General features: G+C 61.8%; 86 protein-coding genes. 48 read left to right on the top strand and 38 right to left on the bottom strand.

Annotation, left to right across the window (positions count from 1 at the left end; genetic code table 11):
• Positions 1-43: 43 nt before the first annotated feature.
• Positions 44-934 (bottom strand): LysR family transcriptional regulator, encoded by an 891-nt coding sequence (locus HX815_RS26650; protein WP_003215222.1) that lies wholly within the window; start codon positions 932-934, stop codon positions 44-46.
• 111 nt (positions 935-1,045) lie between these two features.
• Between HX815_RS26650 and HX815_RS26645 the strand changes: the two genes are divergently transcribed.
• From HX815_RS26645 to HX815_RS26615, 7 genes are all read left to right on the top strand, one after another.
• Complete coding sequence (locus tag HX815_RS26645; protein WP_177029157.1) at positions 1,046-2,272, top strand: MFS transporter; 1,227 nt, start codon at positions 1,046-1,048, stop codon at positions 2,270-2,272.
• Between the two features lie 46 nt (positions 2,273-2,318).
• Entirely contained in the window at positions 2,319-3,029 is a 711-nt protein-coding gene (locus HX815_RS26640) for a FadR/GntR family transcriptional regulator (RefSeq protein WP_008436372.1), read from the top strand.
• Between the two features lie 106 nt (positions 3,030-3,135).
• The gene (lhgO, locus tag HX815_RS26635; RefSeq protein WP_177029156.1) at positions 3,136-4,329 is read left to right on the top strand and encodes an L-2-hydroxyglutarate oxidase; all 1,194 of its coding nucleotides are present in this window, start codon (positions 3,136-3,138) and stop codon (positions 4,327-4,329) included.
• Between the two features lie 58 nt (positions 4,330-4,387).
• Positions 4,388-5,713, top strand: coding sequence for an MFS transporter (locus HX815_RS26630; protein WP_008436370.1), 1,326 nt, complete (start codon positions 4,388-4,390; stop codon positions 5,711-5,713).
• An 81-nt stretch (positions 5,714-5,794) separates the two neighbouring features.
• Positions 5,795-6,652 carry a CAP domain-containing protein gene (locus tag HX815_RS26625; protein WP_003215212.1) on the top strand — a complete coding sequence of 286 codons (858 nt, stop codon included), beginning with the start codon at positions 5,795-5,797 and terminating at the stop codon, positions 6,650-6,652.
• 139 nt (positions 6,653-6,791) lie between these two features.
• Positions 6,792-7,211: an organic hydroperoxide resistance protein gene (locus HX815_RS26620; RefSeq protein ID WP_177029155.1), complete on the top strand. Its 420-nt coding sequence runs from the start codon at positions 6,792-6,794 to the stop codon at positions 7,209-7,211.
• Between the two features lie 140 nt (positions 7,212-7,351).
• A complete protein-coding gene (locus tag HX815_RS26615; protein ID WP_177029154.1) occupies positions 7,352-9,028 on the top strand; it encodes an ATP-binding protein in 1,677 nt (558 codons plus the stop codon).
• Positions 9,029-9,031: 3 nt separating this feature from the next.
• Here HX815_RS26615 and HX815_RS26610 read toward each other — a convergent pair whose 3' ends face one another.
• Complete coding sequence (locus HX815_RS26610; protein WP_177029153.1) at positions 9,032-10,159, bottom strand: diguanylate cyclase; 1,128 nt, start codon at positions 10,157-10,159, stop codon at positions 9,032-9,034.
• Between the two features lie 150 nt (positions 10,160-10,309).
• Here HX815_RS26610 and HX815_RS26605 point away from each other — a divergent pair, with 150 nt between their 5' ends.
• The 3 genes from HX815_RS26605 to HX815_RS26595 all read left to right on the top strand — a co-directional run bounded on the left by HX815_RS26605 (position 10,310) and on the right by HX815_RS26595 (position 12,520).
• Positions 10,310-10,837 (top strand): GNAT family N-acetyltransferase, encoded by a 528-nt coding sequence (locus HX815_RS26605; RefSeq protein ID WP_177029152.1) that lies wholly within the window; start codon positions 10,310-10,312, stop codon positions 10,835-10,837.
• Positions 10,838-10,970: 133 nt separating this feature from the next.
• Positions 10,971-12,011, top strand: coding sequence for an alpha/beta fold hydrolase (locus tag HX815_RS26600; protein ID WP_003215199.1), 1,041 nt, complete (start codon positions 10,971-10,973; stop codon positions 12,009-12,011).
• Positions 12,011-12,520 carry a cytochrome P460 family protein gene (locus tag HX815_RS26595; RefSeq protein ID WP_003215197.1) on the top strand — a complete coding sequence of 170 codons (510 nt, stop codon included), beginning with the start codon at positions 12,011-12,013 and terminating at the stop codon, positions 12,518-12,520. Before HX815_RS26600 ends, HX815_RS26595 begins: the two co-directional genes overlap by 1 nt.
• Here HX815_RS26595 and HX815_RS26590 read toward each other — a convergent pair.
• From HX815_RS26590 to HX815_RS26575, 4 genes are all read right to left on the bottom strand, one after another.
• Positions 12,501-12,734, bottom strand: a complete 234-nt coding sequence (locus HX815_RS26590; protein WP_008436351.1) for a molybdopterin-binding protein — start codon at positions 12,732-12,734, stop codon at positions 12,501-12,503. The two genes, HX815_RS26595 and HX815_RS26590, sit on opposite strands and share 20 nt — an antisense overlap.
• A 164-nt stretch (positions 12,735-12,898) precedes the next feature.
• Complete coding sequence (locus tag HX815_RS26585; RefSeq protein ID WP_023658889.1) at positions 12,899-14,308, bottom strand: OprD family outer membrane porin; 1,410 nt, start codon at positions 14,306-14,308, stop codon at positions 12,899-12,901.
• 204 nt (positions 14,309-14,512) lie between these two features.
• Entirely contained in the window at positions 14,513-15,922 is a 1,410-nt protein-coding gene (locus HX815_RS26580) for an amino acid permease (protein ID WP_102369195.1), read from the bottom strand.
• A gap of 77 nt (positions 15,923-15,999) precedes the next feature.
• A complete protein-coding gene (locus HX815_RS26575; protein ID WP_177029151.1) occupies positions 16,000-17,034 on the bottom strand; it encodes a histone deacetylase family protein in 1,035 nt (344 codons plus the stop codon).
• 118 nt (positions 17,035-17,152) lie between these two features.
• On the opposite strand from HX815_RS26575, the gene HX815_RS26570 reads away from it, so the two are divergent.
• From HX815_RS26570 to HX815_RS26545, 6 genes are all read left to right on the top strand, one after another.
• Positions 17,153-17,653 carry an Lrp/AsnC family transcriptional regulator gene (locus HX815_RS26570; protein ID WP_008436349.1) on the top strand — a complete coding sequence of 167 codons (501 nt, stop codon included), beginning with the start codon at positions 17,153-17,155 and terminating at the stop codon, positions 17,651-17,653.
• Between the two features lie 227 nt (positions 17,654-17,880).
• The gene (locus HX815_RS26565; protein ID WP_003215184.1) at positions 17,881-18,735 is read left to right on the top strand and encodes a MurR/RpiR family transcriptional regulator; all 855 of its coding nucleotides are present in this window, start codon (positions 17,881-17,883) and stop codon (positions 18,733-18,735) included.
• A 2-nt stretch (positions 18,736-18,737) separates the two neighbouring features.
• Entirely contained in the window at positions 18,738-19,382 is a 645-nt protein-coding gene (locus HX815_RS26560) for an isochorismatase family cysteine hydrolase (RefSeq protein ID WP_003215182.1), read from the top strand.
• Positions 19,379-20,713, top strand: a complete 1,335-nt coding sequence (locus HX815_RS26555; protein ID WP_338739499.1) for a glutamine synthetase family protein — start codon at positions 19,379-19,381, stop codon at positions 20,711-20,713. The genes HX815_RS26560 and HX815_RS26555 overlap by 4 nt, the downstream gene beginning before the upstream one ends.
• Positions 20,697-21,449, top strand: coding sequence for an N-formylglutamate amidohydrolase (locus HX815_RS26550; RefSeq protein WP_003215178.1), 753 nt, complete (start codon positions 20,697-20,699; stop codon positions 21,447-21,449). Before HX815_RS26555 ends, HX815_RS26550 begins: the two co-directional genes overlap by 17 nt.
• A gap of 133 nt (positions 21,450-21,582) precedes the next feature.
• Positions 21,583-22,926, top strand: coding sequence for an APC family permease (locus HX815_RS26545; RefSeq protein ID WP_177029150.1), 1,344 nt, complete (start codon positions 21,583-21,585; stop codon positions 22,924-22,926).
• Positions 22,927-22,929: 3 nt separating this feature from the next.
• Here HX815_RS26545 and HX815_RS26540 read toward each other — a convergent pair whose 3' ends face one another.
• Complete coding sequence (locus tag HX815_RS26540; protein WP_177029149.1) at positions 22,930-23,967, bottom strand: alpha/beta fold hydrolase; 1,038 nt, start codon at positions 23,965-23,967, stop codon at positions 22,930-22,932.
• Positions 23,968-24,120: 153 nt separating this feature from the next.
• Between HX815_RS26540 and HX815_RS26535 the strand changes: the two genes are divergently transcribed.
• The 3 genes from HX815_RS26535 (at position 24,121) to HX815_RS26525 (ending at position 26,688) form a co-directional block, all read left to right on the top strand.
• Positions 24,121-25,752, top strand: coding sequence for a sensor domain-containing diguanylate cyclase (locus tag HX815_RS26535; protein ID WP_177029148.1), 1,632 nt, complete (start codon positions 24,121-24,123; stop codon positions 25,750-25,752).
• Between the two features lie 122 nt (positions 25,753-25,874).
• On the top strand, positions 25,875-26,051 hold the full coding sequence (locus HX815_RS26530) for a hypothetical protein (RefSeq protein ID WP_003215170.1): 177 nt from the start codon (positions 25,875-25,877) through the stop codon (positions 26,049-26,051).
• A gap of 16 nt (positions 26,052-26,067) precedes the next feature.
• A complete protein-coding gene (locus HX815_RS26525) occupies positions 26,068-26,688 on the top strand; it encodes a LysE family translocator (protein ID WP_008436344.1) in 621 nt (206 codons plus the stop codon).
• 2 nt (positions 26,689-26,690) lie between these two features.
• On the opposite strand, the gene HX815_RS26520 is transcribed toward HX815_RS26525, so the two are convergent.
• The gene (locus tag HX815_RS26520; protein WP_177009446.1) at positions 26,691-27,395 is read right to left on the bottom strand and encodes a CerR family C-terminal domain-containing protein; all 705 of its coding nucleotides are present in this window, start codon (positions 27,393-27,395) and stop codon (positions 26,691-26,693) included.
• A 99-nt stretch (positions 27,396-27,494) separates the two neighbouring features.
• Between HX815_RS26520 and HX815_RS26515 the strand changes: the two genes are divergently transcribed.
• The 3 genes from HX815_RS26515 to HX815_RS26505 are packed head-to-tail and all read left to right on the top strand — an operon-like array spanning position 27,495 to position 31,598.
• Positions 27,495-28,607, top strand: coding sequence for an HlyD family secretion protein (locus HX815_RS26515; protein WP_008436342.1), 1,113 nt, complete (start codon positions 27,495-27,497; stop codon positions 28,605-28,607).
• The gene (locus HX815_RS26510) at positions 28,600-30,180 is read left to right on the top strand and encodes a DHA2 family efflux MFS transporter permease subunit (RefSeq protein WP_003215162.1); all 1,581 of its coding nucleotides are present in this window, start codon (positions 28,600-28,602) and stop codon (positions 30,178-30,180) included. Before HX815_RS26515 ends, HX815_RS26510 begins: the two co-directional genes overlap by 8 nt.
• Positions 30,177-31,598: an efflux transporter outer membrane subunit gene (locus tag HX815_RS26505; RefSeq protein ID WP_177029147.1), complete on the top strand. Its 1,422-nt coding sequence runs from the start codon at positions 30,177-30,179 to the stop codon at positions 31,596-31,598. Before HX815_RS26510 ends, HX815_RS26505 begins: the two co-directional genes overlap by 4 nt.
• A gap of 155 nt (positions 31,599-31,753) precedes the next feature.
• Here the strand turns inward: HX815_RS26505 and HX815_RS26500 are convergent, their stop codons facing one another.
• From HX815_RS26500 to HX815_RS26490, 3 genes are all read right to left on the bottom strand, one after another.
• Positions 31,754-33,949: an OsmC domain/YcaO domain-containing protein gene (locus HX815_RS26500; protein WP_102369200.1), complete on the bottom strand. Its 2,196-nt coding sequence runs from the start codon at positions 33,947-33,949 to the stop codon at positions 31,754-31,756.
• A 101-nt stretch (positions 33,950-34,050) separates the two neighbouring features.
• Entirely contained in the window at positions 34,051-34,845 is a 795-nt protein-coding gene (locus HX815_RS26495; RefSeq protein WP_177029146.1) for an alpha/beta fold hydrolase, read from the bottom strand.
• A 128-nt stretch (positions 34,846-34,973) separates the two neighbouring features.
• The gene (locus HX815_RS26490; protein WP_177029145.1) at positions 34,974-35,858 is read right to left on the bottom strand and encodes a LysR family transcriptional regulator; all 885 of its coding nucleotides are present in this window, start codon (positions 35,856-35,858) and stop codon (positions 34,974-34,976) included.
• Positions 35,859-35,970: 112 nt separating this feature from the next.
• Here HX815_RS26490 and argC point away from each other — a divergent pair, with 112 nt between their 5' ends.
• Positions 35,971-36,903 (top strand): N-acetyl-gamma-glutamyl-phosphate reductase, encoded by a 933-nt coding sequence (gene argC / locus HX815_RS26485; RefSeq protein ID WP_177029144.1) that lies wholly within the window; start codon positions 35,971-35,973, stop codon positions 36,901-36,903.
• Here argC and HX815_RS26480 read toward each other — a convergent pair.
• Positions 36,887-38,017, bottom strand: coding sequence for an epoxide hydrolase family protein (locus HX815_RS26480; protein ID WP_003215148.1), 1,131 nt, complete (start codon positions 38,015-38,017; stop codon positions 36,887-36,889). The two genes, argC and HX815_RS26480, sit on opposite strands and share 17 nt — an antisense overlap.
• 122 nt (positions 38,018-38,139) lie before the next feature.
• Here HX815_RS26480 and HX815_RS26475 point away from each other — a divergent pair, with 122 nt between their 5' ends.
• The gene (locus HX815_RS26475; RefSeq protein ID WP_003215146.1) at positions 38,140-39,021 is read left to right on the top strand and encodes a LysR family transcriptional regulator; all 882 of its coding nucleotides are present in this window, start codon (positions 38,140-38,142) and stop codon (positions 39,019-39,021) included.
• A 16-nt stretch (positions 39,022-39,037) separates the two neighbouring features.
• Here the strand turns inward: HX815_RS26475 and HX815_RS26470 are convergent, their stop codons facing one another.
• Positions 39,038-39,406: a hypothetical protein gene (locus tag HX815_RS26470; protein WP_008436319.1), complete on the bottom strand. Its 369-nt coding sequence runs from the start codon at positions 39,404-39,406 to the stop codon at positions 39,038-39,040.
• A 121-nt stretch (positions 39,407-39,527) separates the two neighbouring features.
• On the opposite strand from HX815_RS26470, the gene HX815_RS26465 reads away from it, so the two are divergent.
• Entirely contained in the window at positions 39,528-40,064 is a 537-nt protein-coding gene (locus tag HX815_RS26465) for an ATPase AAA (protein WP_008436317.1), read from the top strand.
• Between the two features lie 159 nt (positions 40,065-40,223).
• Here the strand turns inward: HX815_RS26465 and HX815_RS26460 are convergent, their stop codons facing one another.
• Positions 40,224-40,787 (bottom strand): recombinase family protein, encoded by a 564-nt coding sequence (locus tag HX815_RS26460; protein ID WP_177029143.1) that lies wholly within the window; start codon positions 40,785-40,787, stop codon positions 40,224-40,226.
• 315 nt (positions 40,788-41,102) lie between these two features.
• Between HX815_RS26460 and HX815_RS26455 the strand changes: the two genes are divergently transcribed.
• Both HX815_RS26455 and HX815_RS26450 read left to right on the top strand, forming a co-directional pair.
• On the top strand, positions 41,103-42,170 hold the full coding sequence (locus HX815_RS26455) for a fatty acid desaturase (protein ID WP_177029142.1): 1,068 nt from the start codon (positions 41,103-41,105) through the stop codon (positions 42,168-42,170).
• A 71-nt stretch (positions 42,171-42,241) separates the two neighbouring features.
• Positions 42,242-43,387, top strand: coding sequence for an EstA family serine hydrolase (locus HX815_RS26450; RefSeq protein ID WP_008436310.1), 1,146 nt, complete (start codon positions 42,242-42,244; stop codon positions 43,385-43,387).
• A gap of 177 nt (positions 43,388-43,564) precedes the next feature.
• On the opposite strand, the gene HX815_RS26445 is transcribed toward HX815_RS26450, so the two are convergent.
• Complete coding sequence (locus tag HX815_RS26445) at positions 43,565-44,131, bottom strand: hypothetical protein (protein WP_087695039.1); 567 nt, start codon at positions 44,129-44,131, stop codon at positions 43,565-43,567.
• Between the two features lie 240 nt (positions 44,132-44,371).
• On the opposite strand from HX815_RS26445, the gene HX815_RS26440 reads away from it, so the two are divergent.
• Positions 44,372-44,992, top strand: a complete 621-nt coding sequence (locus HX815_RS26440; RefSeq protein ID WP_177029141.1) for a LysE family translocator — start codon at positions 44,372-44,374, stop codon at positions 44,990-44,992.
• Between the two features lie 70 nt (positions 44,993-45,062).
• Positions 45,063-46,226, top strand: coding sequence for a GGDEF domain-containing protein (locus tag HX815_RS26435; RefSeq protein ID WP_008436297.1), 1,164 nt, complete (start codon positions 45,063-45,065; stop codon positions 46,224-46,226).
• A gap of 13 nt (positions 46,227-46,239) precedes the next feature.
• Here the strand turns inward: HX815_RS26435 and HX815_RS26430 are convergent, their stop codons facing one another.
• Positions 46,240-46,719 (bottom strand): VOC family protein, encoded by a 480-nt coding sequence (locus tag HX815_RS26430; protein WP_003215129.1) that lies wholly within the window; start codon positions 46,717-46,719, stop codon positions 46,240-46,242.
• Between the two features lie 96 nt (positions 46,720-46,815).
• Here HX815_RS26430 and HX815_RS26425 point away from each other — a divergent pair, with 96 nt between their 5' ends.
• The gene (locus HX815_RS26425) at positions 46,816-47,784 is read left to right on the top strand and encodes an alpha/beta hydrolase (RefSeq protein WP_177029140.1); all 969 of its coding nucleotides are present in this window, start codon (positions 46,816-46,818) and stop codon (positions 47,782-47,784) included.
• A 292-nt stretch (positions 47,785-48,076) separates the two neighbouring features.
• The gene (gene dapA, locus HX815_RS26420; RefSeq protein WP_177029139.1) at positions 48,077-48,940 is read left to right on the top strand and encodes a 4-hydroxy-tetrahydrodipicolinate synthase; all 864 of its coding nucleotides are present in this window, start codon (positions 48,077-48,079) and stop codon (positions 48,938-48,940) included.
• Positions 48,941-49,105: 165 nt separating this feature from the next.
• On the opposite strand, the gene HX815_RS26415 is transcribed toward dapA, so the two are convergent.
• A complete protein-coding gene (locus HX815_RS26415) occupies positions 49,106-49,792 on the bottom strand; it encodes a GntR family transcriptional regulator (RefSeq protein ID WP_008436291.1) in 687 nt (228 codons plus the stop codon).
• Positions 49,793-49,794: 2 nt separating this feature from the next.
• Complete coding sequence (atzF, locus tag HX815_RS26410) at positions 49,795-51,594, bottom strand: allophanate hydrolase (protein ID WP_177029138.1); 1,800 nt, start codon at positions 51,592-51,594, stop codon at positions 49,795-49,797.
• A 265-nt stretch (positions 51,595-51,859) separates the two neighbouring features.
• Between atzF and HX815_RS26405 the strand changes: the two genes are divergently transcribed.
• Positions 51,860-53,236, top strand: coding sequence for a cystathionine beta-synthase (locus tag HX815_RS26405; RefSeq protein ID WP_087695018.1), 1,377 nt, complete (start codon positions 51,860-51,862; stop codon positions 53,234-53,236).
• Positions 53,233-54,399, top strand: coding sequence for a cystathionine gamma-synthase (locus HX815_RS26400; RefSeq protein WP_008436288.1), 1,167 nt, complete (start codon positions 53,233-53,235; stop codon positions 54,397-54,399). The genes HX815_RS26405 and HX815_RS26400 overlap by 4 nt, the downstream gene beginning before the upstream one ends.
• A gap of 42 nt (positions 54,400-54,441) precedes the next feature.
• Here HX815_RS26400 and iolG read toward each other — a convergent pair whose 3' ends face one another.
• Both iolG and HX815_RS26390 read right to left on the bottom strand, forming a co-directional pair.
• Entirely contained in the window at positions 54,442-55,446 is a 1,005-nt protein-coding gene (iolG, locus tag HX815_RS26395; RefSeq protein WP_102369211.1) for an inositol 2-dehydrogenase, read from the bottom strand.
• A gap of 36 nt (positions 55,447-55,482) precedes the next feature.
• Complete coding sequence (locus tag HX815_RS26390) at positions 55,483-56,508, bottom strand: LacI family DNA-binding transcriptional regulator (RefSeq protein ID WP_177029137.1); 1,026 nt, start codon at positions 56,506-56,508, stop codon at positions 55,483-55,485.
• 123 nt (positions 56,509-56,631) lie between these two features.
• Here HX815_RS26390 and HX815_RS26385 point away from each other — a divergent pair, with 123 nt between their 5' ends.
• Genes HX815_RS26385 through HX815_RS26375 form a run of 3 tightly spaced genes read left to right on the top strand, consistent with a single transcriptional unit; the run spans position 56,632 to position 59,591 of the window.
• Positions 56,632-57,477, top strand: coding sequence for an SDR family oxidoreductase (locus tag HX815_RS26385; protein ID WP_063029668.1), 846 nt, complete (start codon positions 56,632-56,634; stop codon positions 57,475-57,477).
• A complete protein-coding gene (locus HX815_RS26380) occupies positions 57,477-58,619 on the top strand; it encodes a phytanoyl-CoA dioxygenase family protein (protein ID WP_003215107.1) in 1,143 nt (380 codons plus the stop codon). The genes HX815_RS26385 and HX815_RS26380 overlap by 1 nt, the downstream gene beginning before the upstream one ends.
• A gap of 48 nt (positions 58,620-58,667) precedes the next feature.
• The gene (locus tag HX815_RS26375) at positions 58,668-59,591 is read left to right on the top strand and encodes a substrate-binding domain-containing protein (RefSeq protein ID WP_003215106.1); all 924 of its coding nucleotides are present in this window, start codon (positions 58,668-58,670) and stop codon (positions 59,589-59,591) included.
• Here the strand turns inward: HX815_RS26375 and HX815_RS26370 are convergent.
• Positions 59,581-60,003, bottom strand: coding sequence for an MAPEG family protein (locus HX815_RS26370; protein WP_003215104.1), 423 nt, complete (start codon positions 60,001-60,003; stop codon positions 59,581-59,583). The genes HX815_RS26375 and HX815_RS26370 overlap by 11 nt on opposite strands.
• A complete protein-coding gene (locus HX815_RS26365) occupies positions 60,003-60,320 on the bottom strand; it encodes a DUF2834 domain-containing protein (protein WP_003215101.1) in 318 nt (105 codons plus the stop codon). The genes HX815_RS26370 and HX815_RS26365 overlap by 1 nt, the downstream gene beginning before the upstream one ends.
• Positions 60,321-60,436: 116 nt before the next feature.
• On the opposite strand from HX815_RS26365, the gene HX815_RS26360 reads away from it, so the two are divergent.
• Positions 60,437-61,246: a helix-turn-helix domain-containing protein gene (locus tag HX815_RS26360; protein WP_050550312.1), complete on the top strand. Its 810-nt coding sequence runs from the start codon at positions 60,437-60,439 to the stop codon at positions 61,244-61,246.
• Positions 61,247-61,264: 18 nt separating this feature from the next.
• Here the strand turns inward: HX815_RS26360 and HX815_RS26355 are convergent, their stop codons facing one another.
• Positions 61,265-61,681 carry a hypothetical protein gene (locus HX815_RS26355; RefSeq protein ID WP_003215097.1) on the bottom strand — a complete coding sequence of 139 codons (417 nt, stop codon included), beginning with the start codon at positions 61,679-61,681 and terminating at the stop codon, positions 61,265-61,267.
• A gap of 288 nt (positions 61,682-61,969) precedes the next feature.
• Here HX815_RS26355 and HX815_RS26350 point away from each other — a divergent pair, with 288 nt between their 5' ends.
• Complete coding sequence (locus tag HX815_RS26350; protein ID WP_003215095.1) at positions 61,970-62,335, top strand: hypothetical protein; 366 nt, start codon at positions 61,970-61,972, stop codon at positions 62,333-62,335.
• Positions 62,336-62,341: 6 nt separating this feature from the next.
• Here HX815_RS26350 and HX815_RS26345 read toward each other — a convergent pair whose 3' ends face one another.
• On the bottom strand, positions 62,342-63,064 hold the full coding sequence (locus HX815_RS26345) for a CPBP family intramembrane glutamic endopeptidase (RefSeq protein ID WP_177029136.1): 723 nt from the start codon (positions 63,062-63,064) through the stop codon (positions 62,342-62,344).
• 6 nt (positions 63,065-63,070) lie between these two features.
• The gene (locus tag HX815_RS26340; RefSeq protein ID WP_003215091.1) at positions 63,071-63,541 is read right to left on the bottom strand and encodes a RidA family protein; all 471 of its coding nucleotides are present in this window, start codon (positions 63,539-63,541) and stop codon (positions 63,071-63,073) included.
• 255 nt (positions 63,542-63,796) lie between these two features.
• Here HX815_RS26340 and HX815_RS26335 point away from each other — a divergent pair, with 255 nt between their 5' ends.
• Positions 63,797-64,228, top strand: a complete 432-nt coding sequence (locus tag HX815_RS26335; RefSeq protein ID WP_177029135.1) for a nuclear transport factor 2 family protein — start codon at positions 63,797-63,799, stop codon at positions 64,226-64,228.
• Positions 64,229-64,376: 148 nt separating this feature from the next.
• On the opposite strand, the gene HX815_RS26330 is transcribed toward HX815_RS26335, so the two are convergent.
• Positions 64,377-65,705, bottom strand: a complete 1,329-nt coding sequence (locus tag HX815_RS26330; RefSeq protein WP_177029194.1) for a PLP-dependent aminotransferase family protein — start codon at positions 65,703-65,705, stop codon at positions 64,377-64,379.
• Between the two features lie 91 nt (positions 65,706-65,796).
• Between HX815_RS26330 and HX815_RS26325 the strand changes: the two genes are divergently transcribed.
• Positions 65,797-66,687 carry a DMT family transporter gene (locus tag HX815_RS26325; RefSeq protein WP_177029134.1) on the top strand — a complete coding sequence of 297 codons (891 nt, stop codon included), beginning with the start codon at positions 65,797-65,799 and terminating at the stop codon, positions 66,685-66,687.
• 3 nt (positions 66,688-66,690) lie between these two features.
• Here HX815_RS26325 and HX815_RS26320 read toward each other — a convergent pair whose 3' ends face one another.
• The gene (locus HX815_RS26320; protein WP_173883028.1) at positions 66,691-67,245 is read right to left on the bottom strand and encodes a YceI family protein; all 555 of its coding nucleotides are present in this window, start codon (positions 67,243-67,245) and stop codon (positions 66,691-66,693) included.
• 118 nt (positions 67,246-67,363) lie between these two features.
• Between HX815_RS26320 and HX815_RS26315 the strand changes: the two genes are divergently transcribed.
• Positions 67,364-67,858, top strand: coding sequence for a PaaI family thioesterase (locus HX815_RS26315; RefSeq protein WP_102604954.1), 495 nt, complete (start codon positions 67,364-67,366; stop codon positions 67,856-67,858).
• A gap of 44 nt (positions 67,859-67,902) precedes the next feature.
• Entirely contained in the window at positions 67,903-68,790 is an 888-nt protein-coding gene (gene yghX / locus HX815_RS26310; protein ID WP_003215079.1) for a YghX family hydrolase, read from the top strand.
• A 140-nt stretch (positions 68,791-68,930) separates the two neighbouring features.
• On the opposite strand, the gene HX815_RS26305 is transcribed toward yghX, so the two are convergent.
• The gene (locus HX815_RS26305; protein ID WP_177029133.1) at positions 68,931-70,115 is read right to left on the bottom strand and encodes a DUF2252 family protein; all 1,185 of its coding nucleotides are present in this window, start codon (positions 70,113-70,115) and stop codon (positions 68,931-68,933) included.
• 224 nt (positions 70,116-70,339) lie between these two features.
• On the opposite strand from HX815_RS26305, the gene HX815_RS26300 reads away from it, so the two are divergent.
• The 3 genes from HX815_RS26300 (at position 70,340) to HX815_RS26290 (ending at position 73,749) form a co-directional block, all read left to right on the top strand.
• A complete protein-coding gene (locus HX815_RS26300; protein WP_087695004.1) occupies positions 70,340-71,602 on the top strand; it encodes an aspartate aminotransferase family protein in 1,263 nt (420 codons plus the stop codon).
• Complete coding sequence (locus HX815_RS26295) at positions 71,599-73,101, top strand: APC family permease (protein ID WP_177029132.1); 1,503 nt, start codon at positions 71,599-71,601, stop codon at positions 73,099-73,101. Before HX815_RS26300 ends, HX815_RS26295 begins: the two co-directional genes overlap by 4 nt.
• Positions 73,102-73,173: 72 nt before the next feature.
• Complete coding sequence (locus HX815_RS26290) at positions 73,174-73,749, top strand: DUF1349 domain-containing protein (RefSeq protein ID WP_177029131.1); 576 nt, start codon at positions 73,174-73,176, stop codon at positions 73,747-73,749.
• Here the strand turns inward: HX815_RS26290 and HX815_RS26285 are convergent, their stop codons facing one another.
• Both HX815_RS26285 and HX815_RS26280 read right to left on the bottom strand, forming a co-directional pair.
• On the bottom strand, positions 73,750-74,643 hold the full coding sequence (locus tag HX815_RS26285; protein WP_003215068.1) for a LysR family transcriptional regulator: 894 nt from the start codon (positions 74,641-74,643) through the stop codon (positions 73,750-73,752).
• A 191-nt stretch (positions 74,644-74,834) separates the two neighbouring features.
• Positions 74,835-75,710, bottom strand: coding sequence for a LysR family transcriptional regulator (locus HX815_RS26280; RefSeq protein WP_003215066.1), 876 nt, complete (start codon positions 75,708-75,710; stop codon positions 74,835-74,837).
• Between the two features lie 133 nt (positions 75,711-75,843).
• Here HX815_RS26280 and ampC point away from each other — a divergent pair, with 133 nt between their 5' ends.
• Positions 75,844-76,998, top strand: a complete 1,155-nt coding sequence (gene ampC, locus HX815_RS26275) for a class C beta-lactamase (protein WP_177029130.1) — start codon at positions 75,844-75,846, stop codon at positions 76,996-76,998.
• A 74-nt stretch (positions 76,999-77,072) separates the two neighbouring features.
• Here the strand turns inward: ampC and dctM are convergent, their stop codons facing one another.
• From dctM to HX815_RS26235, 8 genes are all read right to left on the bottom strand, one after another.
• Positions 77,073-78,353 carry a C4-dicarboxylate TRAP transporter large permease protein DctM gene (gene dctM, locus HX815_RS26270; RefSeq protein WP_003215062.1) on the bottom strand — a complete coding sequence of 427 codons (1,281 nt, stop codon included), beginning with the start codon at positions 78,351-78,353 and terminating at the stop codon, positions 77,073-77,075.
• Positions 78,353-78,985: a TRAP transporter small permease gene (locus HX815_RS26265; protein WP_177029129.1), complete on the bottom strand. Its 633-nt coding sequence runs from the start codon at positions 78,983-78,985 to the stop codon at positions 78,353-78,355. Before HX815_RS26265 ends, dctM begins: the two co-directional genes overlap by 1 nt.
• A gap of 190 nt (positions 78,986-79,175) precedes the next feature.
• Complete coding sequence (gene dctP, locus HX815_RS26260) at positions 79,176-80,159, bottom strand: C4-dicarboxylate TRAP substrate-binding protein DctP (protein WP_003215057.1); 984 nt, start codon at positions 80,157-80,159, stop codon at positions 79,176-79,178.
• 222 nt (positions 80,160-80,381) lie between these two features.
• The gene (locus tag HX815_RS26255; protein ID WP_177029128.1) at positions 80,382-81,197 is read right to left on the bottom strand and encodes a CoA ester lyase; all 816 of its coding nucleotides are present in this window, start codon (positions 81,195-81,197) and stop codon (positions 80,382-80,384) included.
• 14 nt (positions 81,198-81,211) lie between these two features.
• Entirely contained in the window at positions 81,212-82,408 is a 1,197-nt protein-coding gene (locus HX815_RS26250) for a CaiB/BaiF CoA-transferase family protein (RefSeq protein WP_177029127.1), read from the bottom strand.
• Between the two features lie 9 nt (positions 82,409-82,417).
• Positions 82,418-83,767 (bottom strand): MmgE/PrpD family protein, encoded by a 1,350-nt coding sequence (locus tag HX815_RS26245; protein ID WP_177029126.1) that lies wholly within the window; start codon positions 83,765-83,767, stop codon positions 82,418-82,420.
• Positions 83,768-83,777: 10 nt separating this feature from the next.
• Positions 83,778-84,941 carry an acyl-CoA dehydrogenase family protein gene (locus HX815_RS26240; protein ID WP_177029125.1) on the bottom strand — a complete coding sequence of 388 codons (1,164 nt, stop codon included), beginning with the start codon at positions 84,939-84,941 and terminating at the stop codon, positions 83,778-83,780.
• A 31-nt stretch (positions 84,942-84,972) separates the two neighbouring features.
• The gene (locus HX815_RS26235; protein WP_134326763.1) at positions 84,973-85,791 is read right to left on the bottom strand and encodes a MaoC family dehydratase N-terminal domain-containing protein; all 819 of its coding nucleotides are present in this window, start codon (positions 85,789-85,791) and stop codon (positions 84,973-84,975) included.
• 202 nt (positions 85,792-85,993) lie between these two features.
• Between HX815_RS26235 and HX815_RS26230 the strand changes: the two genes are divergently transcribed.
• A complete protein-coding gene (locus tag HX815_RS26230) occupies positions 85,994-86,905 on the top strand; it encodes a LysR family transcriptional regulator (RefSeq protein ID WP_177029124.1) in 912 nt (303 codons plus the stop codon).
• Between the two features lie 34 nt (positions 86,906-86,939).
• Complete coding sequence (locus HX815_RS26225; protein WP_177029123.1) at positions 86,940-87,425, top strand: GFA family protein; 486 nt, start codon at positions 86,940-86,942, stop codon at positions 87,423-87,425.
• Positions 87,426-87,496 lie beyond the last annotated feature (71 nt).

The raw sequence follows: 87,496 nt of genomic DNA, 5'->3' as shown, positions 1-87,496 counted from the left end.
GCAAGCTCCCTCGCCACAGGAGAGCTGGATGTCCGGGCTCGGCTCATTGCGCACATACCTCCCGCAGGCAACCGCGCAGCCAGCGATGGGCCAGGTCGGCGTCCAGGCGCGGGTGCCAGAGCATCGATACGGTGAAGTCCGGGAACACGAACGGCAGCGCAAAGCGGTAGAGGTCGCTGTGCAGGTTGGCGGTATGGCGCTCCGGCACGCTGGCGATCAGGTCGGTGCTGCGGGCCAGGGCCAGGGCGGTCGAGAAGCCGGCGACGATGGTCACCACGTCCCGGGTCAGCCCGAGCGCTTCAAGGGCTTGATGGATCTGGCCTTGATCACGGCCACGCCGGGACACGTAGATGTGCTGGCCTTCGGCGAAGCGCTGCGGCGTGACTTCGCCCTGGCTGAGCGGATGGCCCTTGCGCACCACGCCGATAAACCGGTCGCGGAACAGCGCCTGGGTCAGCACCTCGGGGCTGGCGCTGCTGTCGACCACGCCGGTTTCCAGGTCGACACTGCCATCGCGCAGCGGCGTGCTGCCTTTGTCCGGCTTGTGCACGAAGCGCAACCGCACGCCAGGCGCTTCCCGGGCGATCCGCGTCAACAGCGCCGGGCCGAAGTTTTCAACAAACCCGTCGCTGGTGCGCAAAGTGAAGGTACGTACCAGCTGGCTCACATCCAGCGTCGCAGCGGGTCGCAACACCGCTTCGGCGTCCTGCACCAACTGACTGACCTGTTCGCGCAACGCCAGAGCGCGCGGCGTAGGTACCAGGCCGCGGCCGGCACGGACCAACAACGGATCGCCGGTGGTTTCCCGCAGTCGCGCCAGCGCCCGGCTCATCGCCGACGGGCTCAGGCGCAAGCGTTGAGCGGCACGGGCGACGCTGCCTTCGGCGAGCAACACATCCAAGGTGACCAGCAGATTGAAATCAGGTGTCGACACGGCAAACCTCATAGGGCGTTTGGCGCACGTATAAAGTGCAAATGCTGCGCCTTCCGCCATGTTAGGTGACGGCGTAGATTTCTGACAGCGGTCAAACCCTGGAGCCTCTTGATGAAATCACCTGCACCCCGTGGCGCTCTCGTCGCCCTGTCACTGTCCATGTTGCTGGCGTCCTTGGGCACCAGCATCGCCAACGTCGGCCTGCCGAGCCTGGTGCAGGCGTTTGATGCATCGTTCCAGGCGGCGCAGTGGGTGGTGCTCGCCTACTTGCTGGCGATTACCGCGGTGATCGTCAGCGTCGGGCGACTGGGCGACCTGATGGGCCGCAGCCGCCTGCTCTTGGCCGGGTTGTTGCTTTTCACCGTTGCCTCGGCCCTGTGCGGCATGGCTCCGTCCCTCGGGCTGTTGATTGCGGCCCGCGCCCTGCAAGGCCTGGGCGCGGCGATCATGATGGCGATGACCATGGCGCTGGTGGGCGAGACCGTGGCCAAGGAGCGCACCGGCCGCGCCATGGGGTTGCTGGGCACGATGTCGGCCATGGGTACCGCGCTGGGGCCAAGCCTTGGCGGGGTGTTGATCGCGGGGTTTGGCTGGCGCGCGCTGTTTTTCATCACCGTGCCGCTGGGTTTGCTGACATTTGCCCTCGCCCGGCGCTATCTGCGCGTCGACCGCCATGGGCTACAGCCCGCGCAATCCAGGTTCAGTTTCTTGTCGACTTTACGGGATTCAACGCTAAGCGCTGGCCTGGCCATGAGCGCGCTGGTATCGGCGGTGATGATGGCGACCTTGGTGGTCGGGCCCTTCTACCTGACCCACGGTGCAGGCCTCGACCCTGCCTGGATGGGCCTGACAATGGCAGTCGGGCCCTGCGTTTCGGCATTGACGGGCATCCCTGCGGGACGTTTGACCGACCGTTTCGGCTGCGGCCCGATGACCATCGCCGGGCTGCTGGCGATGCTGGCGGGGTGCCTGCTGCTCTCGCTGGCGCCGCTGAACCTTGGGGTTGCCGGGTATATCACCCCGCTGATCATCCTCACCCTCGGCTACGCCCAGTTTCAGGCCGCCAACAACACCGCGGTGATGAGCGACGTACTGCCAGACCGCCGTGGCGTAGTCGCCGGCTTGCTCAACCTGTCGCGCAATGTGGGGCTGATCGCGGGCGCCTCGGCATTGGGTGCTGTCTTTGCGCACGTTTCAGGTGACCTCTCCACGGCCAGTCCCGCCGACGTGGGAAATGGGATGCAAGCCACGTTCGGCGTGGCATTGGCACTGATTGGTGTAGGTCTTGTCTTCGCCCTCCGCACCCGGTTCCGCGTAACACCTGTCTTGACAAGGTAAAATCGTAACGACTATTGTCTGACAACCTGATTACCAAGGTTTTCCCATGCTTGAGCTCCAGCGCCCTGATTCGCTCGTTATGCGCGTTGTCAGCGCCATTCGTGCAGAAATCGACTCCGGCCAACTGGCGCCCGAAGCGCGCCTGCCCACCGAACAGCAACTGGCTGAACAACTCAATGTCAGCCGTTCGGTGGTGCGCGAAGCGATTGCCCAGCTCAAGGCCGACGGCGTACTGACCGCACGGCGTGGCCTCGGCTCATTTATCTCGCAAACCCCGGCCGGCACCGTGTTCCGCTTCCCGGAAAAAAACGGTCGCCGCCCGGACCTGGCGCAAATGTTCGAAGTGCGCCTGTGGATCGAAACCCAGGCCGCCTCGATTGCCGCCCAACGCCGCGACGCCGCCGACCTGCAGCGCATGAAGACCGCCCTGCAGGAAATGCACGACAAACGCGCCGACTTCGACGCCGCCGCCCTGGCCGATGTGGAATTCCACCGCGCCATCGCCGAGGCCAGCAAGAACGACTATTTCGTGGCCTTCCATGACTTCCTCAGAAGCCAACTGGCCAGCGCCCGCAAGACCGCCTGGGAAAACTCCGCCACCCGCTTTGTCAGCGGCTCGGCCGATGCCACCCAGGAACACACCGCGCTCTACCAGGCCATCGTCGACGGTGATGCCCAAGGTGCTGCCGCCTGTGCCGAGGCTCACTTGCGCGCCGCAGCAAGGCGCCTGCATCTGGAACTGCCCGCTATCAATTGACCGATCCGAACCCGTTTAAAGCGTGCCGATGGCGCGCTGTTTTTTTAACAAAACCATTAGTCTGACAACCTGATAATCAGACTGAAATGCGTAGGTACTCAAAATAATGATTTATGACTTTTGCATCATCGGCGGCGGCATCGTCGGTTTGGCCACCGCGATGGAGTTGCTCAAGCGCCAGCCCAACGCCTCGCTGGTGATCCTGGAGAAGGAAAGCCTGTTGGCCAAGCACCAGACCGGCCATAACAGCGGCGTGATCCATGCCGGCATCTACTACGCGCCGGGCAGCCTCAAGGCCGACTTGTGCAAACGCGGCGCCGAAGCCACGAAGCAGTTCTGCACCGAGCACGGGATCAAGTTCGAGGTGTGCGGCAAGTTGCTGGTGGCTTCGACTGATCTGGAAGTACAACGGATGGAAGCGCTGTACGCCCGCTCGCAGCTCAACGGCATGAAAGTCGAACGCCTGGACGCCGACCAGTTGCGCCAGCGCGAACCGAACATCGTCGGGCTGGGCGGGCTATTTCTCGACGCCACCGGCATTGTCGATTACCGCGAAGTCTGCGAAACCATGGCCCGGGTGATTCGTCGCGCCGGCGGGGAAATCTGCCTGGAACGCACCGTCACTGCGATCGTCGAGGACACCGACAAAGTCACCGTCAGCACCCGGGGCGAAAGCTGGCAGGCCAGGCATCTGGTGGTGTGTGCAGGTTTGCAATCGGACCGCCTGGCCGTGATGGCCGGCGTCAAGATCGACCACCAGATCATCCCGTTCCGTGGCGAATACTTCCGCTTGCCGGAATCGAAGAACACCATCGTCAACCACCTGATCTACCCGATTCCCGACCCGGAGCTGCCCTTCCTCGGCGTGCACCTGACCCGCATGATCGACGGCAGCGTCACCGTTGGCCCGAATGCCGTACTCGGTCTGGGTCGCGAGAACTACCGCAAATTCTCGGTGAACTGGCGCGACGTGGCGCAGTACGCGAGCTTTCCGGGCTTCTGGAAAACCATCTGGAAGAACCTCGGTTCGGGCAGCGTCGAGATGAAGAACTCGCTGTTCAAGTCCGGCTACCTGGAGCAGTGCCGCAAGTACTGCCCATCGCTCAACATCGAAGACCTGCTGCCTTATGAAGCCGGCATCCGCGCCCAGGCCGTGATGCGCGACGGCACCCTGGTGCACGACTTCCTGTTCGCCCAGACCCCGCGAATGCTCCACGTGTGCAATGCGCCCTCACCCGCTGCCACCTCCGCGATTCCCATCGGCGCAATGATCGCCGACCGCATGTTCAAGCCCCACTGATGCACCGCACCACGCCTCACTTTGACAATAAATATAATGACTCATAAGGAAGTACAGAATGACGGCTACAGCCCGCACCCCGGACGTTGAAACCCCCGAGCAAACCAGGAAACGCCTGCGCAAAGTCGCGGCCGCGACGATCTTCGGTTCGATGCTGGAGTGGTATGATTTTTACCTGTACGCCACCATGGCGGCGATTGTGTTCTCGAAGATTTTCTTCGATAACAGCGACCCGAAAGCCGCTACGCTGATGGCGTTTTCCACCTTTGCCATCGGCTTCATCGCGCGCCCGTTCGGCGGCATTCTGTTTGGCTACCTGGGCGACAAGTTCGGGCGTAAACAAGTGCTGGTGCTGACCTTCTGCATGATGGGCGTGTGCACCACACTGATCGGGCTGATCCCCAGCTACGCCTCCATCGGCATCTGGGCGCCGATCGTGCTGGTGTTTATCCGCATCATCCAGGGCCTGGGGGCCGGTGCCGAACTGTCCGGCGCGGCGGTTACCTCCTACGAGCACGCCTCAGAAGGCAAGCGCGGCAGCCAGGGTGCATGGCCGGCGCTCGGGCTGAACCTGGGCTTGCTGCTGTCTTCGCTGACCGTGTACCTGCTGACCATCAACGGCAATGAATTCCTGCTGGCCGGCGGCTGGCGGATTCCGTTCATTTGCAGCATCGCGCTGGTGGGTGTGGGCCTGTGGGTGCGCAACAGCATCCCGGAAACCCCGGAATTCAAGGAACTGAGCAAGGAAACCGCAAAGGCCAAGGCCTCGCCGCTCAAGGCGCTGTTCAAGAACGACCTCAAGGGCCTGGCCGTGGTGTTCTTCGTGGCGATTGGCTACAACGCGTTGAGCTACATCTTCAAGACCTTTTCCCTGGCTTACCTCACCCAGTTCAAGGGTGTCGATGTGCACGTCACGTCGCTGTCGGTGACCATTGCCAGCCTGATCGCCATCGTCGCCGTGCCATGCTTCGGCTGGTTGTGCGACAAGTGGAGCAGCAAGACCGTGCTGATGCTCGGCGGCCTGCTGTCGCTGCTGTTTGCCTACCCGTTCCTTGCGCTGCTCAATACCGGTGAAAGCCTGATGATCTACGTCGCCATTGGCGTGGGCACCGGCATCCTCGCGCCGATGATGTTTGCGCCGCAGGGTTCGTTCCTGAGCCGCCAGTTCCCGACCCAGACCCGCTCCTCGGGCTTTGGCACCGGGCGGGAAATCGGCACCGCGATCGCAGGTGGCCTGGCGCCATTAGGGGCGTTGTCGATGGTGGCGGCGTCGGCCACTCACTCCACTGATGGCGTTGTGATAATCCTCGCGATCTCGTCCCTGCTGGTGGTGGTGTTCGCCTTGTGCGATCAGGGCCGTAAACACTCGGCATTCAAGAACTGAGGCAAAAAGTTCGGACCAACGGGTGCATGGATGCCCCTTCATCGCGCATCATGGGCACTTTCAAGCTCAAGGGAAACGTCCATGCGCGTTCTGTCATTGATGATGGGTCTTACGACGCTGGCCGCCAGTCTGGTGTTTACCGCCCAGGCGCAGGCGGGTGAAGAAAGCCTGTTGGTCGACTCGATCAATCAATACCGCAGCCAGGTCCAGCGCTGCGGCAACCAGGGTTCCCAGGAATTGCCACCGCTGGCCAGCGACACGCGGCTGGTGTTGCCGGTCAACAGTGTCGGCGACTTGCAGCAGGCGCTGGCGAGGGCGGCGTACCCGATGGTCAACGTCCAGGCCATCAGCCTGTCCGGGCCCAGGAACGCCGAAGCCGCGATGAAAGCCGTGCGCGAAAGTTTTTGCCGGGTGGTGCTCGACCCGCAGTTCATTGATATCGGCGTGAGCAACAGCGGCCAGGACTGGCGCATCGTGCTGGCCCGCCCGCTGCTGACCAGCGGCCTGGGCGAGACCCAGACCGAAGGCAAGAAGGTGCTCGACCTGATCAACACCGCCCGCCAGCAACCACGCCAATGTGGCGCCCAGGCCTTTGCCGCCACCACACCCCTGAGCTGGAACGAAGCACTCGCCAACGCCGCCGCCGGCCACGCGCGCAACATGGCCAACGGCAACTTCTTCGATCACCTGGACCACGATGGCCGCACCCCGGGTGACCGGGCTGAACTGGCAGGCTACATCGGCCAGCAGATCGGCGAGAACATCGCCGCCGGCATGGACACCCCACGCAAGGTGGTCGACGGCTGGCTGGCCAGCCCCGGGCACTGTGCCAACCTGATGAACCCGCAGTTCCGCGAAATGGGCGCCGCCTACGCCATGGACCCGAAAAGTGATGCCGGCATCTACTGGACCGGTTTGTTTGGCGTGCAGCAGCAATAACGGTTTGTATCCCAACGTATCTTCCCGGCGAGGCGACACACTGCGAGGTGCAGGGCCCCGGCGATGACACATTGCGGATACGCCGGCGCGGTTTCCTGTGCACACCGGCCCACCCCGGGCCACTTGCGAGGAAACCGTCATGTCCCAGAACAGCACCGTGCTCTACACCGGCAGAACCCACACCACCGGCGGGCGTGAAGGCGCGTCCCACAGCGATGACCTGCACCTGGACATCAAGCTGTCGCCGCCCGGCTCCAAGGCGCCCGGCACCAACCCCGAGCAACTGTTTGGTGCCGGCTGGTCCGCCTGCTTTATCGGCGCAATGGGCAAAGCCGCACAAACCCTTCACATCCGCCTGCCAGCCGACACGGCGGTGAGTGCCGAAGTGGACCTGGTGAACAGCCCGGAAGAAGGCTATTACCTGCAAGCGCGCCTGCGGGTCAGCCTGCCGGGTATCGAACACTCGGCGGCGCAGGCTCTGGTGGACCGTGCCCACCAGACGTGCCCGTATTCCAAGGCCACCCGCGGCAATATCGCGGTAACGATTACGGTGGCCTGAAGGGAGCTCAGCGAAGCATTATCCGGCCGAGACACTAAAGTGCCATCTAGTGGATAATCCCGCTGAACTGGCTGAGTCCCGGGATGTCTGTAGCTTGGCATCCCTACCTCAGCGAACCGTGGCAAGAAGGCGTTCACCGAATGACAAACTGGCTGCAAGGCGGCGGCGAAATGGCCGAACGGGTCCGGCATCACAACTGGGCCAATACGCCATTGGGGCCTTTGGAACACTGGCCGGACGTACTGAAGACCACCGTCGCCCTGTGCCTTGCCTCCAGTTTCCCCCAGGCGATCGTCTGGGGGCCTGCGCTGATCACGCTTTACAACGACGGGTTTATCCCGATTCTCGGCGACAAGCCTGATGCCCTCGGGCGGCCATTCAACGAGATCTGGCAGGAAGCCTGGCCCGAGATCAGTCCGATCGCGGATGCCGCCTTCGCAGGTGAAGCCACCTTTATCGAAAACTTCCCGCTGACGATCGAGCGCGGCGGCGCGCCGGAGCAGGCGTACTTCACCTTCTGCTACAGCCCGATCCGCGACGTACAGGGCAAGGTGGTCGGCATGCTCGACACCGTGACCGAAACCACCGCCACCGTGGTTTTGTCCCAGCGCCTGGCCGAGCTGAATGCAAGCCTGGAGCAGCGCGTCACCGAAAGGACCACCCTGCTGACCCAGACCGAAGCCGCCTTGCGTCAATCGCAAAAGCTTGAAGCCATCGGCCAGTTGACCGGTGGCGTGGCCCACGACTTCAACAACCTGCTGACCATCATTCGCTCATCCGTCGACTTCCTGCGGATGCCGAGCCTGTCCGAAGAGCGTCGCCAGCGCTACATGAGCGCGGTCACCGACACCGTGGACCGGGCCGGCAAATTGACCAGCCAGTTGCTCGCATTTGCCCGGCGCCAGCCGCTGAACCCGGAAGTGTTCGATGCAGGCCTGCGGGTGAAAAACATCGGCGAGATGCTCGAGACGGTGACTGGCGCGCGGATTCATGTGCACGTCGAACTGCCCGGGCAGCCATGCTACATCCGCGCCGACTCCAGCCAGTTTGAAACCGCCCTGATCAACATCGCCCTCAACGCCCGGGACGCGATGAACGGCCAGGGTAGCCTGACCCTGCGACTGGACGCCGATCAAGCACTGCCGAGCATCCGTGGTGACGCCGGTTCACGCCAGGCGTTCATCGCCATTTCACTCACCGACACCGGCAGCGGGATTCCCGGGGAGACGTTCGAGCGCATCTTCGAACCCTTCTTCACCACCAAGGAAGTCGGCAAGGGCACCGGCCTGGGACTGTCCCAGGTGTTCGGCTTCGCCAAGCAATCGGGCGGCAACGTCGATGTGGCCAGCCAGGTCGGCCAGGGCACGGTGTTTACCCTGTACTTGCCGCAAGTGGTACCTGAAGAGAGCTTCCAACGAGACACCCCGGACACCTGCGGGTTGATCACCGAATGCGCCCAGCGCCATATCCTGGTGGTGGAAGACAACCTGGAAGTGGGCCGCTTTGCCAATCAGATCCTCCAGGACCTCGGCTACCAGACCACCTGGGCAACCAATGCCGAACAGGCGCTGGAACTGGTCGGCGCAGACGCGTTGGGGTTCGATGCAGTGTTTTCCGATGTGGTGATGCCCGGCATCACCGGGGTGGTCCTGGCCAGGGAACTGCGACGCCGCCGGCCCGGCCTGCCGGTGGTACTGACCTCGGGCTATAGCGAGGAGCTGGCGGAAAGCGGCTATGAAGGCCTGGTGTTCCTGCCCAAGCCCTACTCGGCCGACCAGGTCTCACAGGTGCTGGCCAAGGCGCTGCTCAAGGGCTGAGGCCTATTCCGCGACGGCCACCTGGTTACGCCCGAGGGCCTTGGCGCGGTACAGCGCCTTGTCTGCGGTGTTCATCAGGCCGTGCAGGTCCTGGTCCACCGCGCGGGCCCAGGCCATGCCGAGGCTTGCGGTCAACCCCTGGACCGGCTCGCTGGTCAGCCCGGCGATGGCCTTGATCAACTGCTCGGCGATGTCCCGCCCGGTCTCCAGCGACGTATCCGGCAGCAGCACCGCAAACTCCTCGCCCCCCAGCCGCCCATACACATCGGCCTGGCGAAACGACGCGCTGATCACCCCGCCGATCTGGCGCAGCACCTGGTCCCCGGCCTGGTGCCCGTAGGTGTCATTGATGTCCTTGAAGTGGTCCATGTCCATCATCAGCGCGCACAACGGCTGCTGGTTATGCCGGCACTGTTCGTAGAGCAACTGTGCATGCTCGAAAAACGCCCGGCGGTTCATCAGGCCGGTGAGTTCGTCGGTTTGCGCGGCGCGGGCGGAGATGTTGTGGGCTCGTTCCATTTGCCGGGTCAGGCGAAAGGCTTTTTCCAGGGCATCCGACAGCTTGCGCGTGGCGCCACCGACAAACGAAGAGAACACCAGCACCGCCAGGGCCATGCCGACTTGCATCGACGACGGTTGAAACAGCAGCCACAGGGTGCACGGCAGCAGTACCAGGCCCATGGAGACTAGGGTCATGTAGCGATAGGCCGAATAACACGAGACTGCGCTGACCGACATGCCCACGGTGAACAACATCACCAGGGCCTGGGACAGGCGGTCGTCGGTGGGCATCAGGGCGAATGCGCCGATGCCCCAGACCCCGGCCGACAACATCAGCGTTACCCAGTAGCGCCGCTCCCAGCGCGCGGGGGTGCGTTCACTGCTGGGGCAGCGAAACCAGTCCATGAACATCCACACCCGCAGCAACGACGTCCCCGCCAATACCACCAGCCAGACCAGCATTACCCGGTGATCAAAACGTTCCCAGCACAGCCAGCACAGCATGGCGGCCGCCATATAACTGCCGAACACTGCAGAGAATGACTGGCGAAACAGCTGGTGCAATCGATCTGTTCGTACCTGCTCCTCGATGAAGCAATCCTGGTCCTGCCCACGCCCAAGGCCATTCATTTGGTCCGCCTGATCTTACTGCCGCGACAAAGTGCCATTGTGGCATCCTGCCAGTAGCCCTAACAACTGAATCAAGCGTGCTAGAGCGCCGAAAGCAGGATAAATATAGGTGAACACCTTCTCGCTCGCTCCAAGGATCAGAGTCCACCCATGAATACCCACCCGATAACCACCGAACGCCTGATTCTCAGGCCCGCAGCGGCCGACGATGTGGCCAGTGTATTTGCCATTTATGGCGATCCCGAGACCAACCGCTACAACCCGGCAGGCCCCTTTACCGATCTGGGCCAAGCCGAGGCCGCCCTGGCTCGCTGGCTGCTGCACTGGACAGAACATGGTTTTGGCCAATGGGCGATTGCCACACAAGAGGCGCCGGACTGCGTGATCGGCTTTGGTGGCATCACCTTGTACCCCTACAACGACGTTGAGCGGATCAACCTGGGCTACCGCTTTGCGGTCAGCGCCTGGGGCCAGGGCTTTGCAACCGAGATTGCCAGGGCGGCGTTGCAGTTTGCGTTTGTCGAGCTGGACCAGCCGCAGGTGTACGGCGTGGTGCGTCCGGCGCATATAGCATCGATCAAGGTGCTGGAGAAAATCGGCATGCAGTACATCGATGAGCTGGACGATGTACCCGGTCAGGCGCCGAGCCTGGTGTATGTGGCCCGGCGGGCCCTCTGACCTTTGTATCGCAGTGTGTCCAAACACCGCTGCGATACAAAACCTTTAACCCACGGGTTTTCTCGAAACAGACGGGATACACAACTACGTTCAACTGTGAGCCAGGCACACCACCCGCCGCCGGAGACTCACCATGCACACACAGTTGAACACCCCACCCCGCCGCCTGATGGGCGCGTCGCTGCTGGCCTTTGCGCTGTTGCAGTTCGGTGCCCTCGGCGTCGCCAGTGCACAGGACGCGCAAGCACCGGCGGCTGCCAGCGCAACTGCCCACAGCGCGCTCGGCCCGTTGAAGCATGTGAAAGCCGGCTTGCTGGATGTGGCCTACGCCGAAGTCGGCCCGGCCGATGGCCCGGTGGTGATCCTGCTGCATGGCTGGCCCTACGACATTGACAGCTACTCCGAGGTAGCGCCGCTGCTGGCTGCCCAGGGCTACCGGGTGCTGGTGCCTTACGCCCGCGGCTATGGCGATACCCATTTCCTGTCGGCAAAGACCCTGCGCAACGGCCAGCCGGCCGCCCTCGCCGTCGACCTGATCGACTTCATGGACGCGCTGAAGATCAAGCAGGCCGTGCTCGGCGGCTATGACTGGGGGGCGCGCACCGCCGACATCGTCTCGGCGTTGTGGCCTGAGCGGGTCAAGGCGCTGGTATCGGTCAGCGGCTACCTGATCGGCAACCAGGCCGCGGGCAAGAACCCATTGCCGCCCAAGGCCGAGTTGCAATGGTGGTACCAGTTCTACTTCGCCACCGATCGCGGCGCCGCCGGCTATGCGAAAAACACCCACGACTTCGCCAAGTTGATCTGGCAGATCGCCTCGCCAAAATGGGCATTCGACGACGCCACCTTCGACCGCAGCGCCAAAGGCCTGGACAACCCCGACCACGTCGCCGTATCGATCTTCAACTATCGCTGGCGCCTGGGGCTGGTGCAGGGCGAGAAAAAATACGCTGCGCTGGAGCAGAAACTCGCCACCGCCCCGTCCATCAACGTGCCCACCATCACCATGGAAGGCGACGCCAACGGCGCGCCGCACCCGGCCGCAGAGGACTATGCCAAACGCTTTACCGGCAAGTACGAATACCGCCTGATCAGCGGCGGCATCGGCCACAACCTGCCGCAGGAAGCACCGCAAGCCTTTGCCAAGGCTGTGATCGATGCGGACCACCTGTGATGAAGCGCCTGCATCTTGCTGCACTCGTCGCTGCAACAGCTGCCGTGGTGGCCACCGCTACCGGGTTCGCCTTTGGCGGCCCGGCCACCAGCGAGCCTTCGCCGATCTACGGCGTGACCATTCCCGACGGCTACCGTCAATGGGAGCTGATCGCGCCGGCCCAGGAAGCCGACCCGCTGAATGAACTGCGAGTGGTGCTGGGCAATAAAGTGGCGCTCAAGGCGTACCGCGACGGCACGCTGCCCTTCCCCGACGGCACCGTGCTGGCGAAACTGGCCTGGAAGCACGTGCAATCGCCCGAGTTCAAGACCGCGTCGATTCCCGGCGCGGCGACCACCGTGCAGTTCATGGTCAAGGACTCGAAGAAATACGCAGCGACCGGAGGCTGGGGCTTTGGACGGTTCATCAATGGCAAGCCGGTAGACCAGGCGCAGCATGAGACGTGCTTTGCCTGCCATCAGGCGCTGGTGAAGAACCACGATTATGTGTTCACCCGGCTGGCGCCTTAGCGCAATAGCCCTTTTCAACAACAAACGCCGTGGCGCTCACGCCCGGCTTCAGGCCCAACTCGGCCACCGCGTCGCGGGTCACGATGGAAAACACCTTCGAACCGCCCGCCAACTGCTCGCCGCCGGGCAGGGTCAACACCACTTCGGCATTGACCGCGCCGTGCTGGACCTGGCTGACCTGGCCTTTGAATACGTTGCGTGCACTGACTTTCATGGAAACGGTTCTTGTCTTGACTTGTAGGTTGGGAATTGCCGCGCATGGTTAAACGTTGCCTTGTGTAAAAACAACTATAGCGCCCTGCTCTGCCTGGAACCCCACGCCAATAAAGAAGGCCGCCCAATGGGCGGCCTTCATCTGGAGCAGTTACCGACGACTGATTAAAACAGCGCGTAGGTGTAGTTGAAGATCAGGCGAGTCTGATCCTGGTCGGCGGTGCCGGTGTTATGGCCGTGGTAGCTGCCGGTACGGAACGTAGTACCGAAGCCTTTCAGCGGGCCTTCCTGCACGACGTAATCAAGACGGAAATCGGTTTCGCGTTCCGACTGATCGCTGCCACCGGCAACCTTGGCCTTGATGTCGCTGCCGTTGAGGTAGGCAATCGAGGCTTTCAGGCCCGGCACCAGGGTTCTGAAGTCATACAGGTACTGACCGAAATTGACCTGCTCGCCCGCACGGGAGAACTGGCCAACCACCGCGTCGGTGAACAGGTAGAAGTCGGAACCGGCCGCGCCTTGGGCGGTTGGATCGGCGATGCTGCCCTGGTTGACCCAGACGAAGCCACCGTCATCACTCACGCCGATATGGCCGAGCATCAACTGGCTGCCGCCCAACTGATAGGTGAAGGCAGCACTGTAGGTTTTGTTGTCGACTTCACCGGCGTGCTTGGCATAGCCGCCGTTGTTGTTGAACGCATAGCCGGCCGAACCGTTTTTGCCGTCGCTGGTGCTGTCGAAATAACGCAGGTCGGTCTTGAACGACTGGTCATTGCCCAACGGCAATACGTGGACCAGGCCGAAATAGTTCTGTTTGTAGAAGTCTTCCAGGTTGGCGTAGTAGTACTGCAACGTCAGGTTTTTAGCGATGACGTTGTCAGAAGAACCAAACGGCTGGTAGTCGACACCACCGAAACGGAAGCTGTCGCTGTCGCGAGTGGCACCGGCCACGCTCAAGCCCGTGGAGTTGCTCGATGCACGACCTTCAGCCTTGTTCAGCTCGCCGCCGGTGAAGGTGACGTTGGGAATGTCCTTGGAAGTCAGGATGCCGCCGTCAAAGGTCTGCGGCGCGGCACGGCTGTCGTTGGACACCAGGATCGGCAGGATCGGCGCCAAACCACCGCCCACGTGCAATTCAGTCTGGGAAATACGGAATTTAACGTTGCCGGCTGCGCGACCGAAGCTGTCAGCAGGCTCGGTGCCATTATTCTTCACCGGGAAGAAGCTGTTGCCGTTACCCGACAGGCCATTGCCCGCTGCGTGGCCATCGCCACCGTCCAGACGCAACGCGCCGAAAGCCATCACGTCGAAACCTACGCCGACGGTGCCCTGGGTGTAACCGGATTTATAGTCGAAACGCAGTACTTGAGCCGCTTCCCGCAGGTCGTTCGCCGTGCCGGAGTGAACGTCGGCGTTGTAGTACATGGTGCGCGAACTGATCGAAGAATGACTGTCTTCGAGGAAGCCGCTATGGCCGTCACCCGTGCCGAGTGAGCCAAGACCAAAGCCGTCTGCGCTGGCGTGTTGTGCAAGGACAGCCGCCGTGATGGCCAACGCTAATGTAGAGAGTTTCATTTACTGCGCCCCTGTGAACATTATTTTTTTACTGTCCTTCGAGCGAATACCGTTGCGGCCCTGCAAACGCTGCGGATTGTGGCATGGGGCCGATGGCGCAGAATGTGAAATTTTTGTCATGTACCGATGAAAAAACCGTCATGAAAAGGCCGTACAAGCCGGCCTTTTTCGAGGGTTGAATGGCCTGCGGTTGTACGACAACCGCTACTGCGCCGTGCGTTGATCAGGCTGGAGTCGGTGGCGAAAATGCGAGAAATGGTAGGCAACCGCCAGCCACATAAACCATGCAGGCATCACGCAAAGGGCCAGGCGGGTATCTGGGCGAAGTGCCAGCAGGCAAAGTACGAACGCCAGGAAGCCAAGTGAAACCCACGCCAACGGTACGCCTCCGGGCATTTTGTAGAGGGATTTTTCATGTAGCTCCGGGCACTTTTTCCGATAGGCGATGTAGGACGCCAGGATGGTCGACCAGGTAAAGATCACCAGGATCGCCGAAACAGTGGAGACGATGGTAAAGGCCGTCATCACTTCCGGGACTATAAACAGCAGCAACAAGCCCAGCAGCATCAGGAAGGTGGTAAACGCCAGGCTGATAAACGGCACGCTGTTTTTCGACAGTCGTCGGAATATCCCGGGTGCGTCTCCCAGGTCCGCCAGGCCGAACAACATTCGACTCGCCGAAAACACCCCGCTGTTGGCCGAAGAAGCCGCTGAGGTCAGTACCACGAAATTCACAATCCCGGCGGCGGCGGGAAAGCCGGCCACCAGGAACAGCTCGACAAAGGGGCTCTTGCTGGGCGACACCTGCTCCCAGGATGTCACCGCAATGATGCAGGCCAAGGCCAGCACGTAGAACAGGATGATCCGCAGCGGAATCGAGTTGATTGCCTTGGGCAGTGTCTTCTCCGGCGAACGGGTTTCGGCCGCCGCCGTGCCGATCAACTCGGTACCGGCAAACGAGAAGATCGCCATCTGGAACCCGGCAAAGAAGCCGAACACGCCATTGGGAAACGCCGCCTGTTTATCCAGCAAATGATTCAGGGAAGCCGTGACGCCGGTGGGCGACACAAACGAGCTGGCAATCAACACCACGCTCACACTGATCAGGGTCACCACGGCGATGATCTTGATGATCGCAAACCAGAACTCCACCTCGCCGAACAGCCGCACCGTCAGCACATTCAAGGCAAACAGGGTCAGCAGCATTGCAATCGCCGGTATCCAGGCCGGCACGTGCGGGAACCAGTACTGGAAAAAGCCCCCGACCACCACCGCATCCCCCACCACCGCCACGCTCCAGCTCAGCCAGTACGACCAGCCAAGAAAAAACGCCGCACGCGGCCCCAGGTAGGCACCGGCAAAGTCGGCGAAGCTCTTGAAGTTCAGGTTGGACAGCAGCAGCTCACCCATGGCGCGCATCACGAAATACACAAACAGCCCGATGATCATGTAGATCAGGATGATCGAGGTGCCGGACAGCGCGATGATCTTGCCCGAGCCCATGAACAGGCCGGTGCCGATCGCACCGCCCATGGCCATCAGTTGGATATGGCGGTTGTTGAGGGTGCGTTGCAAAGCGGGCTTTTCAATCAGCCCGGGCACGGTTGTTTTCATCACAAAACCTCTTGTTATGTTTTTGAGTTTTGGCAGAAAAAAGTCAGGCGTTGTTTATTGTTGGAATGGCATCGGGATCAGGCGTGTTTGTTCTCGAAACCGTGCAGCACGTTGACCGCGTTGATGCCGATTTCATCGACCATGTAGCCGCCTTCCATCACAAACAGCGTGGGTACGCCGACGCTGGCGATGATCTCGCCGATGCCGAGGAAGTCGCGGCTTTCCAGCAGGAAATGGCTGATGGGGTCGTCCTTGAAGGTGTCGACGCCGAGGGAGATCACCAACACTTCCGGCGAGAACTTTCGCAGTTGAATGCAGGCGTCGAGCAGCGCATCTCTATAGGTGCTCCAACCGGTGTTTTTCGCCAGCGGGTAGTTGAGGTTAAAGCCCTCGCCCGCCCCTGCGCCGCGCTCGGAACCAAAGCCCGAATAGTAGGGATACGACACGGACGGTTCGCCATGCAGCGAGACGAACATCACGTCACTACGGTCGTAGAAAATGTTCTGCGTGCCGTTGCCGTGGTGGAAATCCACGTCCAGCACCGCAACACGCTTGGCGCCTTGAGTGATCGCCTGCTGCGCTGCGATGGCCGCGTTATTCAGGTAGCAATAACCGCCCATGTATTCCCGCGCTGCATGGTGGCCCGGTGGACGGCACAGGGCGAAGGCGCTGTTGTGGCCTTCATCAATCAATGCCAGGCCGGTGAGTGCGATATCGGCGCTGGTCTTCACCGCTTCCCAGGTGGTGCTGGTGATCGGTGAACCGGCATCCATCGCGAAAAACCCGAGCTTGCCGTCGATGAATTCCGGCACCTGCTCATTGGCCAGGTCCCGCACCGGCCACACCAGCGGCAAGGCGTCATGGGCACGGCCAATCGCCGTCCATTCGGCCCAGGCGGTTTCCAGGAAGGACACGTAGCGTTCGCTGTGGGCATTGACGTAACAGGCCCGGTCGAACGTGCGCGGCACGATGATATCGCCCAGCCCAACGTGCTTGACCCGATCACGCACCGTGTCGGCGCGGCTGGGTTGTTCGAAGGACGGCTTGAGCACGCCATCCTTGAGTTCGGTGCCATGGTGCAAACGATGAGAGTCGCTGAAAACAGTCAACATGAAAGACATCCACCCGTGAAAGACAGGTGATTATTTTGTTCTGGCTGCGGTGGGCTTTCTTTGCTTTTACGTGCGCCGATGCTAGCGTAATCGGGATTTTTTACCCCAAAGAGCCGCCATGAAGAAAAATAAAACCAGACAGGTCGCACTTGACGACACCGATCTCGCCATCCTCGCCTTGCTGCAGGAAGACGCGAGTATTTCCAACGCCGAACTCAGCGAGCGGCTGTCACTGAGCCTCACTCCATGCTGGCGACGGCGCAAGCGGCTGGAGGAAGAAGGCGTGATCAAGGACTACCAGGCCAACCTCGATCGCAAGATGCTGGGCCTGGAGATCATGGCGTTTGTGCATGTGCGGTTTGCCGTGCATTCCGACCATACGCCAGAGGACTTTGAGGCCGTGATCAAGGAGCTGCCACAGGTGCAGTCCTGCCACAAGATCACCGGGGATGCGGATTATCTGTTGCAGGTGTTGGCGGAGGATCTGGACGCGTACAGCGATTTTGTGGAGAGCGTGTTGCGGCGGCAGTTGGGGATTGCGTCGATTCAGTCGAGCCTGGCGTTGCGGGAGGTGAAGGCGACAAGTCGGGTGGCCATTCCGGGGCGGGTTGGGAAGTGATCCGATGCAAATACCATTGTGGCGAGGGAGCTTGCTCCCGTTGGACTGCGTAGCGGTCCTTTCTTTGGACGCGCTTAGCACCCCGGCAGGAGCAAGCTCCCTCGCTACAGGTCAAGCCATATCCCTGTAGTGTTTCCAACAAACAGCCGAAATCTGCCTTTACATGTAGCATTTACTACCAATACACTCATTCTCGCCAAGCCGTAGCAAAAACAACAAGGCGAGATATGACCAACCTACGTGACAAACTCACCGACGCCGCACTCAGCCCTACGCCTTCCGAGCGCAAGGTGATCCGTGCCCTCCTCGACCACTATCCACGCAGCGGCCTCGGTTCCATGGCGCGCCTGGCCGAACACGCCGGGGTCAGCGACCCGACCATCATGCGGTTGGTGAAGAAGCTCGGCTTCGGTGGCTATGCCGAATTCCAGGACGCCTTGCTCAGCGAAATGGACCACCGCCTGCGGTCCCCAATCACCCTGCTGCAACCCCGGGCGCACTCGTCCCAGGATGACGCCTGGGCCACTTACCTGCACGACTGCAACCGCGCCCTTCAGGAAACCCAGGCCCTGACCCAACCCGAAGACGTGCGCGTACTCACCGAATGGCTGCTGGATACCAAACACCAGGTGTTCTGCTTCGGCGGCCGGCTCAGCAGTTTTCTCGCGGGCTACCTGGTGAATCACTTGCGCCTGTTGCGTCCGGGCTGTCATTCCCTGGAAGACAACGCCCAGTTACCCGACCGAATCCATGACATCCAGCGCCAGGACCTGGTGCTGCTGTTCGACTACCGCCGCTACCAGACCCAGGCCTTGCGCGTGGCAACCGCCGCCAAGGCGCGGGGCGCGCGGGTGGTGTTGTTCACCGACATTTATGCCTCGCCGCTGCGGGAATTGGCCGACTTGATCATCAGCTCCCCAGTGGAATCGGTGTCGGCCTTTGACACGATGGTGCCCGCCCTCGCGCAGGTAGAAGCCCTGATCGCCACCCTCACACAACACAGCAATGGCCTGGATGCCCGCCTGGAAGGGATCGATGCCCTTCGCACGGAATTCGCCGCTCACCTTTTGGAGGAAAAATAACAATGTTCACGCTCCCCCATCATTCGCCCCGCGATCTTCCGTTCACCGCGGGCAACACCGCCTTGCTGCTGGTGGACATGCAACGTGCCTGGCTCGACCCGGCACTCGACCCGCATTTGCAGGGCCCGCACGCAGCATATTTCCTGGGTCGTGCTCGGGAAACGGTGATCCCCAATCAAGTCCGGCTGTTGAATGCGGTGCGCGAAGCCCGGCAAAACGTGCTGCACACCATCATCGAAAGCCTCACGGCGGATGGCCGCGATCGCTCGCTGGATCACAAGCTGTCGGACATGCATTTGCCCAAGGGCAGCTACCAGGCCGGCGTGATTGACGAGTTGACGCCCATTGAAAATGAAATCGTGCTGCCCAAGACGTCGTCCGGGGTCTTCAACTCCACCAACATCGATTACGTGCTGCGCAATCTGGAAACCCGGCACCTGATCATCGCCGGCATCGTTACCGACCAGTGCGTCGACATGGCCGTGCGTGACGCCGCAGACCGTGGCTATCTGGTGACCCTGATCGAAGATGCCTGCGCCACTTACACCTTCGAACGGCATCACGCGTGCCTCGAGGCGATCAAGGGTTATTGCTGGATCACCGACACCCAAACCGTGATCAACCGTTTGCAGGAGTTGCGCCCGTGAGCCTGATCCAGCCAACGGCAATGACCACTATCGTCACCACCGACCTGATTGGTGTGACTCGCGGACGTTCGTTTCCCACGGACGAGCTTGAGAGTTATCAGCAAGCCGGTGTGGGTTGGGTGCCGGCCAACAGTGCGCTGACGCCTCAGGACCGGGTGGCGGAGAATAATCCCTGGGGCTCCTGCGGCGATTTGCGCCTGATCCCGGACATGAATACCCGCGTGCAGGTGCCCAACGGCCCGGACGCCAATGCGCCGGGCCTGGATTTTATCCACGCCGATATCTGCGAAACCGACGGCCAGCCCTGGGCGGCCTGCCCGCGCACGATGTTGCGCAACGAGATCCAGCGTTATCGCGACGAGCTGGGGCTTGAGGTGACTGCCGCGTTCGAACATGAGTTCAACCTCGGCTACAAGGCCCCTGACAACGCTCACCATGCCTTCTCGCTTTCCGCCCAGCATCACGCCGCGTCTTTCGGCGGCTGGCTGTTGAGCGCGCTGAAGGCGGCCGGCGTCGAACCGGAGATGTTTTTGCCGGAGTATGGCAAGGCGCAATACGAAGTCACCTGCCGTCCCACTCAAGGTGTGGCCGCAGCCGATCGCGCGGTGAATGTGCGGGAGATCACCCGTGAAATCGCGCGCCAGATGGGCCTGGATATCAGCTTCTCGCCCAAGCTCGAAGCCGATGGCGTGAGCAACGGCGTGCACCTGCATATCAGCTTGCAGGATCCAGCCGGAAACGCGGTGATGTACGACGCGCAAAGCAGCAACGGGCTGTCCGAAAAAGGCCGGCAGTGGGCGGCGGGCGTGTTGAAATTCCTGCCCGCGTTATGCGCCTTCAGCGCGCCCACGCCGATTTCCTACCTGCGCTTGAAGCCTCATCACTGGAGTGCGTCCTACGCCAACCTGGGCCAGCGCAATCGCGAAGCGTCACTGCGGATTTGCCCGACCATCACCATCGGCGGCAAGTCCCCGGCCAGGCAATACAACCTGGAGTTCCGCCCGCTGGACGCAACCGCCTCACCGCACCTGAGCATGGCCGCCGTGCTGATTGCCGGCCGCCTGGGCCTCCAGCAAAAGCTCACGCTGGACAGTTCCTCCGATGAAGACCCGGAGTCCATGAGCGATGAACAACGCCAGGCGCGGCATATCCTCGCCCTGCCCGACACCCTAGAAGACGCCCTCGCCAGCCTGCGCAACAACCCGCAGTTGCTGGACCAATTGCCGCCACTGCTGATGGATGCCTACTTCGCCCTGAAAGCCGAAGAGCTCAAATCCACCGAGAAACTGACGCCTGCCGAACTCTGTGATCACTATGCCCGCCTTTACTGATTCCCCCGAACACGGCCTGTTCAAGAAACCGGTATACCGGGTCAGCCGGCAAGAGTCCGAGCACCCGGTGATTCTGGTTTGCGAACATGCCAGTTCCTACATCCCCACGGAACTGAACGCCCTGGGCCTGAACGATGAAGCGGCAAAGGAGCATATCGCCTGGGACATCGGTGCGCTGAAACTGGCGGAACGACTCTCGAGGGCCCTGGATGCCACGTTGATCTCGGCCGCCTATTCGCGCTTGCTGATCGACCTCAATCGCCCGCTGGAAGCCCCCGACAGCATTCCGCCACGCAGCGAAATCTACGACGTGCCAGGCAACCGGGAACTTCCTGACATCGTTCGCCAGTATCGCCAGGAGCGCTTGTTCACACCCTTTCACCAGCGCTTGAGCGCCCTGATCGATGCGCGACTGGCGCAAGGTCGCGAAGTGCGCATCGTGGCCGTCCACAGCTTCACCCCGATTTACCACGGCCAACCCCGCCCGCTCGAGGCCGGCGTGTTGTTTGCCGGCGCCGCCGCCTATGCCGAAGGGATTCTGCAAGGGTTGGCCGCCCAGGGCTTGAACGTTGCCGCCAACCAGCCTTACGAAGTGGATGTGCTCGGTGACATGACCGTGCCGTTCCACGGTGATCAGCGCGGCATTGAGGCCGTGCTGCTGGAGGTCAGGAACGACCTGCTGCGAACGCCCCATGCGCTGCAGTCATGGGCGGACTATCTGGCTCCACTGCTGTAGCTGCTGTTGGCTGGACCGGTCTTACAACTATAAAAAAACCGCCTGGGCGTCTTTTAACCTGCCGGGTTCAAGAACATGTTCGGCCGCTTTGGCGGCTGCGCATTCGCCTTACTTCATACGGAAGTACCCCATCATGGCAATTGAAGAGTTTGGCTATAAACAAGAACTGAAGCGCAGCCTGTCCCTTACGGACCTGGTGATCTACGGGATGATCTTCATGATCCCCATCGCGCCCTTTGGCGTGTATGGCTATGTGAACAGCGAAGCGCCCGGCATGGTACCGCTGGCCTATATCGTCGGCATGGTGGCAATGCTGTTTACCGCGTTGAGCTACGGCAGCATGGCGCGGGCGTTCCCGATTGCCGGCTCGGTGTATTCCTACGCCCAGCGCGGGCTGAATCCAGGTGTCGGGTTTATTGCCGGTTGGCTGCTGTTGCTCGATTACCTGCTGATCCCGCCGTTACTGTATATCTATGCCGCGATTGCGCTGAACCACTTGTACCCCGAGATTCCGAAGACCGCATTTATCCTGGCGTTCCTGGTCAGTGCCACCCTGGTCAACCTGCGCGGTATGACGTTTACCGCGCGCATGAACATCGTGTTCCTGCTGGCGCAACTGGTGGTGCTGGGGATTTTCCTAGTGTGTGCCTGGAAGGCTCTGCACGGGGGTGCCGGCAACGGCCACCTGACGCTGGCGCCGCTGTACAACCCCACAGGATTCAACTTTGGGTTGCTGATGCAGGGCGTTTCAATCGCGGTGCTGTCGTTCCTGGGCTTTGACGCGATTTCCACCCTGGCGGAAGAAACCAGAGGCGATGCCGGGCGCAGTGTGGGCCGGGCCGCGCTGATCAGTTTGCTGGTAATGGGCGCGATTTTCGTGGCGCAAACCTGGCTGGCAACCGACCTTGCGGCAGGCATGGGCTTCACGTCCGCCGACTCGGCTTTTTACGAAATTGCAGCCATTGCCGGCGGCAGCTGGCTGGCTTCGCTGACGGCGATTGCCACGGCGTTGGCGTGGGGTGTGGCGGTGTCCATCACCTCGCAGGCAGCAGTGTCGCGACTGCTGTTCGGCATGGCCCGGGATGGCAAGCTTCCGGGAATCCTGGCCAGGGTCCATCCGAAATACAGCACGCCATACCTGAGCATTTACCTGGTGGGCGTGCTGTCGCTGGTCATCTGCTACTTCTTCATCGACACCGTGGACACCCTCACCTCACTGGTGAATTTCGGCGCCCTGAGCGGCTTCATGATCCTGCACATCACCGTGATCAACTACTACTGGCGGCGCATGCAGTCGCGCAATGTGTGGCGGCACCTGATCACGCCGGTGCTGGGCTTTGTGATCACCTTCGCGATCATGTTCAACATGGGACTGCAGGCACAGAAGCTCGGGATTGGCTGGGTCGTGATCGGGCTGGTCTACCTGTGGTTCCTCAGCCGCAAGGGCGCGAGCCTGGTGCTGTCCAAGGACATCTGACGGCTAGTGCAGTGACTGCTGCAGAAACTCACTGATCAAGCTGAGTACCTGCTGCTGGATCTGCGGCTTGGGACGAGCACCCTTGGCATCCAGGCAAATGAAGCCTTCGCCGGGGTCGCTCTGTTCAATCCGCTCCACCGCGCCCGGCTTGCAGATGGGCAGGAAGCTGAAGTGCGTGGCGTCGCTGATTTCCACGTAGCGCGAAGTCTTCTGCGGCAGGCGCTTGGCCAAGTCGGCCGACTCGAGTGCGGCGGGCAATTCCGGCGATGGCGTGCCCGCCGCAATCACCAGCGTGGGGCGGTTCAGCGCCGCGAGGCTGGCATCGCTGAAGCCGCGGGCGAATCCCAGGTCCAGGGAAACAATGGCCGCCACGCGCGGGTCGCTCAAGTCACCGGCCAGTCGCTGCCTCGCCTGCTCGGTGCGACCAACCTCAAGTTGTTCGTAGGCCTTGCAAGGGGCAATTTCCGGATGCAACTTGCAGTCCTCGGTAAAGCGCTGCGGATCAAAGCGGGCACCGCCGACTTCGAGTGCGGTCCAGCCACCGAGGGAGTGGCCGACGACGGCGATCTTGCGTTGGGCCACCGCGCCGAAGCGTTTCGGCTGGGCAATCACGGCATCAATCACCCGATGGATATCGAGGGGCCGTTTCCACAGCTCGGAAGCGGCCGGCTGTGTGCGGTCCTTGCTGGTGGTGCCGGGGTGGTTGGGCGAGGCGACGATATAACCCTGCCCGGCCAACGCACTGGCGAGCCAGGACTGGTTGATCCAGTTGCCGAAGATGCCGTGGGAGATCACCACCAACGGATGCTCGCCGGCGGCCGGTGCGGCGTCCTTCAAGGCCGGCGCGCCGACAAACACCGGATTGTCAGCAATCAGTTCTGGTGTGCCGGAAGCATGGGTCGGGTACCACACCGCCACCTGCAACGGCCTGCCGTGCTCCGCGTCGGGAATCACTATTTCCTGGAAGCCGATCCGAACCTCATTGGCCTGGGCCAGACCGGTTACAACCGTCAACAACAGCGCAGCACACAGCGTTTTCATCCTTGAGTTCCCTAAGTGGCTAAGCGCCATATTCTGGCATGGCCGTCATGGGAAAGCAGGTGGGAAATCAATGCGCGTATAAATCATCAGGCTATGGCAACTATCCGAATGGTACGACTACCATGTAGTCACACTCCTTTCAGATAGCCCCCAATGATCAAAGCCAGCCTGCGTAGTCACCTGACCCTCTGGTTTGCCGGTTTGTCGCTGCTCACCCTGGTGAGCGTAGGGTTCTACGTTGGGCACATCGCTACCGAGCAACTGAAACTGGCCAGTGGCAATGCCTTGTTGAGCACTGCCCGCTCCACCGCCGCGCTATTGGCGGTGCAGCTGCGTGAACGCCAGCTCGAAGTGTCGCTGCTCAGCCGCGCACCGCTGTTCAGACGGGGCAACCTGGACGATCCGGACATACTGACCTCCATGGAACAACGCACCCAGTCCCGCGCCGAGTACGCGTGGATGGGCGTCGCCGACACCGACGGGCGTGTGCGCCAGGCGGTGAATGGGCTGCTGGTCGACCAATCCGTAACGGCACGGCCCTGGTTCCAGGCCGGTTTGCAGGGCAACTACACCGGCGATCCCCACGAGGCGGTACTGCTTGCCAAGCTGCTGCCGGGCTCCAACGGTGAGCCCTGGCGCTTCATCGACTTTGCCGCACCGATTCGCAATGCCGGGGGCCAGGTGATCGGCGTACTGGGGGCTCACGCCCATTGGACGTGGGTGACACAAATTGTCGAAGCGGCCAAAGGCAATACGCCGGACATCGAGGCGCTGATCATCGACAACGACGGCAAGGTGCTCTACCCGGAACAACTGGCCGGCCAGCAACTGCCCCAGGACCGCCTGGCCAATGACACCGGCTGGTCGGTCGACAACGGCTACGTGACCAGCGCCGTGGCGGTGCCCAGCCCGTCGAATTCCAGCCTGACCTGGTACATCGTGATGCGCCAGCCGCTGGAAATCGCCCTGCACCCTGCCCGCGTATTGCTCTACAAACTGCTGCTGTTGGGCGTCATTGCCGCGGTGATTTTCGGCTTCGTGGCGTATTACCTGGCGTCGTACCTCAGCCGGCCCATCGAAGAACTCGCGCGTTCAGCCAAGCAGGTCCAAAACCAACAGCCTGGCGCGTATTTCCCTCAAGACCATTTCGTACTGGAAATCGCCCAGCTCGGGCGCTCCATCAAGGGCATGACCCAATCGCTGCTTGGCAAGGAGCGCGAGCTGCAGGACACCAATGCGTCCCTGGAAGCCACCGTCGCCCAGCGCACTGCCGCCCTCACCCAGGCCAATGCCGAGCTGTTGAACCTCGCCAGCCATGACGCCCTCACAGGCGTCTACAACCGTCGGCGCTTCGATGAAAAACTGGCGGAGTACAGCCTGCTGTTCCAGCGCAGCGGGCGCGCATTTGCCTTGCTGCTGATCGACGTTGATCATTTCAAGCGGATCAACGATACCCATGGGCATGCCGTCGGGGACGATGTACTGCGCCAGCTCGCGCAGCTGATTCAGGACGCCACCCGCGCCACCGACTTCGTCGCCCGTTACGGCGGTGAAGAGTTTGCGGTGCTGTTGCCGGAAGTCGAAGCGCCGGACAGCCCGGACGTGGTGGCCGAGAAGATTCGCGCGGCAATTGCCGGAGCGCATTTCGAGACCGTTGGGCAGGTCACGGTGAGTATTGGCGTCGGGCTCGTTGAAGCGTCGGACAGCGACACCACAGTGCTGATCAAGCGTGCGGATCAGCAGTTGTATCGGGCCAAGTCGTCGGGGCGCAATCGCGTGGCGTGACGGTGTAGTGCGTCATGAGCCTTTCCAGAAAGCCACAACGCTCTTGATTAAATATCGACAGCCGCGCGCCCATGACCGTAATCTGCCCCACGAACGATGAATACAACGTATGCAGGTCATCAATGGCTGAGGTGCTGGACCGTTTCGACCAATGGCTGGTTCGGTTCGGCAAGCGTTACGTTCATCTGGACTCGGGAGATGACGATTTCCAGGGCTTTATCATCGATGCTGAACAGGTCGCGGCAACCATCGAGCTGGCGCGTTTCGCCGGTATCAACGCCAGTCTTGAGAGTTTCTGATTTCAGGTAAATATCCATGTCCATCACCGACAACCTGCTCGCCTTCACCTTCGCCGCCACGTTGCTCACGTTGACGCCCGGACTGGACACGGCCCTGGTATTGCGCACTGCAACGGTGGAGGGCAAGCAACAAGCCTTGCGCGCCACCCTGGGCATCAATGCCGGCTGCCTGCTGTGGGGTGCAGCGGTGGCCTTTGGGCTGGGCGCGTTGATTGCCGTGTCCGAGGTGGCCTTCAACGTCTTGAAGTACTGCGGCGCGGCTTACCTGGCGTGGCTGGGCTTGAACATGCTGGTGCGCCCGCGCAGTTCGCTGGCGTCCGTCGAGGCCGATGGAAAACCCGGTGCCAACTGGTTCCTGAAAGGCATGATGGGCAACGTGCTCAACCCCAAGATCGGGATTTTCTACGTGTCTTTCCTGCCGCAGTTCATTCCCCAGGGGCATCCGCTGGTGGCGTGGACGTTCGGGCTGGTGAGCATCCACGTGGTGATCAGCCTGGCCTGGGCACTGATACTGATCGGTGCCACGCAGCCATTGGCCGGTGTGCTGCGGCGTGAAAAGGTGATCAAGTGGATGGACCGCACCACCGGCATGATATTCGTGCTGTTCGCGGCCCGGCTGGCCTTCAGCAAGCGCTGAAGTCAGCGCCGGTCCCGATGCCGTACCAGGCCTTCCAGGGTAAACCGCGCCTGCATCAGCACCACATCCCGCACCAGTTCCATTTCCTTCTGGCTCACTTCGGTCCAGTTCAAGGCGGAGAGCAGCTTGGGTTTCTGCACCCGAAACGCCAGGCCCTGGGTGAACAGCGCCATTGAGTGGATCACCGTGCGCTCGTCGTCAACGGCAAGGCCGGCAACGCGCGCGATCAGCAGGCGGATCACGTTGGCGATGCGCGCCTTGAAGCGTTCCTCGAACGCCATGGTCGCGCTTTCAGGGCAGAGCCCGGCTTGATGGCGATCAAGAAACGCTCGCCACGCGGTGGTCTGGGGACTGTCCTGGATCGTTGAAACCACCGCGCCGAGAATGCCCAGTGAGGCGTCGATCAACCTCTGATCGTCGACCCCGGGATCGGCCAGCGCACCTTCTGCGGCTTCAACGGTAGGCGCCATCTTTTGCCACAACAGCGTGATCAAGTGCTCGACGCATTCCAGATACACGCCTTCCTTGCCATCGAAGTAGTACTGGATCGCGGGCGCATTGACGCCGGCAGCATTCGCGATGTCTCGCGTGGACGCGCCGTCGTAGCCACGCTCGCCAAATACCTCGACAGCCGCCTCGATAATGCGTGCGCGGGTTTCTTCACCCCGCTGATAACCCCCTTCGGCGGCCGGTTTGTGTCGTGCCATGTGCCACTCCATTTTTTTAACGTAACCAAAATATACCAGTTGACAAAAATTCGCGAAAAAACGAATTTATTCCAACTGATATAAAACTGGAGTGACTTGATGTCCGCTGCACCTCCCTCTCCTCAGGTCATTCCTGAAACCACCGTCAACGGCCAACGTGGCAAAGCCCGACGGATTCTACTGTCACTCGCCGGCGTGGCGCTGTTGGCCGGGCTGGCGTGGGGCGCCTGGTGGTGGCTCACCGGGCGCTTTATCGAGACCACCGACGACGCCTATCTGCAAGCCGACAGCATCAGCGTGGCGCCGAAAATCAACGGCTACGTCGCCGAGGTGCTGGTGGCCGACAACCAGAACGTGAAGCGTGGCGACGTGCTGGTGCGCCTGGATGCGCGCAAATACCAGGCAGTCAGTGACGAAGCCTCGGCGACGATTGCGGCCCGCGAGGCCGACTTTGCCAAGGCCCAGGCCGACCTCGTGCAACAGGACTCGACCATCGCCGAAGCCCGCGCCCAACTGCAAGGCGCCCAGGCCGACGCCCAGCACGCGCAAACCGAAGTCGCACGTTATGCGCCGCTGGCGCGTTCCGGGGCCGAGCCGGAAGAACGCCTGGCGCAGCTCAACAACCAGCTCGCCCAGGCCCGCAGCACCGTGGCCGCCAAGCAGGCCGCGTTGCGCTCCAGCCAGACCCGCTACGGCACCCTCGAAGCCCAACTCAAGCAAGCCCAGGCGCAACTCGGCGTGGCCAAGGCCAGCGAAGCCCAGAGCCAGCTGGATGTGGACGACGCGGTGATTCGCAGCCCGCTCGATGGCCGCGTCGCTGATCGCGGTGTACGCGTCGGCCAATACGTGCAGCCGGGCACACGCTTGTTGACCGTGGTGCCGGTGAGCGCGATCTACCTGACCGCCAACTACAAGGAAACGCAGATCGGCGAGATGCGCGCCGGGCAGACCGTCACCGTGCATGTGGACGCACTGCCAGGCCATGATATTCAGGGCCATATCGACAGCCTGTCCCCAGGCACCGGCGCACAGTTCGCGTTGCTGCCGCCGTCCAACGCCACCGGCAACTTCACCAAGATCGTGCAGCGGGTGCCGGTGCGGATTTCCCTGGATGTACCGGATGACGACGTGCGCCAGGCACTGGTGCCCGGCTTGTCCGCCACCGTGGAAGTCGACACCCGCACCCACAAGGCAGACGCCAACCATGGCTGAAGCCATCTTGACCGAAGTGCCCGCGGACAAACCGCGCAACGCTTCGCTGACCGACTGGATCGCAGTCGCCGCCGGCTCGCTGGGCGCCTTGCTGGCGACCCTGGACATCTCGATCACCAACTCGGCGCTGCCGCAGATCCAGGGCCAGATCGGCGCGACCGGTACCGAAGGCACGTGGATCGCCACCGGTTACCTGATGTCGGAAATCGTCATGATTCCCCTCGCCGCCTGGCTGACCCGGGTATTCGGCCTGCGCCGGTTCCTGATCGGCACCGCGTTGATGTTCACGTTTTTCTCGATGTTCTGCGGGTTGTCTTCCAGCCTCGGCGCGATGATCGCCGGGCGTATCGGCCAGGGTTTTGCCGGCGGCGCGATGATCCCGACCGCACAGACCATCGTACGCACCCGCCTGCCTGCCCATCAGTTGGCAATCGGCACCACGATGTTCGGCATGACGGTGATCCTCGGCCCGCTGCTGGGCCCGGTGATTGGCGGCTGGCTCACGGAAAATATCAACTGGCGCTGGTGCTTCTTCATCAACTTGCCCGTCAGCATTACCTTGATCACCTTGCTGATCACCGGCCTGCCCAGCGACCGCATGAACCTCCAGCAATTCATCAAGGCCGACTGGCTGGGCATCATTGGCCTGGCCATGGGCCTGAGTTCGCTCACCGTGGTGCTGGAAGAAGGCCAGCGCGAACACTGGTTCGACTCGCAGTTGATCATCTGGTTGAGCATCACGATGGTGATCGGCTTCTTCCTGATTGCCGTCGGGCAAGTCCGCTCGAGTACGCCGATCCTGCGCCTGCAACTGGTGCTCAACCGCAGCTTTGGCAGCGTGCTGCTGATCGCCACGGCGGTCGGCGCCGGGCTGTATGGCACGGCGTACCTGGTGCCGCAGTTCCTCGGCATCCTGTCGGGCTATAACGCGCAACAGTCGGGTTCGATCATGTTGCTGTCGGGGATCCCGGCGTTCCTGCTGATGCCGATCCTGCCGCGAATGCTTGGCCGCCTGGACCTGCGGATGATGGTCGGCGTGGGTTTGTTGATGTACTGGGCCAGCTGTTTTCTCGACACCCAGCTCACCGCCCAGAGTGTCGGCCATGATTTCTACTGGTCGCAGATCCTGCGGGGCTTCGGGCAGATCCTGGTGATGATGCCCCTCAGCCAACTGTCGATGCGCTCGGTGGAAACCCGCGATGCGGGTGACGCGGCCGGGCTCTACAACATGTCACGCAACCTCGGCGGTACCTTGGGGCTTGCGCTGCTCGGCGTACTGATGGACCGGCGCAGCCACTTCCACGACGACATGTTGCGCGAAGGCATCCAGGCCAACACCCAGTTGACCCAGGATCAAATGGCGAGCGATACCGCCAGCTACCTGGCGCAAACCGGCGACCCGTCCACCGCCTCGCTGCAGGCCCTCAGTCATCTGGCCAACGACATCGCCCAACAAGCGGCGGTGATGGCCTACAACGACGCGTTCTACGTGCTGGGACTCGCCATGCTGGCGTGCCTTCCCCTGATCTTCATCCTGAAAAAGCGCGCGGCGCAGGCAGGCCAACGAACATGATTTATCGCTCACTTCCCTTGCTCTTCACCGTCGGCCTGCTGACGGCGTGTACCGTGGGGCCGGACTACCAGGGTGCGCCGGATGCCTCACCAAAGACCCTCGCGGCCGGACGCTTGCCCCACGCCGACATAGGCCTGCCGCGCACACCCGCGGTCGCCCAGTGGTGGCAAGCCCTGGGCGATCCGCAGCTCAACCAATTGGTGGCCCAGGCCCTGCAAAACAGTCCGGACATGGCGACCGCCCAGGCGCGCCTCAAGCAATCGCGAGCCAGCCTGAGTGGCGCCAACGCCAACGCCCTGCCCAAGATCACCGGCGATGCAGCGATGCTGAAGCTGCGCTCCCCCGACACCTCGGCGCTGGGTGGCAGCAGTGGCGGTGGTCGCGGGCCATTGAGCCTTTACCTCGCCGGCTTTGATGCCAGTTGGGAGGCCGACCTGTTCGGCGGCACCCGGCGTGCAATCGAGGCGGCCCAGGCGGAAAACGACGCCTCGCAGGCGCAACTGGCCGATGCCCAGGTGCAACTGGCAGCCGAGGTGGTGCAGACCTATGCCGACGTGCGTGACCAGCAGGCGCGACTGGCACTGGTGGACGCCAGTGTCGAGATTGAGGAACAGGCGCTGGACCTGACCCAGCAGCGACGCAGCCGTGGCGTGGCCTCGCAGTTACAGCTGGAGCAGGTCCTGACACAGGCCGAAAACACCCGGGCCCAACGCCTGCCGCTGCAAGCGTCAATCGTCGAGGCGATTGACCAGTTGAACCTGCTCTGCGGACTGGAACCGGGCGAGCTGGACGCGAGCCTCAACACTCCCCGCGCCCTGCCCGCTATCCCTAGCCAGGTACCCTTTGCCGACCCGGCGGCGATCCTGAAAGCACGCCCGGATATCCGGGTGGCCGAGCGCCAACTGGCTTCCAGCAACGCGCAGATCGGCGAGAAAACCGCCGACTGGTTTCCCAAGCTCAGCCTGATGGGCGACTTGTCGTTCTCGGCGGCCGATCCCGGGCACCTGGCGCGCAAGGACAGCGGCACCTGGCTGCTGTTGCCGCGGCTGACCTGGAACGCATTGGATTTCGGCCGGGTGGCGGCCAGTGTCAAAGGTGCGGAAGCCGGGCGCGACGAGGCCCTGGCCCATTACAAAAGTGTGGTGTTGAGTGCGTTGCGTGATGCGGATGTGGCGTTGTCCCGGTATGGCAACCAGCGGCAGAACGTGGTGCTGCTGCGTAATGTGGAGTCTTCGGCGGTACGGGCTGCGGACCTGACGCGCCAGCGTTATAAGGCAGGTACGGCGAGCACGCTGGATTGGCTGGACGCGGAACGTACGCGGTACCAGGCGCAGGAAAGCCGGATTTCCGGGGATGCGCTGTTGCTCAAGGACTTTGCGTCGTTGCACAAGGCGCTGGGGTTGGGATGGACGTTGTGACAAATAACCCGAGTGACCACTGACCTGTGGCGAGGGGGCTTGTCCCCCGTTGGGCTGCGCAGCGGCCCCAAAAAAGAGGGACTGCTACGCAGTCCAACGGGGGACAAGCCCCCTCGCCACAACAAGCCCTCTCACCACAGGTACGGTGTCAGCTTTTAATTGGCCGTATTGGCCCGCGCCGCGTGCAGCTTCTTGTAGCTGTCGATCAACCGCAGGTGCCGGTCCAGCCCTTCCAGCTTCATGCTCGTCGGCGTCAAACCATAGAACCGCACACTGCCATTCACCGACCCAATCGCCGCGTCCATCCGCTCGTTGCCAAACATCCGGCGGAAATTCACTTCGTAGTCCGCCAGTTCCAGGTCTTCGTCCAACTCCATCTCCAGCACCGCATTCACAGCCTGATAGAACAAGCCGCGCTCGACGGTGTTGTCGTTGTACTGCTGGAACATCTCCACCAGTTCCTTGGCTTCTTCGAACTGCTGCAGGGCCAGATAAATCAGCAGCTTCAATTCCAGGATGGTCAGTTGACCCCACGCCGTATTGTCATCGAACTCGATGCCGATCAAGGTGGTGATGTCGGTGTAGTCGTCCAGTTCGCTTTCCACCAGGCGCTCAACCAACCCCTTCAATTCCGCTTCGTCGAGGCGATGCAGGTTCAGGATGTCCTCGCGGAAAAACAGCGCCTTGTTGGTGTTGTCCCAGATCAGGTCGTCGATCGGGTAGATCTCCGAATAGTCGGGCACCAGGATGCGGCAGGCGGTCGCGCCGATGTGCTCGTACACCGCCATGTAGACTTCCTTGCCCATGCCTTCGAGGATGCCGAACAACGTGGAGGCTTCCTCGGCATTGGAGTTTTCACCCTGGCCGGAGAAGTCCCATTCGACGAACTCGTAATCCGACTTCGAGCTGAAGAAGCGCCACGACACCACACCGCTGGAGTCGATGAAGTGCTCGACAAAGTTGTTCGGTTCGGTCACCGCATGGCCTTCAAACGTCGGCTGCGGCAGATCGTTCAGGCCTTCAAAACTGCGGCCTTGCAGCAGTTCGGTGAGGCTGCGCTCCAACGCCACTTCCAGGCTTGGGTGCGCGCCGAACGAGGCGAATACGCCGCCGGTGCGTGGGTTCATCAACGTCACGCACATCACCGGGAATTCACCGCCCAGGGACGCATCCTTCACCAGTACCGGAAAGCCCTGGGCTTCCAGGCCCTGGATACCGGCCAGGATACCGGGGAATTTCGCCAGCACTTCCTGCGGTACATCCGGCAGCGCGAATTCACCTTCGATGATTTCGCGTTTTACCGCGCGTTCGAAGATTTCCGACAGGCACTGCACCTGCGCTTCAGCCAGGGTGTTACCGGCACTCATGCCGTTGCTGAGGTACAGGTTCTCGATCAGGTTGGACGGGAAATACACCACCTCGCCATCGGACTGGCGCACGAACGGCAGCGAAACAATGCCGCGCTCTTCGTTGCCGGAGTTGGTGTCGTAGAGGTGTGAGCCGCGCAGCTCGCCGTCACGGTTGTAGATGTGCAGGCAATGCGCGTCGAGTATCTCCGGTGGCAGTTCGTCCTTGCGGCCAGGCTTGAACCAGCGCTCGTCCGGGTAATGCACAAACGCCGCATTGGCGATGTCTTCGCCCCAGAACTGGTCGTTGTAGAAGAAGTTGCAGTTCAGCCGCTCGATAAACTCGCCCAATGCCGACGCCAATGCGCCTTCCTTGGTCGCGCCCTTGCCGTTGGTAAAGCACATCGGCGAGTGCGCGTCGCGGATATGCAGCGACCATACGTTGGGCACGATATTGCGCCACGAAGCGATCTCGATCTTCATGCCCAGGCCCGCGAGAATGGCCGACATGTTGGCGATGGTTGTTTCCAGCGGCAGGTCCTTGCCCGCGATGTAGGTGCCCGCGTCGGACGCCGCGCTCGGCATCAGCAATGCCTGGGCATCGGCATCCAGGTTTTCCACTTCCTCGATGACAAACTCCGGCCCGGCCTGCACGACTTTTTTCACGGTGCAGCGGTCGATGGAACGCAGGATGCCCTGGCGGTCTTTATCGGAGATGTCCGCTGGCAATTCGACCTGGATCTTGAAGATCTGGTTGTAGCGGTTTTCCGGGTCGACAATGTTGTTCTGGGACAGGCGAATATTGTCGGTAGGGATGTTGCGGGTTTCGCAGTACAACTTCACAAAGTAAGCCGCACACAACGCCGACGACGCCAGGAAGTAATCGAACGGACCGGGGGCCGAGCCATCGCCCTTGTAGCGAATAGGCTGGTCGGCCACCACGGTGAAGTCGTCGAACTTGGCTTCAAGTCGAAGGTTGTCGAGAAAATTGACCTTGATTTCCATGCGGGATTACCAGAATAGCGAGCAAAATATGGCCGCCATTATCCGGGTTTCGAGGCGTAAGTCTTGTGCTTTCGGGCCTGGGCGATCGTTGGCGATGGGTATCAGCCGTGTTGAAAGTCCGCAATCTGCTGCCACATCGCGATCGGGTTGGAGTACATCGGGAAGTGCCCGCACCGGGCAATCGGCGCCAACCGCACGCCTTGCGCCTGGATATGCGCCAGGTACGACAAATGGGCATTCTGCTCGCCGTACATGAACATGCGCGGGCATTCCAGGCCGAGGAACTTGCCCATCAAGTCGGCGTTATCCGACAGTTCGACCATCGACAGGAAGATCCCCCGCACCGCCCCGGCACGCACCTTGTGGCGCAGGCTCGCCGAATACAGCGCGCTGGCGTAGGCCGGTGCCTGCCGGGTGCGCTCGATAAAGGCGCTGAAAAACGCCTCGGGATCGTCCGCGGGGTAGTCGACGATCTGCCGGCTGAGAAAGCAGTCTTCCGGGGCGATATTGCCTTCGATATCGACAAAGCTCAGCACCCGGCCCGGCAACCGGTGCGCCAGCATCAGCGCGGTGAGGCCGCCCATGGAGTGGCCTACCAGATGGAAGCGCTCGATGTTGAAATGCTCCAGCACCTGCAAGGCGGTTTGCAGCAGGAACGGGATGGAGATCTTCGACAGGTCATCGCAATGGCTCTCACCGCAACCCGGGGCGTCATAAGCCAAAAATGGATGACCGTCGAAGGCAGGTTGCTGGACGATGTCGGCGTAATCTTCCTTGGTCGAGCCAAAGCCATGCAGGAACACGATTGGCGCCAGGGTACCCGCGCGGTGGATCGCGGCGATGTTCAACGGCACATCGGCGACGACGATGGGGAGTTGTGTGTGGGTGAATGGCATGGTGAAGACTCCCTGAAAAACCGATTGGCGGCTCAAAAGCCGTTAATTTCAACGGTATTCAGGTTTCTGTAAATTCCTGATTCGGGAAGGTATTCATAGGCTGATCGTATGAGTCGTTCCATAACGCCCTACCCCGCACTCAATCCCCACAACACGTCCAACACATGTTGCGTAGGCCGCTCAACCTCCCCGGCGCGATGGGCGATCCCCAGTTGCCGCCACAGCAACGGTTGCAACGGCCGCATCGCAATCCGGGTGTCGTGCAAGGGCGTGGACGCTTCATGGGGCAACAACGTGGCCCCGTAACCGGCGGCCACCAGGCTTTTGATTGCGTCGTTGTAATTCAGCTGAATACGCGCCGTCGGCTGGTAGCCGTCATTGGCAAACCACTCCGAGGTCAGGCGCGAAAGCCGGGTGGTGTTGTCATTCAGGATTAACGGCTGGGCAGCCAGCCAGGCGGGTGTTACCACCTCGGGGCATTCCCGGCGCGCCGGCAAAAACGCCATGACCGGGTCGCGCCGCCAGGGCTCGATCCGCAAGCCCTTCACCGGTGCCTGGGGCAGCGCCACCAGGCCAATCTCCAGGGCGCCCTCGGCCAGCTTCTTCAATGTGTCCTGCGACGTGAGCACCGCCACCTGCACATCAATGGCGGGATGATGTTGGCTCAAGGTTTCCAGGGCTTGCGGCAGCAACTGTGCGATGGCTCCGGTTGAGGCTCCCAGACGCACCCGCCCCGCCAGCCCCTGCACCTGTCGCTCCACGTCTTCAAGCGCCTGCTCGGCATCCGCCAACAAGCGGCGCGCGCGCGCCACCAGGGTTTCGCCAATCGCTGAAGGCTGCACCCGCCCACGGGTACGCGATAGCAGCTTGCCGCCCACTCGCGCCTCCAGGTCGGCGATATGCAGGCTGACGGTGGGTGGCGCCAGGTTGAGCATGCGGGCTGCTTCGGCGAACGAACCGAGGTCGGCAATCGCCACCAACGTACGCAGGCGGTCCAGGCTGATTTCGCGCATGGGTCAATCCTCGTTCATAAAAACTGAACTTCATCGTTTGGAAATTCAACTTTTCCTATCCTAGCGGCTGGCCGAAGATTGGAACACCTGATTTCCTATCCGAGTGCATCCCATGGCAAATCCTCTTGTATTCATCGACGGCGACCAAGGCACCACCGGGCTACAGATCCATCAACGCCTGCGCGACCGCACCGATCTGCAACTGATCACCCTCAGCCCTGAACACCGCAAGGACCCGCAGCAGCGCGCCGAGATGATCAACGCCTGCGATATCGCGATTCTCTGCCTGCCCGACGACGCCGCACGGGACGCCGTCGCCAGCATCCACAATCCGGCCGTGCGGGTGATCGACGCGAGTTCGGCGCACCGCACTCATCCCGACTGGACCTACGGTTTCGCCGAGATGAACCCGCAACAGGCGCAACGCATTGCCACGGCGCAGCGGGTGAGCAATCCCGGTTGCTATCCCACCGGCGCGATTGGTTTGTTGCGCCCGTTGCTTGAGGCCGGGCTGCTGCCCGGGGACTACCCGACGACCATTCATGCCGTCTCGGGCTATTCCGGCAAGGGCCGCGCCGGGGTGCAGGAGCACGAGGGCGCCGACGCTTCACAGGCGCCCGCGTTCCTGGTGTATGGGCTGGGACTGGCACACAAGCATGTGCCGGAGATTCAGCAGCAAAGCGGGCTGACGCAGCCGCCGCTGTTTGTGCCGGCCTACGGGGCGTTCCGCCAGGGCATCGTGCTGACCATCCCGCTGCAACTGCGGCTGTTGGCCCCGGGCGTGGACGCGGCGCGGTTGCATGCCTGCCTGTCGCAGCACTACCGCGATACCCGTCACGTACGGGTGCTGTCGATGCAGGCTGCGAGGGAGTTGACCTACCTCGACCCTCAAGCGCTGAACGGCACGGACGATGTGCGTTTGATCGTGTGTGAGAACCACGAGACGGGCCAGGTCCTGCTGGCGGCGGTGTTCGACAACCTCGGCAAGGGCGCCGCAGGTGCCGCCGTGCAAAACCTGGACTTGATGATCAAGCCGAGACCGTAGCGATAAAGGCGCGCAGGTCCGCCAGCATCAACGCCGGCTGCTCCCAGGCCGCGAAGTGACCGCCGGCGGGCATCTCGCTCCAGTGCACGATGTTGAAGGTCTTTTCGGCAAATGAGCGCGGCGGCGGCACGAACACCGGATCACGAAAGGCGGCAAATCCGGTCGGCACCTGGATGCGGGTGCCGACCGGGAATTTTGACGATCCCTCAAGGCGCTTGCCGTGATACATCCACGTCGCGGTGACCATGGAAGATGGCGCGAGATACAACATGATGTTGGTCAGCAGTTGCTCCTCGGTAAAGGTGCCCCAGAGATCCGGGCTGCCATCGGCGGTAGTGGGCAGATCGGCCCATGTGCCGATTTTTTCGAGGATCCATCCCGCGGCCCCCACCGGGCTGTCGGCCAGCGCGACACCCAGGGTCTGCGGGCGGGTTTCCTGCTGGTGGTTGTAGCCGGTTTCCCAGTCGATCAGCACGTCACGCCGGGCGACGAAAGCCTCCTCCTCCGGCGTGGTCGCAACGGTGCCCTGGGCCAGCAGGTCGGCCATGTTCAGGTGAATCCCCAGTAACGCCTCGGGCCGATCGTGGGCCATCCAACCGGCGATGCCCGAACCCCAGTCACCGCCCTGAACGATGAAGCGGGTTGGCCCGAACAGCCGGGCCATCAACCCATGCATGAGTTCGCCCGCCCGACGCGGGCCAATCACTCCGGTGATCGGCCTGGAGAATGCAAACCCCGGAAGCGACGGCACGATCACATCGTGTCCGTCAGCCGCCAGCGGTTCCAGCAGCGCCTCGAATTCCAGGTACGAACCTGGCCAGCCATGGAGCAGCAGGATCGGCGGCCTGGAACCGTCGCCCCGCACATGGACGAAGTGCAGGTGCTCGCCCTCAATCTCGGTGATGAAGTTGGGCAGTTGGTTGAGGTGTTTTTCGACCCGGCGCCAATCATAGGATTCCAGCCAGTAAGCGACCAGGCGCTGAAGGTCGCGCACGCCAACGCCCGACTTCCACCCTCCCAAATCGGGAAGCCGGGTCCAATCGTAGGCGGCGACTTTGTCGCGGATGGCCACAAGACGTTCGTCGGGGACATTGATGGTGTAGGGCAAGATCATGGGATTCTCCTGGTGAGTTTCCGTATTACATTGCTTTACGCAATACTGAACCCGACAAAAACCGATGTGAACCCCATTACGCCGCTCAAGGCCTTTGCGAAAAACGCACAAGTGAGTTTCCCGTGGACATAACGGACGAACTGGAAATCTTTACCCTCGTGGCCGAAACCGCGAGTTTCTCGGCGGCCGCGCGTCGCTTGAACCTTGCGCCCTCCTCCATCGCGCGGGTGCTGGACCGCATGGAGGCCCGGCTGGGCGTACGCCTGTTGCTGCGAACCACGCGCTCACTGACCGTGACCCCGGAGGGTGCCGCCTACCTGTCGTGCGCCCGGCGGATCCTCACGGACCTGCGGGAAACCGAACAGCAGATTACCGACCAGAGTTCACCCCGCGGGCGCCTGCGGGTCAGCAGTTCGCTGCTGTATGGCAGGACCTTCGTGATCCCGTTGTTGGGCGAGTTCATTCAGCGTTACCCGGACATCCTGGTGGACATCAACCTGACCGACACCGTGGTCGACATCGCCGCCGGGCAAGCCGACGTCGCAGTGCGATTGGGCCCGCTGCCCGACAGCAGCCTGACGTCCCGCCGGCTGGGCGCCACCCACAAGGTCATCATTGCTGCGCCGAGCTATCTGGCACGACGCGGCACGCCGCAGGTGCCGGAAGACCTGCTAGATCACGACTGCATCGGTTTCAACTTCAAGCGTGCGGCGCCCACCTGGCCGTTTCGCAAGGATGGCCACGACTATTCACTGACGATCAAGGGCCATGTCGAAACCAATAACGGTGACACCCAGGGCCAATTGGCGGCCGAGGGCATCGGCATCGCGCGGGTCTGCGCCGAGACCGTGGCGGACGCCATTCAGGCGGGTCGGCTGGTGCCGCTGCTGGAGGCATTCAATCCAGGCGATGGCGAAGAGATCCATGCCGTGTTCCTCGGCGGTACCCACACGCCGGCGCGGGTCCGGTGTTTTGTCGACTACCTGGTTGAGCGGTTCCAGTAGGCGCGAAATTGCATGATTACTCGGCAACGAGTTCGACGTAGCTCGACTCCCCGCCTCCCGTCGCGCCCGACAACCAGCCCCAGACGAAGGCCAGGGTGGTACGCCCGGCGTCATCCACGCCTAGCGTGCCCCGGGACCAGCCGGCAAGAATCTCGCCCTCGGTGGTCAGGCACTGGTACAGCAACTCGATGGTATCGGGGCCTGTGGCGCGCCCGACTTGATTGCCCATGCGAATCCGGCCGCCCTGGTAGGTGCCCCATATGGCGTTTTCATCGACGTGGTAATGAAACACGGTGCCTGTACCGGACACACCATGGGTGTTGCCCGCGACGATAAACCGGCGGTTGTCCAGGCGTTCGCTGATTTGGCAAAAGGCATTTGGCATTGACAGGCGCTTCCTTGGTCGAGAGGGTTCATTCCGGGGCGCCCAACCTACCTCATATGGCTTTTGTCGGTCATGTAAAACCTGCACAATTGTGGGCTTTCCCGCGACAGGACGTCCCTTCATGCAACGCATCGTGATTCTCGGTAATGCGGGCAGCGGAAAATCCACCCTCGCCCGCGCCCTCGGACAACGCCTGGGCCTGCCCGTGGTGCACCTGGACACCCTGTTCTGGTCGCCCGGCTGGGTCGAGCCCGACGCCGAGCAGTTCCGTACCCGCGTGCGCGACGCCGTTGCCGCCGATGGCTGGGTGTGTGAAGGCAACTATGCGCGGCGCACGTTCGACCTGCGCCTGCCCCGTGCCGATTTGATCATCTGGCTCGACACGCCACGGCTCACCTGCTTTACCCGGGTGATCCTGCGCAGTGCGCTGAACCGCCCGCGCCCGGATATTCCCGCCGGCTGTACCGAGAAACTCGACCGGGAGTTCCTGACATTCCTGAAGTACGTGTGGACGTTTGATCGCGGCCACCGGCCAGGTATCGAGGCGGTGCGGTTGGCGGCAGGCCCGTCGGTGCCCGTGGTGCACTTGCGCGGTGGCCAGCAGATCGCCGAGTTTCTCGAGCGCTTGCCCGCAGCATCTGAAGGCTGCCTTGAATAGAGGGAGCAGGAGCGTTGGCCGCGATAGTGGGTCGTCTTGCCAGTGAAGAAATCATTGATGGCAAGACTTCCACCGCCCTCGGGCCATGCCGTCCTGACAGGTTTTTTCAACTGTAGGATCTTGTTGGCAGCCGCTCCCTCGTGCGACCTGAAGAAGCCCCTATCTGGACCTCAGGTACCGATAGAGCGTCTGCCGACTGATTTCAAAATCACGCGCCAATTTGGATCTACTTTCTCCTGCAGTGGCCCGGTCAATCAAGTTTACAACCTGATTGTCAGACAGCTTTTTCTTGCGACCTCTATAAGTCCCACGATTCTTTGCACTGGCAATTCCCGCCGCCTGTCTTTCCCTCATCGCAGCGCGCTCGAACTCTGCAATCAGCTCCATTACCGCAATGATCGACTCCACGACTTCAAGACAGTCATGCCGGAAAACCAGGTTTTCGTTCAAACACTCCAGCGTGACCTGCTTTTCAATCAACCGGCGAATGATGGCGCACAGCTGCTCCGTGCTTGAAGTCAGCGCTGCCATGCTGTCCACCACCACGGTATCCCCGCACTGCAGGTAGCGGAGTAGCCTTTCCAGGCCTGCAGGATTCGCGGCATTGTCTGCCGGCTCATCGCAAAACACGGCATCAAATACATCGTCGCTTGTTATTTTCTCTGCGCCACCCTCGGGCTCTTTTAGAGCGCGCCGGACATATTTGATGCGATGCAATCTCATGGTGCCTCCTTGGCAATACTTGTACAGCGTCATTTTATACTTGTACAAACTGTAACTAAATCATCAATTCCTTACACCGCACTTGTAACACTGAACCCACCCAAAATACACAGTTGCAAAGAGTTGAACTTCCCTTATCATTTTGAAGCATGGAATTCTAACAAGCTTTTCGCAAAAAAGTCGATTTCGTATTCCTTGAATGCCTCGTGCAATTCAAGCAACCCATATGAGTATCTACTGTTTTACAGCTCCAATAATTGACATGAGCGGCTTGACGCGGCTGTTAATTTCTCGATGCAATCAGAGGATGAATGGATGAATGTCTTGGAAGGCGCCATCGAAATTGATCGCCCAACTACCGATCAGGAAAAGATTGATAAGGTAACCCGCAGTATCACCGATCATGGGAACTACCTGCGAAAGCGTTATCCGATCCTGCAGCACCAGGATGCTCTGGGCGCGAGTGTCATGGCGTTTTCCCTGATAGGGATGGTCATTACGGGAGGGCTCTATCTAAAGGGTTTTATCCCCGCATGGATGTGTATTCTGGTCAATGCGCTGCTGACTTCGTTCATTCATGAAATCGAACATGACCTGATTCATCGCCTTTATTTTAGAAAACAGCCGCTGGCCCATAATGCCATGATGCTCTTCTGCTGGCTGGCACGCCCGGGCATGCCCAGCCCGTGGCTAAGACGCAGTCTGCACTTTCATCACCATAAGCAGTCCGGAACTGATTCTGATGTTGAAGCCTGGATCACCACGAGCGGCAGTCCTTGGGGAATACTCCGATTACTCAAACTGGTGGACGGATTTGTATTTGGTTTTCTAAATGCGGTGTTTGCCCCTGGATGGCGGCAAAAGGTAAAATTGTTAGGCAAGATCATTCGGCTCAATACACCATTCGGGCTTCTGTATTGGGGGTGCTGGTATGTGTTCCTCGGCTACCACCTGTATGTCTGGCTTGGGTCAATTACCGGGATGGAGGTTCACAGTTCAGCTACGACGCTGGAATTAATGGATATCGTCAATAGCGCAGTGGTTATTCTTATAGCGCCCAATATGATACGGCAGTTCTGCCTGTTCTTTATAAGTTCAAATATGCACTATTACGGCGATGTTGCCCCGCGTAACGCCTTACAACAAACCCAGGTGATGAACCCTTGGTGGCTGTGGCCGTTCCAGTTGTTCTGTTTTAACTTTGGCAGCACTCACAGCATCCATCACTTCGTGGTGAGAGACCCGTTTTATCTGCGTCAGATGACGGCACCTTATGCTCATAAAGTCATGGCCCAGGCCGGTGTCAGGTTCAATGACTTCGGCACCTACAAACGAGCCAATCGCTTTTCCATGGAGCACTCCCAAACTCGGTCTCGTGGGTGAATTCCTCCACAACCATTATCCGTGTTCGGCAAGTATCAAGGGCCGCACTTCAAATACGAGGACGTTGAGGTATGAAAGCGCAAGGGATATGTGCGAAGCAGTTTGAAGCGGTCAAGCAGGCCTTCGAGGACATGTTCGATGATCCGCAGGAACGTGGGGCCGGCCTGTGCGTGCAGGTAGGCGCAGAGATCGTTGTCGACCTGTGGGCCGGCATGGCAGACCAGGCGGGCACGAAACCCTGGACCCGCGATACGCTGGCCAATACCTTCTGCGTAATAAAACCCTATGTCGCGGTGGCCGTCCTGATGTTGGTTGAGGCGGGCAAGCTGGAGCTGGATGCACCCGTGGCCCGTTACTGGCCCGAGTTCGCCCGGAGCGGGAAAGCAAAGGTCACCCTGCGCCAGGTGATGAACCATACCGCAGGCCTGCCGGCGCTGCGGGGGCCCGACCATAACCCCATGATGTATGACTGGGAGCACATGCTGCGACTGCTGGAGGCCGAGCCGCTGTGGTGGGAACCGGGAACAGACCTGGGCTACGGCACCACCACGTTTGGCTGGATCCTCGGCGAGTTGATTCGCCGGGTGGACGGACGAGATCCCTGTGTGTTTATCCACGAAGAGATTCTCGATCCCCATGAGTTGGACGTGCACCTTGGCGTGAACGAAGAACACTTTCACCGTATCGCGCGTTTCGACAGTGCCACGGGACGAGTCGGTGACCCTTACTCGCAGGCGTTGCGAACCGTGGTGAAAAACGAGCCGTCGCATATCGCGACGCTCGCCTTCACCAACCCCGGAATGGTGCCCAGACGAACCAGTGACCCTCGCTGGTGGGCCTACCGGCAACCCGCCGTGTGTGGACACGGTTCGGCTCACGGCCTGGCCGGTTTCTACAGTGCATTGATGGCAGGAAACTTTATCGGTCCCGAGCTGCTTACTGAATTCAGCCGTGAGCACAGTCATGGCATGGATCGAGTATGGATGCGCCCCATGCGTTATGGATTGGGTTGCATGCTCGAGCAGCAACGCGACCCGACGGCTTCCCATGCAATGGGCCCGAACACCTTTGGCCATATCGGGCTTGGTGGCCCGATCAGTTTCGCTGATCCCGAAAAACAAGTGAGCTTCGGTTTTGTCACCACGACTTCGGGCAGCCATTCGATGATTGATCCACGCCCACGCCGACTTTCATCCCTTGTCTATGCGGCGCTTTGAGAGGCAAGGGGCGGATCTGTTCATCTGAGGCTTTCAAGGGGGGCGCAATACTGCCGAATGCAACGCAGCAAGTTTGTGGCAAGACACAAGTGGCTGATGGCAAACCGAAACCTTCCCCTCCCGGCCAACAATGAGTCATTGGCTTATTAACGAAGGCTGGTACAACGACGACATGATTTATTTATAAATAAATTCATATGCCTCGATATAAGAACCTATCTTGTTTGAATGAGCAGTCACCCACACTGCATTCATGCCTGTCTTTCTTTGATCGTTGAATTCCGACTGAGTGGTACAAAGCGTAACCCAGCGCTCAGTCTTTAAATCCTTAATCCGCAGACCCGCCTCACAACGACTGAACTTTCCAACGTAGGGCCCCGGAGTCACCAGCTCGTAAGGTGACGCATACTGAACAATGTCGCCGGGCAACAGGTACGTAACGACGTCATAACTGTGCAAGGACAAAATCAGACCCACGCAAAAGCCACCAAAAAAAGATTCTCCAACACGGTTCGGGTTTCTTACAGCCGGACGATAGTAGGTGGCCCTTGCAGCAAAAAAGAGTCCAACCAGACAACCAATGACTATATAGGTCGTCCACTCGGGAATCGATGGCATTAAAACCGTTCGCATTACAATGCGACCGGCCCAGAGCGTATAAGCAATCCATGCTCCAAATAACAGACACACCACCAACAACAAGGTTCTTTTCTTTGATTTGTTTTCAAATGAAGGATATTCCATTCCCTGCCTACTCTATTTTTAATTCCCGGGAAAAGCGCTTCGTGCTTCACGCCAACTTCCTTTACCCGATTGGCATGCCGGGCATATTAACGAATGAGCGTCATGGTGACCGATCTATTTACCCACGACTCACAGACATGGCCAGAGCGCCATCGGTTCTACCCATTAGCGCAAATTGTTCAACCGCCTCACATCCCTTATCCTCGTGGCCTTACCTGCCAGCGCCCGCCGGAGCCCCCCATGGACCTCGCCACCCTCACCCTCTTCCTCCCGGCCTGCTTCGCCCTGAACATGGCGCCAGGCCCGAACAACCTGCTGTCCGTGAGCAACTCCACCCGCTACGGCTACCGCACTTCGTGCCTGGCAGGCATCGGGCGACTGCTGGCCTTTGCCGGGATGATCGCCCTCGCGTCCGCCGGGCTGGCGGTGGTGCTGCAAACCTCGGAGTTGTTGTTCTACGGGATCAAGATTCTGGGGGCGGCGTATCTATTCTATCTGGCGTATCAACTGTGGCGGTCCAATCCGCACGCGGAGGCTGAGTCGACGGCGCCCAAGGCGGGCTTGTGGGCCTTGGCGCGACAGGAGTTCCTGGTGGCCGCCGGCAATCCCAAGGCAATCCTGATTTTTACCGCCTTCCTGCCGCAATTCGTCGACCCGGCACGTCCGATCACGCCGCAATTTGCCCTGCTGGGAGCGATGTTCCTGGCGCTGGAATGGTTCGCCATCAGCGCCTACGCCTATATGGGTTTGCATATGCGCCGCTGGTTCGCGCAGCCTCGGGGCAAGCGGATTTTCAACCGCTGCTGTGCGGGGTTGTTGTCGGCTGCCGCGACGGTATTGCTGATGGCGCGCAGGGCCTGAGCACTGCGAAAAACCGGCGAAAACGCTTACAATCGCCGTCTCACCGCAACTCAGGCAGGCCAGTTCGCCCATGGCGCTCGACCCCATCACCATACTGGTCCTCACCATCGCACTGGCAGGCGCCGCCGCGCTGTACCTGGCCGTCGAGTGGCGCAATGTCCGCGAGCCATCGCTGCTGTACTGGACTGCCGGTTTCGCCATCATCAGCGTGGGCAGCACCCTGGCGCTGTTGCGGGCCAGCGGCCTGCTGTTGATCGGCATCTGGTTCGCCAACGGATTGCTGATCACCGCCCACTGGCTGTTCCTGCTGGGCGTTGCGCGTTTCACCCAGGTGCGCCTGTCTCGCGCCTGGTACCTGATGTTCGTGGCCTGGTTTGCCATGCTGCTGTTGCCGGAAGGACAGTCGTGGTCCAGGGCCATGCTGCTGGCCAACTCGCTGCTGGTTGCCCTGCCGACCCTGCGGGCCAGTTTCCTGTTACGCCCCCATGGCCGATCACTCAGCGTGGGCGCGGTGCAACTGCGCTATGTGCTGCTGGCCCACGGGCTGTTCTATCTGGCCAAGTCGCTGGTGGCGATCGTGCCGGGGACACTGATCGACCTGACGGCGTTTCGTGGCGAGATCATTCAGGTGTCGCTGGTGGAAGGCGCCATGGCGATCATGCTGATTGCATTGTCGATGACCGGCACCGAGCGCTACCGCCGTGAGGAACAGATTGCACGGTTGGCCGCCCGCGACCCGTTGACCGCGCTGTACAACCGCCGCGCCCTTGAAATGCGCGCGCCGAGCCTGCTGAGCGAGGTGTCGCAGGCCCGGCCGGGTGCCCTGCTGTTGATCGACATCGACAATTTCAAGCTGATCAACGACCTGTACGGCCATACCGCGGGCGACCGGCTGCTGGTGGCCCTGAGCGAGATGATTCGCGCGCAGTTGCCCGATGATTCGCTGGCGGCGCGGTTGGGTGGCGACGAGTTCGTGATCCTGCTTAATGACACCTCGAACGCGCGCATTGTCGCGCTGGGCAGCGCCCTGCGCGAACAGTTTCATCAGGCTGCCTCGCAGGCGTTCGCCACGCCCGAGGCGGTGACATTGAGCATCGGCGCCAGCCTGTTCGACACGCCGCCCGCCAGCCTCGCGGCCTTGATCGAGCAAGGCGACGCGGCGCTGTATGAATCCAAGCGTGGCGGACGCAACCGTATTCGTCTGGTGGACCGGACTGCGGTGGGCGCCGATTGACTCAATCGGTGCATCAACCTTTGAGCGCCGCCTCAATCCCCGCTATATCAATCCTGGTCATCCCCATCATCGCATCAAACGCCCGCTTGGCCGCTGCCGGGTCGGGATGGGTGATCGCCGCGCTCAGTACACGCGGGGTAATCTGCCATCTCACCCCCCATTTATCCTGGCACCAGCCGCAGACGTTTTCCTGGCCGCCATGGCTGACAATCGCGTGCCACAAGCGGTCGGTTTCCGCCTGGTCGTCGGTGGCTACCTGGAACGAAAACGCCTCGTTGTGCTGCACGCCGGAGCCGCCGTTCAGCCCCAGGCAAGGAATACCCATGACGGTGAATTCCACCGTCAACACATCGCCCTGTTTGCCCGCCGGATAATCCCCGGGGGCGTGATGGACCGCAGTCACTGCGCTGTCCGGGAAGGTCCTGGCGTAGAAGTTGGCAGCGTCCAGTGCACTGCCGTCGTACCAAAGGCACACCGTGTTTTTGTTGAGCATGAGTGTTCTCCAGCGTGGAGGTTCGGACTTGCAGTGTAGTACCGCTACCGACAAGAATGCGTTCGCGTCCTGACATGAACCCAAACGGTGCAGAGAATGAGTAATGGTGTAAGGATCGACCCGCGAATCATCCCGGTTCCGCGGTCCATCAGCCCCGAGGCCCAGGCGATGCTGCAACGCATGGTGAACGCCGATGGCGTGCCGCTGAACAGCCTGTACACCCTGCCCGCACCCGATGACCACGCTGGCTGGCGCCGTATGCAGGCCGCAGTTGCCCAACAGTACGCGGCGTCCCAGGCGGGACAGACGGCAGACCACGTTGAGACATTCACCGTGGAAGACGCCACGGTGTACCGGGCGACGCCGGCATACGGGGCCGAGTTCGCCTATATCGACCTGCACGGCGGCGCCCTGGTGTTCGGCGGCGGCGAAAACGCCCGCCTCGCCGCCGGCAAGCACGCCGACCTGCACAACCTGACCTGCTACGGCGTGGACTACCGCATGCCGCCTGACCATCCGTACCCGGCGGCACTCGATGACTGTCTGGCCACCTACCGGCATGTGCTGAAGCACCACACCCCGGACAAGATCGTGATCGGCGGACGCTCGGCCGGAGGCAACCTCGCCGCTGCCATGGTGCTGCGCGCCCGCGACGAAGGCTTGCCGCTGCCGGCCGCGCTGGTATTGCTGTCACCTGAAGTGGACCTGACCGAATCGGGCGACAGCTTCCAGGTCAACCGCACCGTCGACGTGGTGTTGCCCAACTCGCTGATGAGCACCAACCTGCTGTACGCCGCTGGCGCGGATTTGTCTCACCCGTACCTGTCGCCGCTGTTCGGGGATTTCGCAGCGGGCTTCCCGCCGACGTTCGTGCAAAGCGGCACCCGCGACCTGTTCCTGTCCAACGCCGTACGCCTGCACCGGGCGCTGCGCCAGGCCGAGGTACCGGTGGAACTGCACATCTTTGAAGCAATGCCCCACGGCGGTTTCATGGACGCGCCGGAAGACGCAGAACTGTCGGCGGAGCAGGTGCGTTTCGTGCGCCATTGGCTGAACCGCGACTGATCGCCGTGAGTTGACACACCCTGTAATAATCCATAAAGATAAGCGTCTTCTTCAGGGTGTGTCCTCAATGTCTGCAACGACCTTCAACTTTTCCGTCATTGGCTTGATTGCCAAGGCGCAAGGTTGCGTTGCGCACGCCCTCAAATCGAAGAAACAGTCGCTCATGTGACCGGGGCGCGCTGTCCCGTCAGATGAGCTGACAGGACATTGAGCGCGAAGGCCCCCTCCTCTTGCTTACTTCCCTCTGCCCTTCTGACGGTGACGAAATCGGTCAACCATCAGGAGAAAGCGCATGTCATCGTTTCAAGGTATCTGGGTTCCCGTCGTTACACCGTTTCATAACGGCGTTATCGACTTCATCGGCTTGCGCCGCCTGGTCTGCCATCTGCTGGAACAAGGCGTGGCCGGGATCATGGTCTGTACCACCACCGGCGAAGCCGCAGCACTGAGCCGCCGTGAGCAATTGGCGATGCTGGATGCCGTACTGGAACTGGTACCGCCGCAGCAGGTGGTGATGGGCCTGGCGGGGTATAACCAGATTGAGCTGCTGCAGTTCCAGAGTGAAATCCAGCAACGCGCGGTGGCCGGTTTGCTGGTACCGCCGCCGAGCTACATCCGCCCGTCCCAGGCGGGCCTTGAAGCGTTCTTCCGCACCGTGGCCGATGCGTCCAGTGTGCCGATCATTCTGTATGACATTCCCTACCGCACCGGTATCGCCTTCGAACAGGCGACGTTGCTGAACATCGTCTCCCATGAACGGATCGTCGCGATCAAGGATTGTGGCGGCAACCTGGCCAATACCCTGGCGCTGCTGGCCAGCGGGAATGTGGATGTGTTGTGTGGCGAGGATGTGCAGATATTCAACGCGCTGTGCCTGGGAGCGACCGGCGCGATTGCCGCGTCGGCGCATGTGCGTACCGCAGATTTTGTGGCGCTGCATCGACAGGTTCGCGACAACCGGTTGCTGGCGGCTCGCGAGACGTTTTTCGGGCTGCTGCCGTTGATTCACACACTGTTCGTGGAGCCCAATCCGGCGCCGGTGAAGGCCGCGCTGGCGATGGAGGGTTTGATCGGCAGTGAGTTGCGGGCGCCGATGTTGGGGGCGAGTGAGACGGTGACAAATCGGTTGCAGCAAGTATTAGGCGTGCGGGAATAACCCGTGGCGAGGGAGCTTGCTCCCGCTGGGCTGCGCAGCAGCCCCAATTCAGGCACCGCGTTTTCGCCAGGTAAAATGGGGTGACCGGTTTTGGGGGCGCTTCGCACCCCAGCGGGAGCAAGCTCCCTCGCCACAGGGGGCGGGCTGACTCGTCGATACGAGGGCTTATCCTCTCGCCACCGCCAACCGATGCAACGTGATCTTGCGCACCTCCTGCTTGCTCACCTCGATGTGAGTCTTGAGCAGTTGCTGCGCCAGATCGCGGTGCCGTGCCGAGATCGCATCGAGGATGCTTGCATGTTCCTCATAGGTCGCTGCAATACGTGATTGCTGAGTGAAATCCAGCCGCCGAATGATGCGGATTTTCTCGGTTATCTCGTAATGCATGCGCGCCATTTCAGCGTTGCCCGTGGCCTGCACCAACCCGCAGTGGAACTCCTCATCCAGCGCGCAGACGACCTGTGCGTCATCCAGCCGGGCACTTTCGTCCACCCGCCAGATCGCTTCAAGCCGTTCAAGCCCCTGCTCCGCCATGCCACACAAGCGGCTGACAGCGGCCAACTCCAGCACGATTCTTACGTCGTAAAGCTCTTCGAAATAGTTGAAGTCGAACGGCCGCACCTGCCAGCCACTCCTGAAAAACACCTCCAGGTACCCTTCCCGCTCCAGCCGATACAGCGCCTGGCGCACCGGCGTGCGGCTGGCCTGCATGCGCTCGGCCACGTCGCCTTCGCTGAAGCGATCACCCGGCAGCAGGCGAAAGCCGAAGATGTCGTCCTTCACCTGCTGGTAGACCCGTTCCGCCAGGCTGTCCGGCCGTTCGCCGGGTTTTCTCGTGGTTGAGAGCTGCATGCCTAGTTCCTGCTCGCCATGTACGCGCGCCAGCCGCCGAATTCGGTGATGTCGGTGGCGCCTGCCAGGGCCCAGGGCTCGCAGATAAAGCCCTTCACGCTGCGCCCGTCCGCCAGGGTGAGGTTGCCGATGCCCAGCGGCGCGGGAATCTCGGCGACGAACTCACCAAAGCGGGCGACAGGCATGTCCCACAGCTCGACGATGATCGAGCGGCCCGAGTCATCCCTGGCCAGCCCCGGCTTGGGCGGAACCGTGCCCGGCAGTGCATGCAGGCGGTAGTTGCTCGCTGTCAGTGTTTGCTCCACCAGCACGGCGTTGCGGCTGGTCAGCTGGAAGTTCAGCGGCATCCCGGTGAGATGCGCCCCAACCACCGCCACCCGCACGCTGCCGGGCGCCTGTCGCACCGGTGCCGGTTGCGGCAGATTGCGTTGGGTAGCGCCCAGCGGAAGATCAAGGCCGGCCTGCCAACGCTTGCCCAGATGCGCCAGGGCGGCGTCGTGCCAGGCCGGTGCGATAAGGGTGACGCCGCACGGCAGGCCGTCGCTGCGCAGCCCGGCGGGCACGGCCAGTGCCGAGAGGTCGGCCAGGTTGGTGAAGTTGGTGTAGAAGCCAAACTGCGAGTTGTAGAGCACCGGCTCCACGGCCATTTCCGCCAGGGTGCGGATCGTCGGCGATGTCGGCACCAGCAAGGCGTCGAAACCGGCCAGGGTGTCGTTGATGCGGCGGCTCAGTTCGGCGCGCAGGTATTCGGCTTTATAGGCATCGCAGGCGCTGTACGTGTGACCGTTTTCCACAATGCCACGCACCACCGGGTTGATCGCTTCGGCGTTGCTGGCGAGCATGCCTTCCAGTGCCACCGTGCGCTCCGCAACCCAGGAGCCGTAATAGAGCTGCTCGGCGAGTTGCTGAAACGGGCTGAAATCCACCGCCGTGATTTCGGCGCCGAGGGACTGGAACCTGAGCAGCGCCTGTTCAAATACGGCCTGGTTCTGCGCGTCGCCAAAAAACTCCAGGCTGGCCGGAACCGCCAGCTTGATTGTGGCGCCGACCGCTACGGGAGCAGTGTTGGGATTGACGCGTGAATAGGCGTCGCTGGCGTCGTAAGCAGCAGCGAGGCCCGCAACCGTCTCGGCATCTTCAACCGTCAGCGCAAATACCGAAATACAGTCCACGGTACGACAGGCCGGCACCAGTCCGGTGTTAGACAAGCGCCCCTTGGTCGGCTTCAACCCGACAATATTGTTGAAGCCCGCCGGCACCCGCCCGGAACCGGCGGTGTCGGTGCCCAGGGAAAACGCCACCAGCCCGCGGGCAACCACCGAGGCCGAACCCGAGCTGGAACCGCCGCTGACATAGTCCGGGTTAAAACTGTTGCCCACCGCGCCGTAGGGCGAGCGTGTACCCACCAGGCCGGTGGCGAACTGATCGAGGTTGGTCTTGCCCATCAGGATCGCCCCGGCCGCCCGCAACCGCGCCACCACCGAGGCATCCGCCGCGGCGGTATAGGCAAACTCAGGACACGCCGCCGTGGTTTCCCAACCCGCCGCATCGATGTTGTCCTTGATGGCAAACGGCACGCCATACAACGGCAACTGGTCGATATCGCCGTCGACCGCCGCAAGCCGCTCGGCCAACTGCGCCAACTGGTCACGCAATTGCTGCGGTTGCACCTGGCTGATCCAGGCATTGTCCTCGGAGGGAAACGTGCTCGCCAGGGTCAACAGGATATCGGGAGTCAGCGCCTGGCTGCGGTAGGCAGCTTGCCATTCACCCAGGGTCCAGCCGAGTTGTTCGTTGCGCATTGAGGATCCTATCTTGTATCCAAGTTTGGATTTCTTTTAGCAAACCCTGGGCCAATCAGCTGCAAGCCAATGAATACGTGAGGTTGACAGAAAACCCGCCGATGGATCGCCTCCAGCCGTGCTCCGTCATGAAGCAGCAATGCGCCAAAAAAAGACATTCTGGCGGCCGCGCGGTTGCGAGCGGCCCGATACCGGCCTATGTTCGAAACCATGTTGTAAACGCTGCTGTCCATCCCATACGCCCTTTCCGTAGCCAGGTGACGACATGCCCACCGCTTCCCGCCCCGCCGTGCTCGAACTGATTGGCAATACCCCGCTGGTGCGGGTCAGCCGCTTCGATACCGGCCCGTGCACGCTGTTCCTCAAGCTTGAATCCCAGAACCCCGGCGGCTCCATCAAGGACCGCATTGGCCTGGCCATGATCGACGCCGCCGAGCGGGATGGCCGCCTGCGCCCCGGCGGCACCATCATCGAAGCCACCGCCGGCAATACCGGCCTCGGCCTGGCCCTGGTGGGACGCGCCAAAGGCTACCGGGTGGTGCTGGTGGTGCCGGACAAGATGTCCACAGAGAAAGTCTTGCACCTGAAAGCCATGGGCGCCGAGGTGCACATCACCCGCTCGGATGTCGGCAAGGGCCATCCCGAGTATTACCAGGATGTGGCGGCGCGACTGGCCAAGGACATTCCCGATTCGTTCTTCGCCGACCAGTTCAACAACCCGGCCAACCCCCTGGCCCACGAGACCAGCACCGCCCCGGAAATCTGGGCCCAGACCCAACATGACCTGGATGCCATCGTGGTTGGCGTCGGCTCGGCCGGCACCCTCACCGGCCTGACACGCTTCTTCAAGCGCGTGCAACCCGACCTTGCCATGGTGCTGGCCGACCCGGTCGGCTCGGTGATGGCCGAGTACAGCCGCAGTGGCACCATGACCGAACCCGGCTCGTGGGCCGTGGAAGGTATCGGCGAAGACTTCATCCCCTCGATCGCCGACCTCTCCAGCGTGCGCCACGCCTATTCCATCAGCGACGAAGAAAGCTTCGACCACGCCCGCCAACTGCTGCGGGCCGAAGGCATTCTCGGTGGCTCCTCCACCGGCACCCTGCTGGCCGCAGCCCTGCGTTATTGCCGCGAACAGACCGAGCCCAAGCGCGTGGTCACCTTCGTCTGCGACACCGGCACGCGCTACCTGTCGAAGGTCTACAACGACCAATGGATGAACGACGCCGGCCTGCTGCACTACAAACACTACGGCGACCTGCGCGACCTGATCGCCCGTCGTTTCGAGGATGGCCGGGTGATCAGCGTCGGCCCCGACGACAGCCTGCTCACCGCCTTCCAGCGCATGCGCCTGGCCGACGTCTCACAGCTGCCGGTGCTGGTGGACGGCAAGCAACTGGTGGGGGTGCTCGACGAGTCGGATGTATTGCTCGGCCTGCATCAGAACGCCGCGCACTTTTCCATGACCGTGGGCAGCGCCATGACCAACGCCCTTCACACCCTCGCACCCAGCGCCAGCCTTGCGCAATTGCAGGCCGAGCTGGATCGCGGGCTGGTGGCAATCATTGCCGACGCCTCGGGCTTTCACGGCCTGATCACCCGCGTCGACCTGCTCAATCACCTACGGAGATCCCTTGCATGACCCAGCACGATAAAAGCGCCTTCGCCACCCGCGTGATCCATGCCGGGCAATCCCCGGACCCGACCACCGGGGCGCTGATGCCGCCGATCTACGCCAACTCCACCTACCTGCAAGACAGCCCCGGCGTTCACAAGGGCTTCGACTACGGGCGCTCCCACAACCCGACGCGCTTCGCCCTGGAACGCTGCGTGGCCGACCTGGAAGGCGGCACCCAGGCGTTCGCCTTCGCCTCCGGGCTGGCGGCGATTTCCACCGTGCTGGAACTGCTCGACGCCGGTTCCCACGTGGTTTCCGGCAATGACTTGTACGGCGGCACCTTCCGCCTGTTCGACAAAGTGCGCCAGCGCAGCGCCGGGCATCGCTTCAGCTTCGTCGACCTGACAGACCTGTCGGCCTTCGAAGCCGCGCTGCAGGACGACACGCGGATGGTCTGGGTCGAAACCCCGAGCAACCCGCTGCTGAGCCTGACCGATCTCAGTGCCATCTCCCGCATCTGCAAGGCCCGGGGCATCATCTGCGTGGCCGACAACACCTTCGCCAGCCCGTGGATCCAGCGCCCGCTGGAGCTGGGTTTCGACATCGTGGTGCACTCCACCACCAAGTACCTCAACGGCCACTCCGATGTGATCGGCGGCATTGCGGTGGTGGGCCAGAATCCTGAGCTGGCCGAGCGCCTGGGCTTCCTGCAGAACTCCGTGGGCGCGATTGCCGGGCCGTTCGACGCATTCCTGACCTTGCGCGGGGTGAAGACCCTGGCGCTGCGCATGGAGCGCCATTGCAGCAATGCGCTGGAACTGGCGACGTGGCTGGAGCAACAGCCGCAAGTGGCGCGGGTTTATTACCCAGGCCTGGCATCACACCCGCAGCATGAGCTGGCACGCCGGCAGATGCGCGGGTTTGGCGGGATGATTTCGGTGGACCTGAAAAGCGACCTGGCAGGAGCGACACGCTTCCTGGAAAACGTGAAGATCTTTGCGTTGGCTGAAAGCCTGGGGGGCGTTGAAAGCCTGATCGAGCACCCGGCGATCATGACCCATGCGAGCATCCCGGCAGCGACCCGGGCGCAGCTGGGGATTGGTGATGGGTTGGTGCGGTTGTCGGTGGGGGTTGAGGATGTGGAAGACCTGCGGGCGGATCTGGCGCAGGCGTTGGCAAAAATCTAACGCGCAATCTGCCGGAGCGAGCATGCCCGCTCCGGCAACACCTTAAATAGCGTAATTGACCTCAACCATTCGCCCGGTCTTGATGGACTCCAGCGCACAGTCCGCCAAGTGCAACGCATACAGCCCATCGCGCATGTTGGTGGGCAGCGCGCGCCCCGCGCTCAGTGCCTGGATAAACTGCCCCAACTCATTGCGGTAGGCATCCGCATAACGCTCCAGGAAGAAATGCTGCAACGGCTCCAACGCCTCGGTGTGCTCGTGGTTCCAATGGCGCAAGGTGCTGGGTCGATGGTTATCCGTGAGCAGCACCCCCTTGGCCCCGGATACCTCAAGTCGCTGGTCATACCCGTAGACCGCCTCCCGACAGCAGTTGATATGGCACTGTTTCCCGGATGCGGTGCGCAGCAGCACCATCACGCTGTCGAAGTCGTCAATCTGCGCCAGGCTCGGATCTACCAGCCGGCTGGCTATCGCGCCGACTTCAATGGGCTCTTCACCCAGCAGGTGCCGCGCCATGTCGAAGTCATGAATGGTCATGTCCCGCAGGATGCCGCCGGAATGTGCCAGGTAATCCCGTGGCGCCAACCCCGGGTCGCGGCTGGTGATGATCACCTGCCGCACAGCACCAATTTGCCCCGCGTCGATGGCCTGGCGCAGGCGCAGCGTGTCGGGATCGAAGCGGCGGTTGAAGCCCAGCATGACTTTGCCGCCCTCGCGCTCCACAGCTTGCGCCGCCGCCCGCGCCTTGGCGAAATCCAGGTCAATGGGCTTCTCGCACAGCACGGCCTTGCCCTGGGACACGGCCGCCAGCAGCAAATCGATATGAGTGTCGGTGGGTGTGCCAATCACCACCGCGTCGATATCGTCCCGACTTAGCACTGCTGCGCAGTCATAGGCCGCCTCGCAACCCAGCTGCGCAGCCAAGCCATCGACGCCCTCCCGCCAGGGGTCGGCGACCACCACCAGAGTGGCATCAGGATGGGCCGCGACATTGGCCGCGTGAATGTTGGCGATGCGCCCTGCACCAAGGACAGCGATACGTAGCATGGTCGAACTCCTGGGATTGTTATTGGGTGTGGAGATTCAGTCCGGCAGGTTGAACGGTGTGACGATCTGTACCTGTGACGGCGCAATCGGCCCAGCCTTCCACAGCCGATGAAATTGCAGGATGTGCAGAAACACATGGCGCGCATCGATCTGCAGGTTGTGATCGATAATCGCGGCGACTTTTTCTTCAGCCAACAGCTGGCGATTCTCTTCGTCGAGGTCGTGAGCAATAAACACGTCCAACGGGCGATCCAGAGCCGCAAAGGCGTCGACAATTGCCCGGTTGCCACCGCCGACGCTGTACACCGCCTTCAGTTCGGGATGCTGCTTCAACGCATCGGTGACCCGGGCAAATGTTCGGTCATACACGCCGTACCCACCGCTGATATCCAGTACCCGCAGGTGCGTCGCACGGCCGCGCAGCCACATGCGAAAGCCCATTTCGCGTTCTTCCTCGCCCCGGAACAATTCGCTGCCAATCACCACCGCCACTTCCTGGGGTTGGGGTGACAGCCAGCGGGACAGGAGGTACGCGGCGGTTTGTCCGGCGGTGCGGTTATCCATGCCTACGTAGCCGATGCGCTCGCTGTGGGGCAGATCGGTGACCAGGGTCACCACCGGAATACCTGCGGCCGCCAGGTGCTTGACCGCCAGATTCACCGCCGGCTCGTCCGCGGCCTTGAGCACCACACCCTGGCTGCCGGTCTCGAGGCAGCGCAGCAATTGGTCGTGCATCGCCTGAGGCTCGATCTCTTCGAACACATGAAACCGCGGGGCGATACGAAACGGTGCCAGGCTGCCCAGTTGGGCGGTGATGGCGGCCTGCACCGCCGCACTGAAGCGCTTGGGCGTGTGCATGATCACATCGACATGAAAGGTACGGCCTACTGCCAGGCCATTTTTTTCCTGGGATTCCAGCTCATCCAGAGCCTGTTCGATACGCCGCCGGGTTTGGGCGTGCACGCTGCCGCGCTCATGCAAGACGCGATCGACTGTCGCCTTGCTGACGCCCGCCTGGGTGGCCAGTTGCTTGATGGAAAAGTTTTTAGCGCGTTCGAGCATGCTGTTGGACCTGAGGTCTTTTTGAGGTTTTTTTGAGACTCGTTGAGGTGACCGCAATGCTAGTCTCAGTTTTGCCCGGCGTCGAGCCCGGCCTTCAAAACAACAAAAACCCAGGAGACCCCGATGCCTTCAACCGACCTCAGCCATACCTTCAAAGGCCAATACTTTGTCGTCACCGGCAGCACCCAGGGATTGGGGGCTGCCGTCGCCCATACCCTGGCGCGGCGCGGTGCTGCCGGCCTGATCATCTGCGGACGCCGTCCGGACCAGGGCCAGGAGCAAGTACGGCAGTTGGCAGCGCTCGATTGCCGCGCGGTGTTTGTCCAGGCGGACCTGGAACAGATTGGCGACTGCCGCGCCGTGATCGAGGCGGCCCGTGCCCACTTCGGCACCCTCCACGGGCTGATCAACTGCGCCGGGATGTCGGATCGCGGCACCATTCTCGACACCTCCCCTGAACTGTTTGACCGACTGTTTGCGGTCAATGTGAGGGCGCCGTTTTTCCTGATGCAGGAAGCCTTGAAGCTGATGATCAGCCAGAGGGTTGAAGGTGCAGTGGTCAATATCCAGAGTGTCACCGGCCACGGCGGGCAATCGTTCTTGAGTGCCTACGCGGCGTCCAAGGGCGCTCTCGCGATTCTGACCAAAAACGTGGCGTTCAGCGCCCTGCGCAACCGGATTCGGGTCAACGGCTTGAACATCGGCTGGATGGACACACCTCACGAGGATGAAATCCAGCGGCACTACCACGGTGCCGGGGATGGCTGGTTGGAGGCCGCCGAAGCCGCGCAGCCCTTCGGCCGCCTGCTCAAACCTGAAGAGGTGGCCCAGAGCGTGGCATTTCTATTGTCACGCGAGTCGGGAATGATGACCGGCACGGTGATCGACCTGGAGCAAGGCGTCATCGGCTGTGGCGACGGCGGCACCCCACGCCCCGATCAGGCCCTGAGCCTGGTGGAGGGTGCGTGATGCCTGCCTTTGTCAGCGCCGACGCAGTGCAACTGGAAGATTTTCACTCGATCTGTGCCCAGCAGGCGGCTGCCGAGGACTACCCGCACTGCGCCGAAGTGTGCAGCAACATCCCGATCTATCAGGCCCAGGCACTGCGCAACGGCGATCGTCACGCCGTGCTGGACGAACTGCATCGCCTGTTCAGCCAGGGGCCGGGAGTGATGGTGGTGCGCCAGGGCTACGCCGACCTGGACGTGGTCGACCGTCACAGCCAGGTATTCGAAGCGATCTTTGCCCAAGAGGCTGCGCAAGGTGTGGCCGCCGACCACTTCGCCAAGGCCGGCAGTAACGGACGTATCTGGAACTCATTACAGAAGGCCGCACTGCAGTCGCCGGCATCCTTTGTCGAATATTACGCCAACCCACTGCTGGGGTTGATCGCACAAGCCTGGCTCGGCCCGGGCTACCAAGTCACGGCCCAGGTCAACGTGGTGCACCCCGGTGGCCAAGCCCAGCAACCGCACCGTGATTATCACCTCGGGTTCCAGACCATCGACGTGGTGGAGCGCTTTCCGTTGCCCCTGCACACGCTGTCCCAATACCTCACGCTGCAAGGGGCCGTGGCCCACAGCGACATGCCCCTGGAAACCGGCCCGACCCAACTGCTGCCGTTTTCCCAGCAATACCCACTGGGCTACCTGGCCTGGAGGCGCACTGAATTCATCGAGTACTTCCAGCAGCATGCCGTGCAATTGCCGCTGAACAAAGGTGACCTGCTGTTCTTCAACCCGGCCCTGTTTCACGCCGCTGGCACCAATCGCACACCGGACCGCCAGCGCATGGCCAACCTGCTGCAAATCTCCTCGGCGTTCGGCAAAACGATGGAGGCTGTGGACCGCGACCGGATGATGCTGGCGCTCTACCCCTGCCTGTTGGAGCGCCTGGCGGACAACGTCATGGATGGCGAGGCGCTGCACGCGGTGATCGCCTGCACCGCCGATGGCTATTCCTTTCCCACCAACCTGGATACCGACCCACCCTTACAGGGCCTGGCTCCGCAAACCGGGCAGCAACTGATGTTGCAGGCACTGAACGAACGCTGGCCCTGCGAGACCTTTGCCGAACGCGTTGCGCAACTACACGCCAAACGCCAAGGCTGAGGAATGTTTTCAACGTCTTTCAAAACAACAAAAAAACGGACTGACACCATGAAAAAACAGCTGCTGACCTTGCTCCTGACCCTCATCGTTACCCCGCTCGCCCTCGCCGAGACACGCATCGGCGTCAGCATCGCCCAGGTGGACGACGTGTTCCTCGCCCAGATGCGTGACTACATGGCGGCCCACGCCAGGGACCTCACCGACGTGACCCTGCAATTCGAAGACGCCCAAGGCGATGTGGTGCGCCAACTGAACCAGGTGCAGAGCTTTTCTGCCCAAGGCATGGACGCGATTATCGTCAACGCGGTCGACACCGCCGCCACCCAGAAAATGACCGTAAATGCCCAGCAGGCGGGTATCCCGCTGGTGTACGTCAACCGTCGCCCGGACATCCCGGTCCTGCCGGCCGGGGTGGGTTATGTCGGCTCGGACGAGATCAAAGCGGGCGAGATTCAGATGCGCTACCTCGCGGAAAAAATGAACGGCAAGGGCAACCTCGCAATCATGCTCGGCTTGCTCTCCAACAACGCCACCCACAACCGCACACAGGGCGTGAAAAACGTACTGAAGGATTACCCCAACATCCATATCGTCGAAGAACAAAGCGCCGACTGGCAGCGCAGCAAGGCCATGGACCTGATGAACAACTGGATCGTCTCGGGCAAGAAAATCGACGCCGTGGCGGCCAATGCCGATGAAATGGCTATCGGTGCCGCGATGGCGATTACCCAGGCCGGTATGCACCCTGGCAAGGACATCCTGGTGGGCGGCAGCGACGGCGGACCCGCCGGCCTGGATGCGATCAAAAAAGATCTATTGGTAGTCACGGCCTATCAGGACAACAAGGGCCAGGCCGTCGGCTCGATTGACCTGGCGCTGAAGATGATCAGGAAGCAGCCCTACACGGCGGAGCTGACCATTCCCTATCAACAGATCACCAAGGACAACTATCAGGCCTTTCTCACCCCTTGATTGTTATCAGCCCAGCGCCAAGCAGACCGGCCAGCCCCGACAAACAGAGCACTCCCACTCCATAAGCGAGGGTGCGCCAGGGCTGGCGGCCGCTCAGATACATCACCGTATGCATCACACGGGCAGCGGTGAACAGACAGAACAACCCCGCGGTAGCGGTGCCTGGCGTTTCCATCGCCAGGCACAGGCCACCCAAAATGAAGAACAACGGAATATTTTCCAGATCATTGGCCCAAGCCTTTTCGGCCCGGGAGACTTGCGGTAACTCCTGGGGATTTGCATCGCGATGGAAGAAAGCTGCATCCTCGTGGTTAGTGAATGCACGGAATCTGAGTCGAAAGAAACCCTGGTAACAGGAGATCGCCAGCATCTTCAAGAACAGCACCAGTACGCACAACGCATAAACCTCCATCACCGGCCCCCTGAAGGTTCGCGGAACCCGTTGACCACGATATACAGCAGCGGACCGATGGATACGAAAACCGCCGTTACCAGTAAATAGGGCAACACCGACGCCAGGGATTTGCCCCTGGCCCGCGCATCCCGGTACATCCATACGCCCGCCAAGGCCGCCATCAGATACAAGTCAATCACCACCTGGGCAGTATCCGGCCTCGATATCAATTCACGTCCGAACGCCATGAGCGATTGTTCGGCGATCAGCATCGTGATCAATGTGTACAGGGCAAAAGCCAACAGCCCGGCCAGGGCAATCCAGGGTCTGCGCATGTTCTCCTCCTTGGAGACAACGGTTCGGGAAGCTGCACATTAGTGATAACGTCGTTCCCCTCTCAATGACCTCGAAGGTCATCGACACCACCGACCCGCACGGCCAGAGTCAACCCATGAGCAGCCAACCTTTCCCCCGCGCCAACCCCGACACTACCGCCGGCACGCAACTGCGCGTGCTGCGTCGGCACGCCAGATTGAGCCAGCTGGAACTGGCGCTGATCACCGGGGTTTCCCAACGCCACCTGAGCTGCATCGAGACCGGGCGCGCCAAGCCGAGCCCGGGCACCTTGCATAATTTGCTGATGGCGCTGGAGGTTCCGCTGGAGCAATGCAACAGCGTGTTCCTCGCTGCCGGCTTCGCCCCGCGCTATGAGGCAACCCCGCTCTCCTCGCCCTCCATGGAGGCTATTCGCGAGGCAATCAGCCATGTGCTCCACGCGAACAATCCTGCACCGGCGATCGTGCTGGGCAGCCACTGGGAAGTGCTAGCCGCCAACGCCAGTACCCAGGTGCTGTTCGAGCTGGTGGGGATCAAACCGGAGGCGGCTGATGGGCTGAATTTGCTGGTCACCCTGCTACAGCCTGGCGGCCTGGGTGATCATTTGATCAACGCTGACGAAATCCGCACCATCGCCTGGCAACGGGCGACGCGCGAGGCGTTGGGCAACTCCGAACTTGCCAGGCTTCTGGACAGCCTGCCGGCCCCGCTAAGTACCGAAGCCTTGGTCAATGAACCGCCGCCACTGGTGCTGACACGCGTCAACTCCCGTGAAGGTGAGCTGAACTTCATGTCGACCTTCACCACCTTCGGCATGCCTCAGGACATCACGGTAACGTCGTTGCGCATCGAGCATTTGATTCCGGCGGATGCGCAGACGTGGCAGGTGATGACCGCGGCGTATGAGCGGTCATTGGTGAGGTAGAAAGCCGCGGCGGGGCCATTAGTTATTTGTCGTATTTTGCCCGCCATAGCTATTGGCGCGGCTCTTGGAGGAGGAGCCGTTGCTGTATTGGGTGTCTTGCCCGCCGTAGCTATTGGAGCGGCTCTTGGCTGAGGTGCCGTCGCTGTATTGAGTGTCTTGCCCACCATAGCTGTTGGAACGGGTCTTGGCCGAGGTGCCGTCGCCGTATTGGATATCCTGCCCGCCATAACTATTGGAGCGGCTCTTGGAGGAAGTACCATCGCTGTATTGGGTGTCTTGCCCACCGTAGCTATTGGCGCGACTCTTGGAAGAGGTGCCATTGTCGTATTCGCAATCGGACCCACCATAACTGTTCGCCCTGCACGTCTCGGCAACCGCTTGGTAAAGCGGCGCAGCCAACAAAACCGTGCCCAGCAAAACGACCTTAAGCTTCATGTTAATTCCTTGTAGAGGTGGCGATACGCTATTACAGACTGGAGATTCTGAACTTAGTTTCCAACGTTCTGAAATGCGCTCGCGCGAGCCGACGTGGCAACCCTTTGCCAGCCCCGGCAACTCCTGGCCTGCGCCCTGCCCCGGCAATACCACCCAGCCCGCGCCGCACAAGGCATGCAGCACATGGCCCGGGTTTTGCTCTGTTGCTGCTACCAATAAGGGAGCGGCACCATGATAGGAAGCACGACAAGTCTGTTAGCGCTGGGACAGAAGACTTTTACACAATCCATGGAAAACGGCACCCTGCGGGCCGGGAGGATTGAAGTCACCAACGCCACGCCCGAGATCAAGACCAAGCTGGAAGCCAGCTATCAGGAGCAAGTGCGCTCGACCGCGCAAACCGTTGCCACCGCCAGGGCCAACCCTTCATGGGCGACCTTCGACGATAAAGGCAACGCCGTCGAACTGCCCGATGTTCAGTCACTCAGCAAAAGCGACGCCACCCATGTGGCCAACGGTCTTCAGTACCTGCTCGATATCGGGCGCCTGGACGGCAAGACTGTCACCGCGAAAAATGGCGACCAGTCGACCGATAACATCGCGGTCTACAAAGACTGGCTCCAGGCCCACATCGGCGTTGATGTACAGGCCTGAGACGGTTCACACCATCGGCACGGCAATCAGCAAGATCGCCGTGCCATGGGTGGCCGTCGCCGCCACCACACCGTAGCGCATCCGCACCAGCCCGCAGGCCACGCCTTCAATCAGGGTAAAGGCCAACACTGGCCAGCCCAGTTGCGTCACGCTCAACGCCAGAAATGAATGGCACGCGGCGAACGCCAACCCGCTGAGCAACGCCGCACGCAGCGGCGTAACGTGCTGTTCGAGATAACCCTGCAAGAAGCCGCGAAACAATACCTCTTCCAGCGCATTGGCGCAGTAGGCAAGCGCTAGCATGCCCATCAGCCAGGCCCAGTAAACCGGCTCAATGCCTTGATACAGCCGCAATGGCAGGCCGATCAGACACCCGGCCCCGAGTCCCACCGCCAGGCCCGCCCAACGATTGCCCTTGAACAGCACCGTCAGTTGCCACAACTCCGGTGCCAGGCGCGCGAGCAGGGCAATCAGCCCAAGGGATAACCCGCCCAGCGCGGCCAGCACCCACGGGTTGGCCGTGAACTCGATCTGCACCTCGCGGCTCAGCGACCACATGCCCAGCGGCGTCATCGCATCGCGCATCAGCACGAAGGCCAGCAGCAGGATAACGATGCGCAAGCCCGGCAATGTTTTCGGCGTGAGACCGAACCACAGGCCAAACAGGATCAGTCCCGGGAGCAGGTAGATTCCATAGTGGACCAGTACCGCAAACGCCTCGGCGATCACCCGGTTTCAGTCCCGTGCCACGGCGATCATGTCGATTTCCACGGCCGCGCCCTTGGGCAATTGCAGCACGCCCACCGAGGTGCGCGTATGGGATCCTGCGGCCCCCAGGATCTCGTTCAACAGGTCCGACGCACCGTTGGCCACTTCGCTTTGCTGGTCGAAGTCATCCGCGCTGCGCACGTACACATTGATCTTGAGGATCGCCTTGACCTGGTCCAGCGAACCCAGTGCCTGCTTGAGCAAGCCCAGGCAACGCAGTGCGCTGACGCCCGCGGCAATCTGTGCGTCGGCCAGGCTGAGGCTTTCGCCGACCTTGCCGGGCAACACGATGGCGTCACCCACCCGCGGAATCTGGCCACTGATGTAGACGTGATTGCCGTCCCTCAGCAGCGGCGTGTAGTTGCCGCCGATCTTGAACTCGTTGAGTTGGTAACCCAGGCGCACCATAGCCGCCGCGTATTTTTGATCCGGTGTCATTTTTTTGTTTTCCTCAGTCGTTGCGAATCCACGCCATGAAGTCGCCGGCCACAGCATAGCCATGTGCCATTTCCACGGGAAGTGCCGACCGCTATTTCGCAAGTGATACGACAACCAATACTGGCAAACAGCGCTTATCTTCTAGCCAAGAACAAATTTCACTTTCCTTGATCCCGGTAAATACGGCATGGTTGTACGACGACTTAAAAACACAGCCCGAGTCGTCCCGGTACCCACAACAACAAGGAAACACCCATGCAAAACGTCAAGGTTCTGATTGGTTTTCTGTGCCTGTTCAGCGGTTACGCGGCCGCCGCGCCTGCCGCAAGTGACAAGGATGTAGCCGCTGCGGTCGATCATCTGACCCAGGCCATGCTGCACAAGGACATCCCGCAACTGCAGGCCCTCACCGCGAACAACCTCACCTACGGCCATTCCAGCGGCAAGGTCCAGAACAAGCGGGAATTTATCGCCGACATTGAAACCGGCAGAAGTGGTTTCAAGACCCTGGAAATGCAGAAACAGACCATCACCCTCAATGGCGACACCGCCCTGGTGCGCAACCACTTTTCCGCGCAGGCGGTGAACAGTGGCGTCGAGGTGCCCACCGAAATTGAAAACTTCCAGGTCTGGCAGAAGCAGAAAGGCAAGTGGCTGCTGATCGGGCGCCAGGCCTACAAGTTCTGAGTCCCGCCTGGATCGTTCCCACGCTCTGCGTGGGAATGCATCCGGTGACGCTCTGCGTCACTATCGCGCAAATCTACAGCGGGACGCGGAGCGTCCAAGGCGGCGTTCCCACGCAGAGCGTGGGAACGATCCGGATCTCAAGCGCGATCTAGCACGCCTCCACCGCCCAGCGCACTTTCACCAAAGCCTCGCGCAACACCTCCCGGTCCACCGACCCCAGCGCCACACGCAAGGCATGGGGCACGTGGGCCGAAACGGCAAACGGCTCGGCGGTGGACACCGAGATATTCTCCCGGGCCAGCGCCATGGTGATCTGGTCGGCGCGGGCATCCTCCGGCAACGGCAACCACAAGAAATACGAAGACGGATGGCGGATCACAGTGAGCCCCGCCAACACCTCATCGGCCACCGCCTGGCGCGCCTGGGCGTCTTCACGCTTTTGCGCTTCCAGTTGCAGCACCGTGCCGTCATCGATCCACGCGACGGCGACGGCGGTCATCACCCCCGGGGTGTTCCAGGTGGTGGCCATGACCGTACGTTCCAGCGCCGCCATCCACGGCAGCGGCGCAGCCACGTAACCCACCCGCAGGCCGGTGGCGACGCTCTTGGAAAGCCCCGACACATACACCGTGCGTTCCGGTGCCAGCTCGGCCACCGGCGGCGGCGGGTCCTCGGCTAAAAACGCGTAGGCAGCATCCTCGATCAGGATCAGGTCATGCCGACGGGCAATCGCCACCAGGTGCTCGCGCTGCGCCATGCTCATCACCCAGCCCAACGGGTTATGCAGGGTCGGCATGCTGTACACGGCGCGTACCGGGCGCCGGGCGCAGAGTTGTTCAAGAAAGGCCAAGTCGGGGCCCGTCGCGGTCACCGGGATCGCAACGATTTCCAGGTGCAGCGTCTCGGCCAACACCTTGAACCCGGAATAGGTCAGCGCATCCACCGCCACCACATCGCCGGGCTTGAGCAGCGACATCATGGTCACCGCCAGCCCATGCTGGGCACCGCTGACGATCAGCACCTGCTCGGCCTGCACCGTCAACCCACGACTCAGCAGATGACGCGCCACCGCTGCCCGCTCATGCAGCCGGCCGGCGTGAGGCTGATAGCGCAGCAGCGCCGCCAGGTCGCCGGACAACGCCAACTGGCGCAATGCGGTGCGCAGCAGGTCGGTCTGGCCCGGCAGCGACGGGTAGTTGAAGTTGAGATCGATCATGCCCGCCGCCACCGCGATCTGGCCGACGCCCTGCCCCGGCGACAACGCGATTTCCCGCACAAAGGTTCCGCGCCCGGTTTCACCACTGACCAGGCCCATGGCCTCAAGCTCGGTGTACACCCGGCTGGCCGTGACCAGCGCCAGGCCATGGCTGGCGGCCAACTGGCGGTGCGTCGGCAACCGGGTGCCCGCCGCCAGCGCGCCCGAACGGATATCCCTGGCGAAGGTGTCCACCAATGTCTTGTAGCGGGCGCGGGGCATAGGCGATGTATCCATGACAATTCTTTGATTGTCTTGATAGTGAATCATAGGATGCGCAGGACGCAACTTATCCCTATCGAGCCCTACACCCATGGAACGAACCACCCACCTCAACACCCGGGAAAACAACGCCAGCGGCTGGATCAACGGTTTGATCGGCGTGGTGATCTTCAGCGGCTCGCTGCCGGCCACGCGCCTGGCGGTGCTGGAGTTCGATCCGGTATTCCTTACCGTCGCCCGCGCCACCATCGCCGCCCTGCTCGGCCTGTGCCTGCTGTGGCTGTTCAAGGAAAAAACCCCGGCCCGCAGTCAGTTGCTGCCCCTGGCAATCGTCGCGCTGGGCGTGGTGATCGGCTTTCCTTTGCTCACCGCACTGGCCTTGCAGTACGTCACCAGTGCCCATTCCATCGTATTTGTCGGCCTGCTGCCTTTAGCCACTGCGGTCTTCGGCGTATGGCGCGGCGGCGAGCGGCCCAAGTTGGTGTTCTGGCTGTTTTCGATCCTGGGCAGCCTGCTGGTGGTGGGCTACGCGGTTGCCCAGGGCCTGAGCGCTGCGCCCGCCGGGGATTTGCTGATGCTGTTGGCAATCCTGGTGTGCGGCCTCGGTTATGCCGAAGGAGCCAAACTCTCGCGCACCCTGGGTGGCTGGCAGGTGATCTGCTGGGCGCTGGTGATCGCGCTGCCGATTGTGGCCCCGCTGACGGCGATCCTCGCCCCGGGCACTTTCGTGAGCATCAGCCTGCCGGCCTGGCTGAGCCTGGCCTATGTGTCGCTGTTCAGCATGCTGATCGGGTTTGTGTTCTGGTACCGCGGGCTGGCCCAGGGCGGCATTGCCGCCGTCGGGCAATTGCAGTTGCTGCAACCGTTTTTCGGCCTGGCACTGGCGGCCACGCTGCTGCATGAGCAGGTGAGCCTGGGCATGCTGGGGGTGACCGTCGCGGTGATTGCGTGCGTGGCGGGGGCCAAGAAGTTCGCCCGCTGACCATCAGCGTTCAGGCGCAACCATCTTGAACTTGATGACAATCGCATTGGACACCACGCTGTCCGCCCACTCCCCCGCGCCGATCCTGAAGTCATCGCGCTTGAGCACGAATTCGCCGTCGAATATGCCAATGCCGCTCTGCTCCTTGAGGGCCACCTTGACCTCCACCGGCCGGGTCTGGCCCTTGAGGGTCAGGTTGCCGCTGAACAGGTAACGGTTGTCGCCCAGGTCAGTGATGTGGGTCGAGGTGAAGGTGCCCACCGGGTAGGTCGTCATGTCGAACCAGCCGGGCTTGGGCAGTTCGGTGTTGGCGTCGTCGCTGCCGGCATTGATGCTCGGCAGCTGGATGGTCAGTACGGTGCTGGCGGCGGCCGGGTTTTGCGTGTCGAAATTCAGGGTCGCCGAATAGGTGCCAAACGTGCCGTACACCTCTTGGCCCATCTGGTCATAGGTGAAGCTGATGGTGCTGGCCGTCGGATTCACGTCGGTGTATTCCACGGCGTACGCGTTAGACAAGGTGGCGAGGGCAAGGACGACCGCTGGCAATCGAGATTTCATGGGATTCTCAACCGGGAATGAACACGCTGTGCACTGCTAACAGCGTAGGCGCTGGATTTATTCACGCGCCTGGCATTAGGCTCGTGCCTCGACGGAACCCAAACAACAAGGAGCCACGATGCCCGCGCTTTCCCTGCAAGACACCACCGCCCCCGAAGGCGTCTGTTATGGCTGCGGCAGCAGCAACCCCCACGGGCTGCACATCAAGAGCCGCTGGGACGCCGACGGCATCCACGTGATCGCCGAGCACCAGCCCGACGCCCGATACAGCGGCTGGCCAGACCTGGTCTATGGCGGTCTGATCGCGATGCTGGTGGACTGCCACTCGAACTGGACCGCCATGGCCTACCACTACCGGGCCGAGCAACGCGAACCCGGCAGCCTGCCGCGTATCGACTGCGTCACCGGCAACCTGGGAATCAAATTCATCAAGCCGACACCGATGGGCGTGCCGCTGACCTTGCGCGCAAGAGTCGAAGGTGACGTGGGGCGCAAAAGCCGCGTGGTGTGCGAGGTGTACGCCGATGGCGTGCTGACGGCGATTGGCGATTCGGTCTTCGTGAGGGTCGACACCGGGCAACTGGCCGCCGCGGCCCATGGCCGGGAAGCCTGATACTGGTCTACATTCAGTCCCACCGCTAATCGAGGACGCTACCGATGACTCGTCTGACCGCCAAAGACTTCGCCCCTGAACTGCTGGAGCTTTACGATGGCTACGCCCACGGCAAGATCAACCGCCGGGAATTTCTCGACCGCGCAGCACTGTTCACCTTCGGCGGGCTGACGGCCTCGGCCCTGCTCGCCGCCCTGAGCCCCAACTACGCCCTGGCCGAGCAGGTGAAATTCACCGACCCGGAGATCGTCGCCGACTACATCACCTACCCGTCACCCAAGGGCAACGGCACGGTGCGCGGCTACCTGGTGCGCCCGGCCAAGGCCAGCGGCAAGGTGCCGGCGGTGGTGGTGGTGCATGAGAACCGGGGGTTGAACCCGTATATCGAAGACGTCGCCCGTCGGTTGGCCAAGGCCGGATTCATTGCCCTGGCGCCGGATGGCCTGACCTCGGTGGGCGGCTATCCCGGCAATGATGAGAAAGGTGTGGAGTTGCAACAGAAAGTCGATCCCGAGAAGCTGATGAACGACTTTTTCGCCGCCATCGAATGGTTGATGCACCACGATGCAAGCACCGGCAAGGTGGGCATTACCGGGTTCTGTTATGGCGGCGGCGTGACGAATGCGGCGGCGGTGGCTTATCCGGAGCTGGGCGCGGCGGTGTCGTTTTATGGGCGCCAGCCGGAAGCCAAGGATGTGCCACGGATCAAGGCACCGATCATGTTGCATTACGGTGAGCTGGATACGCGGATCAATGAGGGCTGGCCGGCGTATGAGAAAGCGTTGAAGGCGGCCGGCACGACCTATGAGGCGTTTATCTACAAGGGCGCCAATCACGGCTTCCACAACGATTCGACGCCGAGGTATGACGAGGCGGCGGCGAATCTGGCGTGGGAGCGGACGTTGGGCTGGTTCAAGAAATACCTGGTGTAACCCGCCCTCCAAAACACCACCCAACTCATGTGGGAGCGGGCTTGCTCGCGAACGCGGTGTGTCAGTCAGCAGATGTTTGACTGATCCACCGCTTTCGCGAGCAAGCCCGCTCCCACAGGGGACTTTCAGCTTTCTTGAGGTCAGTGCTCCAGCGCATACCGCCGGCAATGATTCAAATACCCTTCCTCATGGCTCCCCACCAACTGCACCACACTGGTCCACAGCCACGAAGGCGCATCCAGTTGCCTGGAGCGATTCTCTTGCAACAGCGCCATCCAGTCCTTGCGCGTATCCCGGTCCATCTGCCGCGCATGGGCCACGCCGACCACCCGCGCCAGGTACCCGGCCGCGTGCATCGCATCAATCTCGCTCAGCTCATCCAGTTCCAGCTTCATGTCCTGGGGCAGCAGTTCGCGGACGAAAAACCCGTGATCCAGAAACCGCGTGGCCAACATTCGCTCCCCCAACGCCGGTGACAGGTGCCGCGCGCCCTCCACCACCCGCCGGCCGTTATCCCGAGGCATTTTTGCCCGGGCCGCACGCGGCGCCGCAGCGCCTACCGCTTCCTTGATGTCGAGCAGGCAGTATTCCTGATCAGACTTGTCCCCTACTCCCAGCAACACCGCATAACGCAGCAACCCAAGGGAGCTGCAACCCTTGACCCAATAGGCCGAGTCCAGCAGCTCAACCTCGGCGTCGTTGGAGCGGCCTTTGAGCGAAGTCACCAGCCGGTGGATTTCATCCGACGCGCACAACGTTTCAAGGGCGGACTTTTCCGCCCGCGACAACGACCAGAAATGCTTGCCCAGCGGAATCGTCGGCCGGGTGTTTTCAATACGTTCGCGAGCCAGATTCTTCCAGGTGCGCTCCACCGCACTGCGCATCCCGGCCTTGACCTGGGACGGGCGCGGCGGTGCCTCGTCGGGCTTGTCCTTAAACGCCTGCGCGTAGCCCACCATCATCTCTTCAAGCATGCGTGCGGTGGTCACCCCCGGCAGGTCCGAACCCCGCGCAGCGGTGGCCAGGGACAAGGCCAGGCGCACCAGGTCATGGGCCGGATTGCCGATCACCGCCTGGTCAAGGTCACGGATATGCATGTCGATCCGGCCCTTGGTATCGCCCGTGGGCCCAAGGTTACCGGCGTGGCAGTCGCCGCAGATCCAGATCGCCGGCCCGTGGGGCAAGCGCCGGCCGCGCTGGCTGTGCAGCCACTCGTAAAACTGAACCGTACTGCCCCGCACATAGGCGTGGGCGGAGCGCGCCATCTTCAGGTTGCGCAGTTGCGTGAGGTGGGGCATTCGCGAAGAGGGACGCGGAATTTTCATAGAAGTACTCGTCGTGGAGATACGGTAGAGGCTGGCCCGCGACAAATGTTTCATTTTGTTTCAGAGGATTCTATTAATAAGCCACGCCAATCAATCCCACTGCAATCGGTCTTTCTATTCCTCCCGTCCCCGGGACTAGCATCGGGTCAACTCGATGCAGCGAGTCACAACCCTAACTGCACACATCCCCAAACACTGCCGCCCTAACAAAAGAGATAACGCAGATGAATGAAGTGATGAACACCGCACCCGCCAAGATCAACCTGGTCAAGGCCCGAGGCTCGCTGGTATGGGACGACCAGGGCAAGGAATACATCGACTGTACCGCCCAGGCCTGGTCGAACAATTTGGGGGCCAATGACCCCCGGGTGGTGGAAGCCGCCGTCGCGCAATTGCGCGAAATGACTCACATCCGCCCCAACTTTGGCTCACCGGCCCACACCCGGCTGGTGAAGAAGCTGCGGGAAGTCTCCCCGGGCGCCCTCAACCAGATGGGCTTTGCCCTGCATGGCAGCCTCGCCGGTGAAATGGCGATGAAACTGGCTTTCAAGAACCGCCCCGGCGCACAGAACCTGCTGGTGCTGCAGGACGGCTACCACGGCCGCTCCCTGGCCACCCTCGGCGCCAGTTGGCCGCATCCGAACAATCCGTTCCTGGCGATCCAGCCACGTTTCACCCGCGTCCCCCACCCCAACCCGTACCGCACGCGCCTGGGCATGGACCCGGAAACCGAGTCGCAGCTGTGCCTTGGCCTGCTGGAAGAAACCATCCTCAAGGGCGTCGACGGTGGCGTGGCAGCAGTGATGATGGAACCGATCCAGGGCAATGGCGGGCATATCGAGTTCCCCCGCTCCTACTACAAAGGCGTGCGCGAGATCTGCGACCGCTTAGGCGTGCTGCTGATTTTTGATGAAGTGCAGACCGGTTTCGGGCGCATGGGCACGATGTTCGCTGCGGACTATTACGACGTGCTGCCCGACATCATCGTGTTCGGCAAAGGCGTCGGCGGCGGCTTCCCGCTGGCCGGGATCCTCGCCGATGACAAGCTCAAGTGGTTCGACGAAGGTGAAGAAGCCCTGACCTTCGGCCACTTCCCGGTCTCGCTGGCCGCCGGCTACGCCACGGTGGAAGCGATCGTCGCCGACAACCTCTGCGAAAAGGCCCGCGACTCCGGCGACTACATCACCGCCCGCCTCAAGGACATGCAAACCCGCCACCCGCTGATCGGCGACGTGCGCTGCCCCGGGCTGATGGCGTCCATCGAGCTGGTCAAGGACCGCACCACCAAGGAACCGGCCTGCCGGGAATCCCAGGAGGTGTATCGCCTTGGGGTGGAGCGCGGCGTATTGTTTGGCGAAAGCCGCTACGCCGGGCTGGGTAACCTGATCAAGGTCAAGCCTCCGCTGGATATCGAACGCCCGTTGCTGGCCAAGGCCCTCGACGTGCTGGACGAGGTGATCGGCATCATCGAGGAGCAACGGCCATGAGCACATTCGTTGAAAACACCGTGACCGCCCCGCCGAATGCCCAGGCCCCGCTGTCCAGCGACGACGCCGACCTGGCCAGCCTCGGCTACGAGCAAAAGATGCACCGCACCATGAGTTCGTTCACCTCGTTTGCCCTGGCCTTTTCCATGGTCTCGATCAACACCGGGGTGGTCACGCTGTTCGCCGACCCGTTCAACCGCGTCGGCGGTATCGGCATCCTTTTGTGGCTGCTGGTGATCCCGCTGGTGTGCTGCATCGTCATGGTCTACTGCCACCTGGCCGGGCGCATTCCGCTTACCGGCTACGCCTACCAATGGTCCAGCCGGTTGGCGGGCAATCACTTCGGCTGGTTTACCGGCTGGGTCGCGTTCACCTCGTTTGTCGCCGGTACAGCCGCCACCTCGGCGGCCATCGGCACGGTGTTCGCGCCGGAGATCTGGGCCAGCCCGACACAGGGCCAGATCCAAGGCCTGAGCATCGGTGCCACGCTGGTGGTAGGCCTGCTGAACATCTGCGGGATTCGCCTGGCCACGCGGATCAACGACATCGGCGCAATCATCGAAATCATCGGCACGGTGCTGCTGGCGATTGCGTTGTTCTTCGGGGTGTTTTTCTTCTTCGAGCACACCCAGGGCGTGGCGATCCTGACCTCGGCAAAACCGGTCAGCGGCGGCACCCTCAGCTTCACCACCCTCGCCCTCGCCACCTTGCTGCCGGTCTCGGTGCTGCTGGGCTGGGAGGGCGCCGCCGACCTGTCCGAAGAAACCAAGGACCCACGCCGCGCCGCGCCCCGGGCGATGATTCGTGCGGTGCTGGTGTCCAGTGTATTGGGCTTCGTGGTGTTCGCCTTGCTGAGCATTGCGATCCCGGGGTCGGTCAGCGAGCTGCTCAGCCACAGCGAAAACCCGGTGATCAATATCGTGCGCCTGCAACTGGGCAACGCCGCCGGCGTGGGCATGATCGTGATCGCCTTCGCCTCGATCCTCGCCTGCCTGATCGCCAACATGGCGGTGGCCACGCGCATGACCTTCGCCCTGTCCCGGGACAACATGCTGCCGGGCTCCAAGGTGCTGGCGAAGATCAACCCGCACTTCGGTACGCCGGTCGCCGCCATCGTGCTGATCACCGCCATCGCCGTGCTGCTGAACCTGGCGAGCGGCGGGTTTGTCACGGCGATCTACTCGATGGTCGGCCTGACCTACTACTGCACCTACCTGCTGACGCTGATTGCCGCGTACCTGGCCTATAAAAATGGCCGGATGCCGGGGGCGCCTGCGGGTGTGTTCAGCCTGGGCAAGTGGTTGTTGCCGATGATCGTCCTCGGCGGCCTGTGGGCCATCGCGGTGATCCTGACCCTGAGCGTGCCCGAAGAAAGCCACACCGGCGCCATCACCACCGGGGTTACACTCGGGGTCGGCGTGCTGTGGTGGTTGTTTTCGCTGCGCACGCGCCTTAACAATGGCACCGCCGGGCCGAGCGGCAAATTGCTCGACCACTAGCCGCTGATTGCAGCCAAACAACAAAACCCCGGACGCCGGGGTTTTGTCTTGTCACCTTCAAGGAGCTTCCCGATGTTTGAACAGGCCAGCTGGCTCAATCAACCCCAGCAATGGAGCCGAGAAGGCCAGCGCCTCAAGGTGCGCACCGATGCCAGCACCGATTTCTGGCGCGAAACCCACTATGGTTTTGTGCGCGACAACGGGCATTTCCTGTTCGTCGAAACCGACGGTGACTTCACCGCCCAGGTCAAGATCCACAGTGCGTTTACCCACCTGTATGACCAGGCCGGGTTGATGGTGCGGGTGGATGAAGCGCATTGGGTGAAGATCGGTGCAGAGCTGTCCGACGGTGTGACGCTGTTGAGCAGCGTATTGACCGATGGTGTGTCGGACTGGGCCACCGGTGTGTTCCCGGGTGATCCCGAGGCGTTCTGGATTCGCGCCACCGTGGCCAAGGGCGTGCTGCGCGTGCAGGTGTCGGTGGATGGTGTGAGCTGGCCATTGGTGCGCCTGGCGCCGTTTCCCGTGGCTGCGTCGTATCGGGTGGGACCTTATTGCTGCACGCCGGAACGTGGCGGGCTGGAGGTGGAGTTTTCCGAGCTTCAGGTAAGTGCGCCCAACGGCAAATCCCTGCACGACCTGTCCTGACTAACCCCGGCTGCTCGCCACTTCCATCGCCAACTCGGCAAAGTTGCGCGCCGCCACACTCGGTTGTGGCGGCAAGGCGACCGCCACTTCACACATCGGCATATCGCTGATCACCGGGAAGGCCAGGCCGGGCCGTGCATAAAAACGTGCGGTGGACAGCGCGGTGATACTGATCCCGCGCTCCGACGCCACCGCCTGCAACTCGGTCTCCACCGTCGAAGCTTCATGGACGATCCGCGCCGGCTGGCCATCGCGGTACGCGTCGGCGGTCCAGAAACTGCGCCACACGCCCACTCCCGGTGCAGCAATGATCGGTTCATCCAGCACGTCGTAGATGCTCACGCTGCTCTCCCCGGCCAACCGGTGGCTGGACGCCAGGCACGCCACGCAGGGTTCGGTCACCAGGGTGTGCAACTCGATGTCCGGCAGGCCCAGTGGCGGGCGCAGCACCGACACGTCCATGCCCTCGTCGATCCCGGCATGGGGCGAGCCGAAGTCATACTCGCGCACCACCAGTTCGATCTCCGGGTAGCGCTTGGCGAACACGCTGAGGATTTGCGGCATCAAGTCCACACCCGCGCCGATCAGGAAGCCGATATTCAATGAGCCGCGTACGCCGCGTGCATGTTCGTGGGCGGTGCGTACCAGGCGGCTTACGCCATTGACGATTTCCCGCGCCTCTACCAGCAAGGCCAGGCCGGCTTCGGTCAGTGCTACGTTACGGGTGTTGCGTTGGAACAGTTGTACGTCCAGCAGCGCCTCAAACTGGCGGATGGTCTGGGACAGCGCCGGTTGCGAGACATGCAGACGGGTCGCGGCGCGCACGAAGCTGAGCTCCTCGGCCACCACCACGAAGGCCTTGAGTTGACGGATGTCTACGCCGGAAGTTTGCATTGCAGCCTCTTATGATCAATGGGCAGACCGAGTGGGAGAATAACCTGTGGCGAGGGAGCTTGCTCCCGCTGGGTTGCACAGCGCCCCTGAAACCATCCGCCGCGTTCTTGCTGAACTAACACCGCCGCTTCTTAGGGGCCGCTTCGCGGCCCAGCGGGAGCAAGCTCCCTCGCCACAGCGTCGACCCAACCTCAATGCATGGCCACTTCACGCAACCACGTCTTGAACGCCAGCATCGCCGGCGTCTCGGCCCGTGACTGCAAGCGCGTCAGCCAATAACTGCCGGTGGTGATGCCGATCTCGAACGGCTGGCGAATCACGTCCGTCGCCAACTGCCGGCTGAACATCATCGCCGGCGCGAGGGCCACCCCCGCCCCTTGCAGCGCCGCCTCCATCATCGCCAGGGACGAGTCGAAAACGATACTGCGCGGCACCAGCGTATCGGCAGGCAAGCCCGCGGCCTGGAACCATTGCGTCCACTCATCCGCACGATATGAGCGCAGCAGCGTGTGCTTCAACAGGTCCGCCGGAGTCTGCAATTGCCGAGCAAGTTGCGGCACGCACAGCACCGTCAGCGGCGCCTCCAGCAACTGGCACGCCTCGGTGCCGTGCCACGCGCCGGAACCAAACCGGATTGCGTAATCCAGGCCTTCGGCCGCCACGTCGACGCGGTTGTTGTTGGTGGACAGGCGCAAGTCGATAAACGGGTAGCGCGCCTGGAAATCCGCAAGCCGCGGCAACAGCCAGCCCACCGCAAAGGTGCCCACCGCGCCTACCGTCAATACTTCGCGGTAATGCCCACCTTCAAACTGGCCTAAGGTTTGAGCTATCCGGTCGAAGGATTCGCGCAACACCGGCAGCAGGGTCTCGCCCTCGCTGGTGAGCATCAGGCCCCGGGGCAGGCGTTTGAACAGCGTGACATTGAGCTGCGCCTCCAGGCTTTTCACCTGGTGACTGACCGCCGCCTGGGTGACGCACAGTTCAATCGCCGCCCGGGTAAAACTCAAATGCCGCGCAGACGCCTCGAAGGCTCGCAGCGCGTTGAGTGGCAAATGGGAGCGGAGCATGGCTTGACCCTAATTTTTCTAATGGCTGTTGCGAGATATCATCGTTTGCCGCGGGATCACAAACTGCCTAGATTTGCGGCGCCTGCGCAGGCAACGGTATTCACCCGATCACCTTCATGGAAGTCACGTCATCATGTACACATCCCTTTTTCCAACCGTGCGCAACACCGCGATATTCGCCTTATTGCTCGGCGCAGGCAACTGCATGGCGGCTACCGACATGCGCCAGGTCGTGGACAGTACGGTCCAGCCCCTGATGCAGCAACAGGACATCGCCGGCCTGTCGGTGGCGATCGTACAGAACGGCAAGGCGCAATACTTTAACTACGGCGTTGCCAGCAAGGAGAGCAAGCAGCCCGTCACCGAAAACACCCTGTTTGAAATCGGCTCGGTGAGCAAGACCTTCACCGCCACCCTCGCCGGCTATGCCCTGGCCAACGGCAAGCTGAAGCTGTCGGACCCGGCCAGCCAATACCTGCCGGCATTGCGCGGCGCCACGTTTGACCACATCAGCCTGCTCAACCTCGGCACCTACACCGCAGGTGGCTTGCCCCTGCAATTCCCCGATGAGTCCGATAACGCCGGCAAGATGATCAGCTACTACCAGCACTGGAAACCGGACTTCGCTCCCGGCACGCAACGCCTGTATTCCAACCCGAGCATCGGCTTGTTCGGCCACCTGGCAGCGCAAAGCCTGGGCCAGCCGTTTGACCGGTTGATGGCGCAGACCCTGCTGCCGAAACTCGGCCTCAAGCACACCTTTATCAGCGTACCCAAGTCACAAATGAACCTGTACGCCCAGGGTTACGACAAGGCCGGCAAACCGGTGCGCGTCGGGCCTGGCGCCCTGGACGCCGAGGCCTACGGCATCAAGACCAGCACCTCGGACCTGATTCAGTACGTTGAAGTGAACATGCACCCGGCGAAGCTGGAGAAGCCGCTGCAACAGGCGATTGCCGCAACTCACACCGGCTACTACACGGTGGATGGCATGACCCAGGGCCTCGGCTGGGAGATGTACCCCTACCCGATCACGCTGGATGCATTGACCCAAGGCAACTCGGCGCAAATGGCCTTTCAGCCCCACAAGGTCAACTGGCTGACACCACCGCAAGCGCCCCATGCCGACACGCTGGTGAACAAGACTGGCGCCACCGGTGGTTTTGGCGCCTATGTGGCGTACGTGCCGAGCAGAGGCCTGGGGGTGGTGATCCTGGCGAACAAGAACTACCCGAATGCCGAACGGGTAAAAGTGGCCCATGCGATCTTGAGTGCGATGGATAAATAAATCCCTGCACACCTCAAATGTGGGAGCGGGCAAGCCCGCTCCCACATTGTTTTGTGGCGTGATTCAAGTTGGGTTTACATCCCCAGCCAATGCGGCAAGGCCAGCGATATGAACGGCAGGTAAGTCACCATGATCAGGAACACCAGCAGGATCATCAGCCACGGCAACGCCGCGCGGATGGTCTGCCCCAGCGTCAGCCCGGTCACTGCCGAGGTCACAAACAGGTTCAACCCCACCGGCGGATGCACCAGGCCAATCTCCATGTTGACCACCATCACAATTCCCAGGTGAATCGGGTCGATCCCCAGCTTCATCGCAATCGGGAAAAAGATCGGCGCCAGGATCAGCACGATCGCCGACGGCTCCATAAAGCTGCCCGCCACCAGCAACACCACGTTGACCATGATCAGGAAACCAATCGGCGTCAGGCCCTCGGAGATCACCCACGCGGTGATTTCCTGGGGAATCTGCTCCGTGGTCAGCACGTGAGCGAAGAGCATGGCGTTGGCGATGATAAACATCAGCATGATCGCCAGGCGCCCGGACTCCAGCAGCACCTTGGGGCAATCCCTGATCTTCATGTCCTTGTAGATGAACAGCGCGACAAACGCCGAGTACACCGCCGCCACCGCCGCCGCTTCGGTCGGGGTGAACATGCCGCTGTAGATCCCGCCCAGGATGATCACCAGCAGCAACAGGCCCCAGAATGCCCGGCGGGCGCAGGTCAGCCACTCGCGAAAGGTCGCCCGTGGCTGGGCCGGCAGTTTCTTGATGCGCGCGACGATGTAGATCGCGACCATCAACATCAAGCCCAGCAGCAGGCCCGGAATCACCCCGGCCATGAACAGCTTGCCCACCGAGGTTTCCGTGGCGGCCGAGTACACCACCATCACGATCGACGGCGGAATCAGGATGCCCAGGGTACCGGCGTTGCAGATGATCCCGGCGCCGAATTCCTTCGGGTAGCCCGAGCGCACCATGCCCGCCACGGCAATCGAACCCACCGCCGCCACTGTCGCGGGCGAGGAGCCCGACAGTGCGGCAAACAGCATGCATGCCAGCACCGCCGCAATCGCCAGCCCGCCGCGGATATGCCCGACGCAGGCGTTGGCAAAGTCGATCAGCCGCTGCGCCACGCCACCGGTGGTCATGAACGCACCCGACAACAGGAAGAACGGAATCGCCAGGAAGGTATAGGCGTCCGAGGTTTCAAACAGCTTGATTGCCAGGGAACTCACCGAGTCCGGGCTGAACATCAGGATCGACACCGCGCCCGACAACCCCAGGGAAATCGCGATGGGCACACCGAGGAACATGAACACGAACAGCAGCAAAAACAGACACAGAACGGCCATCAGTGACGCTCCTCATGGCTGCCGGCCAACTTGCTGGCTTCACCGGCTTCGTCGGCCAGGCCCAGCCCGGTTTGGCGGTGGGTGAAGATGCGGTAGAAAATTTCCAGGTAGCGGATGAACACCAGGGCAAAGCCGATGGGCACGATCACAATAATGTCGCCGACATCGATGCCGAACTGGTCGAGGTCTTCCGCGCCGATGTGGGCGGTCATCACCGCACTCAACCACTTGTAGCTGGCAACCATGAACAACCCGGCGTAGGCCAGGCAGCACAGGCAAGCCAGCATGCCCAGCAGGCGCTGCACCCGGCGCGGCGTCAGCTTGACCAGCGCGTCCACGCCCAAGTGGCCGGCGGTGCGTACGCCGTAGGAGATGCCAAAGAAAATCAACCAACCGAACATGGCCTTGGTCAGCGCCACGCTCCAGGTCATGTCCTGGGCCCAGCCCATGGTGTGGTCACCCAGGGCATTGAAGAAACCGCTGCTCCACGCCCACTTGTCGGCAAGGGCAAAGAACAGGGTGTAGATGTTGTTGAGCATGACGTAGACAAAAGTCACCAGGGTCATGGCGGCCAGCAGGATGGCGATAAAGCCTTCCTCCAGGTGCTCCCAGACGCGCCTTAGCGTTTGCATGGCAAAACCTCGCGAAGCGGAGATAGGTGTGTGCAAGGCTTGGAGGCGGGAACCGGATCAACATGTGGGAGCGGGCTTGCTCGCGAATGCAGTCTTTCAGTTGATGCATTCGGTGACTGATACACCGCATTCGCGAGCAAGTCGAATCGTCGCACCGCCGCTCCCACATTTGATCTCGGTGCTCTCCAAATTACTGGTTCGACGCGTCGGCCGCCTTGATCAGGTCAGCGCCGATTTCACCTTCGAACTTCTGCCACACCGGGCGCATGGCTTCGCGCCAGAGCTGGCGTTGCTCCGGCGTCAGTTCGATGATTTCGCTGGTCTTGGCGTCGATGATCTTCTGCTTGGCCGACTGGTTCAGCGCCTCGGCCTGCTTGTTCACCTCGACGGTGACTTCAACCATGACCTGGTCCAGAGTGGTGCGTACATCCGGCGGCAGGCCGTTCCAGAACTTGGCGTTGGTGATCACCATGTAGTCGATCAGGCCATGGTTGGATTCGGTGAAGTACTTCTGCACTTCGTTGACCTTCTGGCTTTCATAGTTCGACCAGGTGTTCTCGGTGCCGTTGACGGTGCCGGTCTGCAAGCCCTGGTACACCTCGGCAAAACTCATCTTGCGCGGGTTGGCGCGGATCGCCTTGAACTGCTCCTCCAGGACGCTGGAGGCCTGCACGCGGAACTTCAGGCCACGGGCATCCTTGGGCTCACGCAATGCCTTGTTCGCCGACAGTTGCTTGAGGCCGTTGTGCCAATAGGCCAGGCCGAGGATGTTCTTGTCTTGCATCGAGGTCAGCAACGCCTTGCCCTGGGCCGCCTGGAAACGGTCGACCGCCGCCAGGTCGTTGAACAGGAACGGCAGGTCGTAGATCTGTACTTGCTTGGTGTACTGCTCAAACTTGGCCAGGGACGGCGCCAGCATCTGCACGTCGCCCAGCAGCAGCGCTTCCATTTCCTTGCCGTCGCCGAACAGCGAGGAGTTGGGGTACACCTCGACTTTCACCCGGCCGGGCAGGCGTTCTTCAGCGAGCTTCTTGAACAGCAAGGCGCCCTGGCCTTTGGGGGTGTTTTCCGCGACGACGTGGGCGAACTTGATCACGATGGGGTCGGCCGCCTGGGCCAGGCCCGCGGCAAACAAGGTGGCGGCGCAGAACAGCGCCCGAGAAAGCTTGAGCATGGAAAATCACCTTCTTATTGTTGTGTTATAGGGCAAGGTGCCTGATGTCACGCGTATAGAGAATTTCGAATTTTAGATACCTGCGTTCGGCGTGGACGAACGCCGATTTTGCAAACGACAGAGATCCAATGTGGGAGCGGGCTTGCTCGCGAAAGCGGTGTGCCAGTCACCGGATGCACTGGCTGACCCACCGCTTTCGCGAGCAAGCCCGCTCCCACATTTCTACGGTTGCGCGGCTAATAATCGTTGGGCCCGCAGCAACACCGGTGCATCCACCATCTGCCCGTCCAGCTGATACGCCCCGGCCCCATGGGCACCGGCATCCACCACCCGTTTGGCCCAGGCCAGATCCTCGGCACTGGGGGCCAACGCCTGGTGAATCACCGCCACCTGCTTGGGATGGATACACAGCGCGCCGGCAAAGCCCATTTCATAGGCATGCCGAATCGAACGGCGCAGACCTTCGGGGTCGTCGATGGCCGGGTGCACGCCGTCCAGCGGCGCCACCAGCCCGGCGGCGCGGGAATGCACGATCAAGGCAAGGCGAGCCTGGTCCAGGGCAAATTGCGCGGCCGGGGAACCACTGCTCAGGTTCAAGTCCAGCGCCAGGTCCAGGCCACCAAACGACAGGCGCTCCACCAGCGGCGCATGGGCGATTTCCGCCACCGCCAGCAAACCCCGCGCACTCTCGATAATCGGCCAGATAGCCTTGCCCGTTGCAGCCACTACGGCCACCTGGGCCGCACTTTCAACCTTGGGCAGCAACACCCCCGCGACCCCGGCGTGGGCCTGACAGAACGCCACATCGGCAAAATGCTCGGGATGCTCCGGCGCGTTGATCCGCACCCACACCCGCACCGCCGGCGTCGCCTGCAAAAACACCCCGAGGTTGTCCCGGGCCTGACGCTTGAGCGGCTCTTCCACCGCGTCTTCAAAATCCACAATCACTGCATCGGCGCCACTGGCCAGGGCCTTGGCAAAACGTTCCGGTCGGCTGCCCGGTACAAACAGCGCAGAGCGCACAAGAGAGGTTGGCATCGTTCGATTCCTTGTCAGATAACGCCGCGGATACGCAGGCCGTCGATGGCTTCAGCGGAGTAACCCAGCTGGTCGAGAATCCCCTGGCTGTGCTGCCCCAGCCCCGGCACCGCATCCATCCGCGGGGTGAACGCGGCATTGCGTGCCGGTGGCAGCAACGACGGTAATTTGCCCGCCGGGCTGTCGACTTCACGCCAACTGTCCCGGGCCTTGAGCTGCGGGTGGTCCCACACGCCTTGCATGTCGTTGACTCGTGCACTGGCGATTTGCGCGTCTTCCAGGCGCTGGATCACGCCCTCGGCGCTCATCTGCGCAAAACGGTCGACGATGATCTGGCGCAGCACGTCGCGGTTTTCCGAACGCTTGAAGTTGGCCGAGAAACGCTCGTCGGTGGCCAATTCCGGGGTGAGCAGCACCTTGTCGCAGAACGCCGCCCATTCCCGCTCATTCTGCAACCCGAGCATCACCGTGCCGCCGTCGCCGGTGGGAAACGGCCCGTAGGGGTAGATCGTCGAATGCGCCGCACCCGCGCGCGGTGGCTGGGGCGCGCCGTCGAACGCGTAATACATCGGGTAGCCCATCCACTCCACCAGGCTTTCCAGCATGCTGACGTCGATGCGACTGCCCTGCCCGGTCTTGCCCCGCAGCAGCAGCGCCGAGAGGATGCCGCTGTAGGCGTACATACCGGCGGAGATATCGGCGATGGAGCAGCCGGCCTTGGCCATCTGGTCTTCACCCGGGCCACCGGTGACCGAGAGAAAGCCGCCTTCGCTCTGGATCAGCAGGTCGTAGGCCTTTTTCTTTTCATACGGGCCACCCTCGCCATAGCCGGAGATGTCGCAGACGATCAGCCGCGGGAAGCGCTCATGCAGCGCCTCGAATGACAATCCCATGCGCGCGGCCGCGCCCGGTGCGAGGTTCTGCACCAGCACATCGGCATCGGCCAGCAGGGTTTCCAGGATGTTCCCGGCATCGTCGTGCTTGAGGTCCAGGGTCAGGCTTTCCTTGGAACGGTTGGTCCACACGAAATGCGAGGCCAGGCCGCGCACGCGCTCGTCATAGCCCCGGGCAAAGTCGCCCGCCCCGGGACGTTCGATCTTGATCACCCGCGCGCCCAGGTCGGCCAACTGGCGAGTGCAGAACGGTGCGGCAATCGCGTGTTCCAGGCTGACAACGGTGATGCCGTCCAGCGGTCGTTGATTAGCGGTCATGACAGTTCCTTAAAGCCAGTGAGCCAGGGACGCGGCGTTGCGCAGGTCCCAGACTTTTTCGATCAGCCCGGTGGTTTGCGCGAGTGTGCGGGCACCGCTGAATTGGGTCAGGCGCTGGAACTTGTCGGCCAGCTCCGAGCGGTTCAGGGTGTTGCCCGGGTCGCCCTTGGGTTCGTCGATGGCGCCGTGCAAGGTGCGGCCATCGGCGGTGGTCACGATGACCCGGCCCAGCCAGCGCTGCGGATAGGCACCGTCGACTTCGGCGTCGAGGGTCATGGAGACCTTGTCGCGAAACGCCGCCACGTCCCCGTCGCTCAGCGCCAGCTCGTGAAACTCGGTCAGCCCGGCCTTGCCATGCACGGCAATCAACCCCAGCACGGTGCCCATGGAAAACTTGGCCTGGTGCACGGTCTGCGGCAGCGTCACCCGGCCCAAAACGTCGATGGCGCCCTGGTGAACGCGGGTTTCCACATGGGCGATCTGCTCATGGCCCAGCCCTTCGCGCTGCATCAGATCCAGCAGCGCATCGGCGGCCGGATGGGTGTGGCGGCATGAAGCATGGAACTTGAACGACGTTTCCAGCAGCGCCCAGCGGCTGCCGAGACGATCGGACAATTTGCCTGGGTCGGCGTCGGTGGACATGCCCGCCGCCATCCCCTGATCGCCTTCCAGAATATTGCGCGCACCGGTCAGCCCGTCCGCTGTCAGATACGCCGCCAGCAAACCATCGGCAGCGGCCTTGGCAGTGTGCAGTTGCTTGGAGTCGGCGGCGTCCCGCAGGAACTCCCACAGCCCGGCCGCCTGAGTGCCGGCACTGCCCAGCAGGTTGATGAATTGCTCTTGGTTGAAGTCGAGCAATTTGCCCACGGCCACCGCCGCTGCGAGGGTGCCGACGGTGGCCGTGGTGTGGAAGATCCGGTAATGGGAACGGCCCATGAATTCGCCGATGCGAATCCCGGCTTCGTAACCGGCCACCGAGGCCAGCAGCAGTTCGCGACCGGACTTGCCGAGGTCTTGCGCCGCCGCCAATGCCGCCGGAAACACCACGGTCGCCGGGTGCAATACCGAGCTGTTGTGCAGGTCATCCTGCTCCACCAGGTGCGACGACGCGCCATTCACCAGCGCGGCGAAATAGGCACTGCTGCTGCCGCCGTTGACGATGATCTGCGCCGGGCCATCAGCCGGGCCCATCCTGCGGGCATAACGTTCGAACAGCGGGATCGGATGCGCGCCCTTGCTGGCCAGCGCCGAGGCGAGCCAGTCGAGGAACAGGTCTTCGGTGCGGGCGAGTACGGCGTCCGGCAATTGTGCGTAATTCAACTCGGCGAGGAACCGACACAGCGCTTGGGTATGGCTCATGGTCGGGCCCTCAGAAGCTGCGTGGCAGTTCGAGCAGATGCTCGGCCACGTAGGACAGGATCAGGTTGGTGGAGATCGGCGCAACCTGGTACAGGCGGGTCTCGCGGAACTTGCGCTCCACGTCGTATTCGCAGGCAAACCCGAAGCCGCCGTGGGTTTGCAGGCAGGCGTTGGCCGCCTCCCAGGAAGCCTTGGCCGCGAGGTACTTGGCCATGTTCGCGCTGGCCCCGGCATTGGCGCCGCTGTCGTATTCCTCACAGGCACGCCAGCGCATCAAGTCGGCCGCTTCGATCTCGATATGGGCTTCGGCAATCGGGAACTGCACGCCCTGGTTCTGTCCGATGGGCCGACCAAATACCACGCGGTCGCGGGCATAGGCGCAGGCTTTCTCGATAAACCAGCGGCCATCGCCGATGCACTCGGCGGCAATCAGCGTCCGCTCGGCATTCAAGCCGTCGAGGATGTAGCGAAAGCCCTTGCCCTCCTCGCCAATCAGGCTGTCCAGCGGCAACTCCAGGTTGTCGAAGAACAGTTCGTTGGTCTCGTGGTTGACCATGTTGGCGATGGGCTGCACGGTCAGGCCGTTGCCGATGGCTTCCCGCAAGTCCACCAGGAAGATCGACATGCCTTCGGATTTTTTCTTCACCTCGGCCAACGGCGTGGTGCGGGCCAGCAGGATCATCAGGTCGGAATGCTGCACCCGCGAGATCCAGACTTTCTGGCCGTTGATCACGTACTTGTCGCCGCGCTTGACTGCGGTGGTCTTGATTTTGGTGGTGTCAGTGCCGGTGGTGGGCTCGGTCACGGCCATCGACTGCAGGCGCAATTCGCCGCTGGCGAGCTTGGGCAGGTAGAAGCGTTTCTGTGCTTCGCTGCCGTGACGCAGCAAGGTGAACATGTTGTACATCTGGCCGTGGACGGTGCCGGAGTTGCCGCCGCAGCGGTTCACTTCTTCCAGAATCACCGAGGCTTCCGCCAGCCCCAGGCCGGAGCCACCGTATTCTTCGGGGATCATTGCCGACAGCCAGCCGGCGTCGGTCAGGGCTTTGACGAAGGCTTCCGGGAAGCCCTTTTCTTCATCGACCTTGCGCCAGTAGGCGGCGTCGAATTCGGCGCAGAGTGCGCGCACGCCTTCGCGGATGGCATTCAGTTCTTCGTTGTCATTCGGGTTCATTAACGGCTCTCCGCCTGTTGTTCTTGGAGGTTTATTCGAAATGCAGTTCGGCGCGCTGGGCCAGGCCGTCGGCGTTGCCCGCCCACAGTTCCGCGACGCCCGGCGCGGTGACGTGCCCGCCCACTTCAAAGGCTTGCGGGGCAATCAACGGGCGCACGCCGCGATACGAGAAACGGCGCAACGTGGCCGCGGGGTTGGCGCGGCAAAATGCGCGCAGGCTCAAGGTGGCGATCAGCGGCCCGTGCACCACCAGCCCCGAATAACCTTCGGTGCCGGTGACATAGGGGTAGTCGTAGTGAATGCGGTGGCCGTTGAAGGTCACGGCGCTGTAGCGGAACAACAGGGTTGGCGTCGGGTCGACCGCTTCACGCCAGGCGCCTTCGGGGAGCGCGTCACCACTGCCCTGCTTGGGCGGCGTGGGTTCGCGGTAGACGATGTCCTGTTCTTCGCGCAGGGCCAGGCGGCCGTCCTGGGAATAGTCGTGGCGCACGGTGACGAACAACAACGAGCCGGTGCGACCGGTTTTTTCTTCCACCCGGGTGATGGTCGAAACGCGGGTGGCGGCCTCACCGGCACGCAATGCATGGAAGAACTCGATACGCCCGCCGGCCCACATGCGGTTGCGATTATCGGCCGGCGGCAGGAAGCCGCCACGGGCCGGATGACCGTCACCGCCCAGGGCGGACTCGGGCAGCGGGTCCTGGAAGAAGCACCATTGCCACAAGGGCGGAACCGGCTCGCCATCTGCCGGTGCCGCTTCGCCAAAGGTGGCGGCGATGCGTTTGAGCAGGTTGTGGCTCAAGTGGTCGTGGGCTGTTTCGCTACGGCCGATCCAGTCTGTGGCGCTCATCAGGTGCATGTCCTCGGGCAGGGAATCTGAACCGGATCATGCTGGGCCCTGGCCGTTCTGAGAATTTGCATTTCAATAAAGCAGCGTTCGGCTATGCTGAACGCCATCGCCCATAAAAAGATCTCAAGAACCCGGATGATCAATGTGGGAGCTGGCTTGCCTGCTCCCACATGGGTTCTTCGTCGCTGCCCCGGAGCCTTGCATGCACTTTGATCTGGCTGACTTACGCCTGTTTATCCATATCGCCGAATCCCCCAGCCTGACCCAGGGCGCCAAGCGCGCGTTCCTTTCGCCGGCCGCCGCCAGTGCGCGGATCAAGGCCCTGGAGGGCCAACTCGACACCCGCCTGTTGTACCGCGACAGCCGTGGTGTGGAAATTACCCCGGCGGGCGAACGGCTGCTGCACCATGCGCGGCTGATCATGCGCCAGGTGGATTACCTGAAAAGCGAGTTCACCCAATACGGCATCGACTCGGCCGGGCATATCCGCATTTTTGCCAACACCACCGCCGTGACCGAATTTCTCCCGGAGGTGCTGGCCGGCTTCCTGTCCCAGCGCCCCGGCGTGACGGTGGACCTGCAGGAGCGGCTGTCGCGGGATATCGTGCGGGGCGTGCTGGATGGCACCAGCGACATGGGCATCATCGCCGGGCCTGTGGAAGCGTCGGGTTTGCAGGTGCTGCACTTCAGCACCGACCACCTGGTGCTGACGGTACCGGTGGGGCATCCGCTGGCGAGCCTGCCTTCGGTGACGCTGGAGCAAACCCTGGCTTATCAACATATCGGCTTGCATGACGGCAGCACGTTGCTGAGTTTCCTGCGTGAGCATGTGGAGCGGCTGGGCAAGCACTTGTCGTTGCGCATTCAAATGTCGAGCTTCGAGGCGATCTGCCGGATGGTTGAGGCGGGCGTGGGGATCGGCATCATTCCCGAGTCGGCCGCCGTGCGGCACAGCCGGACCATGCAACTGGTGACAGTGAAGCTGGATGAGGTTTGGGCAGTGCGCGAGCGCAGTATTCTGGTGCGGGAACTGGAGGCGTTGCCGGGGACGATTCGGGCGTTGATCGCGACCTTGATGCCCGAGATGGAACCGCCCCGGCTGCCGGGCGCCTAAGCTAACGTTGCCCTTTTGCGAAGGAGATCTGGTCATGCAGCTTGAAGGTTCCTGCCATTGCGGCGCGGTTTCGTTCAGTCTTGAGAGTACGCATCCCTACCCTTATCAGCGGTGTTATTGCTCGATTTGTCGCAAGACCCAGGGGGGTGGCGGGTATGCGATCAACCTTGGGGGGGATGCCAGGAGCCTCAAGGTGCGGGGGCGCAAGTTGATTTCGATTTATCACGCGCGGATGAAAGGGCCGGGGGATAGCCGGGCGCATGCGAGTACGGCTGAGCGGCATTTTTGTTCGCAGTGTGGGTCGGGGTTGTGGTTGTTCAGTCCGCAGTGGCCGGAGTTGATTCATCCGTTTGCTTCGGCGATTGATACGCCGTTGCCGGTGCCGCCGGAGCATACGCATCTGATGCTGGGGTCGAAGGCGCCGTGGGTTGAGGTGAGTGTTCGCGCGGGGGACCTGGAGTTTGAGGAGTATCCAGAGGAGTCGATTGCCGAGTGGCATGAGCGGTTGGGGCTGGGTTGATTGATTAAGTGAGTGAGTGAGTGAATATCCGTTATTTGGGTGATGGCTGAGATTGGTTCCGCTCTTACAGC

Source organism: Pseudomonas sp. E6002, assembly GCF_013385565.1.
GTDB lineage: Bacteria > Pseudomonadota > Gammaproteobacteria > Pseudomonadales > Pseudomonadaceae > Aquipseudomonas.
Note: the sequence above shows the minus strand (reverse complement) of the source record. Positions and strands in the feature narration are given on the sequence as shown.

What these genes read in the sequence shown, in the direction of transcription:
- HX815_RS26645 (WP_177029157.1), top strand. Translation starts at nt 1,046, where the DNA reads ATGAAATCACCTGCACCCCGTGGCGCTCTCGTCGCCCTGTCACTGTCC.
- HX815_RS26640 (WP_008436372.1), top strand. Translation starts at nt 2,319, where the DNA reads ATGCTTGAGCTCCAGCGCCCTGATTCGCTCGTTATGCGCGTTGTCAGC.
- lhgO (WP_177029156.1), top strand. Translation starts at nt 3,136, where the DNA reads ATGATTTATGACTTTTGCATCATCGGCGGCGGCATCGTCGGTTTGGCC.
- HX815_RS26630 (WP_008436370.1), top strand. Translation starts at nt 4,388, where the DNA reads ATGACGGCTACAGCCCGCACCCCGGACGTTGAAACCCCCGAGCAAACC.
- HX815_RS26625 (WP_003215212.1), top strand. Translation starts at nt 5,795, where the DNA reads ATGCGCGTTCTGTCATTGATGATGGGTCTTACGACGCTGGCCGCCAGT.
- HX815_RS26620 (WP_177029155.1), top strand. Translation starts at nt 6,792, where the DNA reads ATGTCCCAGAACAGCACCGTGCTCTACACCGGCAGAACCCACACCACC.
- HX815_RS26615 (WP_177029154.1), top strand. Translation starts at nt 7,352, where the DNA reads ATGACAAACTGGCTGCAAGGCGGCGGCGAAATGGCCGAACGGGTCCGG.
- HX815_RS26610 (WP_177029153.1), bottom strand. Translation starts at nt 10,159, where the DNA reads ATGAATGGCCTTGGGCGTGGGCAGGACCAGGATTGCTTCATCGAGGAG.
- HX815_RS26605 (WP_177029152.1), top strand. Translation starts at nt 10,310, where the DNA reads ATGAATACCCACCCGATAACCACCGAACGCCTGATTCTCAGGCCCGCA.
- HX815_RS26600 (WP_003215199.1), top strand. Translation starts at nt 10,971, where the DNA reads ATGCACACACAGTTGAACACCCCACCCCGCCGCCTGATGGGCGCGTCG.
- HX815_RS26595 (WP_003215197.1), top strand. Translation starts at nt 12,011, where the DNA reads ATGAAGCGCCTGCATCTTGCTGCACTCGTCGCTGCAACAGCTGCCGTG.
- HX815_RS26590 (WP_008436351.1), bottom strand. Translation starts at nt 12,734, where the DNA reads ATGAAAGTCAGTGCACGCAACGTATTCAAAGGCCAGGTCAGCCAGGTC.
- HX815_RS26585 (WP_023658889.1), bottom strand. Translation starts at nt 14,308, where the DNA reads ATGAAACTCTCTACATTAGCGTTGGCCATCACGGCGGCTGTCCTTGCA.
- HX815_RS26580 (WP_102369195.1), bottom strand. Translation starts at nt 15,922, where the DNA reads ATGAAAACAACCGTGCCCGGGCTGATTGAAAAGCCCGCTTTGCAACGC.
- HX815_RS26575 (WP_177029151.1), bottom strand. Translation starts at nt 17,034, where the DNA reads ATGTTGACTGTTTTCAGCGACTCTCATCGTTTGCACCATGGCACCGAA.
- HX815_RS26570 (WP_008436349.1), top strand. Translation starts at nt 17,153, where the DNA reads ATGAAGAAAAATAAAACCAGACAGGTCGCACTTGACGACACCGATCTC.
- HX815_RS26565 (WP_003215184.1), top strand. Translation starts at nt 17,881, where the DNA reads ATGACCAACCTACGTGACAAACTCACCGACGCCGCACTCAGCCCTACG.
- HX815_RS26560 (WP_003215182.1), top strand. Translation starts at nt 18,738, where the DNA reads ATGTTCACGCTCCCCCATCATTCGCCCCGCGATCTTCCGTTCACCGCG.
- HX815_RS26550 (WP_003215178.1), top strand. Translation starts at nt 20,697, where the DNA reads ATGCCCGCCTTTACTGATTCCCCCGAACACGGCCTGTTCAAGAAACCG.
- HX815_RS26545 (WP_177029150.1), top strand. Translation starts at nt 21,583, where the DNA reads ATGGCAATTGAAGAGTTTGGCTATAAACAAGAACTGAAGCGCAGCCTG.
- HX815_RS26540 (WP_177029149.1), bottom strand. Translation starts at nt 23,967, where the DNA reads ATGAAAACGCTGTGTGCTGCGCTGTTGTTGACGGTTGTAACCGGTCTG.
- HX815_RS26535 (WP_177029148.1), top strand. Translation starts at nt 24,121, where the DNA reads ATGATCAAAGCCAGCCTGCGTAGTCACCTGACCCTCTGGTTTGCCGGT.
- HX815_RS26530 (WP_003215170.1), top strand. Translation starts at nt 25,875, where the DNA reads ATGGCTGAGGTGCTGGACCGTTTCGACCAATGGCTGGTTCGGTTCGGC.
- HX815_RS26525 (WP_008436344.1), top strand. Translation starts at nt 26,068, where the DNA reads ATGTCCATCACCGACAACCTGCTCGCCTTCACCTTCGCCGCCACGTTG.
- HX815_RS26520 (WP_177009446.1), bottom strand. Translation starts at nt 27,395, where the DNA reads ATGGCACGACACAAACCGGCCGCCGAAGGGGGTTATCAGCGGGGTGAA.
- HX815_RS26515 (WP_008436342.1), top strand. Translation starts at nt 27,495, where the DNA reads ATGTCCGCTGCACCTCCCTCTCCTCAGGTCATTCCTGAAACCACCGTC.
- HX815_RS26510 (WP_003215162.1), top strand. Translation starts at nt 28,600, where the DNA reads ATGGCTGAAGCCATCTTGACCGAAGTGCCCGCGGACAAACCGCGCAAC.
- HX815_RS26505 (WP_177029147.1), top strand. Translation starts at nt 30,177, where the DNA reads ATGATTTATCGCTCACTTCCCTTGCTCTTCACCGTCGGCCTGCTGACG.
- HX815_RS26500 (WP_102369200.1), bottom strand. Translation starts at nt 33,949, where the DNA reads ATGGAAATCAAGGTCAATTTTCTCGACAACCTTCGACTTGAAGCCAAG.
- HX815_RS26495 (WP_177029146.1), bottom strand. Translation starts at nt 34,845, where the DNA reads ATGCCATTCACCCACACACAACTCCCCATCGTCGTCGCCGATGTGCCG.
- HX815_RS26490 (WP_177029145.1), bottom strand. Translation starts at nt 35,858, where the DNA reads ATGCGCGAAATCAGCCTGGACCGCCTGCGTACGTTGGTGGCGATTGCC.
- argC (WP_177029144.1), top strand. Translation starts at nt 35,971, where the DNA reads ATGGCAAATCCTCTTGTATTCATCGACGGCGACCAAGGCACCACCGGG.
- HX815_RS26480 (WP_003215148.1), bottom strand. Translation starts at nt 38,017, where the DNA reads ATGATCTTGCCCTACACCATCAATGTCCCCGACGAACGTCTTGTGGCC.
- HX815_RS26470 (WP_008436319.1), bottom strand. Translation starts at nt 39,406, where the DNA reads ATGCCAAATGCCTTTTGCCAAATCAGCGAACGCCTGGACAACCGCCGG.
- HX815_RS26465 (WP_008436317.1), top strand. Translation starts at nt 39,528, where the DNA reads ATGCAACGCATCGTGATTCTCGGTAATGCGGGCAGCGGAAAATCCACC.
- HX815_RS26460 (WP_177029143.1), bottom strand. Translation starts at nt 40,787, where the DNA reads ATGAGATTGCATCGCATCAAATATGTCCGGCGCGCTCTAAAAGAGCCC.
- HX815_RS26455 (WP_177029142.1), top strand. Translation starts at nt 41,103, where the DNA reads ATGAATGTCTTGGAAGGCGCCATCGAAATTGATCGCCCAACTACCGAT.
- HX815_RS26450 (WP_008436310.1), top strand. Translation starts at nt 42,242, where the DNA reads ATGAAAGCGCAAGGGATATGTGCGAAGCAGTTTGAAGCGGTCAAGCAG.
- HX815_RS26445 (WP_087695039.1), bottom strand. Translation starts at nt 44,131, where the DNA reads ATGGAATATCCTTCATTTGAAAACAAATCAAAGAAAAGAACCTTGTTG.
- HX815_RS26440 (WP_177029141.1), top strand. Translation starts at nt 44,372, where the DNA reads ATGGACCTCGCCACCCTCACCCTCTTCCTCCCGGCCTGCTTCGCCCTG.
- HX815_RS26435 (WP_008436297.1), top strand. Translation starts at nt 45,063, where the DNA reads ATGGCGCTCGACCCCATCACCATACTGGTCCTCACCATCGCACTGGCA.
- HX815_RS26430 (WP_003215129.1), bottom strand. Translation starts at nt 46,719, where the DNA reads ATGCTCAACAAAAACACGGTGTGCCTTTGGTACGACGGCAGTGCACTG.
- HX815_RS26425 (WP_177029140.1), top strand. Translation starts at nt 46,816, where the DNA reads ATGAGTAATGGTGTAAGGATCGACCCGCGAATCATCCCGGTTCCGCGG.
- dapA (WP_177029139.1), top strand. Translation starts at nt 48,077, where the DNA reads ATGTCATCGTTTCAAGGTATCTGGGTTCCCGTCGTTACACCGTTTCAT.
- HX815_RS26415 (WP_008436291.1), bottom strand. Translation starts at nt 49,792, where the DNA reads ATGCAGCTCTCAACCACGAGAAAACCCGGCGAACGGCCGGACAGCCTG.
- atzF (WP_177029138.1), bottom strand. Translation starts at nt 51,594, where the DNA reads ATGCGCAACGAACAACTCGGCTGGACCCTGGGTGAATGGCAAGCTGCC.
- HX815_RS26405 (WP_087695018.1), top strand. Translation starts at nt 51,860, where the DNA reads ATGCCCACCGCTTCCCGCCCCGCCGTGCTCGAACTGATTGGCAATACC.
- HX815_RS26400 (WP_008436288.1), top strand. Translation starts at nt 53,233, where the DNA reads ATGACCCAGCACGATAAAAGCGCCTTCGCCACCCGCGTGATCCATGCC.
- iolG (WP_102369211.1), bottom strand. Translation starts at nt 55,446, where the DNA reads ATGCTACGTATCGCTGTCCTTGGTGCAGGGCGCATCGCCAACATTCAC.
- HX815_RS26390 (WP_177029137.1), bottom strand. Translation starts at nt 56,508, where the DNA reads ATGCTCGAACGCGCTAAAAACTTTTCCATCAAGCAACTGGCCACCCAG.
- HX815_RS26385 (WP_063029668.1), top strand. Translation starts at nt 56,632, where the DNA reads ATGCCTTCAACCGACCTCAGCCATACCTTCAAAGGCCAATACTTTGTC.
- HX815_RS26380 (WP_003215107.1), top strand. Translation starts at nt 57,477, where the DNA reads ATGCCTGCCTTTGTCAGCGCCGACGCAGTGCAACTGGAAGATTTTCAC.
- HX815_RS26375 (WP_003215106.1), top strand. Translation starts at nt 58,668, where the DNA reads ATGAAAAAACAGCTGCTGACCTTGCTCCTGACCCTCATCGTTACCCCG.
- HX815_RS26370 (WP_003215104.1), bottom strand. Translation starts at nt 60,003, where the DNA reads ATGGAGGTTTATGCGTTGTGCGTACTGGTGCTGTTCTTGAAGATGCTG.
- HX815_RS26365 (WP_003215101.1), bottom strand. Translation starts at nt 60,320, where the DNA reads ATGCGCAGACCCTGGATTGCCCTGGCCGGGCTGTTGGCTTTTGCCCTG.
- HX815_RS26360 (WP_050550312.1), top strand. Translation starts at nt 60,437, where the DNA reads ATGAGCAGCCAACCTTTCCCCCGCGCCAACCCCGACACTACCGCCGGC.
- HX815_RS26355 (WP_003215097.1), bottom strand. Translation starts at nt 61,681, where the DNA reads ATGAAGCTTAAGGTCGTTTTGCTGGGCACGGTTTTGTTGGCTGCGCCG.
- HX815_RS26350 (WP_003215095.1), top strand. Translation starts at nt 61,970, where the DNA reads ATGGAAAACGGCACCCTGCGGGCCGGGAGGATTGAAGTCACCAACGCC.
- HX815_RS26340 (WP_003215091.1), bottom strand. Translation starts at nt 63,541, where the DNA reads ATGACACCGGATCAAAAATACGCGGCGGCTATGGTGCGCCTGGGTTAC.
- HX815_RS26335 (WP_177029135.1), top strand. Translation starts at nt 63,797, where the DNA reads ATGCAAAACGTCAAGGTTCTGATTGGTTTTCTGTGCCTGTTCAGCGGT.
- HX815_RS26330 (WP_177029194.1), bottom strand. Translation starts at nt 65,705, where the DNA reads ATGCCCCGCGCCCGCTACAAGACATTGGTGGACACCTTCGCCAGGGAT.
- HX815_RS26325 (WP_177029134.1), top strand. Translation starts at nt 65,797, where the DNA reads ATGGAACGAACCACCCACCTCAACACCCGGGAAAACAACGCCAGCGGC.
- HX815_RS26320 (WP_173883028.1), bottom strand. Translation starts at nt 67,245, where the DNA reads ATGAAATCTCGATTGCCAGCGGTCGTCCTTGCCCTCGCCACCTTGTCT.
- HX815_RS26315 (WP_102604954.1), top strand. Translation starts at nt 67,364, where the DNA reads ATGCCCGCGCTTTCCCTGCAAGACACCACCGCCCCCGAAGGCGTCTGT.
- yghX (WP_003215079.1), top strand. Translation starts at nt 67,903, where the DNA reads ATGACTCGTCTGACCGCCAAAGACTTCGCCCCTGAACTGCTGGAGCTT.
- HX815_RS26305 (WP_177029133.1), bottom strand. Translation starts at nt 70,115, where the DNA reads ATGAAAATTCCGCGTCCCTCTTCGCGAATGCCCCACCTCACGCAACTG.
- HX815_RS26300 (WP_087695004.1), top strand. Translation starts at nt 70,340, where the DNA reads ATGAATGAAGTGATGAACACCGCACCCGCCAAGATCAACCTGGTCAAG.
- HX815_RS26295 (WP_177029132.1), top strand. Translation starts at nt 71,599, where the DNA reads ATGAGCACATTCGTTGAAAACACCGTGACCGCCCCGCCGAATGCCCAG.
- HX815_RS26290 (WP_177029131.1), top strand. Translation starts at nt 73,174, where the DNA reads ATGTTTGAACAGGCCAGCTGGCTCAATCAACCCCAGCAATGGAGCCGA.
- HX815_RS26285 (WP_003215068.1), bottom strand. Translation starts at nt 74,643, where the DNA reads ATGCAAACTTCCGGCGTAGACATCCGTCAACTCAAGGCCTTCGTGGTG.
- HX815_RS26280 (WP_003215066.1), bottom strand. Translation starts at nt 75,710, where the DNA reads ATGCTCCGCTCCCATTTGCCACTCAACGCGCTGCGAGCCTTCGAGGCG.
- ampC (WP_177029130.1), top strand. Translation starts at nt 75,844, where the DNA reads ATGTACACATCCCTTTTTCCAACCGTGCGCAACACCGCGATATTCGCC.
- dctM (WP_003215062.1), bottom strand. Translation starts at nt 78,353, where the DNA reads ATGGCCGTTCTGTGTCTGTTTTTGCTGCTGTTCGTGTTCATGTTCCTC.
- HX815_RS26265 (WP_177029129.1), bottom strand. Translation starts at nt 78,985, where the DNA reads ATGCAAACGCTAAGGCGCGTCTGGGAGCACCTGGAGGAAGGCTTTATC.
- dctP (WP_003215057.1), bottom strand. Translation starts at nt 80,159, where the DNA reads ATGCTCAAGCTTTCTCGGGCGCTGTTCTGCGCCGCCACCTTGTTTGCC.
- HX815_RS26255 (WP_177029128.1), bottom strand. Translation starts at nt 81,197, where the DNA reads ATGCCAACCTCTCTTGTGCGCTCTGCGCTGTTTGTACCGGGCAGCCGA.
- HX815_RS26250 (WP_177029127.1), bottom strand. Translation starts at nt 82,408, where the DNA reads ATGACCGCTAATCAACGACCGCTGGACGGCATCACCGTTGTCAGCCTG.
- HX815_RS26245 (WP_177029126.1), bottom strand. Translation starts at nt 83,767, where the DNA reads ATGAGCCATACCCAAGCGCTGTGTCGGTTCCTCGCCGAGTTGAATTAC.
- HX815_RS26240 (WP_177029125.1), bottom strand. Translation starts at nt 84,941, where the DNA reads ATGAACCCGAATGACAACGAAGAACTGAATGCCATCCGCGAAGGCGTG.
- HX815_RS26235 (WP_134326763.1), bottom strand. Translation starts at nt 85,791, where the DNA reads ATGAGCGCCACAGACTGGATCGGCCGTAGCGAAACAGCCCACGACCAC.
- HX815_RS26230 (WP_177029124.1), top strand. Translation starts at nt 85,994, where the DNA reads ATGCACTTTGATCTGGCTGACTTACGCCTGTTTATCCATATCGCCGAA.
- HX815_RS26225 (WP_177029123.1), top strand. Translation starts at nt 86,940, where the DNA reads ATGCAGCTTGAAGGTTCCTGCCATTGCGGCGCGGTTTCGTTCAGTCTT.